At 66.1% G+C, this 115,343-nt stretch carries 75 protein-coding genes (2 of these 75 only partly in view); 31 read left to right on the forward strand and 44 right to left on the reverse strand.

The annotated features are described in order from the left end of the window. From VT03_RS03785 to VT03_RS03800, 4 genes are all read right to left on the reverse strand, one after another. Positions 1-1,471: the 5' portion of a DUF1553 domain-containing protein gene (locus VT03_RS03785; RefSeq protein ID WP_156514270.1), read on the reverse strand. It extends 1,652 nt beyond the left edge of the window; only the first 1,471 of its 3,123 coding nucleotides appear in the window; its start codon is at positions 1,469-1,471; its stop codon lies beyond the left edge, outside the window. A 276-nt stretch (positions 1,472-1,747) separates the two neighbouring features. Next, positions 1,748-2,989 carry a hypothetical protein gene (locus VT03_RS03790; protein ID WP_075091763.1) on the reverse strand — a complete coding sequence of 414 codons (1,242 nt, stop codon included), beginning with the start codon at positions 2,987-2,989 and terminating at the stop codon, positions 1,748-1,750. Then, on the reverse strand, positions 2,986-4,341 hold the full coding sequence (locus tag VT03_RS03795) for a DUF1552 domain-containing protein (protein WP_075091764.1): 1,356 nt from the start codon (positions 4,339-4,341) through the stop codon (positions 2,986-2,988). Before VT03_RS03795 ends, VT03_RS03790 begins: the two co-directional genes overlap by 4 nt. 86 nt (positions 4,342-4,427) lie before the next feature. Continuing rightward, the gene (locus VT03_RS03800; RefSeq protein WP_231870590.1) at positions 4,428-6,839 is read right to left on the reverse strand and encodes a DUF1592 domain-containing protein; all 2,412 of its coding nucleotides are present in this window, start codon (positions 6,837-6,839) and stop codon (positions 4,428-4,430) included. A 334-nt stretch (positions 6,840-7,173) separates the two neighbouring features. On the opposite strand from VT03_RS03800, the gene VT03_RS03805 reads away from it, so the two are divergent. Next, positions 7,174-8,433, forward strand: a complete 1,260-nt coding sequence (locus VT03_RS03805; protein WP_156514271.1) for a hypothetical protein — start codon at positions 7,174-7,176, stop codon at positions 8,431-8,433. On the opposite strand, the gene VT03_RS03810 is transcribed toward VT03_RS03805, so the two are convergent. Further along, positions 8,403-9,293 (reverse strand): radical SAM protein, encoded by an 891-nt coding sequence (locus VT03_RS03810; protein WP_075091767.1) that lies wholly within the window; start codon positions 9,291-9,293, stop codon positions 8,403-8,405. The genes VT03_RS03805 and VT03_RS03810 overlap by 31 nt on opposite strands. Positions 9,294-9,753: 460 nt before the next feature. Here VT03_RS03810 and VT03_RS03820 point away from each other — a divergent pair, with 460 nt between their 5' ends. The 5 genes from VT03_RS03820 (at position 9,754) to VT03_RS03840 (ending at position 18,787) form a co-directional block, all read left to right on the forward strand. Beyond that, the gene (locus VT03_RS03820; RefSeq protein WP_075091769.1) at positions 9,754-11,982 is read left to right on the forward strand and encodes a BatA domain-containing protein; all 2,229 of its coding nucleotides are present in this window, start codon (positions 9,754-9,756) and stop codon (positions 11,980-11,982) included. 99 nt (positions 11,983-12,081) lie between these two features. Then, complete coding sequence (locus tag VT03_RS03825) at positions 12,082-13,482, forward strand: bifunctional folylpolyglutamate synthase/dihydrofolate synthase (protein WP_075091770.1); 1,401 nt, start codon at positions 12,082-12,084, stop codon at positions 13,480-13,482. Continuing rightward, positions 13,470-14,774: a dihydroorotase gene (locus VT03_RS03830; protein WP_075091771.1), complete on the forward strand. Its 1,305-nt coding sequence runs from the start codon at positions 13,470-13,472 to the stop codon at positions 14,772-14,774. Before VT03_RS03825 ends, VT03_RS03830 begins: the two co-directional genes overlap by 13 nt. A 180-nt stretch (positions 14,775-14,954) precedes the next feature. Next, a complete protein-coding gene (locus VT03_RS03835; protein ID WP_075091772.1) occupies positions 14,955-17,435 on the forward strand; it encodes an ATP-binding protein in 2,481 nt (826 codons plus the stop codon). A 140-nt stretch (positions 17,436-17,575) separates the two neighbouring features. Beyond that, positions 17,576-18,787: a 2,3-bisphosphoglycerate-independent phosphoglycerate mutase gene (locus VT03_RS03840; RefSeq protein WP_075091773.1), complete on the forward strand. Its 1,212-nt coding sequence runs from the start codon at positions 17,576-17,578 to the stop codon at positions 18,785-18,787. A 337-nt stretch (positions 18,788-19,124) separates the two neighbouring features. On the opposite strand, the gene VT03_RS03845 is transcribed toward VT03_RS03840, so the two are convergent. From VT03_RS03845 to VT03_RS03865, 5 genes are all read right to left on the reverse strand, one after another. After that, positions 19,125-20,300 carry a serine protease gene (locus VT03_RS03845; protein WP_075091774.1) on the reverse strand — a complete coding sequence of 392 codons (1,176 nt, stop codon included), beginning with the start codon at positions 20,298-20,300 and terminating at the stop codon, positions 19,125-19,127. A 313-nt stretch (positions 20,301-20,613) separates the two neighbouring features. Beyond that, complete coding sequence (locus tag VT03_RS03850) at positions 20,614-21,609, reverse strand: DUF3500 domain-containing protein (RefSeq protein WP_075091775.1); 996 nt, start codon at positions 21,607-21,609, stop codon at positions 20,614-20,616. Positions 21,610-21,802: 193 nt separating this feature from the next. Continuing rightward, entirely contained in the window at positions 21,803-22,798 is a 996-nt protein-coding gene (locus VT03_RS03855; protein WP_075091776.1) for a tetratricopeptide repeat protein, read from the reverse strand. Between the two features lie 79 nt (positions 22,799-22,877). Next, on the reverse strand, positions 22,878-23,438 hold the full coding sequence (locus VT03_RS03860; RefSeq protein WP_075091777.1) for a signal peptidase II: 561 nt from the start codon (positions 23,436-23,438) through the stop codon (positions 22,878-22,880). A 74-nt stretch (positions 23,439-23,512) separates the two neighbouring features. Then, positions 23,513-24,631 (reverse strand): vWA domain-containing protein, encoded by a 1,119-nt coding sequence (locus VT03_RS03865; RefSeq protein ID WP_156514272.1) that lies wholly within the window; start codon positions 24,629-24,631, stop codon positions 23,513-23,515. 566 nt (positions 24,632-25,197) lie between these two features. Here VT03_RS03865 and VT03_RS34060 point away from each other — a divergent pair. Then, complete coding sequence (locus VT03_RS34060; RefSeq protein ID WP_082845912.1) at positions 25,198-28,929, forward strand: family 16 glycoside hydrolase; 3,732 nt, start codon at positions 25,198-25,200, stop codon at positions 28,927-28,929. 560 nt (positions 28,930-29,489) lie between these two features. Here VT03_RS34060 and VT03_RS03880 read toward each other — a convergent pair. Both VT03_RS03880 and VT03_RS03885 read right to left on the reverse strand, forming a co-directional pair. After that, positions 29,490-31,076, reverse strand: coding sequence for an anti-sigma factor family protein (locus VT03_RS03880; protein WP_075091779.1), 1,587 nt, complete (start codon positions 31,074-31,076; stop codon positions 29,490-29,492). Between the two features lie 69 nt (positions 31,077-31,145). Then, positions 31,146-31,760, reverse strand: coding sequence for a sigma-70 family RNA polymerase sigma factor (locus VT03_RS03885; protein ID WP_082846719.1), 615 nt, complete (start codon positions 31,758-31,760; stop codon positions 31,146-31,148). Positions 31,761-32,187: 427 nt separating this feature from the next. On the opposite strand from VT03_RS03885, the gene VT03_RS03890 reads away from it, so the two are divergent. Beyond that, complete coding sequence (locus VT03_RS03890; RefSeq protein WP_075091781.1) at positions 32,188-34,281, forward strand: HEAT repeat domain-containing protein; 2,094 nt, start codon at positions 32,188-32,190, stop codon at positions 34,279-34,281. A gap of 250 nt (positions 34,282-34,531) precedes the next feature. Here the strand turns inward: VT03_RS03890 and VT03_RS03895 are convergent, their stop codons facing one another. From VT03_RS03895 to VT03_RS03915, 5 genes are all read right to left on the reverse strand, one after another. Further along, complete coding sequence (locus VT03_RS03895; RefSeq protein WP_082845914.1) at positions 34,532-35,851, reverse strand: DUF1080 domain-containing protein; 1,320 nt, start codon at positions 35,849-35,851, stop codon at positions 34,532-34,534. Between the two features lie 169 nt (positions 35,852-36,020). Beyond that, positions 36,021-37,406, reverse strand: coding sequence for a transposase (locus VT03_RS03900; RefSeq protein ID WP_075091179.1), 1,386 nt, complete (start codon positions 37,404-37,406; stop codon positions 36,021-36,023). A gap of 388 nt (positions 37,407-37,794) precedes the next feature. After that, positions 37,795-38,544, reverse strand: a complete 750-nt coding sequence (locus VT03_RS03905; RefSeq protein WP_075091783.1) for a pyridoxine 5'-phosphate synthase — start codon at positions 38,542-38,544, stop codon at positions 37,795-37,797. Positions 38,545-38,594: 50 nt separating this feature from the next. Further along, positions 38,595-39,866: a beta-ketoacyl-[acyl-carrier-protein] synthase family protein gene (locus tag VT03_RS03910; RefSeq protein WP_075091784.1), complete on the reverse strand. Its 1,272-nt coding sequence runs from the start codon at positions 39,864-39,866 to the stop codon at positions 38,595-38,597. A gap of 460 nt (positions 39,867-40,326) precedes the next feature. After that, positions 40,327-40,737 carry a thiol-disulfide oxidoreductase DCC family protein gene (locus VT03_RS03915; protein ID WP_075096908.1) on the reverse strand — a complete coding sequence of 137 codons (411 nt, stop codon included), beginning with the start codon at positions 40,735-40,737 and terminating at the stop codon, positions 40,327-40,329. A 173-nt stretch (positions 40,738-40,910) separates the two neighbouring features. On the opposite strand from VT03_RS03915, the gene VT03_RS03920 reads away from it, so the two are divergent. The 4 genes from VT03_RS03920 to VT03_RS03935 all read left to right on the forward strand — a co-directional run bounded on the left by VT03_RS03920 (position 40,911) and on the right by VT03_RS03935 (position 44,660). Further along, positions 40,911-41,744: a formylglycine-generating enzyme family protein gene (locus VT03_RS03920; protein WP_231870591.1), complete on the forward strand. Its 834-nt coding sequence runs from the start codon at positions 40,911-40,913 to the stop codon at positions 41,742-41,744. 122 nt (positions 41,745-41,866) lie between these two features. After that, positions 41,867-43,615, forward strand: coding sequence for a cation:proton antiporter (locus tag VT03_RS03925; protein WP_075091786.1), 1,749 nt, complete (start codon positions 41,867-41,869; stop codon positions 43,613-43,615). Between the two features lie 156 nt (positions 43,616-43,771). Then, positions 43,772-44,233, forward strand: coding sequence for a MarR family winged helix-turn-helix transcriptional regulator (locus tag VT03_RS03930; RefSeq protein ID WP_075091787.1), 462 nt, complete (start codon positions 43,772-43,774; stop codon positions 44,231-44,233). Positions 44,234-44,264: 31 nt separating this feature from the next. Further along, positions 44,265-44,660, forward strand: coding sequence for a DUF1398 domain-containing protein (locus VT03_RS03935; protein ID WP_075091788.1), 396 nt, complete (start codon positions 44,265-44,267; stop codon positions 44,658-44,660). Between the two features lie 349 nt (positions 44,661-45,009). Here VT03_RS03935 and VT03_RS03940 read toward each other — a convergent pair whose 3' ends face one another. The 8 genes from VT03_RS03940 to VT03_RS03975 all read right to left on the reverse strand — a co-directional run bounded on the left by VT03_RS03940 (position 45,010) and on the right by VT03_RS03975 (position 52,405). After that, positions 45,010-45,576, reverse strand: coding sequence for an HD domain-containing protein (locus VT03_RS03940; RefSeq protein ID WP_075091789.1), 567 nt, complete (start codon positions 45,574-45,576; stop codon positions 45,010-45,012). 2 nt (positions 45,577-45,578) lie between these two features. Further along, positions 45,579-46,775 carry a M20 family metallopeptidase gene (locus VT03_RS03945; RefSeq protein WP_075091790.1) on the reverse strand — a complete coding sequence of 399 codons (1,197 nt, stop codon included), beginning with the start codon at positions 46,773-46,775 and terminating at the stop codon, positions 45,579-45,581. Positions 46,776-46,896: 121 nt separating this feature from the next. Then, the gene (locus VT03_RS03950) at positions 46,897-47,400 is read right to left on the reverse strand and encodes a hypothetical protein (RefSeq protein ID WP_075091791.1); all 504 of its coding nucleotides are present in this window, start codon (positions 47,398-47,400) and stop codon (positions 46,897-46,899) included. A 42-nt stretch (positions 47,401-47,442) separates the two neighbouring features. Next, positions 47,443-47,973, reverse strand: a complete 531-nt coding sequence (locus VT03_RS03955) for a hypothetical protein (protein ID WP_075091792.1) — start codon at positions 47,971-47,973, stop codon at positions 47,443-47,445. A 9-nt stretch (positions 47,974-47,982) separates the two neighbouring features. Next, the gene (locus VT03_RS03960; protein WP_075091793.1) at positions 47,983-48,525 is read right to left on the reverse strand and encodes a hypothetical protein; all 543 of its coding nucleotides are present in this window, start codon (positions 48,523-48,525) and stop codon (positions 47,983-47,985) included. A 72-nt stretch (positions 48,526-48,597) separates the two neighbouring features. Beyond that, on the reverse strand, positions 48,598-50,004 hold the full coding sequence (leuC, locus tag VT03_RS03965; RefSeq protein WP_075091794.1) for a 3-isopropylmalate dehydratase large subunit: 1,407 nt from the start codon (positions 50,002-50,004) through the stop codon (positions 48,598-48,600). Positions 50,005-50,457: 453 nt separating this feature from the next. Continuing rightward, positions 50,458-50,940: a DNA starvation/stationary phase protection protein Dps gene (gene dps / locus VT03_RS03970; RefSeq protein ID WP_075091795.1), complete on the reverse strand. Its 483-nt coding sequence runs from the start codon at positions 50,938-50,940 to the stop codon at positions 50,458-50,460. 211 nt (positions 50,941-51,151) lie between these two features. Next, on the reverse strand, positions 51,152-52,405 hold the full coding sequence (locus VT03_RS03975; protein ID WP_075091796.1) for a hypothetical protein: 1,254 nt from the start codon (positions 52,403-52,405) through the stop codon (positions 51,152-51,154). 207 nt (positions 52,406-52,612) lie between these two features. Between VT03_RS03975 and VT03_RS03980 the strand changes: the two genes are divergently transcribed. Continuing rightward, entirely contained in the window at positions 52,613-53,542 is a 930-nt protein-coding gene (locus tag VT03_RS03980; RefSeq protein WP_075091797.1) for a thiamine-phosphate kinase, read from the forward strand. Positions 53,543-53,559: 17 nt separating this feature from the next. Here VT03_RS03980 and VT03_RS03985 read toward each other — a convergent pair whose 3' ends face one another. The 3 genes from VT03_RS03985 to VT03_RS03995 all read right to left on the reverse strand — a co-directional run bounded on the left by VT03_RS03985 (position 53,560) and on the right by VT03_RS03995 (position 58,437). After that, positions 53,560-54,300, reverse strand: coding sequence for a sugar phosphate isomerase/epimerase family protein (locus VT03_RS03985; RefSeq protein ID WP_075091798.1), 741 nt, complete (start codon positions 54,298-54,300; stop codon positions 53,560-53,562). 301 nt (positions 54,301-54,601) lie between these two features. After that, positions 54,602-56,203: a hypothetical protein gene (locus VT03_RS03990; protein ID WP_156514273.1), complete on the reverse strand. Its 1,602-nt coding sequence runs from the start codon at positions 56,201-56,203 to the stop codon at positions 54,602-54,604. Between the two features lie 50 nt (positions 56,204-56,253). Further along, positions 56,254-58,437, reverse strand: coding sequence for a hypothetical protein (locus tag VT03_RS03995; protein ID WP_075091800.1), 2,184 nt, complete (start codon positions 58,435-58,437; stop codon positions 56,254-56,256). Between the two features lie 251 nt (positions 58,438-58,688). Here VT03_RS03995 and VT03_RS04000 point away from each other — a divergent pair, with 251 nt between their 5' ends. From VT03_RS04000 to epmB, 4 genes are all read left to right on the forward strand, one after another. Beyond that, a complete protein-coding gene (locus VT03_RS04000) occupies positions 58,689-59,645 on the forward strand; it encodes an aspartate carbamoyltransferase catalytic subunit (RefSeq protein WP_075091801.1) in 957 nt (318 codons plus the stop codon). 67 nt (positions 59,646-59,712) lie between these two features. Further along, complete coding sequence (locus VT03_RS04005) at positions 59,713-60,993, forward strand: dihydroorotase (protein WP_075096909.1); 1,281 nt, start codon at positions 59,713-59,715, stop codon at positions 60,991-60,993. A gap of 111 nt (positions 60,994-61,104) precedes the next feature. Continuing rightward, complete coding sequence (locus VT03_RS04010; RefSeq protein WP_075091802.1) at positions 61,105-62,025, forward strand: carbohydrate kinase family protein; 921 nt, start codon at positions 61,105-61,107, stop codon at positions 62,023-62,025. Between the two features lie 386 nt (positions 62,026-62,411). Beyond that, positions 62,412-63,494, forward strand: coding sequence for an EF-P beta-lysylation protein EpmB (gene epmB, locus VT03_RS04015; RefSeq protein WP_075096910.1), 1,083 nt, complete (start codon positions 62,412-62,414; stop codon positions 63,492-63,494). 333 nt (positions 63,495-63,827) lie between these two features. On the opposite strand, the gene VT03_RS04020 is transcribed toward epmB, so the two are convergent. The 4 genes from VT03_RS04020 to VT03_RS34065 all read right to left on the reverse strand — a co-directional run bounded on the left by VT03_RS04020 (position 63,828) and on the right by VT03_RS34065 (position 67,468). Continuing rightward, on the reverse strand, positions 63,828-64,478 hold the full coding sequence (locus tag VT03_RS04020; RefSeq protein WP_231870593.1) for a phosphoribosylglycinamide formyltransferase: 651 nt from the start codon (positions 64,476-64,478) through the stop codon (positions 63,828-63,830). Between the two features lie 79 nt (positions 64,479-64,557). Next, positions 64,558-65,523 carry a DUF1559 domain-containing protein gene (locus tag VT03_RS04025; protein WP_075096911.1) on the reverse strand — a complete coding sequence of 322 codons (966 nt, stop codon included), beginning with the start codon at positions 65,521-65,523 and terminating at the stop codon, positions 64,558-64,560. A gap of 294 nt (positions 65,524-65,817) precedes the next feature. After that, positions 65,818-66,792: a DUF1559 domain-containing protein gene (locus tag VT03_RS04030; RefSeq protein WP_075091804.1), complete on the reverse strand. Its 975-nt coding sequence runs from the start codon at positions 66,790-66,792 to the stop codon at positions 65,818-65,820. Positions 66,793-66,940: 148 nt separating this feature from the next. Further along, the gene (locus tag VT03_RS34065) at positions 66,941-67,468 is read right to left on the reverse strand and encodes a hypothetical protein (RefSeq protein ID WP_197489187.1); all 528 of its coding nucleotides are present in this window, start codon (positions 67,466-67,468) and stop codon (positions 66,941-66,943) included. A gap of 253 nt (positions 67,469-67,721) precedes the next feature. On the opposite strand from VT03_RS34065, the gene pheT reads away from it, so the two are divergent. Then, complete coding sequence (pheT, locus tag VT03_RS04040; protein WP_075091806.1) at positions 67,722-69,779, forward strand: phenylalanine--tRNA ligase subunit beta; 2,058 nt, start codon at positions 67,722-67,724, stop codon at positions 69,777-69,779. Between the two features lie 151 nt (positions 69,780-69,930). Here the strand turns inward: pheT and VT03_RS04045 are convergent, their stop codons facing one another. Beyond that, positions 69,931-71,298, reverse strand: coding sequence for a DUF1501 domain-containing protein (locus VT03_RS04045; protein WP_075096912.1), 1,368 nt, complete (start codon positions 71,296-71,298; stop codon positions 69,931-69,933). A gap of 189 nt (positions 71,299-71,487) precedes the next feature. Between VT03_RS04045 and VT03_RS04050 the strand changes: the two genes are divergently transcribed. The 3 genes from VT03_RS04050 (at position 71,488) to VT03_RS04060 (ending at position 79,524) form a co-directional block, all read left to right on the forward strand. Next, positions 71,488-77,028, forward strand: a complete 5,541-nt coding sequence (locus VT03_RS04050; protein ID WP_156514275.1) for a neutral/alkaline non-lysosomal ceramidase N-terminal domain-containing protein — start codon at positions 71,488-71,490, stop codon at positions 77,026-77,028. Positions 77,029-77,589: 561 nt separating this feature from the next. Then, entirely contained in the window at positions 77,590-78,420 is an 831-nt protein-coding gene (locus VT03_RS04055; protein WP_075096913.1) for an enoyl-ACP reductase, read from the forward strand. Then, positions 78,421-79,524 (forward strand): tRNA dihydrouridine synthase, encoded by a 1,104-nt coding sequence (locus VT03_RS04060; RefSeq protein ID WP_231870594.1) that lies wholly within the window; start codon positions 78,421-78,423, stop codon positions 79,522-79,524. It abuts the gene before it with no gap. 363 nt (positions 79,525-79,887) lie between these two features. On the opposite strand, the gene VT03_RS04065 is transcribed toward VT03_RS04060, so the two are convergent. Then, the gene (locus tag VT03_RS04065) at positions 79,888-80,988 is read right to left on the reverse strand and encodes an alpha/beta hydrolase (RefSeq protein ID WP_197489188.1); all 1,101 of its coding nucleotides are present in this window, start codon (positions 80,986-80,988) and stop codon (positions 79,888-79,890) included. A 210-nt stretch (positions 80,989-81,198) separates the two neighbouring features. On the opposite strand from VT03_RS04065, the gene serC reads away from it, so the two are divergent. The 3 genes from serC (at position 81,199) to VT03_RS04080 (ending at position 87,034) form a co-directional block, all read left to right on the forward strand. Then, positions 81,199-82,275 (forward strand): 3-phosphoserine/phosphohydroxythreonine transaminase, encoded by a 1,077-nt coding sequence (serC, locus tag VT03_RS04070; RefSeq protein WP_075091808.1) that lies wholly within the window; start codon positions 81,199-81,201, stop codon positions 82,273-82,275. Between the two features lie 214 nt (positions 82,276-82,489). Further along, positions 82,490-85,600: a PVC-type heme-binding CxxCH protein gene (locus VT03_RS04075; protein ID WP_075096916.1), complete on the forward strand. Its 3,111-nt coding sequence runs from the start codon at positions 82,490-82,492 to the stop codon at positions 85,598-85,600. A gap of 450 nt (positions 85,601-86,050) precedes the next feature. Further along, positions 86,051-87,034, forward strand: coding sequence for an SMP-30/gluconolactonase/LRE family protein (locus VT03_RS04080; RefSeq protein ID WP_075091809.1), 984 nt, complete (start codon positions 86,051-86,053; stop codon positions 87,032-87,034). Between the two features lie 432 nt (positions 87,035-87,466). Here VT03_RS04080 and VT03_RS34940 read toward each other — a convergent pair whose 3' ends face one another. Then, a complete protein-coding gene (locus VT03_RS34940; protein WP_075091810.1) occupies positions 87,467-90,628 on the reverse strand; it encodes a DUF11 domain-containing protein in 3,162 nt (1,053 codons plus the stop codon). A gap of 302 nt (positions 90,629-90,930) precedes the next feature. Here VT03_RS34940 and VT03_RS04090 point away from each other — a divergent pair, with 302 nt between their 5' ends. Continuing rightward, entirely contained in the window at positions 90,931-91,605 is a 675-nt protein-coding gene (locus VT03_RS04090; protein WP_075096917.1) for a phosphoribosylanthranilate isomerase, read from the forward strand. A 287-nt stretch (positions 91,606-91,892) separates the two neighbouring features. Here the strand turns inward: VT03_RS04090 and VT03_RS04095 are convergent, their stop codons facing one another. Both VT03_RS04095 and VT03_RS04100 read right to left on the reverse strand, forming a co-directional pair. Continuing rightward, the gene (locus tag VT03_RS04095; protein ID WP_075091811.1) at positions 91,893-93,491 is read right to left on the reverse strand and encodes an NAD(P)/FAD-dependent oxidoreductase; all 1,599 of its coding nucleotides are present in this window, start codon (positions 93,489-93,491) and stop codon (positions 91,893-91,895) included. Between the two features lie 118 nt (positions 93,492-93,609). Further along, a complete protein-coding gene (locus VT03_RS04100) occupies positions 93,610-94,509 on the reverse strand; it encodes a universal stress protein (protein ID WP_075091812.1) in 900 nt (299 codons plus the stop codon). Positions 94,510-94,854: 345 nt separating this feature from the next. On the opposite strand from VT03_RS04100, the gene VT03_RS04105 reads away from it, so the two are divergent. The 5 genes from VT03_RS04105 to VT03_RS04125 all read left to right on the forward strand — a co-directional run bounded on the left by VT03_RS04105 (position 94,855) and on the right by VT03_RS04125 (position 101,480). Next, entirely contained in the window at positions 94,855-95,676 is an 822-nt protein-coding gene (locus VT03_RS04105; RefSeq protein ID WP_075091813.1) for a hypothetical protein, read from the forward strand. A gap of 530 nt (positions 95,677-96,206) precedes the next feature. Beyond that, positions 96,207-96,869: a hypothetical protein gene (locus VT03_RS04110; protein WP_075091814.1), complete on the forward strand. Its 663-nt coding sequence runs from the start codon at positions 96,207-96,209 to the stop codon at positions 96,867-96,869. Between the two features lie 82 nt (positions 96,870-96,951). Further along, positions 96,952-97,812: a lipase family protein gene (locus VT03_RS04115; protein WP_075091815.1), complete on the forward strand. Its 861-nt coding sequence runs from the start codon at positions 96,952-96,954 to the stop codon at positions 97,810-97,812. Positions 97,813-97,822: 10 nt separating this feature from the next. Further along, positions 97,823-99,475, forward strand: coding sequence for a hypothetical protein (locus VT03_RS04120; RefSeq protein WP_075091816.1), 1,653 nt, complete (start codon positions 97,823-97,825; stop codon positions 99,473-99,475). Between the two features lie 121 nt (positions 99,476-99,596). Next, on the forward strand, positions 99,597-101,480 hold the full coding sequence (locus VT03_RS04125; RefSeq protein WP_075091817.1) for a hypothetical protein: 1,884 nt from the start codon (positions 99,597-99,599) through the stop codon (positions 101,478-101,480). Positions 101,481-101,487: 7 nt separating this feature from the next. Here the strand turns inward: VT03_RS04125 and VT03_RS04130 are convergent, their stop codons facing one another. From VT03_RS04130 to VT03_RS04140, 3 genes are all read right to left on the reverse strand, one after another. Continuing rightward, positions 101,488-102,804 carry a PQQ-binding-like beta-propeller repeat protein gene (locus VT03_RS04130; protein ID WP_075091818.1) on the reverse strand — a complete coding sequence of 439 codons (1,317 nt, stop codon included), beginning with the start codon at positions 102,802-102,804 and terminating at the stop codon, positions 101,488-101,490. 42 nt (positions 102,805-102,846) lie between these two features. Further along, positions 102,847-104,520 (reverse strand): energy-dependent translational throttle protein EttA, encoded by a 1,674-nt coding sequence (ettA, locus tag VT03_RS04135; RefSeq protein ID WP_075091819.1) that lies wholly within the window; start codon positions 104,518-104,520, stop codon positions 102,847-102,849. Positions 104,521-105,066: 546 nt separating this feature from the next. After that, positions 105,067-106,539 carry an aldehyde dehydrogenase family protein gene (locus VT03_RS04140; RefSeq protein WP_075091820.1) on the reverse strand — a complete coding sequence of 491 codons (1,473 nt, stop codon included), beginning with the start codon at positions 106,537-106,539 and terminating at the stop codon, positions 105,067-105,069. A 240-nt stretch (positions 106,540-106,779) separates the two neighbouring features. Here VT03_RS04140 and VT03_RS04145 point away from each other — a divergent pair, with 240 nt between their 5' ends. After that, the gene (locus VT03_RS04145) at positions 106,780-107,514 is read left to right on the forward strand and encodes a HisA/HisF-related TIM barrel protein (RefSeq protein WP_075091821.1); all 735 of its coding nucleotides are present in this window, start codon (positions 106,780-106,782) and stop codon (positions 107,512-107,514) included. Between the two features lie 482 nt (positions 107,515-107,996). On the opposite strand, the gene VT03_RS04150 is transcribed toward VT03_RS04145, so the two are convergent. The 4 genes from VT03_RS04150 to VT03_RS04165 all read right to left on the reverse strand — a co-directional run. Continuing rightward, complete coding sequence (locus VT03_RS04150) at positions 107,997-109,442, reverse strand: LutB/LldF family L-lactate oxidation iron-sulfur protein (RefSeq protein ID WP_075091822.1); 1,446 nt, start codon at positions 109,440-109,442, stop codon at positions 107,997-107,999. A gap of 54 nt (positions 109,443-109,496) precedes the next feature. Beyond that, complete coding sequence (locus VT03_RS04155) at positions 109,497-110,789, reverse strand: DUF1501 domain-containing protein (RefSeq protein WP_075091823.1); 1,293 nt, start codon at positions 110,787-110,789, stop codon at positions 109,497-109,499. A gap of 112 nt (positions 110,790-110,901) precedes the next feature. Continuing rightward, positions 110,902-114,609, reverse strand: a complete 3,708-nt coding sequence (locus VT03_RS04160; RefSeq protein ID WP_075091824.1) for a DUF1553 domain-containing protein — start codon at positions 114,607-114,609, stop codon at positions 110,902-110,904. A 170-nt stretch (positions 114,610-114,779) separates the two neighbouring features. Further along, positions 114,780-115,343 carry the 3' end of a DUF1501 domain-containing protein gene (locus tag VT03_RS04165; RefSeq protein ID WP_075091825.1) on the reverse strand. 891 nt of this gene lie beyond the right edge of the window, so only the last 564 of its 1,455 coding nucleotides appear in the window; its start codon lies off the right edge, out of view; it ends in the stop codon at positions 114,780-114,782.

Below are 115,343 nucleotides of genomic sequence, written 5' to 3' on the forward strand. Positions count from 1 at the left end.
AACTCGTGGGCGACATCCAGAGGCCGATCGTCCACGGCCCATCGGGGGGGAGAGAGCCGGGCACCACCTCCAGATGCTGCGTGGCGTCGAACTTCAATCCGTTCCCCTGAATCCCGGCATCCGTCTGCAGCGAGGTCCCGAGTGCGTTCCATCCCGCTTCCAGGGGAACCTCGAAGTGGCTCTGAGCGGCCAGCGAGTCCTCCGGCGGGGCCGGCAGGGTCGCCAGGAACTCCGTCTCCCGCTGACTTCGACTCTGTTCCGCCTCCCGCCGCATCGGCTCGTAGGCGGTCTCGGCCGCCGCGGTGGCCGCCGCCAATCGGACGAGCTCCGCCTGCTGCGCTTCGCTCGGAACCGAGATCCGCGGCTGGGCGTTGGTCCCCACGAGGAGTCCCTTTTCCGGGACGTTGTTGAAGAACGCAAAGAGCTGAAAATACTCCCGCTGCGAAACCGGATCGAACTTGTGGTCGTGGCACTGAGCGCAGCCGACGGTCAGCCCCAGCCACGTCGTCATCGTCGTCTCGACCCGGTCGACGACGTATTCGACGCGGTACTCTTCGTCGATCAGCCCGGTCTCGTCGTTCGACATGTGATTGCGGTTGAAGCCGGTCGCAATCCGCTGGCGGACCGAGGCGCCGGGAAGCAGGTCTCCCGCGAGCTGTTCGATCGTGAACTGGTCGAACGGCATGTTGTTGTTGAAGGCGTCGATCACCCAGTCCCGCCAGAGCCACATCTCGCGAGGCTTGTCGCCGAAGTATCCGTCCGTATCCGCGTACCGGGCGGCGTCGAGCCAGTCCGCCGCCATCCGCTCGCCAAAGTGCGGCGAGCTGAGGAGTCGGTCGACGTAGTCCTCGTAGGGTTCCTCCGCGATCCGCCCTAGGTCCTCGACGGTCGGGGGGAGGCCGATCAGGTCAAAGCTGACCCGCCGCCGCAACTGAAGGGGGTCCGCCGGCGGGGACGGCTCTAGGCCCCGGTGAGGAAGTTCTGTCCGCACGAAGGCGTCGATCGGATGGGCAGCGTCCGACACCGACGGGGGGCGGACGGAACGGATCGGTGCGAATGACCAGTGTTTTTCGTACTCCGCCCCGCCGCGAATCCACTCCCGCAGCGTGTCGACCTCGGAATCCGACAGCCGCCGGGCGGCATCCGGTGGAGGCATCTGGTGATCGGCGGACGAAGAGGTCACCCGCTCGATCAGGGAGCTCTCCTCAGGACGCCCCGGAACGATCGCCGCCCGGCCCGAATCGGCCGCTTTGGTCGCGGACGCGCGGACATCCAGCCGCAGTCCCCCCTGCCGCTGGGCGGGATCGAACCCGTGGCATCGCCAGCAGTGCTGCGCCAGGATGGGGCGGACGTCCCGATTGAACGTGGGCGGGCCGGCCGGACTTGGCGCCGGAAGCAGCACGAGGCCGACCATCCAGAGGAGCAGCCGGGACGCCAGTGCGGACCATCGCCAGAGACGAATACAAGACACGGCGGGACGCTCCCCGTGGGATGATGAGCCGCAGCGGAGTGTTGTCGGAGGGGCCGCGTCTTGAGAGCGTCACGAGGCGCGGGAACTGCGAACCGGACTATAACTCGTTGGATTGTCGATCTCGATCAAGTCTGCGGGCGTGCGTTCGCCGGGTGGTGGTCGACGCGGCTTATCCCGTTGGCTCGAACGACATCTTTACCCAACGATGTCCCTTCGCGTCGAAACTCATCGTGCGACGGCGCGCCGGCCTTCGAGAACGAGTTCGACGGCCGCAGTTCAGTACTTGGGAAAGATGGCCGGCGTCGGAAAGCGATCCTCAGGATTGTTTCCGTCGTTCAGATATTCGTCCCGGGAGACGGTGAGTTCGGGCCAGTTCCCCGGGCGGATACGGACGACCCGGCCGGGGCGGATCCCTTCGATGATGAGGTCCGTCTCGAAGCGGACCTGGATTCCGCTGCTCCCCAGGGGGATCTCTCCGGTCGCTTTCGTGACGTCGAGAATCGGACCGCGCGAGGCCATGTGGGCCGGGCCGTAAGCTCCCCCCGCGTGCTTCAGCGTGTTCTCGGCGGCATTCATCACCGCTTGACTCCCCTTCTGGAAGTCCGCGTAGAGAGACGGATCCATGCCGCCGAACAACGTGGCGGTGACGGTGGCGCGGCCGAACTTACCGTACTCGACGGCATCGACCCAGGCGGGCATCCAGCGGCTGCGGATCAGCGTCTTGTGCGTCTCGCTCTGAATCTGCGCGGCACGCTGCAAGGCGGTCTCATCCAGCCACATGTCCGTGATGTGATACCGCAGAAACACACCGCCCGGAGTCGGCTGCCAGGTGAGTCCGAGTTGGACCGTCTGGCCGGCCAGCGACTTTTTCCCCTCCGCGGGCCAGAGCCCCTCGGAAACGAGATCGGCAACCATGAGACACTCGCGGCCGCGCCAGATCCGAGTTCCGGCATCGAACGTCAGCTTCTCCTCTGTGGCCTGACCGTCTCCCCCATCCCTGGGTTCGCGGCTGGCGACGATCATCCCCTGGTCCTTCTTCAGGTCCACTTCCTTCAGCTTCCAGGCCTTCCCCTCCCGCAGGCAGAAGCTGGGCTCGTCTTCGAGCAGGATCGCATGGTTTTCGGCGGGCCGCTCGGGAGGTCCCTTCTGGGAGACCGGGACGGCGGAGGTCTTGGGGTCGGGCGGCAGAAAGGCCCGGACGTGCAGGACAGCCCCCAGCGGAATGTCCCGGAGGTCCGCCGGTGCCCCGTGCTGACGGACCAGACCGTAAGGGAGCATCGCGAATGGATGCGGCGGGTTGCGGAAGAACTCGCCCGTCGATTCCACGCGGAGGCTGCCGCGACGATTCGCGTGATCCACGAACGCCAGCACGCCCCGGTAGGAGCGCGACTTCTCCAAAGGAGGAAACGTCCCTGCTTCGGGGCGGAACGGTTCGTCCGCGGCGAGCGCGGCGCTGGCGATCAGGGACAGGCTGAAGCAGAGCGCGGTGAGCCAGCCGGGGGTGCGGGTGCGAGTCATAGTTCGATGGCCTTGTTGCTGTCGCCGAAGTGGTCGGTCTCGACGCCCATCCGCTGGGCCATCAGGAGGAGCAGGTTGCTCATGTGGGCATCCGGGTTCGCCGGGCGGCTGCAGAGCGAATAGTGCTCGCCCGGTTTGTCGAGCTGATAACCCTTGAAGTGCCCCTGGTTGAAGTCGAGATGGCTGCCGTGCTTCAGCCCCAGGTCCGAGCCCCCCGCGAGCACGAGCGGCAGGTTGGCGTTGCCGTGGCTGTGCCCGTACGACATCCCGCTGCCGAAGAGGGCCATCGTCGAGCCCAACAGCGGCTTGCCGCTGAGATCCTTCGTCTCCGCGAGCCGGGTGAGGAAGTACCCGTACTGCTCGATGGCGAAGGTGTCGTAGTTCGTGAGCTTCTCCATGTAGCCCGGATCGCCGCCGTGGTGGCTGAGCTGATGCCGCGACTCCGTGATGCCGATCTCCGGAATCGAGATGGCGTCCCCCTCACCCCCCAGGCTGAAGGTGGCCACGCGGGTCACATCGGTCTGGAAGGCGAGCACGATCAGGTCATAGACCGTGCGGAAATAGTCCCCTGCCATCGTGTGCGCGATGTCGCGGTTGGTCCGCTGGCGGTCGGCGGCCGAAATCGTCGGAAGCGGCGTGTCGAGCCAGGCGTCGGCCCGCCGCGTCCGGATCTCCGCTTCGCGGATGGAGGTGAGGTACTGCTCCATGCGGCCCTTGTCGGCCGAACCCATCTTCTGCTCGAGCTGCCGGACTTCAGCGAGGTTGGCGTCGAGGACGCTCCCCTTGCGGCGGAGGGCCCGGCGCTGGACTCCCGTCCCCCCTTTGGGTTCCTCGAACAGGGACGCAAAGATTTCGCTGCAACGACGCATCGCGGGGAGCCGGACTCCGTCGGCCGTCCAGGCGAGCGAATCCTGGGTGATCGCGACTTCCAGGGACGAGTAGCGCGTGTGCTTCGCCGTGATCTCGGCCATCTTCTGGTCGACGGAGATCGTGTTCCGATCCGAAGGACCCAGCTTGCCGCCCGTAAGCCAGACCGAGATGCAGTTGTGATGGTGGCTGAGGGCCCCCGGGTGATGCAGGCCGCTGATCGGCGTGATCACGTCGCGGTGCTTCTCGAGGGGCCTCAGCGAACGCGAGAACTGATAATCCCGGCCCGGCGCGGTGATCTGGTAGTTCAGCGAATGGACGCCGTTCGCCAGGTAGATGAACGCGCTCCGCCGCGGAGTGGCGGTTTTCTCCTCAGCGGCACCGAGCGGCACCATGCACTCCAGGAACGGCAGTGCGATGCAGGTCCCCATCGCCCGCAGGGCATATCGGCGGTCGACCAACCACGATTGGGAAAGGAAGCTCATCGTTCCGGGTTCCTTCTACTGGGTTCTTCGGGGACGAACGGTCAATGGCGCTCGGGATGTTCAAGACCCGTCGGCCCGGGCGTGGGTCATCGCTTTCGGATCAGGTCGGACAGAGCCACGGCCCGGACGATGTCCTGGACGCGGTACTGGTTCTTCTTCGCTTCGGCGGCGATCGCCTTCAGGTCGTCCTGATCGTCCACGGTGAGCACGCGGCGGAGGGCATAAGTACAGAGATGCTCGATGAAGGCCCGTGCGATCCCGTCGCGGTCTTCGAGCAACAGCCGTTTGAACTGGACGGAATCCTGGAACGAGCGGCCGTCGGGCATCACGCCGGAGGCGTCAATCACTGGGTCCTCTCCGATCCCCTTCGCCACGATCTCCCGCGTCCGCCATTGTCCGATGGCGTCGTAGTTGTCCCAGGCGATTCCAAAGTGGTCGATCTTCGCGTGGCAGGCGGCGCAGCTCGCGTTGTTGCGGTGGGCCTCGATCTTCTGGCGAATGGTCGCTTTCGGGCTTTCGGGCGGGTTCGGTTCGATCGGGTCGACGTTGGCCGGCGGCGGAGGGGGCGTCTTGCCGAAGATCGCTTCGCTGACCCACACGCCGCGGTGAACCGGGCGGTGGCGGGTCCCGTCCGAGGTCAGCCCCAGCACAGCGCCCATCGCCAGCAGGCCGCCGCGATGGTCCTCCGGCTTCAGCGCGACGCGCTGGAAGCCCCCCGTTCCAGGTTCAGGGAGACCGTAGAAATCGCACAGCCGGGCATTGGCGATCGTCCAGTCGGAATCGATCAGGCTGTCGACGGGGAGGTTCTTCGCAAACATCTCGCGGAAGAACTCGACCGGCTCGGCCCGCATGCTGGTTTCCAGCCACGGGTCATAGGCCGGATACAGCTTCTTGTCCGGCGGGAACATGCCCAGGCGGTGCAGCTGGAGCCACTGCCGCGCGAAGTCGTCCACAAAGCGGTGGGCTTTACTGTCCGCCAGCAATCGGTCCACTTCCTTCGGCAGCCCGTCGCCCTTCAGCTGGCCACCCTGGGCCGCGGCGAACAGAGTGTCGTCGGGCATCGAACTCCACAGGAAGTACGAGAGCCGCGTGGCGAGCTCCGAGTCGTTGAGACGTTCGCGAGCGGCCGGATCCCCTTCGACGATGTAGATGAAGTGCCGGGACGTCAGCACGCCCGCCATCGCCACCCGATAGGCCTCGGCGGTCTTCTCTCCCGCCTCGCGTTCTGAGCGGTAGGCGTTCAGAAAGTCAGCCAGTTCTTCCTGGCGGACGGGCCGTCGCCAGGCCCGCTGGGCGAAGCGCCGCAGATGCTCCGCGACGACTTCCGGTGTCGAGTCATCAGGAGGGACCAGCCCGACTCGCCGGGCCTTTTCCGCCTCCGTCTCCAGCGGTCCTTCCCATTCGATCCAGTCCACCAGCACCGTCGAGAACAGGCCGTTCCCCTTGTCGTCGAACATCTGCGGAGCGTTCGGGTTCAGGAGCTGCGTCTCGCTGCTATGCGTGAACATGTAGTTCGGACTGGCGAGCGAGTTCCGAAAGGCGGCCCCCGCTCTCCGGTCCACGACGTCGGACGCGACGACGGCGAAGTGCAGGTTCGCCGGCATCTCCAGGAAGACTTCGAACTCATGAACGGCCGGCTTGTCTTCCGGCGCGGTGATGTCGAACTCGATGACGCCGGCGACCGTCTCCTCGCCCGTCTCCTTGCCGATGCTCAGGTGGGCCGGCTGACCGCCGAGAGGGCGGATGCCGCTGGCCTGGATGCGGAACTTGTAGAGCCCGCTGTGTTCCGGACCGGTCCGCCCGAACCAGTTGGGCGAGAGGGCGGACTCGACCCGGCCCGGGAAGAGGAGGTAACGCAAGGGGCGCTTGATGCCGAACCGGTCGAGTGTCTCCTGCTGGGCCTTGCCGCCGTGATAGCGGAGATCGACTGCGGTCTTGCGGACCTTGCGAGCCTCGCCCGACGTGGGGGGAAAGGCGCGGTCGAGCACGATTTCGGTGGCGCGGTAGTAACGATCGACATGGGAGGGCGAGAGCGACAACTCCGACCCGATCCGCTCAAACCCGTGCCACAAGGTGTCTTCGTTCAACTCGCCCGGCTTGGCGGGATCGTAGCGCACGCCGAGCAGGTCGTAGACAGTGTTCTGGTACTCCTTGCGGCTGAGTCGATAGTGCGCCACGGCCGCCCGGGCGGCCATCCGCGCCCCCCGCCCCTCCCGGAGCCGCGAGTCGAGGCCCGTTACAAACGCCGCGATCTCCTCCTGCTTCGGCTGTGGTTCGTCCTTCGGCGGCATCTGGCCGGAATTGATCCGGTCGAGGACCTCTCCCCAGTGGTGCCCATCGGTGCCCGCCTTGAAGTCTCTGGAGAACTGGTCGATCCGCACATCCCCTTCGACCTTGGCGGGGCCATGACAACGGAGACAGTGCTTCTCCAGGAACCCCTCGAAGGAATCGGCTCCCCATCCGGCGGCGGCCCAGCTCAAACAGATCGCGATGGTCAATGAAGGCAGTCGCACAGGCGCGAAGTCGTTGAGTGCGGGGATCATTGGGAGGTTCGCTTTCAGCCGCGTCGTTCAATGCGTCCAGGCCCTTGGAATCCACATCATCGGAGCGACGTCCGCTCGACGCAAGACATTCCGCGCAATCCCAATGAGGCATCGCCCGTCCGTCGCATGCGCCTCGTTCGTTGAGTCTCTTCCCCGACCAGCCTCCTTTCCATCGACTTTCGGGAGACGCGGACCCCTTCCACTGCGGACGGCGTTCCGGCGGCAGACTCCAAGTCGGGCCGCGGAGCGGGTAGGATCAATTCCATCGAACCCTTTCTCGGGCACATCCTTGTCCAGCAACGCGCGGCCGCCGCTGAAACCGGAATGGTGGACCGACACCGGTCGTCCACCCCGGTGGCCGTTGACGATAGCGAAGCTGGCGTGCGTACTGGTCGTCGCGCTGATCCTGGTGAACTGGTATGTCCAGGGTCTGGTTCCGGCGGTGGGGCAGAGCAACCCTGTCGCGGGGCAGCCCAAGCCGGTTGCCGGGCCGAAGGAAACCGTTCTGGGGCAAGTCCGCGGGCCGCAACGACCGCCGCCGCGATCCGAGCCCGGCCCTTTTCGTGATGGGAGTGTCGCTTCGTCGGCCACCGAGCCGCGGGTGGTCCTCTCGGAAGATGTGTTCGCAGCCGATCCGGGCGTGGTCCTCGCGGACGCCGCGTTTGCGGCGGACCCGCAGACCGTGACGACGGTCCGTATTGCGACTCCTGAGCTTCCTCCGGCCCGGATGCCGGTGGCCGATCCCTGGCCGGAGCTGGAACGGCGGTTGGGAAGCGGGGAGGGGAGGGGATCGGCGGCGGTCAATTCCGCGTTCGAGGAGTACGTGCGGTCGAAGCCGCCCAGGAATCCGGAGCGGCGGCCGCTCGACCTGACCGTGATTGGAACCCTCGGTCCGACCGATGAGGCGCTGTTCAATACGGTGCGGACGTTCCTTGGGACGACCTTCGATGCGCCGGTTCTCGTTCGGCGAAGGGTCGGGCTCAGCGAACTTCCGCTTGGAACGCTGCGGACCGACGGGCCGCTCGGGGATCGGTCTCTGGTGACACCGGAGGTGCTGCGGCTGCTGGGAGACTCCAGGGGCGAACCGCCGTTTGGCCGGGTCGCCGTCTGCACCGTCGGTCCGCTTCCGACTCCGTCGTTCACTTATCTCCGGTCACTGCAGACCGACGGCCCCCGCGGGGGGATCGTGGTCTGGCGACCAGTCGGGGCGGGAGCGACGACACGGGACGAGCAACACCAACTCCTGCGACGCACCTTTTCCGCGAGTCTGCGAGGGACAGCGTCCGTATTTGACCTGCCCCCCTGTCCGGAGGACGGATGCGGCCTGGCGGGGGACAAAGAGGCCGATGCCGTGGGACTCTGTCCGGCGTGCCTGCACCGGCTCTGCTGGAACCTCGATGTCGCCCCCACGGTCTGGCTGGAGCGGCAGGAGCGTCTGCTGGAACAGGTGGGGCTCCGCGGCGAGGCGGCGCAGTACCGGCGATGGCGGAGATTGCTCCAGGCCCGCGTCGAGCGGCGTCAGGAAATCGGCGGCGCTTCCCCGCCGTAATAGGACTCGACCGTCAGTCCGGTCCGCTGGCGGACCGTCTCTGAGATCGCGTCGACCTCTTGAGGCGCGAGGGGCGCCACGAAGTCCTCGGCAGGACGACGGGCGACCGTGTAGATCTGTACCAGTTTCAACCGGCCCCCGTGCCGCTTGATCGTGTTCAGCCGCTCGCAGTATTCGAGGATCTCCGATTCGCCCGGCGGCGTCCCGTCGAGACGCATGAACAGGCTCTGAATCACGAGCGGGCGGACGTGCGCGGCCAGCAGGAGATTGTCGAGGACCTGCTGGAACGGGATCCGGGTCCGGTCGACTTTTTCGAAGTAGTCGGCCGTTCCGGCGTCGAGCTTGGCCCACACCTCGCCCTGGTTCTCGTCGAGGATCGACATCCCCCGCTGGACGACCGGGCGGTGGAACAGGCTGGCATTGGAGATCAGGACGAGCTTCACCTGGTCGAGCCCGCGGGACCGCTTGAGGTCGGCGGTGCGGCGGATGATCTCGTCGAAGTTCTTGTAGCTCGTCGGCTCGCCGTCGCCGGAGAAGGCGATGTCGTTGAACCGGCGGCGGTCGGCGGGGACGGAGGCGAACTGCGGGTGGGTCCAGATTTCGCCCGAGCGGATCTCGTCGACGAGGGCTTCCATCTCCCCGAAGAGCCGGTCGGTCTCGACGAAGGTCACTTCCGGTTCCGCTTCCGGGGAGCGGTCCACCTGGCAGTAGACACAGTCGAAGTTGCAGATCTTGTCCGGGTTGAGGTTCACCCCCAGCGACAACCCTTTGCTCCGTCGGGAGACGACGGGGTAGCAGAAGCGGTTGTCCTCGAACCGCCGCGAGTGGGAGTGGTGCTGCGGGAGCGTCAGATCGACCATGACGGAGTCCTTGTCGGGGAGGGCGTCTCGAATTGTACGCAACCTGCGGACATTGTCGCCCTGGTCGAGGATCGGGCGATTTCTTTGGTCAGGGGGTTGAAACACAGAGGGACGGAGGGCACAGAGGAGACTCGCGGGGGCGTTTCGACGTTCGTGAGACGCATCTGGCAGGGAGTTGTCAGCCACAGGTAAACACAGTGGGACACAGATCAAGGCGAGACACGGCGTTCCAAGACCTGTCGGCTCCCTTTTTCCTCTGCGCTCTCCGTGCCTCTGTGTTTCATCAAATCACCGCTCACTGCTCGGTCACCGGTTTGGTCGTGGCTCGGCGCCCCCCCCCTTTCTGATCGTCCGGGGCGTGGTTGGCGACGCCCGTCCGAATCGGCCACACTGCCTGCGGCGGTCTTTCGGGTTCTGGCGAAGACCGGATGCGTTCTGAGAAAGGATTGAACTCGTTTCCGTGTTTCGCCTTCCTGCGAGCCTGGCCTTCGGATTCGGCAGTCCCTGGATGCTGTGGGGCCTGCTGGCGATCGGCATTCCGATCCTGATTCACCTGCTCCGGCAGCGCCGGCCGCGGGTAGTTCCCTGGGGGGCGATGCGCTTCGTCCGGGCGGCGCTGGAGAAGCGGCAGCGGCAGATCCGGATCGACTCCTGGCTGCAGGTCCTCATTCGCGGGCTGCTCCTGGCCTGCCTCGCCTTTGCGCTCGCGGAGCCTTACCTGGAACGGCTCGGGCTGGGGACGGTTGCGGAATCCGCGACGCATCGGATCGTGGTCGTCGATTCCTCCTACAGCATGGGATACCGCTCGGGGGGCGAGACCTCTTTCGAGCGAGCGCAGCGGGTCGCCCGCCAGATCGTCGAGGCGAGCCGGACCGGGGACTCGTTTCACCTGGCACGGATCAGCGGGCAGACGCCCCGTGTTGTGATCCGCCGGCCGTCCCACGATCCGGCCGATGTCCTGCAGGAGATCGACCGACTGCCGCTGCTCGAAGAGCGCGGCGACCTGCTCAACTCGCTCAAGCCGCTCCCTCCGCTGCTGGCCGCGGAAGACCATCTCAAATCCGCGGAGGTGGTGTTCGCCACCGACCTGCAGCAGGAGAACTGGCTGCCTTCCGCCTCGTTTGTCCGGTCGCAGTGCGGTGAGCTGTTCCGGCAGCTCGGGAAATCGGCCGAGGTCAGCCTCGTCGATGTCGGGGCGGCGGTGACGGAGAATGCGGCGGTCGTCGGCCTGGAATCGCGGCGGCCGATTGCGGCGCCGGGAGCCGTGCTCGACCTGGATGTCGAGGTGAAGAACTTCGGCCGGTCGCCGCGGCCCGGGACGGTGCTGGAGATTGCCGTCGAAGGGGTGGTCCGCCATCGCGAATCGATCGACCTTCCGGGGAGCGGGACCGTCCGCCGGAGCGTGCGGGTTCCCTCGGATCTGGCACAGGATGCGCTCGTGGAAGCCCGGATCGAGGAGGATCCGCTGCCGCTCGACAACGTCCGGCGGCTCATTGTTCCGCTGCGGCGCGAGGTGCGGACGCTGGTGGTCGCCGGAAGCGAGTCCGCCGAGTCCGATGCTGAGTTCGTCCGGCTGGCGCTCGCCCCCGCGGAGACGCTGACAACTTCGCCTCCCGCCGCGAGGCTGGAGATCCGGCCGGAGGTGATCTCGCTCGGCGGGCTCCGCGATCGCGATCTGGAGGCGTTCGACTCGGTGATCCTGTGCGACGTTCCCGCCCTGACGGAAGGGGAACTCGACCGGCTGCGGCGGTTCGTCACGAGCGGCGGCGGCTTGATTCTCGCGCTGGGAGAGAAGGCGTCCGCGGCGGACTATGCACAGGGGCTCGGAGCCGATCTGCTGCCGGCCCCCTTCGGTCCGCCGACACCGCCGCTGACGGAGCAGGACCGTCCATTTTCGTTCAGCGAGACCGACTCGCTCCATCCGCTGCTGCGGGTCTTCGCCGGGAATCCGGACGCCGGTCTGCTGACGACGCCGATCTTCCGCTACCGCCCGATCGAAGGACCGGAGCCGCCCGCCGGAACGGAGGTCATCCTGCGGCTGTCGAATGGCGCACCGGTCCTGCTGGAACGGCGGAGCGGGAACGGACGGGTACTGCAGATCCAGACCGCCCTCAACGACGAGTGGGGGAGCTGGGTTCTGTGGCCCAGCTTTCTGCCGATGATGCACGAGATCGTCCTGGCCTCGATCCGGGGCGAGCTGGCCCAGCGTGTCGGCGAGGTCGGAGAAACGCTTTCCGGGCCGCGGATTCGGGGAGCGGCGGAGCAGTGCGTGCTGACGCGGCCGGATGGCTCGCGGTCGACGATCACCGCCAGCGGCGACATCGGGAGCCGGGTCGACGCCGGGCGGGGGGATGTCTGCGGCGTCTACCAGTTCAGCTTTCCCGGCGGAACGCGGCAGCCCGAACGCTATGTGGTGAACTGCGATACCCGGGAGTCGGCCCTCGCGCGAGTCAGTCCTGAAACGCTGCGGACGGAACTGGGGCTCGATCCCGCGGTCCGGTTCACCACGCAGTGGACGCCCCCCGTTCGCGAGACCGGGGCGACGACCGGAGGCGGCGAGATCGGACGGATGGTGCAGCCCCTCCTGGGCCTGACGCTCGTCCTGCTCGTGCTCGACCTGCTCGTGGCGGGCTGGAAGCGGTCCGGAGCGGTTCCCGGGACCCAATCCGGCGCGAGCCGCGGCCGGTAAGGGAAAGAACCGGGGCGAGGGTCGCTACAGCGGGGACTGTCATCTCTCTATAGTCCCGTCGCGGGGTGTCCCGTCGATCCATCGGCACCAATCTGCTCCATGTCCTCCACCGGCGTTCCCCAGGATTCCAGTCCCGAGTATCGCGACGCCGTGGCGTATCTCTACGGGCGGATCAACTACGAACGCCTTTCGGCGCAGTCGTTTACGCATTCCGACTTCAAGCTCCAGCGGATGCGGCGGCTCCTCGACCTCGTCGGTTCGCCGGAAGCGACCATCCCGGTGATCCACGTCGCGGGGACCAAGGGGAAGGGATCGACCTCGACGATGTCGGCCGCGATGCTCCAGGCGGCCGGCTACCGCGTCGGGCTCTACACCTCGCCGCACCTGAACCGGTTCGAAGAGCGGTTCCTCGTGGACGGCGAATGCGCGACGGAAGCGGAAGTCGTCGAGCTCGTCGACGCAGTCCGGCGGGCCGAACTGGCGATGGGAGATGAAGGCGAACGCCTGACATTCTTCGAGCTGACGACCGCCATGGCGTGGCTCCACTTCCAGCGGCGGCAGGTCCGGATCGCGGTCCTGGAGGTCGGGCTCGGTGGGCGGCTCGACTCGACGAATCTCTGCCATCCGCTGACGACGATCATTTCGAGCATCAGCCGGGACCACATGAAGTTGTTGGGGGAGACCCTCGCCAGCATCGCCCGGGAGAAGGCAGGGATCGCCAAGCGCGGCGTCCAGATGCTCAGCGGCGTCACACCGCGCGACGCGGTCGAGGCGATCCGCGAGTCATGCTCCCGGGCCGAGGCTCCGCTGTGGGAGATCGGCCGCGAGATCGAGGTCCGCAACGTCCGGCTTTCTACGACGGTCGAGACAGTCCTGCCGCACTACGAATTCGACCTCTCTAGTCCGAACGGCGCCATCGACAACGTGGCGGTCCCGCTGGCCGGGCGGCATCAGGTGGAAAACGCGGCTCTCGCGGTCACGGCCGTGACGGGGCTCCAGCCGCACGGGTTTTCCGTCGACGCGGACGCGGTCCACCGCGGACTCCGCAACGCCCGGCTGCCGCTGCGGCTTGAAATTCTCCGCCGTGCGCCGCTCGTGATCGTCGATGCCGCCCACAACGACGCCTCGATGGAGGCGGTCCGCGACACGATCCGCGGGCTTCCGGCCTCGCGGAAGACGCTCGTCTTCGCTTCGTCGAAGGACAAGGAGACGGCCCGGATCCTGGAAATCGCGGCCCCCGCCTTCGACCGGATCCTCGTCACGCAGTATCTCAGCAACCCCAGAGCCGTCCCGCCGGAGGAGCTCCTGGTCCTAGCCCGGCAATTCTCCAGCCGCGAAACGATTCTGGCGGCGAGCCCGCTGGAGGCGTGGCAGCGGATCCAGGTGGATGCCCAGCCGCAGGATCTGGTCTGCGTCACCGGCTCCTTTTTCCTGGCCGCGGAGTTCCGCGACCTCCTCGTTTCGCCGACCGATCCGACGGGAACCCCATGCGAACGCTGATCCGAAACGCGACCTGCGTCCTTCCACACAAGACGCGGCAGGCCGATCTCCTGATCGAGGGGACCCGCATCCTGGCGATCGATCCGCCGCGGACCGCCGCCGCGGATGAGACCGTCGATGCGACGGGGCTGCACCTGATCCCCGGGGCAATCGACGATCAGGTCCACTTCCGCGACCCCGGCCTGACGCACAAGGAGGACCTCCACACGGGGAGCGTCGCCTGCGCCAAAGGCGGGATCACGACGTTCCTCGAAATGCCGAACACCAAGCCGACCACCACGAGCGTGGAGCGGCTCCACGAGAAGCTGGAGATCGCCGCCGGGAAGTGTGTCGTCAACTACGGCTTTTACATCGGCGCGACTCCGAGCAACGTCGACGAACTGAAGGCGGCCCGCCGGACACCGGGGATCAAGATCTTCATCGGGTCGAGCACCGGCGACCTGCTGGTGGACGCCCAGGAGGCCCTGGAGCGGATCTTTGCCGAGACGACGCTCCCGATCTGTGCCCACTGCGAGGATGAAGCGACGGTGCGGGCCAACGCCGCGAAGTTCGCCGGGATCGAAGACGTGGCAATTCACTCGCAGATCCGGGACCACGAGGCGGCGGTCATCGCCACGCGGCGGTCGATGGACCTCGCCAACCGCCACAAGCACCGCTTCCACGTCCTGCACGTCTCGACCGCCCAGGAGGCCGAGCTGCTGCGGAACCGTGGCGAATACGTGACGGCGGAGGCGTGTCCGCACCACCTGTTCTTCAACGTCGACGACTACCCGCGGCTCGGCTCGCTGATCCAGATGAACCCGTCGATCAAGACCGCGGCGGACAATGCGGCCCTCTGGGAGGCCCTCCGCGACGGCCGGATCGAAGTCATTGCCACCGACCACGCGCCGCACACGCTGGACGAGAAGCGGCAGCCGTACCCCAAGTCCCCCTCGGGCCTCCCGGCGGTCGAGAATTCGCTCCCGCTCATGCTGAATTCGGTGAATGCCGGCCGGTGCACGCTGGAAGAGGTCGTGCGGTGGATGTGCGCCAACCCGGCCCGGATCTGGAACATGGCCCGCAAGGGAGCCATCGTCGAAGGGAACGACGCCGACCTCGTCCTCGTCGATCTCCAGCGGCAGCAGACGATCCGGAACGAAGACCAGCTCACGAAGTCCGGCTGGAGCCCCTGGCACGGCGAAACGCTGACCGGCTGGCCCGTCCGGACCTGGGTCATGGGACAGACCGTCTTCGCCGAGGGGCGGGTTGACCGGACGGTTCGCGGCAGCGAGGTGGAGTACGTTCGGGGTTAAACACCAAGACACAAAGGAAGCACCAAGGACACAAAGAGGGGAGATGGGCTGATGGCTCGCCTCTTTGTCCTTTCTTCTTCCCTTGGTGGCCTTTGTGCCTCCTTGGTGCCTTGGTGTTGAACTCCTATCCTCAGCATCACCACATACAACCTTCGATGAGTCACAGCTAGGGAGCGGCGGATGTTCGACTATGAGAAGCTGGGAGCCTTCTACCTCGGGAAGGCGTACGACATTGCATCCGCCAAGGTGCAGGACGACGTCATTCTCTATGACGCCAAGGACCTGACGACGCACGCGGTGATCGTCGGCATGACCGGCAGCGGCAAGACGGGCCTGGGGATCACGCTTCTCGAAGAGGCGGCGATCGACGGCATTCCGGCCCTCGTGATCGATCCCAAGGGGGACCTGTCGAACCTGCTCCTGACCTTCCCGAACCTCCAGCCGGCTGACTTCCGCCCCTACGTCGAGAAGGACGAGGCGATGCGGAAAGGGATGTCGCAGGACGACTTCGCGGCGGACCGGGCCAAGCTCTGGAAGAAGGGGCTCGCCGACTGGGACGAGCCCCCCGAGCGGATCCAGCGGTTTCGCGATGCGGCCGATGTCGTGGTCTATACGCCGGGGAGCGACGCGGGGCTGCCGCTGACCATCCTGAAGTCGATGGAGGCCCCGTCGCAGGCGGTCCTTCAGAGCAACGACGCCATGCGGGAGCAGGTCGCCGCGGCGGTGTCAGGGCTGCTGACGCTCCTGGGGATCGATGCCGATCCGCTCCGCAGCCGGGAGCACATCCTGCTCTCGAACATCGTCGACCACGCCTGGCGCGCCGGGCGGAATCTCGACATGGGGCAGCTCATCCGGGAGATCCAGCAGCCGCCGTTCAAGCAGATCGGGATCATGGACGTGGAGAGCGTCTTCCCGGCGGCGGACCGGCTGGCGCTCGCCATGACGGTGAACAACGTCCTGGCCTCGCCCGGCTTCCGGGCCTGGACGCAGGGAGATCCGCTCCACATTCAGAACCTGCTGTATTCGCCGAGCGGCAAGCCGCGGCTGTGCATTCTTTCGATCGCGCACCTGACCGACGCCGAGCGGATGTTCTTCGTCACGATCCTGCTCAACGAGGTGATTTCCTGGATGCGGTCGCAGCAGGGCTCGTCGAGCCTGCGGGCGATCCTGTACATGGACGAGGTGTTCGGCTACCTCCCACCGACCGCGAATCCCCCCTCGAAGATCCCGATGCTGACCCTGCTGAAGCAGGCCCGGGCCTACGGGCTGGGCTTGGTCCTGGCGACGCAGAACCCGGTCGACCTCGACTACAAGGCGCTCTCGAACGCCGGGACCTGGTTCCTGGGCCGGCTCCAGACGGAACGGGACAAGATGCGGGTCCTCGATGGACTCGAAGGGGCCTCGACGGCGGCGGGGGCCGCCTTCGACCGGGGCAAGGTCGAAAAGATCCTGTCGAGCCTGGGGAACCGGGTGTTCCTCATGAACAACGTTCACGACGACGTCCCGGTCGTGATGCAGACCCGCTGGAGCCTCTCGTACCTCCGCGGGCCGATGAGCCGCGAGCAACTCGCCGCCCTGATGGCTCCGCTCAAGGCGGCCCAGACTCCTCCGGCGGTCGCTCCCACAATCGGAACGACTTCGGGGGCGGCTGCCGCGGTCGCCGCACCGGCCTCCGCGGTCGGAGCGTCGGGAGCGACCGACTCCACCGGAGGGATGGAGGGGCTGCGGCCGATCGTCGCGGCGGAGATCAAGCAGGTGTTCGCCAGCGCCAACCGGGCGGGCGATCTGCTGTACCGTCCAGCTCTGCTCGGGCAGGCCAAGGTCCACTACGTCGACTCAAAGTCGGGAATCGATTCGTGGGAAACGCTCGTCCGCGTCGCCCCGATCGAGGAAGAAGTCCCCGGCGATCCGTGGGAGGGCTCGCACGCCGTCGATCCGGCGGGGCTCGACGTTGGCAGCGAGCCGATCGAGCCGGCGCGGTTCGCCACCCTGCTGCCGGGGCTGTCGCAGCCGAAGTGGTACAAGACCTGGGGTACCGGCCTCAAGAACTACGCCTACCGCGAAGGGGTCCACAAGGTCTTCTTCTGTCCGTCGCTCAAGCTCTACGCGAATCCGGACGAGACCGAGGCGGCGTTCCGGACCCGGCTGACGCACGACGCCCGTGAGAGCCGGGACCTGGAGGTCGAAAAACTGCGCAAGAAGTACGCCTCGAAGATCGCCACTCTTGAAGACCGCGTCCGGCGGGCCGCTCAGCGGGTCGATCAGGAGAAGGCCCAGGCCTCCAACGCGACCACCAACGCGGCGGTGTCGTTCGGCACCTCGATCCTCGGGGCGCTGTTCGGCCGCAAGCTCGTCTCGTCGACCAACATCGGGAAGGCGGCCACCAGCATGCGGAACGCCTCGCGAGCCAGCGAGCAGCGGGCCGACGTCGGCCGCGCTGAAGAGAACCGCAACGCGATCCAGGCCGATCTCGAGTCCCTCCAGGAAGAGCTCGAAGCCCAGATCGAGACGATCCGCGAGGCGAACGCCGTCGAGAACCTGGAGATCACCACGCTGGAGCTGAAGCCCCGCAAGTCGGACACGATGGTCGAGGGGGTGTCGCTCCTCTGGCTGCCGTACCAGGTCGGCAAGGACGGGCTCGCCAAACCGGCCTTCGACTGACCGCGCCTCCCGCTAGGCCTCGTCTGTTGAAAAGTCCGTGATCTCGGGATCGAGTCGGGGGGCTTCGCTACATTCGCGCGCGGCGGCGACCTACAATCCTGCGATTCCCGTTTTCGGATCTCCCTCGTTTCCCCGGTGCCATGTACGACGTTCACGATCTGACCCGCCAGCTTCAGAAATCCAATGACTCCAAGATCGTGATGCTCGTGGGCGATGGTCTCGGGGGCCTGCCGCTCGAACCGGGCGGAAAGACCGAACTCGAAACGGCCAGCACGCCGAATCTCGACGCCGTCGCCCGCCGCGGAACGCTCGGCCAGACCATTCCGGTCCTGCCGGGAATCACCCCCGGCAGTGGTCCGGGACACCTCGGCCTCTTCGGGTATGACCCGCTCAAGTACCAGATCGGCCGCGGGGTGCTGGAAGCCCTCGGCATCGATTTCGAGCTCGGCCCGAACGACGTCGCGATCCGCGGCAACTTCTGCACGATCGACGACGCCGGCCTCATCACCGACCGCCGCGCCGGCCGGATCAGCAGCGAGCAGGCCGCTCCGATCTGCGAAAAGCTGCACAACGGCGTGAAGATTCCGGGCGTGGAAGTCTTCGTGAAGCACGTCAAGGAGTACCGGCTGGTGATCTGCTTCCGGGCTCCGGGCCTGGAAGGGGAAGTCCACGACACCGACCCGCAGAAGACCGGCGTCAAGGCTCTCGATCCGGTCGCCAAGGCCCCGGGATCGCAGCGGACCGCCGAGATCGCCAAGGAATTCCTGCGGCAGGCGAAGGAGATCCTGAAGGACTGCAGCCCGGCCAACTTTCTGACGATGCGCGGGATCGACAAGAAGCCGCCGATCCCGACCTTCGAGGAGGTGTACGGCCTGAAGGCGGGGGCTCTGGCCGTTTACCCGATGTACCGCGGACTGGCCCGGCTGGTCAGCATGGACATCCTCGACGCCGGCCAGACGCTGGACGACCAGTGCGAGCAGCTCAAGAAGTCGTGGAACGACTACGACTTCTTCTTCATCCACTTCAAGTACACCGATTCGAGCGGCGAAGACGGGGACTTCAAGAAGAAGGTCGCCAAGACCGAGGAGCTCGACACGGCGATTCCGAAGATCATGGCCCTCAATCCGACGGTCCTGATCGTCACCGGCGACCACAGCACGCCGAGCAAGATGAAGTCGCACAGCTGGCATCCGGTCCCGACGATGATCGTCGCCGACACCTGCCGCTTCGATGGCTCGACGTCATTCGGCGAGTCGGAGTGCCGTAAGGGTGGGCTGGGAACCTTTGAAGCCAAGTACCTGATGCCGATGGCATTGGCTCACGCCGGACGGCTCGAAAAGTTCGGTGCCTGAGCCAAAGCGTCCGCGACACAAGGAGTTCCGGCGTCCCCTCCGGAGCTCCTTGTATTCACTGGGGTCCAGGGACTTGCTCCCGGGCTCCAGCGACCGAAGGCCACTGACGGAAACTGAGGACCGAGGACTGAAAACCGGTTCGGTTCCAACGTAGAATCCCGGTATGCCGCTGGACCTGCAAACCGCGATCGCCCTGACCTGTGTCGCTGGAGCGGCGATGGTCCTCGCGCGGCGCTTTCACCGCCGGTTCTTCGGGCAAGGGACGGCGTGCGGCGGATGCGGCTCGTGTTCCCACGCGTCGGCAGCCAAGCCGCTCGTAGTACTGAGCGATCTCTCGTCAACGCGGTCCAGCTGACGCCTCCCGCTTTCCGCCTCGCGCCGGAATTGGCGTGCCGGCCTGACGACCGGACTTCTCCCCCGCCGTCTGGTTCATCTTCTCGACCAGCTTCCTGATCGCCGCCGCCGGGATCGCTTCGTGGAGCGTAATCAGCACCGGACCGGTGTGGATGATTTCCTCATCGGTTCGCGGCATCTCCATCTCCGCGCCGCCCGCATCGGGCTCCTCGGCAGTGCCCTTCTCTCCTGGAGGCGTGGCCTCTTCCCCTTTCGGGGGCGAGTCCTTCGGCGTCCCGCTCTCCGCATCCGGCTCCTCCGCGATCTCGAACGGAACGTCGTCGGACAGAGACCAGATGGCGGACACGTGCCCGATGGCGTTTCCGCACTCGTCCAGGACCGCCGCACCGCTCGATCCGGGAGCCCAGTCGGTGCTGACGTTGAGCCGCAGCAGCACCAGGGCATCCGCGGCGACGGGGTTCCGCTTCCGCTCCGGCGGCGGCACGCGATAGAAGCGGTTCACGATCCCGTCGGAGAAGTAGCCGTAGGCGTCGAGCGGATCGCTATAGCAGTAGGCTTTGTCGCCGGGGAAGACGTCGGAGTTGAACGCCAGCGGCTCGATCTTCGTTTCCGCTCCGAGCGACGAGAGGTCCACCCGGACAATCGCGGCGTCGAGGTCGCGGTCGTACGCCAGGATCGCCTTCACCGGGAGGATCTGGTCGGTCTCCGTCATGGCGACGAGGCACCCCTCCGTGATCCCTTCCGGATCGACGCAGTGGTGGCAGGTGGCGAAGACTCCGTCGTCCGTGATCGCGTAGGCCGCTCCGAGCGAAAACCCGTCGAGCCCCTCTTCGTCAAAGCCGTACCAGCCGAACCGGAGAAAGGCCCGCCGCGCCGCCTGGGCGACTCCCCGGCCGGTCAGGGGCTTGGTCGAGGGGGGGCGGAGCGTGATCGCCTCGGCCCGGGGGCGCCGCAGCTGCTGGCGGGCCGAACGGACGTCCAGCGAGACCTTCGACTCCATAAACGCCTTGGCCTTGTCGAGGAGGGCGTCATCCTCGGCGAACGTTGTCGCCCGCTCGATCCGGACCCCTTCGCCCTGGGCGAAGAGCGCCTCCCCGCCCGATCCGGCGAGGACCAGGGAAACCGACAGCACCTGAAGACCGGCAATCCACCATCGCATCGTGTCCAGCTCCTCGGACGAACTCCTCGGCTGGAGAGTGTCGCACTTCCAGCGGGGGGAGTGTCAAGCGGAACTGCTTTCGGTGCGGTCGACCCCGCCTTCGGGGGCTTGCTGACCAATGTGTCCAGGCCGTCTCTCTGATCTGTGTGCATCTGTGTTTATCTGCGGCTCCATTTTCTAAGTTGGCCACAGATGAACACAGATAACGGCGGGAGGGACGGCGTCGGTCCTCATGGCCGACTGACAAAAAAAGCAGGCGGCTCCAGTCGAGCCGCCTGCTGCGAAGATCAGCGATTCCATCATGGAGCGAGCGTTACCCGATCGTCCCGATGTTTACGTACGCGTGAACGTGCGGGGCACCGCGGAAGTGCCAGACGAACGCGGGGCCTTCGACGCGCCAGATGTCCCAGACGCGATCGTCGCCGAGATCTCCCTGCTGGTAGAACGCCAGATGGAGCTGGTCGATGCCGCCGGAGGCCTTCAGGATCTCGAAGACTTCGTCGACGTCTTCGCTCCGGTACGGTCCGAGCAGCGTCTTCAGCGTCTTCTCCACGAGGGCCCGCTGATCGGCCGACAGCTCGGAGATGGCGAGGCCCGGGTACGTCTTCCCGGCCCCCTGGATCGGGACGGCCGCTTCGTTCGGAGCTTTCGGGAGGAGCGCCGCCTTGGCCTGCTTGGCGTCGAGGGCTCCGAAGACCTCGTTGACCTGCTTCGTCTGATAGCTGAAGAGGTTCTCCTTGGGGTCTTCCTCGCCGTGGCCGTAGACGATCGGGCCGCCGAAGGCCGCCTTGTCGACGCTGTTGCCGTCGGCCCGGAGGGTCAGGTGGCGGCCGGTCAGCTCGAACTGGAACTTGTCCGAGTCCGGCGAGCCGAACATAGCGATGCTGTAGCCGCCGATCCCGCCGTCGTCGTATTCGGTCTGCTTCACGATCCGCTCGTAGCCGTCCGGAGTCGTGACGTTCTTGACGATCTCCGTCACGAGGGCCCGCTGCTCCTTCGTGAAGAAGTCGTCGCGGACGAGCGGCTTCGTGATGTGCCAGTTCGCGTTGACCTTGCTGCGGAGCTCATGGTCGAAGGGGAAGACGAGGGTCTTCTTCTGCGACTCGTTGAGCGAGGCGAAGAGCCGTCCGGCAGCCGATTCGGCAGCGCTGCTCTTGGACGGAGCGGCATAGAGCGCGGAGCTGGCGGGAGCCCAGATCGCCTGCGCGGCCAGGCCGGTCAGAACGGTTCCCCCGACCGACTGCAGAAACGAGCGGCGGTCGAACGACGACTGGCAATCGTCACAGGGGCGTTGCGGGTTTGCGGACATCACTCTGTACTCCCGGGGTCCGATGGCGAGGCGCGACATGGGAACGGGAGAGCGGGACCAGGATGGCTGGACGCGAGCTCTCCCATCGGCGATCACTTGTGTGATTCTCACGCATCGAAACGCAGAATGCGAGCGCCGTCCCGGTGTTCTTCATCCCGAATGAAGGGGAGCCGCGATGGGCAACCGAGTGCCGTCAGGGAGCCTGTGATCCCCCGTTTCCCTGCGGGACCGATCCCGCCGCCCAGGGAAACTCTCGGCGGAGCATGGCGGCGACCGCCTCGGCCTCGGACTCCGACGCCACTTCGCGGAGGGCTTCGACCGCTTCGGTGAGGGCCCGCACCGAGAGCGTCTCGAGGTCCTTGTACGAGGTTCCCAGCCACAGCCATTCCGTGACGGCGTCCCGCGGAAGGTTCCGCGACAGGTAGCCTCTCCCGAGGAGGTACTGGGGGCCGGCCCGCAGCCAGGCCGGGAGGTACTCGATCTCGGTCCGCCAGCTCTGCAGCTCCTTCTCGGGGATCGCCTGGCCCCCCAGCCGAGTCCGCCAGAGCTGGGCCCGGGCGAGGGCGGCGACGGGGGGCTGGGGCGTTCGGGCCAGTTCCTCCATCGAGCGGCGGGCGATGTCACCGTAGACCGGATCGAGAAGGAGGATGCTGGCGGCGACGAGCTGCATCCCCGGCCGGGGATCGTTCATCCATTGCCGGGCCCGGGACTGAAGCGGCACGCCGACCGGCACGGGAGTCCAGACGAGAGGAGCGGTCGACCAGTGCCGGGACTCGGGGTCGGCGTCGAGAAGCGAGGCGAAGGTCTCCCCGGCCGCGAGCAGGTTTTCCGTCCGCAGGTCGCAGCGGATCAGCGCCGCCAGGATCTCGCGGTCGACCCACTTGCGGTGTTCGTCCTTGAGGGCGGTCACGAGCGCGGCCCGGGCGGCGGGGACATCCCCTTTGTCGAGCAGTGCCAGCCCTGCCCGGTGGGCGGGGTTGTAGTAGGTGTCGATGTGCAGGATCTGGGACGCGGAGACCGTCTCAGGACCGCTCGTGCGGAGGCGGATCGTCAGCCGGTCGCCGACGAAATCGGCGATCTCGCCGACCAGGATCACTTCGCCCGACTTCTCCGGATACTGGACGTGGACCCGGTCGTTCGCCGCCGCCTGGACCGTCAGCGCCGTGATAAGCAGGGCGGCGCGGGCCACAGACGTTCGCCGGCGATCTCGGCCGCGAGGGGAAGAGCCCGGTGCGTCGTTCATCGGCTGGCCTCGGAAAGACCGGATCTCACGAGGCGACTGGAGTGGTCGCGGGGACCGCCGTCGCTTCTTCTTCGCGGGCTTTCGCCTCGCCGCGGATCACGAGCGGGATCAGCATCAGGAACCCGGTCGTGATGGCAATGTCGGCCACGTTGAAGACCCCCGTCTGCAGCGGAAGCTCTTTGCCGAGGATCAGGAAGTCGATGACCCGTCCGCCGAGGCGGATCCGGTCGATCAGGTTCCCGATGCCGCCGACAACCACCAGGGCCAGTCCCGTGAAGAACCACTTGTCCGGATGCTTTCCCGCGATCAGGTAGATGCCGAACCCCAGCAGGACCGCTCCGTTCCCGACCGTCAGGATCCAGAACCGGACCTGGGGAGGAAACCCGGCGAAGAGGCTCAGGAACGCGCCCGGATTCTCGGCGTAGTTGATGCGGAAGTAGCCATTGAGGTAGCGCTGCTCCGGCTGGCCGCGCCAGTTGTCGACGGCGTACTTCTTGGTCGCCTGATCGCATCCGACGAGCGCCACCAGCAGTCCGCACAGGACCAGGAGGCGGAACCGGCGGGACAGGGACTCCGTTGTCGACATGGTGCCTCCGGCGGAAGACCGGGACGGCGAGGTGCGGACATCGGGTTGAATCCCCGGAGCCCGGCGCTCGGTCCTCAGCCCCCCTTCCTCCTGAACTGGGTGACGTCGCGGTAGATGTATTTGCCGTTGTGCTGTCCAGCGAGCTTCACCAGGAAGTTGCCCGCATGATTGACCTTGGAGACCGGCCCTTCACCAAACTCGATGCAGTGGATGTGGGCCCCTTCCTTATTGCGGATCCTGAGCTCCTCCAGATCACGGGCGTTCATCGCCGGATCGGCGCCGTCGGTCAGGAAGAAGATGACGTCGGGATGGAACTTCAGGGCTTCGGCGAGCGCGGGGAAGTGCAGCGTCCCGTCCATCGGCTCGATCGACCGGAGCTGTTCTGCGACCTGCAGCCGCTGGGCATCGGTCCCGTAGAACATCGGAAACCGCTGGTCCCGCGTCACGAGCATCCGGAGCTTGGTGTTGTAGAAGATGACCTGAAACTGCTGCTTTTCTTTCAGGGCCTCCAGGCTCGTCATCAGTTCCGACTTGGCGGCGAGCAGGGCATCGAAGTCCGCCATGCTGCCGGAGCTGTCGATGACGTAGACGAAGCGGTTCCCTTCGTCGCGGGCGCCGATGAAGGTTGTCCCTCCCCGGCCGCTGCCGATGCCGTCTCCGGTGCCGGTCCCCATTCCGGGGCGTCCCGTTCCGCCCGGGCCGCCTCCTCCGCCGCCGGATGTCAGAGCACCGGAGCCGGAACGGAGCAGGTTGTTTCCGAGCGTTGAGGCGATTTCCGGGGGTGCGGCGTTCGTCCCGGGGCCGATGACGGCCGGGCCTTCGGTGAGCACCTCCGGAAGGGGAATTTCGACCGGAGCGGTGGCCGGGACGTACGGCGCCTCGGCCGAGGGGGCCGGGGCGGCGGCGTTTGTCATTGCCGGATCGCCGGCGGGGAGCGCGTCGCCGGTTCCCAGGTTTCCGGAGCCTCCGGCGGGTTCGCCGGTGTAGATCCCGACTTCGCGGAACCCGTCGCCGCCGTTCCCTTCGATGTCGGGACGGACGGGAGTCCGCCCCGCGAGCTGGGAGGCGACGAGGAGGACGGTGCCGTGAAAAAGCAGGGAAAGGAGCCAGCTGGGCACGACCATCCACCGTTCGCGCGGCCGGAGCCAGTCGCGAATCCGGCCGCGTCGTGTGGGGGTGGCTGGAGCGTTCACTCAGGCATCTTATGTCCGGGGTGGAAACCGGGACAATGGCGTCTTTTCCCCAGCGTTCTGTTCGACCATGGGCCCCACCGGGTCCAGGGGCACCCTGGTGGGGGATGCAAGGGGGCAACGCCCTCTTGCCCGCCGGAGGCCGTCTCGTCGAGCGATGTCTGAAGGAGAGCGTGTCCAAGCGCGGACAACGTGTCGTATGCCCCCCTCACCAACCCGCGGGGAGTGCAAAGCGAGCGGTGAGTCCTCAACGCCGGTACCACAAAGGGGATGTCCGTTGCTGACCACGGTTCCCCATCGAAAATGCCTCCGGCGGCAAGGGGGCGTGGCCCCCTTGACCCCAGACTGCCGTGGCACGTTGGGTTCGAGCAAACCGAGTCGTGCCGGCCAGGACGGTGTCCAAGTAACGACCGAACACGCAGTCCGATCGGCCGACAGGTGAGAAACTTTCGATGGGTCGGTAGCATCCCCTTCAATCGTTACCGCGGGGTCGCCAGCCCCGACGGTGCGGCGCCCAGTTCGAGCGGGACCGGGCGTACTTCGCTCCTGAAAAAGAACGAGAGACTGGAATGCGGTTGCTGGTCGCAGTGATGGCGCTGTGGATGGCCCTCCCCAACGTGGGAGCCGGGGCCGATGACGGATTCGTGGACCTCTTCAACGGCAAGGACCTCACCGGCTGGGAAGGAGACCCCACCCTCTGGTCCGTCGAAGACGGAGCGATCACCGGCAAGACCGATGGCAAACTCCCCTACAACAAATTCCTGATCTGGAAAGACGGCACGCTGACGGACTTCGAGGTCCGGCTCGTCTTCCGGCTCGAAGGAGACAACAACTCCGGCGTCCAGTACCGCAGCGCCCGCCTCAAGGACGCCGGAGAATACGTCGTCGGAGGCTATCAGGCGGACATCCACGCCAATCCCCCCTACACCGGCATGCTCTACGACGAGCGGGGCCGCGGGATCCTCGCCGAACGGGGCCAGAAGGTCGTCGTCGGAGCGGACGGCAAGCGGGAGATCACAAAACTCGAAGGGACCGTCGAAGCGGTCGACCTGACGAAGTGGAACGAGCTGACGATCATCGGCCGCGGGAACCACATCGTTCACAAGCTGAACGGACAGGTCGCGGTCGACATCACGGACAACCAGGAGAAGGACCGCGAGCTGGAAGGGGTCCTCGCCCTGCAGGTCCACGCCGGACCGGCCATGAAGGCTCAATTCAAGTCGGTCAAGCTGAAGAATCTCAAGCCAGGCAAGGGGGCGGCGGCGAAGCCGAACGCCGCCAACGTGCGGCGGCTCGCCGGCATGACCCAGCCCAAATGGATCTGGGACGCCAAGCGCGAAGGGGACAACGGCAAGGTCACCGAGCGGGTTTTCTTCCGCAAGGAGTTCAACCAGCAGGGGGGGATCCCCTCGGCCCGGCTGTATGTCGCGGCAGACAACAAGATCACGGTCTGGATCGACGGCGAGAAGGTCCTCGAACATGACGGATGGACGGAGGCCGGTTCCAAGGACGTGACGGAGCTGTTCAACAAGGAACGCCCCGGCGGCAAGCACCTCATCGCCATCGAAGGCCGCAACACCGGGGACGACAATCCCGCCGGCCTCTTCCTGAGCCTGGCGTTCGAATCGGGCTGGCGCGACGCCTGGAACATCGGGACCGACGACACCTGGCAGGCGACAACCAAGGAAACCTCCGGCTGGGAACAGCCGGACTTCAAGCCCGAAGGTTGGGGTAAGGCGGTCGCGATCGCGGACCTCGAAGGGGGACCGTGGAAGCTGACCCCGGAGAAGCTGTACGCCGCGGCCGGACTCAAGATGCCGACTGCCACTCCGATCGACGCACTGAAAGTGGCCAAGGGATTTCAGGCCGAGCTCCTCTACTCGGTCCCGAAGGACAAGCAGGGCTCGTGGGTCAACATCTGCACCGATCCCAAGGGACGGCTGATCGTCAGCGACCAGTACGGCGGTCTGTACCGTGTCGTCGTTCCGCCGCTCGGCACGACTGAAGGGCTGACTATCGAGAAGATCCCGGTCGATCTCGGCGAGGCCCAGGGACTCCTGTGGGCCTTCGACAGCCTGTACGTGATGGTCAACAAGGGGGGTAAATACACGAGCGGCTTCTACCGCGTCCGGGACACGAACGGCGATGACCAGCTCGACACCGTGGAGTTCCTCCGCGAGCTGACCGGCGGCGGCGAGCACGGCCCGCACGCCATCCTCCTCGCTCCGGACGGACAGTCGCTCTACGTCATCTGCGGCAACCAGGTGAAGTTCACCGAGGTCGTCGGATCCCGCGTCCCGCGGATCTGGGACGAAGACCAGCTCCTCCCGCGGATCTACGGCCGCGGTTTCATGAAGGGGGTCGCGCCCCCGGCCGGGAACATCTACAAGGTGACGCCGGACGGCAAGGACTGGGAGCTGATTACCTCGGGCTTCCGCAACCAGTACGACGCGGCGTTCAACCGCGCCGGTGAGCTGTTCACGTTCGACGCCGACATGGAATGGGACATGAACTGTCCCTGGTACCGTCCGACCCGCGTCTGCCACGTCCTGAGCGGCGTCGACTACGGCTGGCGGAACGGCAGCGCCAAGTGGCCGGTCTACTACGCCGACACCGTGCCGCCGGTCATCAACATCGGCCCGGGCTCGCCGACCGGCGTGACCTTCGGCTACGGCGCCAAGTTCCCGGCCAAGTACCAGAACGCGTTCTTCATCTCCGACTGGAGCTACGGCAAGCTCTACGCCGTTCACCTCGAGCCGAAGGGGGCGACCTACGTCGCCACGAGCGAGGAGTTCATCACCGGAACCCCGCTGCCGCTCACCGACGTCATCGTCCGGCCGCAGGACGGGGCGATGTACTTTGCGATCGGCGGACGGAAGGTCCAGTCGGGCCTCTACCGCGTGACCTATACCGGCCCGGAATCGACCGAGCCGGTGACCGACGTCACGCCGCCCGCTCCGGAAGTCGCCATTCGGAAGTCGCTGGAGGCGTTCCACGGCAAGGTCGATCCGGCGGCCATCGACGCCGCCTGGAAGTCGCTTAGCCATCCCGACCGCGTGATTCGCGCGGCGGCCCGAACGGCGATTGAAAGCCAGCCGGTTGCGGCCTGGCAGGAGAAGGCGCTCGCGGAGACGAATCCGCAGGCGTCGCTGACGGCGCTCGTGGGACTGGTCCGGATGTTCCCCCGCGTCTTCAAGCCGGAGGGACCGGAACTCGATACGCCGCCGCCGGCCTATCCCGTCGAGAACCTGACCCTCAATCCGCTGCTGCCGAAGGTCCTCGAAGCGCTCGGCCGGCTCGACTGGAGCAAGCTCTCCTATGAGCAGAAGATGGAGCTCTGCCGGGCCTACACGCTCGCTCTTTATCGCCTGGGGCCGGTCGACGAAGCGACCCGGACCGGCGTCACGGCCAAGCTCGATTCGCTCTATCCCGCCCAGGGACGTGAGCTGAACGTCATGCTGACCGAGATGCTGGTGTACCTGCAGTCGCCGACCGTCGCCGAGAAGGGGACGAAGCTCCTCGCCGTCGCTCCGACGCAGGAGGAGCAGATTGACCTCGCCCGCTCGCTGCGGTTCCTGACGGCGGGCTGGACGATGGAGTTGCGGAAGTCCTACATGGAGTGGTTCGTGAAGGGGCTCGCCTACAAGGGGGGAGCCAACTTTGCCCAGTTCATGCAGGAGCTGAAGGGGGACGCCGTCGCGCGGATTCCCGAGGATCAGAAGAAGGAACTCGCGGCGATCATCGAAGCGGTGCCGCCGGCTCAGACGACTCCGATCTCCGTCACTCCCCGGCCGTTCGTGAAGGAATGGAAGATGGAGGAAGTGGCTCCGCTTGTCGAAGGGAAGCTCACGGGGCGGGACTTTGACAAGGGCCGGGCCCTGTTTGCGGCGGCCAACTGCTTCGGCTGCCACCGCTTCTCCGACGAAGGGGGCTCGGTCGGTCCGGACCTGACGGGCTTGGCGGGGCGGTTCAGCCGCCGCGACATCCTGGAGTCGGTCATGGAGCCGAGCAAGGTGATCAGCGACCAGTACGCGGCGGTTCAGATCGTGACCCTGGACGGCAAGGTGGTCGTTGGCCGGATCATGAACCTGGCGGGGGACGTGTTGCAGATCAACACGAACATGCTGGATCCGAGTGCGATCACGCCGGTGGACCGGAAGACGATCGACGAGATGGAGATCTCGAAGACGTCGATGATGCCGACGGGTCTGCTCAACTCCTGTAATGAGGAGGAGCTTCTCGATTTGATGGCGTACCTGCTGTCGCGTGGGGACCGTGCGGCGCCGTTCTTCCGGAAGTGATGGTGTTTGAAGAGTTAAACACCAAGGCACGAAGGAGGCACCAAGAGCACGAAGGGCTTTTGGTGACTTCGAACCACGTCCTTGCCAATACCGCGTTGTTGGCTCAAACCCAACGTGCGACGGCAGCCTGGGGTCAAGGGGGCCACGCCCCCTTGCCGCCGGAGGCATTTTCGATGAGGAACCGTGGTACACAACGGATGTCCCCTTTGTGGTACCAACGTTGAGGACTCCTTCACAACACACCGCTGGCTCTGCAATCGCCGCCTGTTGGTGAGGGAGCATACGGCACGGTGTCCGCGCTTGGACACGTGCTCCTTTCGGTGGTGTCGGACGGGCCAGGCCTCCGGCGGGCAAGAGGGCCAGAAAAACAACACAGGCCCCCTTGCATCCCCCACCAGGGTGCCCCTGGACCCGGTTCGGCCAGAAATGTCAGCCGCACGTCGACCGCCCGTAGGCCCGGCACGGTGTTCAAGCATTCTCCAACCGGCCCTCCAGGGACCAGATCTTCGTGTTCCTGGTACCCCCTTGGTGCCTTGGTGTTTAACCAAGAGCACTAAACCTCAGTTCTTCTCCGCAGCCGGAGCGGGGCCTTCCTGGAGCAGAATCAGAACACGGCTCGGAGCCGGAACCGCTTCCAGCTTGTCCTTCGCATCGAACGACCGCCGCTGGTTCACGTACTCGCCATACCGCTGATTCATTTTCGTCGGTGCCGTCTGCTGCTGCTTGGGAACCTCGCGCCACAACTGCTCGGCCTCTTTCTGCGAGAGCTCCAGCGGGATCTGGTACGACATCTGGCGCTCGTTGCGGTCGCCCACCGCGCCACGCATCCGAGCCGGCCCGGCAGGCGAATTGGCGACCGAATCCACCAGGGGCGCAGGAGCATCGGACGCCGGAGCGGCCGGCGCCACAGGAGCCGGGGCAGGAACCGGCGATGCGGGAGCCGGAGCAGGCGCGACCGACGGGACCGGCGTGCCAGCCGGGCGCTCGGGAGAAAAGCCGGGCATTGGCGCCGGCTGCCCCGCGGCCGCCGGCATCGCCTTGGACGGAGACGGAACTTCGTAGTCCGACTGTCCCCGCCCCGACAACTTGTTCGCTCCGTCCCCCTTCTTGACCATCCCCTTCGGGTCGATCGCTTCGACCGAGGTCGGGAGCGTCTTGAATTCGTCGAGCGCCGCCATGAGCTGATCGCCGGAAGCCTCGACATAGATCGCGACCGTCTGCGGCTCCACTTCGTCTTTTGACAGGTCCCGCGACTTCGTTTCCGCCGCCTCGACCGGAGGCAGCGTCCGAATCCCGTGCCGGGTCAGCAGGACTTCCATCTCCCCCCGCGCCCGCCGCACGTCGACCACCGTGTACTGGACCAGGACCGCTTCCCCCTCCACCGAGGTGAGATGCGAGATCAGTTCCCCGGAGTCGACCTCTTTCCCCGGAGCGAACGACGGCAACGTCTCCAGGGCGCCCCCCGACATCGCTCGAACCGCCGGCGCCGCCGGGTCCGCCGCGACCGAGGTAGCCATCCGGACCACACCCGCTCCCACGGGAGTCCCGCTCGAACGGGCCTTCTCCCCTGCCGTGCCGTTCCGGTTCAGCAAGGCCGCGTCTTTCTGCTCCTTGGCCCGGACACTCTCCGCGGCCGACGACATCCGGCTGCCGGCTGGGAACTCGGCAGACGTGTCCCTCAGAAGGGTATCCGGGACGATCGCACCGCCGGGAGCCGCCTCAAACGTGGAATTGACCGCCACCGTCTGCACTCGGGGCACCGTCAGCAGGCCGACGACCAGGATTGTGGCCGCCAGAGCCCCCGCGGCGATCGCCCATCGCGAGAGGGAAAAGACACGCTTCCTCGCTCCAGTTGCCGTCCCGGCTGAAACCTGCGCCAGGATCTTGTCCCGCAGCACGCTTCCGCCCGCCCGCCGCAGTTCCTCCTCGGAAATCGCTCCCGCTCCGCGGATCAGCCCGCTCAACTCCGAAAACTCCGCCAGCCGCTCCCGGATGCCGCCATCTTCCGCCAGGGCCCGATCGACCTGCGCCCGCTCTTCCGCCGTGAGCGCGCCGTCGTAATAGGCCGACAGCAGCTCCGACCCGTTCGGCAGGGAACGGGGGCCGTCGGCAGGGAGGTTCTGGTCGTTCGAATGAGGGCCGTTCATGGTCGTAACCGTCGAAGTCTTTCCGTCATCGCGTTCAGGATCGATTCTCCCGGCGAGGCGTCCGTCTGGTCATCCGCAGGCCGTCCCCGTCCGAAGCGGAGCGGGCTCAGGCTGTTCATCGTTCATCATCCGCAGCAGTTTGGCTTTCAGTTCCATCCGCCCGCGGTGGATCCGGCTGCGGATCGTTCCCAGCGGGCAGCCAAGGATGTCGGCGATCTCCTCGTAGCTCAGTCCCTCCAGTTCGCGGAGGACGAGAGGATCGCGGAACTCCTCGTTGAGTTCGGCGAGAGCGGTCCGCACGGTTTGCCGCCGCTCCTCGCTCATCATCGACTCGGCGGGGCCTTCGGGAGCACGCCCGTCGACCGGCTCGAAGCCGGAATCGTCCTGCCGCTGATCGAGCGAGTGCTTCGGGAAGTGGCGCCGTTTTCGTCGGGCCGTCATGGAGGCGTTGTAGGCGATGCGGAACAGCCAGGAGTAAAAGGCCGAGTCGCCGCGGAAGGAGTCGAGCTTCTGGTAGGCGAGGACGAACGCATCCTGAGCCGCGTCCAGTGCGTCGTGCACGGAACCAACGAGCGGGACAAGGGTTCGGAGCAGCCGGTTCTGGTAGCGGTCCACCAGGATGCCGAAAGCCGCCGTTTCCCCAGCCCGGCACCGGTTGATCAGGTTCTGGTCGTCGGTAGTCACGGGGGGCTCTTCTGCCACGATAGACGCAGTGTGCCATCCGGACAGTTCCGCGAAAACCCGGAAATTGCGGCGGATTCCGGTCTTCCGTCCGCTGTCGCGGCCAGGGTCCCGTCAGCATGACGGCGTCCACCCGCCCCTTCCGATCGTTAGCGCCCAGGGGAAAACCTGGGGTCGCGAGCCTCCCGCCGGGCATCCTTCAGTCAATCTGCGCGGTCTGAGAACTTTCTGTCCCCGCCCCCGGCAATCGCATGCGTTCCCGGACTCTTCGATTCAACAGTGCCGCACGGAGCGACCGATAGACGACACAGGATTCGTCGATCCCGTGCGGTCGGAGGCGATCACCGGCGCAGAGCGTCGGAAGCCGACCGCAACCCGGGAGGCGACGAAGGGGGAAGCCGGAGCGCAGGCTCCGGGTTGGGGGGTATCCATGCGGTTTCCGTCTCGCTACGCGCTGCTCGTTCTCGCTCCGCTCGCGCTGAGCACCGGCTGCTCGTCCCGCTCGATGTTCACCAACTCCTCCGGAGGGAGCGCCTTCTCGCTCAAGCGGAAGACCGCCGGCGAGGAGATGATCGCCCAGGAGCATTCGTCCGCCAAGAAGGACGACAAGGCGAAGGACGAACCGGCGGAGCCGAAATCCAAGTCGAAGGCCTCCGCTCCGGAAGTGGCGAAGTCGAAATCCACGGCTGCGCCCGAGGTCGCCAAGTCGAAGACCGCTGACAAGTCCTCCAGCGCCAAAAAGTCCGACTCCGCCAACGATCGCCTCGCCAAGGCCCAGGAGCTGGAGAAGAAGGGGGATCTCGACGGGGCCGCCAAGATCTACCGCGACATCCTGGCCGACGACGCGGAACCAGCGCCGAAGTCGCTGGCCCGCACCGCCTCGGTGAGCTCGGACGAGAAGCCGAAGATCGTCGCCAAGAAGCCGACCGACAAGAAGTCCGACTCCAGGGACCCGTGGCTCGACGGACAGGAACCGCTCCCGAGCACGAGCCCCAAGGCGGAAAAGAGCGTTGCCGCCGACGCCGCCGGCGACCGGCCCAACTGGGCTCGGGACAAAGCCAAGACCGGCGATGCGGAGGCCGACCGGCAGAAGGTTGCCGCCGCGTTCAAGAAAACCGACCAGACCGATCTCGATGACCTCGACGACCTGCTCGATTTCGGAGGCCCGTCCGAGACGAAGGCGGGGGGCAATCCCTTCGCCGCCCGGGAACAGGGGGCCTCGCAGGGCGGAACGAAATCCCCCACCGGGAACCGCGTCGTACAGCGCGACCAGCCGGTCGACCTGCTGAAGAAGTCACAAGACGCAAAGCCCTCCGCGGAGAAAGCGGTCGTCGAGAAGCCCAAGGAAGAGAAGTTCGCCGCGAAGAAGCCTGCCGCCCCGGAGACGGTCGCGGATGCGGATGCGGAACCGGCTCGGGACTCCGGCGCGCCCGCCTGGGCCCGCCGTTCCGCCACTCCGGCGCCGGTCGAAGCCCCTGAGGTCAGCAGCAAGAAGTCGCTCGCGGAACTCTTCGCGGAGACGCCGAAGGACAACGTCGCCAAGGCCTCCGCTGAGGACAGCGAGCCGGCCCCGCTCGAGACGAAGGCGGCCGACACCGCCGTCGCGAAATCAGACGACGGTCCAGTCTGGAAGTCGACCCGCGATGTCACGCGGTCCGACGCCGAGGAGAAGGAGCGGTCCTTCGCCGCCCCGCTCGTCCGCGCGGAGCCCGTCCGGACCGCGGAGGTCCCCGTGGCCACCGCGACGACTCCCGCCTTCGGCGAGGATCGCAAGGTCCCGTCCCGCGCCGGCTGGAACTCCACGTCCATGGAGCGGCTCTGCAAGGACTGCGACCCGATGGTCCGGGCCGAGGCGAGCAAGCTCGACAGCCCGAACGCCGACGTCCGCAAAGAGGGAATCCTCGAACTGGCCCGGATGGGGAGCGTCGCGCAGCCTGCCTGCGTCGCCCTGCGAGCGATGCTGGACGACACCGACCCGCTCGTGCAGGCCTATGCTGCCTGGGCCCTGTGGGAACTCGATCACGAGACGCTCGACAGCGTCCAGGTCCTGGGAGGCCTCCTGGCCAATTCCCGTCCTGAAGTCGTGGAGCTCGCCTGCTATTCGCTGGGGAACATCGGGGCCGAAGCCAAGGGGGCGATCCCGGCGCTCAAGGATCTTCGCGACCAGAGCCACGGCCTCGAGCGGCTCCGCGCCGCGGAAGCTCTGATCCGCATCCAGGAAGGCGATGCCCGCTCCGTCGACGTCCTGACGGTCGCGGTGAAGTCGACCGACCGTCAGGTGCGGTGGATCGCGGCGAACGGCCTCGGGCAGGTCCGCGGAAAGGACATCGACCGGGCGATCGAAACGCTCCTCCTGACCCTCGACGATTCGGACGACGAGGTCAAAGCCGCCGCCGCCCTGGCGCTCGGCGGTATGGGCGCTCCGGCCCGCAAGGCCCTTCCGAAGCTGCAGGGGATGACCACCTCGCAGACGCCGTTCGTCGGTGACGCTGCCGACGCCGCGATCAAGTGCCTCAGCCGGTAATCAGCTTCATCCAGGGTTGATGACGGTCCGTCATCAACCTTCGGCATACAGGCGAATTCGTGGCGGGCCGTTGAAGCGAAAGAGATTCCAGGGCCTTCGATCAGCGCGGAGTGAACGGGCCACTCCGCGCGGGATCATTCCCCGCCAGTGAAACGTCTTTGTTCGTACTCATCACGGCGAACGCCCGGCAGAAACCGCAAGGTTCCATGCCGGGCGTTCGCTCGTTTTCACCGGGGCTGTCGGGCGGCTCTCAGAGCCCTCCCTCCAGCGGCTTGATCTGGACGTTCCGGAACTGGACCGGATCGGAGTGGCCGGCGAATCCGAAGTGCCCCTTCTTGAGGTCCTTGCCGGGGTGCGCGGTGTTGGCCATGAACTCCTTCACTTCGGCCACGTCGCCATCCAGGATCACGTTGCCGTTCAGCTCGACCTTGATCTTCGAGCCCTGGACCGTGACTTCCTGGAAGTTCCATTCGCCGACGGGGCGTCCGTAACCGCGGGCAGCGGGAATCATGCCGTAGGCCGATCCGTGGGCCTGCCGCGGGTCGAGGCCGGCGTACTTGGGATCTTCGGTGTCGAGAACCTGCAGCTCGGTCATGCCGGCGTAGGCGGGGTTGCCGCTCCCGGGATAACGGATGGCGAGGCCGTTGTTGCCTCCCGGCGGGAGCTTGAACTCAACGCGAGCCACAAAGTCGCCGTACTCGCCCTTGGTGTAGAGGTTGCCCCCCTTCCCCGGTTTGCAGCGGATCGTCCCGTCGACGACTTCGTAGTTCTCGGTCTCTCCCGCCCAGCCTTCGAAGTCCTTGCCGTTGAACAGCGTCGTGAAGCCGTCGTTCCCCTTTTCAGCGAGGAGTTTGTTGGCCTCGTCCGATCCGATTTCGCGGACGGCGAGGTTTCGCCAGCGGACTTCGTTACCGTGGGTCTGGAGCTGGATCGGGCCGGCCGCGAAGAGCGGAGCCTTGCGGTCGAAGTAGTTCTCAAGGATGGCGTTGTCGACGACGAGCTTGTCGTTCAGCCACACCGATGTCCGGGCTCCGAGCTGGCGGACCTTGAAGGTGTTCCATTCGGCGATCGGCTTGTCAGCCAGGACCAGGGGATCCTTGCCGGGGCGGCCGGCGGTGTTGTTCCAGAGGCCGCCGGAGCCCTTGTCGGCTCCCATCTTGTGGTAGGACTCTTCGGTGTAGTCCCAGATCTGAACCTGGGGGGTCGCCTTGAGGTAGACCCCGCTGTCACCCTTCTTGATGATCTTGAAGTCGACGAGGAGTTCGTAGTCGCGGAGCTCGTCATCGGTGGTGACGTAGACCCCCTTGCCGTCATTGACGAGTTCGCCGTTCTCGATCTTCCAGTGTTCCTGGAGATCCTTGTTCCACCCTTCGATCTTTTCCTTCTGCTCGGCGGGCGTGAGCTTCTTGAGCTCCATCAGGTTGAAGTGGGGCATGCCGTGCAGGCCCGTGAAATCTTTCCCGTTGAAGAGGGCCCGGAAGCCTTCCGGGGGAAAGTCGGCATGGCCGAAGATCGCGAGTGCCGGAACCGCAACCAGCGTGGAAAGACACCGAATCCAGAATCGCCTCACTGAACACACTCCAAGGAATCATTACGGGTTGTGTGCGACTGAGGCGAATATAAGCCGTCGCCGATTCGATTGCATCCGTGTGGAGCAAGGCGTTCTTGCCAGCACGACTCTGCTACGTCAAACCCGACGTGCCAAGGCAGCCTGGGGTCAAGGGGGCCACTCAACGCCGTTAACCCCGGTTGAGGAGCTTGAGTCTCCTGGCCTGGTCGATCTGCTGGGACGTGGCGTTGGTGATCTTTGGCGATCCCGCCGGCCGCTCCTTCTTCCTCCGTGTGTAGTCCCGGCTGGCCTTGTTCTTCCGCTCATACGGGTCGGTGACGGATTCACGCAGCATCGCGCACAGCGTCTGACCTCGAACAACGGGATGCCGGTAGTCCCGTATCAGTCGACGGAACGACCGCAAGACTCCCGCCATGCTGATTCGAGACAGCGGAACCTGGGCCTTCGCCAGTTCCACTGCAACCGACAGTCCCATGCCCCACAGGCCGACCAGCGACCATTCGAGCTCGACCGCGGCATTCAGGGAGGACAGGCTGCGGAGTTTTCGTCGACCGAACGTCTGCTTCAGGGTTCGATAGAACAGTTCCACTCCCCAGCGTTTGCGGTACAGGTCCAGGACCGCCCGGTCGCTCAAGATCTTCGGGTCCCGGACGCTCGTGAGCAGAGAGATCGGAGATCTCGGTCCCTGGGCCACGATCAGCCGGAACACCAGAGGCGGATCGAGCCGTTTGGCGGCCTCGTCAGGCCAGACGTAGACGGTTCCTTGCGATTCCCGCACGAACCCCAGCTTCCGCAGAAGCTTGACGTTCGCTCCCACCCGAACCAGCAGATGCCGGCCGCTTCCCAGGACTTTCCGGGCGAAGTCATAGCCCACGAAGCCGGCGTCCGCCGTCATCAAGCTTCCCTCGGGCAGGTCCTGGAGCATCTGAAGGGCGTGTTCCCGCTCACTGCTGTCGGCGGGGCCGATCCGCCAGTCCCACGGAAGCCCCGTCCCGACATGGAACAAGGTCGTCAGCCACATCTGGGGAACGCGGGCCGCCTTGGCCCCGGCGGCTGTTCTCGTCCGTTGGCGGCGGTGGCGCCTCTTCCGGATCGATCTCTTGAACGACGGGGCATAGGCCGTCTCGTGGGACTGGGTGCGAGGGAGCTCCACTCGGCTGCCATCGACCCCGTAGACCACCAGACCGCAGGATTCCCACTGCCGGGGGAGCGTCTGGCGAATCCGCTTTCGGAGAGCCGTCGTGAGAAGATAGACCAGGGGAACGGTCCAGCGTCGGAGGAGCTTCATGAAGGCCTGGGACGACCCGGCCAGAGGGCCGTGATGGGGGAACAGATGCGCCATCAGCCTGTGGGTCGTGACAAACCGTTCCTGCAGTGTCTGCTCATCGGACCAGGCCCACAGAAGGGCGGCTCGAACCAACAGTGGTGGCGTCCACGTGCAGTCGTGCCGGAAGAGGATGGTCTTCCAGTCCGTCCCAGCCAGAAGCCATTGCAGAGCTTTCTCGAGATGCCGAGAATTGAGCGCAACATCCGGAGACAGGTCTTGATGCGGCATCCCCGAATCCTTTCGGGAGGGCGAAGTGGGTGGGTTTCAGTGTGAGAACCGAAGCGTCTCCACAACGCCATGTCGCATCAAGACTTTCTTTTTGAACACGAACCAGGGTTAACGGCGTTGGGGGCCACTCCCTCTTGCCGCCAGAGGCACTCCTATGAGGAACCGTGGCAAGAAACGGGCGTCCGATTTGTGGGACCGGCGTTGAGAACTCGCCGCTCGCGTTGGAATCCCCGCGGGTTGGTGAGGGGGCATCCGGCACGTTGTCCGCGTCTGGATACGTGCTCCTTCAGACATCTCTCGACGAGAGGGCCTCCGGCGGGCAAAGGGGCGTTGCCCCTCTGCACTCCCCACCAGGGTGCCCCTGGACCCGGTGAGGATTGGGGAGCCGCTACGAGCTTGTGCAGATTCGCAGATAGCGGCGGACTGTCTCTGGCAGGCCCACTTCGAGAGCCTCCGCGATCAGCGCATGACCGATCGAGACCTCCAGAACATTCGGAACCCCGGTGAGAAACGCACCCAGATTGTCCTGACTCAGATCATGCCCCGCATTAACCCCCAACCCCTCCTCCGCCGCAATCAGAGCCGCCTGCCGATACTGCGCGACCGTCGGCCCCTGCAGCGGCGTCCCGAAACTCTCCGCATACGGAGCGGTGTAAAGCTCAATCCGGTCCGCCCCCAACTCCCGGACGAGCGGAATGCACGCCGAGTCCGCATCCATGAACAGACTGACCCGGCAGCCAAAACTCTTCAGCTCCGCAATCACCGGCCGCAGCCGCTCGGCATCGCGTGCCAAATCCCAGCCGTGATCGCTCGTCGACGCCTCGACCGTATCCGGCACCAGCGTGCACTGCTTCGGCCGAACCCGTTCCGCATGACGCATGTACTCGTCAAAGAACGGATTCCCCTCGATGTTGTACTCAGCCCGAGGATAGTCCTTCAGCAGCCGGGCCACATCATCGACATCGTGCGAACGGATGTGCCGCTGATCCGGACGCGGATGGACCGTAATCCCCTCCGCCCCGGCCTCCAGACAGAGCCGGGCCGCCTTGACAACGCTCGGAAGATCCAGCGGACGCGTGTTCCGCAGCGTGGCGACCTTGTTGATGTTGACGCTGAGCTTGGTCATCGCAGGAGCCATGTTGTTGACGCGGCGCAGAAGGACGATGCTGACGATCCGCCAGCCCCGCTCTAGGCGTAGATCCCGCCGTGCTCGGCCGGGAACCGCTTCACGATCAGGACGGAGTTGATCCCCAGCATCCCGAACGAGTTGTTCAGGATCAGTTCGACCTTCTCCATCTTCCGCGGCGTGTTCGCGACGACCTGCCGCAGCTCGCACCGTGGGTCGTGCTCGCCGAGGTTGATCGTCGCATGGGCGTGCTTGTCGCCGAAGCTGGGAACGTTCCCCATCAGTTCGAGCGCCCCGGCCGCCCCCATCGCGTGGCCGATGAAGCTTTTCGTGTTGTTGATCGCCAGCGAAGGTCGATCGCCGAAGACTTCACGCAGCGCCTTGCACTCTTCGATGTCCCCCTGCTCCGTCGCCGTGGCGTGGCTGCTGACGATGTCGATGTCGTCCGGCGTCAGCCCCGCCCGCTTCAGCGCCATCCGGACACACTCCGCCTGCCGCGAGGCAAGAGGAAGGACAAAGTCCGAGGCGTCCGAGTTCATCGCATACCCGATGATCTCGCCATAAATCTTCGCGCCGCGGCGGATCGCGTCCGGCAGCCGCTCCAGAGTGCAGATTGCTCCCCCTTCAGAGACCACGATTCCGTTGCGGTGAACGTCGAACGGCCGGCACGCCTTCGCGGGATCGGCGTGCGTCGCCAAGGCTCCCTGGCTGGCGAAGCTCGCAAAGATGCCGAAAGTGTGGATGCTCTCCGACACCCCGCCGGCGATGGCGAGGTCGACTTCGCCCAGCCGCAGCATCTGCAGGCCGTAGATGAATCCGGCGTTTCCGGCGGCACATGCGGCCCCGACCGTCAGGTGCGGACCGGAGATCCCCATGTTGATCGTCACTTCCCCGGCCGGGTTGTTCGCCACGGTCCGCGGGTTGTGATGGTGCGACCAGGTCTTGGTGTCGTAGCCGAACTTCGAGATCTCGTAGATCTCGTTCTCGGTCTCGACGTTCCCGTGCTCGGTGATCCCCAGGTAGACCCCGACTCGGTCCTTGGCGACCTGGGCCCAGTCGAGCCCGGCGTCCTGGACCGCTTCATTGGCGCAGTAGATCGAGATCGATCCGACCCGCGTCCCCCGGCGGCGGTCCTTTTTCTTCTGCCAGCGGAACTCGTCGAAGTTGCAGACGCCGGCGAGGACCGGGCCCATGTACCGGGTCTCGTACTGGACGACCCCGGATTTCCCCGCCAGCAGGGCGCTGCGGAATTCGGTGAGATTGTTCCCGTTGGGGGCGGCGAGGCCGACTCCGGTGATGACGATCCGTTGAGCGTTTTCGGGGCGATCCAGCATTGGGAGAACTTGGAATCAGGCGTCCCGGCCGTCCCAGTTGGGGAACGAACGGCGACGCGGGCAAACAAACGGAGACTATGTGGAGGCCGTGTCCGACCCGTCGAACGGGGGGAGGGGCGGCGCACCGCAGCCCGGTCATTATCACGGTGTCGGTCCGGAAGTGGAATCGAACGTGGTCCGATTGGTTGAGAATTGGCAGTTCACCGGACGGTGGACAGGCATCCCCCCCTCACCGGGGTCCAGGGGGTACCCCTGGTGGGGAGAGCAGAGGGGCAACGCCCCTTTGCCCGCCGGAGGCCCTCTCGTCGAGAAATGTCTGAAGGAGTGAGTTTCCAAGCGCGGACACCGTGCCGTATGCCCCCTCACCAACCCGCAGTGATTGCAAAGCGAGCGTTATGGGGCGAGGGAGTCCTCGACGCTGGTGCAACAAAGGGGGACATCCGTTGTTCGCCCCGGTTCCTCATGGGAGAAACCGTTCGGCTTCTCCCGGCTGCGGAAGCCGGCAGGTCTCGCGCTTTCCGAAGATCCGGTAGCGGACCTTCGCCACGAGGCGGTATCCCAGGTCGCGCAGCGGCTTGGGGACGAGCCACAGCAGCCAACCGGCGAGCTTCAACGGAAGCGAAAGCTCCCACAGGACCCGGACCACTGCCGCGGATCGCCGGTAGACCGCGCCGTGCTGGCGGACGACGAGGGAATCGAGCGTTTCCCGGTCGCGCTCGGAGAGCGTCGCCCGGGCAGTCTCGCCCTGGAGGGGGGCAAACAGGAGCTTTCCCTCAGGATCCCGCTTCAGCAGGAAGTCGACGGTGCTGTTGCAGAAGCCGCACACCCCGTCGAAATAGACCACCGTCTTGTCCAGATTCGCCGCCGACATGATGTTCTCACCATCCTCTCCGCTCACCATACCGCAGAGACCGTTCCCGACTCACAGAGGAACGCCCGGTTTTCTTGTGAATCCTTCCGCCCCTCGAAGCGGCAGGGCTCTCCTGCGGACTGGCTGATGCGCGGATACACTGCGGCCAGCTTTGCCGAACTCCGGAGATGCCCATGTCGCCCCGCGTCCTGCTCCTCACCGGCCTCTTCATCACCCTGGCCAGTTGCTCGTACGGCGAGGACCAGAAGGTCCTCCTGAAGCAGTTTGCCGTCGAATTCGTCGACATCCTGCCGGGAACTGCTGGTTTTCCGAAGACCTTCCGCCGTGGGTCGGCTGCGGCCCCCGCCGAAGGGCCGATGGCGGAAGTCACGATCTCCCAGCCATTCGCGATCGGCAAGTACGAAGTTCCGCAGAACCTCTACGAGTCGGTCATGGGAAAGAACCCCAGCCGATGGAAGGGGCCACGGAACTCCGTCGAGATGATGACCTGGGGGGAGGCGAAGGAGTTCTGCGACCGGGTAACGCGGCTGATGCGCGAGGCGGCGCTGATCGGGCCGACTGACGTCATCCGCCTCCCGACGGAAGCGGAGTGGGAGTACTGCTGCCGGGCCGGGACAGAGACCGCGTACAGCTTCGGGGACGAGGCGACGGCGGACGGGGACCAGGGAAACCGGGCGACGCGGCTCGATCGGTACGCATGGCATACCGGTAACGCCGCAGGGAACGATCCGCCGGTCGGGGCCCTCAAGCCGAATCCGTGGGGGCTCTACGACATGCACGGCTACCTGTGGGAGTTCTGCGGCGACGGCTGGGCCGGCAGCTACGAGGGGGCTCCCGTTGACGGGAGTCCGCGACCGGTCGAAGGGGCGAAGACCGCCATCGTGATTCGCAGTGGATCCTGGAAGGACCGCCACCCCGATCTTCGCAGCTCCTCCCGCCGCGAGTTCCCGCAGACCGGTCGGGATGACGCCGTCGGATTCCGCTGCGTCCGCAGCCAAGCCCCCTGATCTTTGGGGATCCGACAAAATTCCGCTTTTTCTGGTCCATTCGGCTCCCGTCGACGTTGTGCGGCAACTAAGAGGGGAGTGCCGTTACGTCGTACCAGAAACTCTGAGAAGGGAGCGGAGTTGTGCATGATTACCAACTGATCTGGACCATTGCCGCCGGTCTGACCGCCGCTCTGGTGGGCGGGTCGATCACACACCGGCTCGGCCTTTCTCCGATCGTTGGTTATCTGCTGGCGGGGATCGTCGTGGGGCCCTATACCCCCGGCTTCGTCGCCGACCAGCACCTGGCGGAACAGCTCGCCGAGATCGGCGTCATCCTGCTGATGTTCGGCGTCGGACTCCACTTTCATCTCGACGAGCTCCTGGGGGTCAAGGGGATCGCCATTCCTGGGGCGATCGTTCAGAGCCTCGTGGCGACGGTGCTCGGCATCGTCGTCGTGATGGCGACCGGATGGAGCCTGAGTGCCGGTCTCGTCTTCGGCCTCTCGCTGTCGGTTGCCAGTACCGTCGTGTTGACCCGCGTTCTCTCCGACAACAACGACCTGCATACACCCATCGGCCGGATCTCGATCGGCTGGCTCGTTGTCGAGGACCTGTTCACGGTCCTCGTCCTCGTGCTTTTGCCTCCGCTGGTCTCCGGAAAGGACATCGGTGCTCTTCAGGTGGCCGCGACTGTCGGGATCGCGGTCCTGAAGATCGTCCTCCTGGCCGGTTTCACCTTCATCGCGGGTGAGCGGATCCTCCCCTGGATGCTCGAGAAAGCGGCGGCAACCCGGTCCCGCGAGCTGTTCACACTGACGACGCTCGTGATCGCACTCGGGATCGCGGTGGCGGCGGCGAAGCTGTTCGATGTCTCGATGGCGCTCGGCGCCTTCCTGGCCGGGATGGTGGTCGGCCGGTCCGAGTTCAGCCTGCGGGCGGCCAACGAAGCTCTCCCGATGCGGGACGCTTTTGCCGTGTTGTTCTTTGTCTCGGCCGGCATCCTTCTCGATCCGAAGGTGCTGCTCGAAGCCCCGGTCCTGACCGTCGCGACGATCCTGATCGTGGTGCTCGGTAAGCCGCTCGCCGCCTTCCTGATCGTGGCGCTCATGCGATACCCGCTGAAGGTCGCGCTTTCCGTTGCGGTGGTGCTGGGGCAGATCGGCGAGTTCTCGTTCATTCTTGCCGGTCTCGGGCGGCAGCTGGGGGTCCTCAGTGAGACCGGCGTGAACGTGATCGTCGCGGCGGCGATCGTCTCGATCACGCTCAACCCGCTCATGTATCGCCTTATCGACCCGGCGGAGCGGTGGCTCACTCGGCGATTTCCGAAGCTCGCGTCGTTGGGGAAGGAGGCCCCGCAGAGTGGAACGCCCAGCGAGACGCCGGACGAGCGCGCTCACCACAAGGCGGTCGTCATCGGTTACGGCCCCGTCGGCCAGACGGTCACCCGGCTCCTGGCCGAGAATGAGGTCATCCCTTGCGTGATTGAGATGAACCTGGAGACCGTGCGGTCGCTGCGGAACGCGGGGATTCGCGCGGTTTATGGCGAGGCGAGCAGCCGGGACACGCTGATCGAGGCGGGGGTGCCACACGCGGAGACGTTGATCCTCAGTGCTGCCGGGATGGCCACGACTCCCGAGATCATCCGGGCCGCACGCGAGCTGAACCGGCGGATCAAGGTCATCGCCCGCACGACGTATCTCCGAGACAATCCCTCGCTCCAGAAGGCGGGGGCGGACTTCGTGCTCTCCGGCGAGGGGGAGGTCGGGCTGGCGATGACGGAAGTCGTGCTTCGCGACTTGGGAGCGACTCCAGAGCAGGTTGACCGCGAACGTGACCGCATCCGGCGGGAACTCGGCGTGCTTTCGCCGTACGACATCGGCCGCGTCTGACGCGGTTTTCGGTCGTCAATTCTCAAATTTCACACATACGCGAACAACACCATCCCGGTGATGTTTGTGAGGCGATCGTGGTTTCCAGATGCCCGTTGACACGCTTGCTTGAGTGAATATAGTTTCCTAGGCAACCGTTTTGCCGAGGGCGGAAACATGGCATCCAGGAAATCGGTCAGCCGACTCGACGACCATGTCGGTTACTGGCTGCGGTTTGTCTCGAACCATGTCTCTCACGCGTTCATGCAGAAGGTTGAGACGCAGGGCGTGACCGTCGCCGAGTGGGTCCTGCTGCGCGAGCTGTATGAGATGCCGGGGATCAGTCCGAGTCAGTTGGCCGAGACGCTCGGGATGACGCGGGGAACGGTGTCGAAACTCGTCGAGCGGCTTTGCCAGAAGGAGCTCGTAGAGCGGACGGCGGCCGGGGACGATCGGCGTCGGCAGACGGTGGCCGTGACGGCTGCCGGAGGCAAGCTGGTTCCGGTCCTGGCCCGGTTGGCCGATGAGAACGACCGTGAGTTCTTCGGCCATCTGTCCCCCGAAGAGAGTGCCGCCCTGGTGGGTCAGCTCCGAGACATCGTCCGCCGTCATGGCTGGAAAGACCTGCCGGTGGACTGACATTCCATTCCGAGGAGCCATGAGGACTGCGATGAACAACGAACAGGAAGCGGCGATGCGCGAGTGTGCCGCGGGGTCGCTGACCGGGACGCTCACGTTTCCCGAGATCATCGGCCGGCTCGCCAGCCAGGGGGTCGAACGGTATCACGCCGACTATAGCCGGCAGGAGACGACGTACTATCTCGCAAACGGCGAGTCGCTGGTTGTTCCGGTCCCGCATCCGGACCACGAGACCGCCGTTCCGTTCTCTACCGCCGAGGTCGAAGCGGCGGTCCGCCAGAGCCAGCGGAATGAGCACAGCTATCTCGATTTTGTCCGCAAGACGATGGCCGCTGGGTGCGTCGGCTACTTCGTGCAGATCACCGGTCGGCAGGTGCAATACTTCGGCCGGAATGGCGAAGTGCACGTCGAGCGGTTTCCGTCGTGATGGGTGAGGCCGTGAGCCCCGTCCTTGCCGGCGCAGCTCCCATTGCTCAAACCCAACGTGCGACGGCAGCCGGGGTCAAGGGGGCCTCGCCCCCTTGCCGCCGGAGGCATTTCTGTTGAGGAACCATGGGACACACCGGATGTCCCCTTTGTGTGACCGGCGTTGAAGACTCACCGCTCGCTTTCCAATCCCCGCGGATTGGTGAGGGGGAATCCGACACGGTGTCCGCGCTTGGACACGATCTCCTTCAGACATCTCTCGACGGCCAGGCCTCCGGCGGGCAAGAGGGCGTTGCCCCCTTGCATCCCCCACCAGGGTGCCCCTGGACCCGGTTTGGGGTGAGCGTCGACTATCGGGCGGCGCGTTGACGCGTCTCTTCGTCCAGCACCACCCGGATCGCTTCGATCAGCGGATGTCCGCTCGTGTACCGCTGCCCATAACCAAGATTGAACGCGTAATCAAAATCCGCCGGGTTTTTCCCCTGGTTGTGCTGCAAGATCGTCTCTAGCTTATCCAGCGCCTTCGCCACCTTGGCCTCCGGCGTCGCCGCCGCCTCGTACTCGTCCCACAGAGCCAAAACCTCGTCCCGCAGCCGCGGCGGCAGCGGCGCGGTCAGCGTCACCAGGTCGTTCCGCTCATCCGCGGACTTCGGCACCGCGGTGTCCTGATAAATCGCCGGGATATCCCCCCGGATCGCCTCGCCAAGATCGTGGACCACGCAGATCCGGATCAGCCTGCTGAAGTCGATCCCCGGAAACTCATCCCGCAGCAGGGCCGCCATCAGGCACAGCCGCCACGTGTGCTCGGCCACGCTCTCCGGACGCCCCGACGACGTGTAGGAGCTGCGAAGGGTGTCTTTGAGCCGCTCCGCCGCGCGGAGGAACGCCAGGACTCCATCAAGATCAGACGGGGACACGCTCAGTTCCTTCCACCGCGCAGCGAATCAAGAGCATCGAGCGCAAAGGCGACGTGCATCGCCGTTCCGACCGGGAGGGCCGCTTCGTCCGGATTGAATCGGGAGTGGTGCAGGCCGAACGTCTCGCGGCCGACCGCCTTCACACCCACGAAGGCGAAGCACGCCGGCACCCGTTGGGCGATGTAGGAAAAATCCTCGCCCCCCATGACGGTCGACACGTCAGCGACGTTCGTCTGTCCCAGGACTTCCTGCCCAAGCCGGCGGGTGATCTCCCAGCACTCGGCGTCGTTCACCGTCGGCGGAATGACCGTCTCGCCGAATTTCACTTCGGCGGTGCAGCGATTGGCCGCCGCCACGCCGGTGCTGATCTCGCGGATCCGCCGCTGGAGCTGTTCCATGACGGGGACCGTGAGCCCGCGAATCGTCCCCCTGAGGGCGACCGTTTCCGGGATCACGTTGAAGGCCTCGCCGCCGTGGATCGCGGTGACACTGAGGACGGCGGGGGAGAAGGGGTCGACTTCACGGGAGACGATTGTCTGCAGTTCGCAGACGATCTTCGCCGCCGTGGCGACCGGATCGATCGTCGCGTGCGGGATCGCGGCGTGTCCGCCGCGGCCGGTCACGACGATGTCGAACATGTCGACGGAGGCGAGCAGGACTCCCGCCTTGCCGGCGATCATTCCGGCGGGCAAATACGGCCAGACATGGAGCCCGAAGGCCCGCTCGACCTTCGGGTTTTCGAGGATCCCCTCGTTGCACATGACGAGGCCGCCGTTCTCTCCCTCTTCGGCCGGCTGGAAGACGAGTTTCACGGTCCCCTGGATCTCCGACTCCCGCTCCTTGAGGAGCCGCGCGGCGCCGAGGAGCATTGCGGTGTGGCAGTCGTGGCCGCAGGCGTGCATCTTGCCCGGGACCTGGCTGGCGAACGGGACCCCGGACTCCTCATGGATGGGGAGCGCGTCCATGTCGGCCCGGAGGGCGACGCAGGGGCCGTTTCCGTTTCCGATCCGTCCCAGGACGCCGGTCGTGGCGAAGGGGTGTTCGTAGGGGATGCCGAGGGAGTCGAGGGTTTCCCGCACGACGCGGCTTGTCTCGAACTCCTCGAACGCCGTCTCCGGGTGCTGATGGATCCGACGGCGGAGGCCGGTGATCCAGTCGGCGATCCCTCGAGAGGCATCCAGCAGGTTCGAATTCGGCATTGAAGATCTCCCGGACGTCCGCGACGTCCACCGCGACAGTCGGACACCGGAGTTTAGGGTCGGTTCAGGGGAAGTCGAATCGTCCGTTCCGTCCGCCCTCCTCTCATCCACATCGCGGGCGTCAGTCATGGGGCACTCGGCTCACCTCCATCGACATCTTGACGTGCTGCCGCAGAACGCGATCGACGTCGCCGCGAATGTTGTCCGGCACTGGGAACTCGATCGGCCTCCAAGGCGTCTGGAAGGGGTCCAAGACGAGCTTCTGTTCCCCCTCCCACGAGTACGACCGAAGCGCGCTCCAGGGAAACAGGACGTCGCCGAACCAGACTCCATTCTCGCGGACCTGATTCCGTCGAAGGAGGATCCAGGTGATCAGCGAGACGGTAAACGTCGCGGAGAGCGCGTCACCAAGGGAATCGGAAGGTCGGCGCCGCCAAACATCGATTGAGAACAAGCCGAAAGCGATTGCGATCAGCCATTCCTTCGGTGTCGGCCCGCCGCAGTGGATCAGAATCGCTCCCGCCCGAAGCCAGTCACGAACGCGTTGGCCCCATATCAGAACAATTGCGGCCAACACGACCGTGTTTCCGAGCCAATCCACGATCGTCCACGCGGGAGTGTCCATGTCGAAATCCTGTTCTCGTTCGGCCCCAACATCATCAGGAGATCAATTTTCGCCGCGGACTGCGGCGGCGGACGACTCCAGCGTCTCAGCGACATTCCAATCATCCGCTCTCACGATCACCTCCCGCAGAAACGCCTCGATCCGTGGTTGAGCGGCGGCGGGAACAGAGATCTCCATGTCGCGATACCACCGTCTGTTGATCGAAAGGATGAGCTTTCCTTGCGGGTTCCACCGATAGTCACCAATGAACGTCCATCGCTGAAGCCAGCAGTAGTGCCAGACGCCGTTCTCGCAGATCTGCAACCTGCCGAACGCCATGGGCAGCATTATCAGCACCACGATCGCCAATCCCAGCCATGCCAGGGGGCCGGCCGAAAACTGCCGGAGCATGAATGCCTGTGATGCGATGAACGTCGCTGCGATCCATCGAAACCCAACGGAATATCCGGCGTCGTGGATCACAGAACCGGCTGCGAGCCAGCCGCGAACATACTTCCGGCCTTCGTTCATGAGAGCGATTGGAAGGGCAATAACCGGCCACCATCGGAGGAGATCCCAGAACAGCTGTCCCATATCCGCCTCTCAGCGAGCGTCAAACGAGACTTCATCGTCCAGGTCCCCATCCGCCATCAGGGGATCATCGGCCGCCGCAAAACCCGCGCGCAGGGCTTTCTCCTGGAGCACCTCTTTGACTCCCGGAAGGGCCTTTCTCGGCACCGACACCGTGATCGGAAGGGACCAGTCGACTGGCCCCTCCAGCACGAGTTTCGCGTGCCCCTGCCAGCGGTGGCCCGAGATCGCGAACCAGTTGACGAGACCGAAGCCGTGCCAGACGCCGTTCTCACAGAACTGCACCCGGGCCAGCGCGGCCACGGAGACAAGCGAGATCAGCAACCCCAGCCCCAGCCAGCCGATCGGACTCCTCAGCCAGCGGAAGCCGAGATAGAGGAGGGACGCGCAGAACAGTCCGCCCGCAAACCGGGCCAGGGGGAACCCGCCCAGGTCGACGAGGACCGGACCGGCGGCGCGCCAGTCGTCGAGGTAGTTCCGCCCGGCCCGCGCAAGGAACAGCATCCCCCCGATCAGGGGGAGCCATTCCCGCAGATTGTCAAACAGCGGCCCCATGCCGGCCTCGCGGCGGAATCGACGGGTGAATCGTCGCCCCAGGCGCGCGGCGCGGGTGGTCCCAGGGCGGGTTTACATCAGGTCGCGGACGTCGCTGACGCTGCCGTTGATCGCCGCGGCGGCGACCATGGCGGGGCTCATGAGGAGCGTCCGGCCGGTCGGGCTGCCTTGACGGCCTTTGAAGTTCCGGTTCGAGGACGAAGCGCAGAGCTGGCGGCCCTGGAGCTTGTCCGGGTTCATGGCGAGGCACATCGAGCATCCCGCGGCCCGCCACTCGAAGCCGGCCGCCTCGAAGATCTCTCCGAGACCTTCCTTGTCCGCCTGGACCCGCACGAGCTGCGACCCCGGGACGACGAGGGCTTTCACGCCCGGCGCGACCCGCTTCCCCTTCACGACGGCGGCTGCTTCCCGCAGGTCGGAGATCCGGCCGTTGGTGCATGAGCCGATGAAGGCGACGTCGATCTTGAGCCCCTTGAGCGACTGCTGCTCGTGGAGGTCCATGTATTCGAGGGCTTCCTTGACGCCGCGCTGTTCGTCGGCCGGGAAGGCGACGACGGCGGGAATCTCTTCGGAGACGCCGACGGACTGGGCGGGGTTGATGCCCCAGGTGACGGTCGGCTCGATGTCGGCGGCGTTGAAGACGACTTCATCGTCGAACTTCGCATCCTTGCCGGAGGCGAGCGAGAGCCACCAGGCGGCGGCCCGGTCGAACTCTTCGCCCTTGGGGGCGAAGGGGCGTCCGCGGAGGTAGTCGACGGTTGTCTGGTCCGGGTTGCAGTAGCCGCAGCGGGCTCCCCCCTCGATGCTCATGTTGCAGACGGTCATCCGCTCTTCCATCGTCATTCGATCGAAGACTTCGCCGGCGTATTCGTAGGCGTAGCCCACGCCGCCGTTCACGCCCAGCTTGCGGATGATGTGGAGGATGACGTCCTTGGCGTAGACCCCTTTGGCCAGTTTGCCGTTGACGGTGATCCGGCGGACCTTGGGCTTGTTCATCGCCAGGGTCTGCGTCGAGAGGACGTAGGCGACCTGGGAAGTGCCGATGCCGAAGGAGATGGTTCCGAAGGCGCCGTGGGTGGAGGTGTGGCTGTCGCCGCAGGCGATCGTCATGCCAGGCTGGGTGAGTCCCTGTTCCGGGCCGACGATGTGGACGACGCCCTGGCGGTTGTCGTCGATGTTGAGGAGGGTGACGCCGAATTCACGGCAGTTCTTCTCGATCGCCGACATCATCTGTTCGGCGAGGAGGTCCTGGAACGGGCGGGCCTGGTTGTCGGTGGGGACGATGTGGTCGACGGTGGCGATGGTGCGTTCCGGGTGGAGCACCTTGAGGCCCCGGTCGCGGAGCATTTCGAAGGCTTGGGGGCTGGTGACTTCGTGGATGAGGTGCAGGCCGATGAAGAGTTGTGTCTGTCCGCTGGGGAGAGTTCCCACGGTGTGCAGATCCCAAACCTTCTCGAACAGATTCCGACTCGCCGACATGGAAACCCCGGGACTTCTATCAGAAGCGTGCCGCGTGCTGGCACGAAATCGCAAGTCCCGAAGTATAGCGAAATCCGGCACGGCAAGAAACCAGCGTGCCGCCTCACCGGGGTCCAGGGGGGCACCCCTGGTGGGGAGTGCAGAGGGGCAACGCCCTCTTGCCCGCCGGAGGCCTGGCCGTCGAGAGATGTCTGAAGGAGCACGTATCCAAGCGCGGACAACGTGCTGGATGCCCACTCACCAACCCGCGGGAATTGCAAAGCGAGCGGTGTGGATTGAGGGAGTCCTCATAGCTGGTACCACAAAGGGGACATCCGTTGTGTCCCATGGTTCCGCGACGAAAATGCCTCCGGCGGCAAGGGGGCCAAGAAAACAACACAGCCCCCCTTGACCCCAGACTGCCGTCGCACGATGGGTTTGAGCGAGCAGAGCTGTGCCGGCCAGGACGGGTCCTCACTCCGGCGACTGCAGATGGGCTTCCAGGAACCACAGCTGCTTGTCGAGCTCCCGCGAGATTCCCGTCAACAGATCGGCCGAGTCGGCGTCACCCAGGCCGGCAGTTTCGTCGATCGCCAGCCGCGTGACTTTTCCGACGGCCGCCATCGCACTCGCCAAGGCGTCGATATGCCCCCGTCCGCTCGTCAGCGTCACGCTGTAGGCCGGCAGCGACGTCCGGCTGGCAACGGCGGCCAGGGTCCCCTCGGCCGTTCCCCCCAGGGCGGTGATCCGCTCAGCGGTCTCGTCGATCTGCTCCTCGACTGCGCCAGCGAATTCGTCGAACAGCTTGTGCAGCGAGATGAAGTTCGGCCCCTTGACGTTCCAGTGGGCCTGCTTGATCTGGAGCTTGAGATCGATCAGCTCGGCCAGCCGCCCGTTCAGAATGCGGGTCACGGTCGCCCGCTTCGGCTCCGGAAGATCAATGCGAGTCAGATGCACGGTGTACCTCAAAAAAGGGGGGGCGCGGTCAATCAAGTGCGTAAAAGATCGTACCCGTTGCCGCCTCGCCGGGAAGTGTTTCGCAGAGTGAAACACAAAGAGTCAAAGCGGGCTCAACGGTCACAAAGGACTCAGACCGGAGACGAAACTTCGTGCCCTTTGTGCCCCCTTGGTGCCTTGGTGTTTAACAACACCTCCCCAAGTCGGATTCTCAGTCGCGGCCCGGCGCGGCCCACTCGGCCTTCAGAATCTCCGAGCCCCCGGCGGAGCCTTCGGAATGCGGCCGGCTCCACGGTCCCGGGACCTGCCGGACCACGAACTCCGCGATCTGCTGGGCATAGAGAGCGTGCCCTGCGGCGGAGAGGCCGGGCGAGCGATCGAGATACAGCCGCTCGGGCTCCTGCGATCGCCGGAACGCCTCATCGCAGGCGAGGCACGGGATCTGGGCCTCCTGGCAGAAGTCGCTCACGAGCTCGAAGGGGCGCCGGCTGGCATAGACGGCGCGGGGGCGGACCCCTTCACGGGTCCGGACTTCAACGGACGGGCAGGCGTCTTCCGAGATCTGCCACGGCTTGGGGCAGGTCGTCACGACGTAGGCGACGTTCTCCGGGAGCGACTTCCGGACGTGCCCGAGGGCTTCGATCGCGTGCTGAATCGGGATCGACCAGTCGGGGGGCGTGTCTTCGAGCCAGCGGTAGCGGTTCAGCGGATCGCCCAGGTCGGAGCGGGTCCGGGGAGAGGATCGCCGGGCCCAGATCTCGGCGAGCTGGAGCTCGGCCCACTCGATCGTCAGGAAATGCTCGCGCAGGCCGCGGGCCAGGTCGGTGCGGGTCTCCTGCAGACCGGGATGAATTGCACACCGGGGGGCGCGGTCCTTCCCCATCAGGACGAAGGTCCGCATCGCGTAGTCGTCCGCGATGTCGCTCATGTCGAAATGATGGACGACGAGATCGGGCTGGAGGCACAGGAGCGTGTGGCGGACCCACAGCGCGGCCTGGAGCGGGCAGCCCCCGGGGATCGCGGCGTTGAGGACTTCGATCCGCCGCGGCGAGGTCGACTTGAGGATCTGCTCGAGCTGCGCGGAGACGAGCTCGTCGGTGTAGACCTCCGAGCCGAAGACCATGTCGTCGCCGAGGAGCAGGACGCGGTAGACGTCGGCGGGCTTGGGGATGGCGACGACCGGCGCGCGGAGGCCGAAATCGTTCAGGCGGATCTCGATGTCCTGGCCGGTATCGGGGTGGGCGCGGAGCAGCCGCTTGCCGGGGATCGGTTCGAGATAGGTCGTCCGGCTCGGCCGGCAGACATCTTCAAGAAGCGTTTCGTGGACCCGTTCCGGACCCGCCGTGGAGCACGTCTCCGAGACCTTCCGGCACCGCAAGCCCACTTCGGCGGCGCAGACCAATAGCGCCAGCAGCAGGACTGCCGAACAGAAGCTCCAGACGCTCTTGATGGCGGAGAAGAACATCGACCGCCCCGGACTCCCTTCGTCGGCGGACGGAAATGAGGCGGAATCCTACTGACGGGAAGGGTTTGGAGACAATGCGGACTTTCCGGCCCTGCGCTCGACGTGGATTCGCGAGATTCGGGACCGACGCCGACCCCCGGAGGCGATCTCGGCGTCGGCCGCGGCTAACCTGTGAGGAGAAATTTCGCTCTCCCCTGGTCCCCACTGATGCCGAGTCGCGACGAGTTCTCCCTGATTGACTGGATTCGCCAGCACACCCAGATTCGCGAGCCTGTTGCGACCGGGATCGGGGACGACACCGCCATCCTGAACGGCCCGGCGGGGGGGCGGCAGGTGCTCGTGACGACCGACATGCTGATGGAAGGGCGGCACTTCCGGCTGGAGACGGCGACGCCGCAGCAGATCGGCCGCAAGGCGCTGGGGGTGAATCTCAGCGATATCGCGGCGATGGCGGGCCGCCCGACGGCGGCCTTCATCAGCCTCGCCCTGCCGCAGAGCGGCGGCCGGCGGCTGGCCGAGGGGCTCTACGAGGGGATGAACGAGCTGGCCGAGCGGTACGAGGTTTCGATTGCCGGGGGGGACACGAACGCCTGGGACGGGCCGCTCGTTCTCAACGTCACGCTGCTTGGGGAGTCGTCGGCGAAAGGCCCCGTCCGTCGGGCGGGGGCGCGGCCTGGGGACCGGCTGTTCGTGACCGGTCCCGTAGGAGGAAGTCTGCCGTCGGGACGGCACCTGACCTTCGAGCCGCGACTGCGCGAGGCTGCGCTCCTTCACGAGCGGTTCGACCTGCACGCCCTGATCGATCTCAGCGACGGAATCTCGTCCGACCTGGGCCATATCGCGACGGAAAGCGGCGTCCGGGCGGTGCTCATCGCCGACCAGATCCCGGTCCACGCCGATGTCGATCCCGCGTTCCCGGCCGAAGAACGCCTGCGGCACGCCCTCGGAGATGGCGAAGACTTTGAACTGCTGCTGGCGGTCGGACCGGAAGACGCCGACCGGATGCGAAACTCGCCCGATCTCGCGTGGCTGACGGAGGTCGGCCGGATCGAGGCGGGCGAGGGATGCTGGATTCAGGACCGCAGCGGACGGGTCAGCCCGCTGGAAGCGGCGGGATGGGTCCACCGCTTCGACTGACCGCGACGCACCGGCCGTTACAGCAGCGTGTCGAGGAGCATCCGCAGCTTCCGCATTTCCAGGCCCCGCTGGTCCGGCGCCGTCTTCTCCGGAAGGAGTTCGACGCTCAGGCCGCGGTCGTAGTTGTACCGCTCGAGGACCGAGATCAGCTTGCCGTAGTCGAGCTCGCCGAGGCCGACTTGGGTCTGCAGTTCCTGGGCGGTCGAGTCCCGCAGGTGCATGTGGTACGTGTAGGGAGCGACCAGTTCGGAAATCTTGTCGAGATTCTGGGCCATGAAGTAGCTCGGATCGAAGGTGATCCCCAGCCCCTTCACCGACTGGCAGAGCTCGACCGCCGTGTGGGGGTCTTCCGTCAGACGACGGGCTTCGGTCTTCAGCGAGACCCGGACCCCTTCGGCAACGGCGATCCGGACGATCTCCCGCAGCCGGTCGACTTCCATGTTGAACGGCGTCCCGACCACCGGCGACGGGATCGTGATCTGCGTGATCCTCAGCGTCTTGGCGGCCCGGCAGACGAGCGGGAAGGCGACGATCTCGGGGTCCCCTTCGAAGCAGATCGCCACGGGGGCCAGGCGGGTCTGTTCGCGGAATTCGACGGCGAACCGCTCCGGGTCGCTGATCAGCTTCTGCAGGGAAAAGTGGGTGGCGGCTTTGTCGAGCCAGAGTTCCACCTTGTCGAAATGCAGCTCGGCGATCTGCTGGCACGCATCGAAGATCGGCAGATCCCAGAAACACCGGGTGGAGGCGGCGATATACACAGGCAAACTCCCTTAGGTCCCCCTTCTCCCGACGCAGCCGTGCCAGATCCATCATCCCTGAATGAGGCCGGGCGCACTGGCCTCGCTCGTCAATCACCTGGGGGACAGGAAACCGAGGAAGCCACTGCAGGACCCGCCGTCGCGGCCTGCGCTCTGTTTTGGACTGTATTTCTTAAGGCCGAATGACGCAAGTTTTTGCATCGCCGTGCGGTGACAAATTGCCGTCTCCGTTCGAAAGACTGGAGACCGCGGCCCCTTCGTGACCTTTCCGACAGCCGGAACTTCGCTCCGGTGAGGGGGATCACTTCTCCAGGTGCCGCTCGATCCGTTCCCACAACTGTTCCAGATTCGCCCGCGGGTGCAGCGGCCAGGCAAAATCCCGGCTTCCGAGCCTCCGCGTGGAGAGCTCGCGGGCCTCGCTCCGGGCGAGATCGGCCTGCGCCGCCTGGACCGAGGACTCGACCTGCGACCGCCAGACGGTCCTCAGAAATGCCAGTTCCAGCGCGGAACTCGTTCTTTCGCCCCCCGACGGGGCGGCCATTCGCTCCACGACGTCCAGTTTTTTCCCGAGCGCCTCCGCGCCTTCGCCGTCCGGGAGGTAACGCTCCGGATTCCATTGCTGGTCCCGAAGCCGCCACCGCAGGTCGTGCGGACGGGGGAGGGTCGGGGACGAATCCCCGGCGATCGGCAGCCGGAGGGTGGCGGTCAGGACCATGTAGGGGGGCGGTTCAATGCCGAGCCAGGTCCGGAGGATGTCGTCGGTCACTTCGTCGTAGAGGGCCCCGCCGATGCCGTGGAGGAACAGGTCGCACAGGCACAGCCGGGCGAAGAGCGTCGTCGTCAGGGCCCGCGTCCGGATTTTCCAGCCCGCCGCCGAGAGCCGCCCCAGCGCTTCGGCGATCGCCTCGGGGCCGTCGCTGGCCGAAAGGTCCCATTCGTCGATCCGCTCCTGGTCCCGGTAGACTTCCGCGAATCGGCCGTCGCGCCAGCGAATGAACAGCCGGCCGCGGTGCGTGGCGCCCGCCTTCCAGATCCAGAACGGGGTCTCGACCCGCCCCTCCCACACCTGGAGGTCGGGCATCGGCCGCATCGCGTTGCGGACCTTGTGTCGCCAGCGGTAGCGGTCGAGTGCCGCATTGTGGGCAGCTCGAAACTCCGCCGCCTGACGGAGCAGGACCGCGGCGAAGAGGCGGAAACCGGCCGAGTCCCCGACGACACTCAGGGGCAGTTCCCGGTTGCGGCAGTTCCAGGCGGCTTCCCTTTCGATTCGCGCCTTCGCGGCGACCTGAGCCAGCCTCTTCTCGCTGAGTGCCATCGAGTCAGCGAGCGACGGCAGCCCGATGGGATCGATCCCCCACGGCTGCATCGCGCCCCGCACTACTTCGTTGAAGGCCGCGAAGGTCTCCGGCGACTGGATCGCCGCCTCTTCCCAGGGGCCTGCGGAGTGGGGCGTATCGAACGGAACCTCGACGAGCCGCGGCGTCTCGACCGTCCCCGCCGGCGCGGCGACGGCGGCCCGCGCGAGCAGGTCGTTGTCGACGATCAGGTTCCAGGCGGAGGACTCAAGGGCCCGGGCGACGCGGGAGGCGGCGATGTTCTTGGCCCAGACACCCGGGTGAAAGAACTCCGGCTGGTGCCCCGTTGCGATCAGCGGCGCGTCCGGATCGAAGGCCGGGGAGGAAATTCCCCAGCCCGACATTACGCCGCTCGACAGTTCGGCGAGTTCGGTCCGGATTTGTCGACGGAAGAGCCCGAGAGAACCGGCTCCCCAGCGGAGTTCGCTCCCGTCCAGCCGCGCCCGGGTCGCCCTGGCGGTGCGGATCGCATCCGCCAGGGAATGACTTGTCAGGACGCCATAGTTCTCAAGAGGAGCGCGCCACACCCGCGGGGGACTTTCCGACACGAATCTCTCCACCGTCTCGCCGGGAGTCTCTGCACCCGGCGAGGATATCTTCACTGCATCTCAGGAGGCAGGAGGGCTCCGACCTTCTTGAGATGCTCTTCCCAGCGGGCATACGCGGCATCCCGCTGCCCCTTGGGAAGCACTGGCTTATAGCTGTACGTCTTGCCGGTGAGCGTGACAAGGTGGAAGAATCCGAGTTCGCGGATCGCGATGTCGTCATGGGTCAGGACATCAACGATCTGCCGCGACGCCTGCGGGTCCCGCGCGGCCTGCGGCGGGAAGCCCCACAGCAGCGTGATCACCCCCGGCACGTCGCTGTCGGGGAACACCCGTCCGACCTCTTCGGTCAGCAGGACTTCGTTCTGCGGGTTCTCCGCCAGCCACTCCCGCAGTCCGATGATGGCGGCGATCCGCGCCTCCTCATGCTTCGACTGCAGGGACCGGACGAGCTCGCGGTAGTTTCCGGTCAGGGTCAGCGTCCGGACCGCCGCTTCCGCCATCCGGGCGATGTCGGACTTCGACACCGCCGGGATGCTCTGACTGACCGTCTGCTCGAGGGCGAATTCCTTCTCAAAGGACCGGGCGAACTGCTTCTGCGTCGGCGTCACCTTGATCCCGCCCGGGACCATCCAGGCCGGAAGGGCCTTGAGCTGCCCCTGGGCCTTGCCGGCCGCCAGTTCCATCCAGGTCAGCTCCCCGGCGTCGGGACGGATCGCCACCGCCGCTCCCCCGGCGGGCTGGACCGTCACGCTGCCGCGGGAGACGACGAGTCCCCCCGCGACCGGGAGCGGCATGCCGTCGGCGGGCCGGCCGAACGGCTGCGGAGGAACGACGTCGAGGCCGACCACCGTGTTGGCTTCCGGGAACGTCACTTCGTAGACCCGTCCGGCGACGGTGAGCTGCATTTTGACCGGCGGATCGGCCGGGACCGACGTCCGCGTGATCAGGACTTTTCCTCGCGAGATGACCACGCCGAAGGAGACCGCCGGCGTGGACGGCGAGAAACGGACTGCCGTCTCGCCGAACGCGGTGAGATCGAGCTTGCCCCCTTCGATCTGGAAGGTGGCGTCAAACGGCTCGGGGACGCCGATCGTCTCCTGGGCATGGATGACCGACCGCCGCGGCAGGACCGTCCAGTCCCCCGCCTGCTGGAGGAGGGCCACGCCGTCCGTGCTGCCGTAGAGAATGTCCGCGAACTTGAGCGGCGGCACCGCCGGCGCAACAGGAGGCATCGGGGCCGGAGGAGCCGGCACGGTTCCCGGCATGGGAGCGGGGGGAACCGTCGCCGCGGGCATGGGAGCCGGCATCGGCGTCGTGGCCGGCACGGGGACGGGAGGCATCGGTTCCGGGGTCGTCGCGGGAACGGGAGGGGCCGGGGCGGCGGCCATCTCGGACGGCTTCGCGATCGGGGCGGTGGCCACGACAGCGGTCGTCCCCGCCATCGGGGGGACCGCCGGGGCCGGTTCGTTCAGGTCGGGGACCGGGGGGACGAGGTTTCCGTCCGCGACGGCGGGGGCCGGGGCGGACGGAGCGGGGGTCTCGCCGGGAGCGGGCTCTGCGGGGGGGGACGGAACGTCGCCTTGAGCGAGCGCGTCGGAGGGAACCGTCGGCTTGAGCGACTGATCGTTGAGAACCCAGACCAGCCAGCCGAGGCCGAGGGCCACGAGCAGCCCGGCGGTGATCCGCGAGCCCCACGGTTTCCGGCGGAGATAGTCGGGAATCTGCGGCTCAATCCGCGCTGCGCTGGAAGGAGCTCCGGCGGCCACGACTCCCGCGCCGGCTGCGGTTCCCGCCGCCACGGCGCCGGAACGGGCCGCATCGGCCGCGGGGACCGTTTCAATCGAACGGGTGACGTGTCCCACGGCGTACATCCGCTCCTTGAGCGTGGCCGGGACTTCGATCGGTTCTCCGAGGACGATCGACAGGATCTGGTGTGAGGCGGCCGCCTCCGCCAGATGCATGTCGGAATCGAGGCAGAGCTTTTCCAGCTCGGCGATCGCTTCCGGCGTGAGCGTGTTGTCGAGGTATTCGGCGACGATGTTCGGATCCGGACCCGATCCCGGGCCGGCAATCTCGGGGGCGCCGATCCGCCGCTTCCGGAGGACGGCGCGAATCCGCTCCACCTGCTCCATGGCGGCGGAGTTTTCCTGAATCCGCTGCCCGATGTCTTTCGCGGAGGTCGGATCGAGGACGTCGTCCAGATAGGCCAGCAGGGTTCGCAGGGTCAGTCGCATCGCACACCTCCGGAGTTTCCTTCGCGCCGCGGTTCGGACCGGCGGCGGGCTCGGGAAAACGGGTTCTCACTGGATTAGTGGGCGCGGCCGCGAGGGTTCGTACAAGATTCCGCCGCTTTCCGTCCGGAAAGCGGATCTTTTCTTCGAGCCCGCGACGCAAGAGACTTCACATCAGCCACTTACGCACAGTTGAGGCAATTTGAAGTTTGCCCCCGGCCTCGATACCATCCGGCCACCCGCGTCGCAAATCTATGCCACACACTCTCCCCTCCGTCGACCGTCCCCGCTGGACGCGACGCCATTTGCTCGGCCTCCAGGACCTCTCGGCCGACGAGATCCGCACCATTCTCGCCGAGGCGGCCCGTTACAAGGAGCGGTGCGCCGGCGGCCAGAAGCTGGACGACCTCCGCGGCGTCACGGTCGCGAACCTGTTCTTCGAGCCCTCGACCCGGACGAAGACCAGCTTCAGCCTCGCGGCCAAGCGTCTGGGGGCCGACACCGTCGACTTCACCGCCTCGACCAGCAGCCTGACGAAGGGGGAGACGTTCCTCGACACCGCGCTGACGATCCAGGCGATGGGGGTCCAGCAGATGGTGGTCCGTCACAGCACCTCGGGGACCCCCGCGCTGCTCTCGGCCAACCTCGAGTGCAGCGTCCTGAACGCCGGGGACGGCACGCACGAACACCCGACGCAGGGGCTGCTCGACATCTTCACGATCCAGGAGCGGAAGGGGCCGGACTTCTCGAAGCTCACCGTGACCCTCGTCGGCGACATCAAGCACAGCCGGGTTGCCCGGTCGAACATCTGGGGACTGACCAAGCTCGGCGCGCGGGTCATCCTGTGCGGACCGCCGACGCTCGTCCCGACGGAGTTCCAGGCGCTCGGCGTCGAGATCCGGCACAACTTCGACGATGTCCTCGAAGAATCCGACTGCGTCAACCTGCTGCGGGTTCAGTTCGAGCGGCAGCGGGGGGCGTTCTTCCCCTCGATCAGCGAATACGCCCACCTGTATGCCATGACCGAGGAGCGTCTGAACCGGGCTCCGGAGGACGTGGTCGTGCTCGCTCCCGGCCCGATCAATCGCGGCGTCGAGATCACCCCCAGCGTCGCCGACGGACCGAACTCGGTGATCCTGAACCAGGTCAGCAACGGGCTCGTCGTTCGCATGGCGTGCATGTCGCTGCTCAAGGAAGCGGTGTCGGGATGAGGACGTTTTGGGCGAGCGCCGGCTCGGCCCTGAGTCCTTTCCGTTTCTGAAGGCCCTATTGGAAGTCATGAGCGAACTCTGGATCCGCAACGGACGCCTGATCGATCCCTCCTCCGGGACGGACCGCCGCGGAGACCTTCTGGTCCGCAACGGGCTGATCGCCCCCGAGGGGGCGGTGCCGGTGACGGACTGTCCGGTGATCGACGCCGTCGGCCTGATCGTTTCGCCGGGCTGGATCGATTGCCGGGTTGCCCTTCGCGAGCCGGGGTTCGAAGAGGATGAGACGATCGAATCGGGGACCTCGGCCGCGGTCGCCGGGGGCTTCACGACGATCGCCAGCCTTCCCGATACGCAGCCGGTCGTCGAGACCCGCGCGGCGGCGGAGTTCGTCGCCCGGCAGGCGGAACGGGCCGGGCACTGCAACGTCCTCCCGCTGGGTGCGGTGACCAAAGGGACCGAAGGCCAGGAGCTGGCGGAGATCGGCCAGCTGGTCGCCGGCGGGGCGGTCGGGTTCACCGATGGCAAGCGGCCGCTGGCGAATGCCGAGGTCATGCGGCGGGCGCTGCAGTACTGCAGCATGTGGAGCAAGCCGATCCTGCATCATCCGCAGGTGCCGGAGCTCGTCACCGGCGGAGTGATGAACGAGGGGTTCCACTCCGCGGTCCTCGGACTCCGCGGGATGCCGACCGCCGCGGAAGAGATCATGGTCCGCCGCGACATTGCTCTCGCCGAGCTGACCGGGGGCCGGATTCACCTGACCGGGATCTCGTCGCGGCGCAGCGTCGACGAGCTGCGCGAGGCCCGCAACCGGGGGATCGCGGTGAGCGCGGACGTGACGCCCGCCCACCTGCTGCTGACCGACGAGGCCATGACCTCGTACGGGGCGAACTACAAGCTCGACCCGCCGCTCCGTACGCAGACGCACATCGAGGCGCTGATCGCCGGACTCAAGGACGGGACGATCGAGATCATCTCGTCGGATCACACGCCGGTGGCGGCGGAGAAGAAGGCCCGGGAGCTGGATGTCGTCCCGTTCGGGATCATCGGGCTCGAGACGGCGCTGTCCGCCTGCCGGGCGGCGCTAATCGAGCCGGGGTACCTCACCTGGGGCGAGCTCCTGTCGAAGTTCACGATCGGTCCCGCGCGGCTGTACGGCCTGATCACGAAGGGAACGCTTCAGGCGGGAGCCGATGCCGACCTGACGATCTTTGATCCGGATGTCGCCTGGACGGTCGATGCGTCCCGGTTCCGGTCGAAGAGCGGCAACACGCCGTTCCACGGACAGACGATGCGGGGCCGGGTCCGCTATACGATCGTGGATGGACTTGTCCGCTATCAGGATGAGTGAGTCCCTCCCCGGACAGTGTTCGCTCTGAATCGAGAAACGGTGGCGGCGCTGTTCGAATGAGGCCGCTCGCCCGCGCGTCTTGCCTGAGCCCGATGGCTCCCTGGAGAGGTCATGCCCCCCGTCGTCGTCGGTCTTGGCGAAGTGCTCTGGGACATCTTTCCGACCGGCCGGCACACCGGCGGGGCGCCATCCAATGTCGCCTATCACGCGAATCAGCTCGGCTGCCGCGGGATCGTTGCCTCGCGGGTCGGGACCGATCCGCTGGGGGACGAGCTCCTGGCGGCGCTGGCGGACTGCGGCCTGGCGGTCGATCACATCCAGCGCGACCCCGTGCATCCGACGAGCACCGTCACGGCCCGGACGAATACGACGGGCGGCGTGGACTACACGATCCACGCCGATGTCGCGTGGGACTTCCTGGAGGGGACCGAGGCGCTCCTGACGTTGATGCGGTCGGCGGACGGCGTCTGCTTCGGGTCGCTGGCGCAGCGCTCTCCGGTGTCCCGGGAGGCGGTGCGGGAGGCGCTGGGGGCGACACGGCCCGATTGTCTGCGGGTGTATGACGTCAATCTGCGGCAGTCCTATTTCAGCCGCGACGTTGTCGAGTGGTCGATCCGACATGCCCGCGTGATCAAGGTCAATCACGAGGAAGTCCCGGTCATTGCCGGGCTGCTGGGGCGGCCTGTCGACTCGACGCGTCCGTTTGCGGAGCAGGCGGAGGGGTTCCATCGCTTCCTGGCCGTGGAGTACGGCATCGAGCAGACGATTGTGACCCGGGCTGCGGAGGGGTGCCTGGTTCTCGCTGGCGATGAGACGGCCGCTGTTCCCGGGCAGCGGATCGAGAAGCCGGATCCCGTCGGCGCGGGGGACGCGTTCACGGCGGCGTATCTGTATGCCCAGCTCCACCGCTGGCCGTTGGTGCGGGCTGCGACGTTCGCGAATCGGGTCGGGACGCTGGTGGCGAGTCTGCCGGGCGCGATGCCGGCGGTGTCGGAGGCGTACATGGCGCTCATCGCCGAGCTGGCTCCATGAGAATCCAGCGACGTCCTTGCCGGCACGGCGTTGATAGCTCAAGCCCAACGTGCGACGGCAGCCGGGGTCAAGGGGGCCACGCCCCCTTGCCGCCGGAGGCATTCCGGTGAGGAACCGTGGTACACGACGGATGTCCCCTTTGTGGTACCGGCGTTGAGGACTCACCGCTCGCTCCGCAGTCCCCGTGGGTTAGGTGAGAGGGCATCCGGCACGTTGTCCGCGCTTGGATACTCACTCCTTCAGACATTGTCCGGCGAGACGGCCTCCGGCGGGCAAAGGGGCGTTGCCCCTCTGCACTCCCCACCAGGGTGCCCCTGGACCCGGTGGATGAGGGGGCGGAACTGAAATGCGGCGGACCGATCCGCTACGATGCTCCACTTCGTCCTCTGCCTCCCAATGACTTCATGACTGCCGCGACTCCCCCCGCCTCCAGCCCCACCGAACCGCGCGAACGCGCACCCTGGGCCGCCTCCCTCGCACAAGCCATCCGCGACCCCGAGATCCTCATTACCCGCCTCGGTCTGGCCGACACACTCCGCGAACCCGCTCGCGCCGCCGCCCGCCACTTCCCCGTCATGGTCCCCGAGAGCTACCTCGCCCGGATGCGCCCCGGGGACCCCCACGATCCCCTCCTCCTCCAGGTCCTCCCCCTCGCCGCCGAAGACGACGAGGTCCCTGGCTTCCAGCCCGACGCCGTCGGAGACCACGCCGCCCGCTCCGCCCCCGGCCTCCTCCACAAGTACGCCGGCCGCGTCCTCCTGGTCACGACCGGCGCCTGCGCCGTTCACTGCCGCTACTGCTTCCGCCGGCACTACCCTTACGGCGAAGAACCCCGCCGGATGAGCGACTGGGAGCCCGCCTTCGAAGCCATCGCCGCCGACGACTCCATCGACGAAGTCATCCTGAGCGGCGGCGATCCCCTCATGCTCACCGACCAGCGCCTCGCCGAGATCCTCAGCCGACTCGAAGCGATCCCGCACCTCGCCCGCATCCGGTTCCACTCCCGACTGCCGATCGTCCTTCCCGACCGGATCACGGACGACTTCCTCCAGCTGCTCCAGGGAACGCGCCTCCAGCCGATCTTCGTCGTCCACGCCAACCACCCCGCCGAGATCGAGGGGGACTGCCGCGATGCCCTCACCCGGCTCGTCCGATCCGGCATCCCGACGCTCAACCAGGCGGTGCTGCTCCGAGGAGTGAACGATCGCGCCGAGGTTCTCGAGGAGCTGTCGCGGAAGCTCATCAACGCGGGCGTCATGCCCTACTACCTGCATCAGCTCGACCGCGTCGCCGGCGCGGCCCACTTCGAGGTCGACGAGCGTGAAGGGCTCTCCCTCATCGAGCAGCTGCGGGAACGGCTGCCGGGCTACGGCGTGCCGCAGTACGTCCGGGAGCGCTCCGGCGAAGCATCGAAGACCCCCATCGTGAACGGCTCCGAATCCCGGCATGTGGCTCGCGAAATGCCGTGAGCAAGTCGACTTCGGCGGCACGTCCGTGGAAGCCACCGGAAGTGACTGGCCGGTCAGTCAATTCGGCGGAAACGCTCCCCTTTTCCGCGCGGCTGGACCGCCGGTTGCCGACTTGGTGAATCGCGGGAAAGAAACGCGTCCGGCCTGTTGAAGTTGCTCGCGGCAGACGATACGAAGCACCTGCCCGGCAGCGGTTGAGCGGAGAAGAGCTGGCCCGCCTTTCTCTGTTCCTGTTGCCGGGCACTTTTCGCTCGGAACGCGGCTGCTGTTCCTCCACTTCCGAACAGTTCGTCCGCGCCCCGGTTCCGTTCCTGCGGCCCTGAACCGATTTGCTCAGGACGCCGTTTGTTCCGCCGCGGGATGGCCGGCCGGCCGGATTCGGACGCGGCTGCCGGAGATCTCGAGACGCTGCTCGGCGAACAGCCGGATCGCCGCGGGATAGGCCTCGCACTCGGCCCGGAAGACGCGGGCCGCGAGCGTCTCGGGAGAGTCATCGTCGGCGACCGGCACGACCCGCTGGAGGATGATCGGGCCGTGGTCGTACTCGTTGTCCGCAAAGTGCACGGTACAGCCCGAGATCTTCACGCCCCGATCAAGGACCGCCTCGTGGACGTGGTGGCCGTGCATCCCCTGGCCGCAGAACGAGGGGATGAGACCGGGATGGATATTCATCACCTTCCCCTCGAAATCCGTCGGGATCTCGATGCGGGAGAGGAACCCGGCCAGCGTCACCAGACCGCACTCCGCCTCACGGACGAGGCGGAAGATCCGGTCGCTGAATTCGGCGATCGACCCGCATTCGCGGCGGCTCACGACGTCGCACCGCAGGCCGAGCTCGCGACAGAGGTCGACGCCGCGACAGCGGCGGCTGGCGATGACGAGCGGGATCCGGACCGGAAGCTCCCGCCGCCGGATCGAGTCGGTGAAGTTGCGAAGAGTCGTGCCGCCGCCGGAGATCAGGACGGCCATCGACAGGGATGGCATGCGTGACATGCGGCGGATCATAGACAAGTTTCACCGGCGTGAAACGCTGCCGATCCGCCCATGACACCGCGGGAGGCCGCTAGAACTCGCCGATCGCCTTCCCGTCCGCCATCCAGCCCAGCCGGTTGAGCGTCAGCGAGTCGAGGTTCTCGCTGATGAACCGCACGCTGCCGTCCGCCATGACCGCGTCGTAGCCGCCGGTGTGGACGCTCCCCGGCGAGCCCCATTCGCCGCTCTTGCCGGGACGGAAGTTCGTGTTCGCCGGCGTCTGCCAGTTGCAGCAGTACCAGTTGTTCGGCGTCCCGTTCGGCGGATAGGCAACCTGCACGCCGATCCCCACGTGCTGCGCGCAGGCCCACGAGCCGGTGAATCCGTCGTAGACTTCCAGGGTGTTCTCGACCACGGCGATCGTGTTGCTGGTCCCGTCCTTGACGTCGCGCATCGTGCAGCGGGAACCGACACCGAACATGGACCGGGTGTCGAGCGCCTCGTTGACCCAGTACGAGCAGCCCCAGGTCCCGCCATTCGTCACGACGAACTGGTAGCTCGACTTGTAGGAGGGGATCCCCGGCGCGCACCCATAGTTGCCGTCGAAACCGGGAAACGTGTCCTTCCCGTCATCGGAGGGGCACAGGAGCGTCACCAGCCGGGTGCCGGTGAGCGGTCCGTTCCCCGTGCCGGAGACTCCGCCGCCCGCCAGGGGGAACCCGCCCCAGTTCCAGTTGCCGGACGCCTGGTTCATGTCGAACTTGTTGAACAGCGGCCCCTGATCGACATAGGGGAGCAGCGAGATCCAGCCGGTGTGATTGGTGGTGACGGGACCACAGTTCCCATGCGCGGCCGAAGCATAGGGGAGGACGCCGTGCGCTTCGTGATAGCTGTGGAGCGCGATCCCGATCTGCTTGAGATTGTTCTGGCACTGGGACTTTCTCGCCGCCTCCCGGGCCTGCTGGACGGCGGGGAGGAGGATCGCCACCAGAACCGCGATGATCGCGATCACAACGAGCAGTTCGATGAGAGTGAACCCGCGCCGCTGAATCAACATGAACGACTCCTGAGACAGGAACTGTTGAACCGGGCGGTCAAAACGACGCCCGGAAGAAAGGACGACGCTCAACATCGAATCTCGCCGGAGCCCGAACCGCGCGCCGGAGGCGGACGGTTGAACCCTGGCGAGAGTCGGACGGACGGTGGCGGCTTCGACGGGGAACCCTGCCGAAGCCGCCAATAATCTCCTGCGGAAAAGTGCCTCCTGCGGAATCCATGACGCCGGTCGATCCATCGCCGTGAAGACGCCGGAGCGGATCACGGCCTGCGGCTGCGGGCCGGCGGTATCGCCTTAGAACTCGCCGATCGCCTTGCCATCGCCGACGTATCCGAGGCGCTGGCGGGTGATGGTGTCGAGGTTCTCGCTGATGAAGCGGACGGAACCGTCTCCCAGGACGACGTTCAGGCCGCCGACGTGCGTGCTCCCCGGCGAGCCCCATTCGCCCAGGCGGCCGGGCTTGAAGTTGGTGTTCGCCGGAGTCTGCCAGACACAGCAGTACCAGTTGTTGATCGGGCCGTTGTCATTGACCGAGAACGAGATCCCGCCCCCGACGTGCTGCGCGCAGGACCAGGAGGGCGTCTTGCCGTCGTGGACGTCGAGAGTCGTCTCGCTCATCGCGATGGTGTTGCTCAGGCCGTCCGGCACGTCCCGGGGGGTCGAAGCGGACGAGGCGCCGAACATGGCGCGGGTCAGGCGGTCCAGCCCCGACCAGACATAGGGGTAACCGAGGGCCGTGTTGTAATCGACGCTGAAGTGGTAGCTGGTCCGGTACGACGGGACGTTCGCCAGACAGCCGTAGCTGCCGTCGAAGCTCGGATGAAACTGCGGCCCGTCGTCGCTGGGACAGAGGTAGGCGGCGATCCGCGTCGCCGCCAGGACTCCGTTGCCCGTCGCCGTGGCTCCTCCGCCGACGAGATATCCTCCGGCGGGATTGAAGTTCCCCGCCGCCTCGTTCGGGTTGTACTTGTTGAAGAGCGGTCCCTGGTCGATGTAGGGGAGCAGGGAAACCAGCCCCGTGGCGTTTGTGACGAGGGCCGGCGAGGCCCCCCGTCCGGTGTTGGAGGTCGCGTAGGGGAAGACCAGGTAGGTCTCCAGGTAACTGTGGAGCGCGATCCCGAGCTGCTTGAGATTGTTCTGGCACTGCGACTTCCGCGCCGCTTCCCGCGCCTGCTGCACCGCGGGCAGCAGGATCGCCACCAGGACGGCGATGATCGCGATCACCACCAGAAGTTCGATCAACGTAAAACCGCGCCGTCGCATCGACATCACAGAACTTTCGGAAGGACAGGTCAGAAAACGGAAATGCACGGAGCCACGTGATTCGCTCGAACGGGGACCACCGCCCCGACGGCAGCTCGATCTCGAGAGCAGGGGCCGCGCGGCCGACGAACGGCCGGCGCCGCTTCACGAGGCGCTATTTCTTGGCAATCTTCGGCGCCGGAAGCTCGAACGACATGTCGGTCTTTCCCGAAGCGGGAACGGAAAACGACTGTGCCATCGCGACGGAGCCGGGGTCGCTCCACGGAGCGGGGATCGCCTGCACGGACATCGTCATCGTGGGGCTGGTGTTCGGCGGAAGCGGTTCGCCGGCGGGGGTCATGAACAGGGAGAAGACCGCCCGGTAGTCCCCCGGCTCAATCCCTTCCTTCTGCGTCGCGTGCATGATCTTGAAGTTGCCGGACGCGTCGGAGATCGCCCAGCCCCCCTGCCCCTTCGTGGATCCGGTCGGGAGGACCTTGATGGCCACCCCCGCGGTCGGCTTGCCGCCGAGCTTCACGGTTCCCGACGCCGGAACAAGGTTCTCGGGAGGAGCCGGCGGCTTGGTGCCTCCGCCGCAGCCGGAAGCCGAGAGACAAAGGACGAGAAAACACAGTCCGCGCCGCAACGTCATAATCACGATCAGCAGATCTCGAAGGCGGGGGTCCGCGGAGACGGAGCTCACGAGCGTCACGCCAATCCGCGGGAAAGGGGCAGCAGCAAGGGCGAGAGCACATCTGCCGCGTGCCATGAAGCGGCGGAAGCCATTCCCGTGCCGAAGCCCAAAAACCCGGCAAACCACTGGGATCGTTGAAGGTTCGCGTTCCCTTTGCCATTCTGCGGGGCCCATTTACGCCCGCTTGCGCGGACGAGATGCCGAAGATTCGCGCACTTACGACGGGGGTGGAACCCCCGTCACGTTTTCAGGTACCGGTCTCATGATCGTCAGCCGCAACTGGCTCCGCGACTACATCCCGTTCGACGCCGCTCCCGCCGAAGTCGGCGAACGCCTCACGCTGGCCGGCCTCTACAGTGAGTGGATCGAGGAGGTGGGGGACGACGTCGCCATGGACCTGGAGGTCACGAGCAACCGGGCCGACTGGCTCGGGCATCTCGGCATCGCCCGCGAGATCAGCGTCCTCTACGGCTCCGACTTCTCGATGCCCTCTCCCGAGATCGCGGAGCTGACCGAGCAGACCGACACGGTGACGTCGGTGACGAACGAGTGCGAGGACCTCTGCCCGCAGTACGTCGCCCGCGTCATCCGCAACGTCAAGGTCGGCCCCTCGCCGCAGTGGCTCATCGACCGGCTGCAGACCGTCTTCCGGAAGAAGCGGAAGGATGGCACCTTCGAGGTCTATAAGCCGGTCAACAACATCGTCGACATCACGAACTACGTCCTCATGGAGTGCGGCCAGCCGCTGCACGCCTTTGACTTCGACAAGCTGAGCGGCAAGCAGATCGTCGTCCGCCGTGGTCGCCCGGGCGAAAAGCTCGTCGCGATCGATCACCAGACCTACCCCGTGACGTCCGAGATGTGCGTCATCGCCGATGCCGAGCGGCCGGTGGCGATCGGCGGCGTCATGGGAGGGGCGGAGACCGAAATCACGGAAGCGACGACGAACGTCCTCGTCGAAGTCGCGAACTTCTCTCCGCTCTCCGTCCGGGCCACGGCCCGCTCGCTCAAGCTCCACAGCCCGTCGTCGTACCGCTTCGAGCGGGGGATCAACGTCCGGCAGATGGACTGGGCCAGCCGTCGCTGCTGCGAGCTGATCCTCAAGCTGGCGGGAGGCGAGCTCTACGAAGAGCCGGTCGTCGCCGGCACCGTTCCGGAATGGAACCCGCCGAGCATCGAGCTCCGCTTCGCCCGCGTCCGCAAGATTCTCGGCATCGACATCCCCCGCGAGGAGTGCTGCCGGATCCTGACGGCCCTTGGCCTGCCGATGATGGGGAAGGCGACCGACGAGAAGGCGACCTTCCGTCCCCCCTCGTGGCGCCGCGACCTGACCCGCGAGATCGACCTCATTGAAGAGGTTGCCCGCGTTGCCGGCTACGACAAGATCCCCGAGAACCGGCCGATCCCCGTCGTCTCCCGCCTGCGGAGCGCCGAGGAGAAGACCCGCGACCGCGCGTGCGAGTTCCTCAACGCCGCCGGGTTCGACGAGGCGCTGACGTTCTCCTTCACGACCGACGAACTGGCCGAGACGTTCCACCGTCCCGGCGATCCGGAGCGGCTGCGGATCGACAAGAACGCCGGTCACTTCGGGAACTCGGTCCGGACGACGCTGATCCCCAGCCTCATTGCCGCCCGGGCGACGAACGAGCGGAAGGGGAATCTGGACGCGGACCTGTTCGAAATCGCCCGTGTCTTCCTCGGCGCCGCGCCGGAGAAGCCGGAGACGCAGCCGATCCGCATCGGTCTCGTCTCGGGACGCGACCTGCTTGGCCTCAAGGGCGTCCTGACCCGGCTCGCCCAGCGTCTTGCTCCGGGAGCCAAAGTGGAAACCCGCGCGATCGAGCATCCGCAGTTCGTCCCCGGCCGCGGAGCGGAACTGCTCCTGAACGGCGCATCCTGGGGTCTGCTGGGGGAGATTCATCGCGACGCTCCGGCCCTCAAGCCGCTGAAGCTTCGCGAAGCGCTGACCGTCGCCGAAGTCGACTTCCTGCAGCTTGTGCAGTCGGCCCAGTGGGTGATCGAGGCCCAGCCGCTCCCCGAGCACCATGCCATCCAGCGGGACTTCAACTTCCTCCTCGACGACGCGGTCACCTGGGAGCAGCTCGAAGCGGCGATCCGTCCGGTCGCCGGCCCGCTGCTCGAGCGGATCTCGTTCGTCGAGCAGTACCGCGGCAAGCACATCCCGGCGGGAAAGAAGTCCTACGTCCTCTCGCTGTCGCTGAGGTCGCCCGATCGGACTCTCCAGACCGAAGACGTCGAACCGATCGCCGCCGCCGTCATCGACGCGTGCGGGAAGCAGCTTGGTGCGACGCTGCGGTAGGGGACGAAGAGTTAAACACCAAGACACCAGGAAGTCACAAAGGGCACAAAGGAGAGGGAGAGGGGCTCGTGTCCCACTCCCTCTGACAGCTTTAGCCCCTTTCCCCTTTGTGTTCTTGGTGCAACCTTTGTGTCTTGGTGTTTAATCCTCCTCAGAAAAGCTCCGTAATCGGAGCGCCGCACGGCAGGATCGGGTGCGGGCGGCCGGCGTGGTCGACGGTTTCGCGGGTGACATCGACGCCGAGGTGGCGGTAGATCGTCGCCAGCATGTCCTGGACGATCTTGGGGTTGTCCTGCGGGATCGCGCCGTTGCGGTCGGAGCTGCCGACGACGCGGCCCCCTTTCACTCCGCCCCCGGCGACGGCGACGCTCATGACCTGCGGCCAGTGGTCCCGGCCGGCGGCAGCGTTGATCCGCGGCGTTCGGCCCATTTCTCCCCAGGCCACGACAAGGGTGGTCTCCAGCAGCCCGCGCTCGGAGAGGTCTTCGATCAGCGCGGAGTAGGCCTGGTCCCACCGCGGAAGAAAACCGTTCTGGAGCGACCAGAAGTTGTCTTCGTGCGTGTCCCACCAGCGGCAGTCGACCGTCACCAGCCGCACCCCCGCCTCGACGAGCCGCCGGGCCAGGAGCATCCGCTGCGGCCAGTTTGGGGCGTCGCCGCCAGCCCGGACGCGGGACATGTACTGTCCGAAGAACCCATATCGCTGGCGGACCGCGGCTGTCTCGGAATCGAGATCGAAGGCCTTCTGAACGGCGGTCCCCGCGAGCAGTTCAGACGCCTGCCGGTGGAACTCGTCGACGGAGTCCATCGACGCCGTGCCGCCTCGGCGCTTCAGAGCATCGAGGTTCTCCATCAGCCGCCGACGGTCCTGCATCCGGTCGGTCGAAACCGCTTCCAGCAGGCGGAGGTTCGGAACGACGAATGGCTGTGACGAGGCGGGATCGGCCTGCGTCTCGAAGGCGTCCCAGCGGGAGCCGAGATACGCCGGGCTTGTCCCGGGGACATGCCGCGGCACCATGACGTAGGCCGGCATCTGGGGGTTGAGCGACTGGAGCTGCCGCTTGATCTGCGAACCGATACTGGGCGAGACGTTGATGTCGGGGATCGGCCCCGGCGGATGGCCGGTGAAGCAGACCTGGTCCCCGGTCGAGTGGTCGAGGCGGCCGTCCTCGGGGCGATAGTGCATGCTCCGGATGATGGACCATTTGTCCATGATCTTCGCCGACCGCGGCAGGTGCTCACTCACCTGAATCCCCGGCACGGCGGTGTCGATCGGGGAAAACTCTCCGCGGATCTCGACCGGGGCCTGCGGTTTGGGATCCCAGGTCTCGAACTGGCTCGGGCCGCCGCGCATCCAGAGGATGATGACCGACCGGTCGCGGCGGGCCGCCGCTCCGTGGGCCGCTTCGTGGGTGAGGAGTTGTTCGAGCGTCAGCCCGCCCGCGCCGAGCATCCCGATCCGGAGGAGCCCGCGACGGTCGACGCGACACTGCTCCCGAAACGCCCGACAGCCACCCATGGAGACCTCCTGGAACACATCAATTGATAATGATAGGTTCCCCGGAGCGTTCGAAGCAACGAATTCCCGGCGTCGCGGAAACTCGCGACGTTGGCGGATCGTTGCCGCGGCGTCGTGTCGGCGCCGGAGCCCGTCCGCTACAACAGGCTCGCGCTCCGAAGCCGTTGCCTGGACAATGGGAGTCGGAAGATGAGTTTGATCGATGGACCGGCCGTGACCGGTCGCTGGCCGCGGTGCGCGGTCCTGGCGAGTCTGATCGTCGCCGGATGGATGTCGCTCGTGGGCCTCGCCGCGGCGGATGAGCCGACGACGGTCGCGGGGATCGCGGCGGCCGATATCACTCCTTCTTACCCGGTCCGGCTGAACGGGTTCCTCGTTAGGAAGTCCGAGTCGACCGGCGTCCGGCAGCGGATCTGGGCCAAGGCACTCGCTCTCGGGACGGACGAAGAGCGTCCGGTGGTCCTGATTACGACCGACTCCCTCGGCGTCTCGGACGAGATCGTCCAGGAGGTCGCGGGGCGGCTCAAACAGAAGGCCGGGATCGATCCCGCCCGCGTCTCGATCACGGCGACGCACACCCATTCGGCTCCGATGCTCAATGGCGTCGCCCCGAACATCTTCGGCGAGCCGATTCCCGACGACGCCCAGGCCCGGATCGACCGCTACACCACGGAGTTCAAGAATCATCTCGAAGGGGTCGCCCTCGCGGCGCTCAAGGACCGCCAGCCGGCGCGGCTGTCGTGGGGCATCGGGAAGGCGTCGTTTGCCATCAACCGCCGCGCGCGGGGCGGCGCCGGACCGGTCGACCACGACGTTCCGATGCTGGCTGTCCATGATCCTGCCGGGAAACTGCGGGGGATCTACGTCAACTACGCCTGCCACTGTGTCACGCTCTCCGACCCCCTGATCAGCGGCGACTGGGCGGGCTACGCGATGGAGCACATCGAGCGGCTTCATCCGGGGGCGCTTGCCCTCATCTCCGTCGGCTGCGGGGCCGACTCCAACCCCTCGTCCGGAGTAACCGGCAGCAACGCCGACGTCGCCTCGCAGCAGGGAGTCGAGATCGCGACGGCCGTCGACCGGCTCCTCGCCGGCCCACTGCGGCCGATCGCCGGCGTCCCGGAGGTTAAGACGACCCGCATCGACCTTGATCTTGCTCCGGTTCCGACTCGTGAGGAGTTCGTCCAGACCGGGATGCGGATGGACCCGACCGGCTACTTCGCCCGCGTCCAGGTCGCCAAGCTCGACCGCGGCGAGACGCTCCGGACAAAGATCAGTTACCCGATCACGACCTGGGCCTTCGGCGACGACCTGGCGATGGTCTTCCTGCCGGGCGAAGTCGTGGCGGAGTACGCGCTGCGGCTCAAGGCGGAGCTCGACGGCCGGCGGCTGTGGACGAACGCCTACGCCAACGCCGCCCCCTGCTACATCCCCAGCGAGCGGGTTCTCCAGCAGGGAGGCTACGAAGGGGGCGGGGCGATGATCTACTACGATCAGCCGAACAAATTCGCCCCCGGTCTCGAAGACAAGATCATCGGGACCGTCCGCAACCATCTCGACGCCGCCTTCGCTCCCCCGGTCGACCCAGCCAAGACCCAGGGAAGCCGGGCTCCCGCTCCCGAGGCAGCCCTCTTTGCTCTCAAGACGCTGCCCGGTCTGACGGTCGACCTCGTCGCCGCGGAGCCGTTCGTCACGTCGCCCGTCGCAATCGACTTCGGCCCGGACGGCCGGCTGTGGGTCTGCGAGATGTACGACTATCCGCAGGGACTCGACGGAAACTACCAGCCCGGCGGACGGGTCCGGATGCTGGAAGACCGCGACGGAGACGGCCACTTCGACAGCTCCTCGGTCTTCCTCGAAGGGATCCCGTTCCCGACCGGAGTGACGGTCTGGCGGAAGGGGGTCCTCGTTTGCGCTGCTCCGGACATCCTGTACGCCGAAGACACCAACGGTGATGGCAAAGCGGATGAAGTCCGCAAGCTGTTCAGCGGGTTCGGGACGGAGAACTTCCAGGCCCGCGTCAATAGCCTGGAGTACGGACTCGACGGCTGGGTCTACGGCTCGTGCGGCCTGTTCGGCGGCGAGATCACGAACTCGTTCGGCAAGCCGCCGGTCCGGCTCGGGAATCGCGATTTCCGGATGAAGCCCGACACGGGCGAGCTCGAGCCCGCCACCGGCCGGACGCAGCAGGGGCGTCCCCGCGACGACTGGGGGAACTGGTTTGGCTGCGACAACAGCAATTTCGCGAGGCACTACCCGCTCGCCGACCACGATCTCCGCCGCAACCCGCACGTCGCTCCTCCTGCCGCCTTCGTCTCCCTCCCGGCTGATGCCGAAGCGAACCGGGTCCACTCGGCGACCGACAAGGTGCAGCTCTTCAAGCTCTCCGGCCAGGGGGGCCGGGCGACGGCGGCGTGCGGCATCGGTGTGTATCGCGACGATCTCCTTGGCGATGCCTTCCGGGGAGACGTCTTTACGTGCGAACCGGTCAGCCTCGTCGTCCATCACCTGCACCTGAGCCCGCGCGGCGCCAGCTTCGCCGGTGAGCGTCCGGCCACGGAGCAGGGACGGGAGTTCCTGGCCTCCACGAACAACTGGTTCCGCCCGGTGCAGGCCCGCACGGGACCGGACGGCGGGCTGTGGGTCGTCGATATGGCCCGGTTCGTCATCGAGCATCCGCGGTGGATCCCGGAGGCGGACCTCGCCAAGCTCGACGTCCGCGCGGGGTACGACCTCGGCCGCCTCTTCCGCGTTCGCCCGGCGGACCAGCCGGCCCGAAGCTGGCCGCGTCTCGACCGGCTCGACGCCGCCGGACTCGTCGCGGCTCTCGACTCTCCGAGCGGCTGGCAGCGGGACATGGCGATGCAGCTTCTCCTGTGGAAGCCGGACCCGGCGGCGGCGGCGGCGGCGCTGGCGACTCTGCTCCGCGAGGCCAAACGTCCCGAAACGCGGATGCAGGCGCTCTGCACATTGGATTGCCTGGGCTCGCTGGTGACCGCTGATCTCGTCCGAGCCTGTTCCGACGAGCACGCCGGCGTTCGCCGACAGGCAGTCCGGATTGCCGGACTGCACTCCGGCACTGAGCCCGCGATGGTCGAAACGCTGGCCGAACGCGTGAACGATCCCGATCCGCAGGTCCAGCTCGAACTCGCGGTCGCGCTCGGACAGAGCCCGTCTCCCGCGGCGGCCGAAGCCCTGGCGAAGCTCGCGGCCCGCAGCGGTGCCACGGCGCATCTCCAGGGAGCGATTGCCAGCAGCCTGAGCGCCGGGAACGTCGTCGCGGTCCTGAAGGCGGCTCTCCGCGATCCCGCCGTGACGCCAACCGAATCGCTCCTGCGGGCGCTCGTGACCACCGGCATCGCAGCCCTCCCCGAAGATCAGGTCGCCGCGATCGTGGGCGAAGTGTTCCCCGGAAACATCGAGAAGGAACAGGCCTGGCAGCGTCCTCTGGCGGCGGTGGCGCTGGAGTCGCTCGACCGCCGCCATCTCGCCCTGTCGAAGCTCCCGGAATCGGCCCAGGCGAGCATCACCTCGGTCATCGACCGCGCCCTTGGCACGGTCAAGGATCTGCAACGTCCGGAAGCGGAGCGTGTCGCTGCCATTGGGGTGCTGGGACGCATCCGAGATCGCCAGGAGACCGACCTGAAGATCCTCGCCGAACTGCTGCAGCCGCAGCATGCGCCGAAGGTGCAGGCGGCTGCCGTCGCGGCGCTGGCCCGGATCGACTCTCGACTCGTCCCGCAGCGGCTCACCGAGCGCTGGTCCACGCTCTCTCCGGCGCTCCGGAACCAGATCCTTGATCTCCTCATCGGCCGCGCCGCGTGGCAGAGCCACCTGCTCGCCGAGATCGAACAGGGACGGATCGCCGCGGCCGCGCTCGATCTTCCCCGCCGGCAGCTCCTTCTCACCGGCGGCAACGCGGAGATCGCGACGCGCGCGGAAAAGGTCCTGGCGGGCGCGGTGAACGCCGACCGCCAGAAGGTCCTCAACACCTATCAGCCGGCCCTCGCGCTGTCCGGTGATGCCGCGCGCGGTCAGGCAGTCTTCGCGAAGACCTGCTCGGTCTGCCACCGCCTCGACAGCCAGGGGCACGCCATCGGTCCCGACCTCGCCGCTCTTTCGGCCAAGACCCCCGCGTTCTTCCTCCAGGAAATCCTCGACCCGAACCGGAACGTCGACAGCCGCTACGTCACCTACCTGGCGGTCACGACCGAAGGGCAGACGCACACTGGCCTCCTCGTCGCGGAGTCGGCATCGAGCATCACACTCCAGGCGCAGGAGGACAAGCGGGTCACGTTGTTGCGGGCCGATCTCGACGAGCTCGCCAGCAGCGGAAAATCGCTCATGCCGGAAGGCTTCGAGAAGGAGCTCGACCCGCAGAAGGTGGCCGACCTCCTGGCCTACCTCGCGCGGTCGAAGCCGGTTCGCAAGACCTTCCCCGGCAACGATCCCGGCGTGGTGCAGCCGGCCCCGAACGGGACCGTGTCGCTGCCGGCCACGAAGGGGGAGATTTACGGAGAACAGATCGTCTTCGAGGCCCCGTTCCAGAACATCGGCTACTGGCACGGAGCGAACGACTCCGTCGCCTGGCAGGTCCAGTTCCCCCAGCCCGCGGACCTCGATGTCTGGCTCGACGCCGCGTGCGATCCGGGGGCGGAAGGGAACCGGTTTGCCGTTCTTGCGGGAACGACACGCGTCGAAGGGGCGATGCCGTCGACCGGCGGCTGGGACCGCTACCGGCCGGTCAAGGCGGGAACGGTCTCGCTGGCCGCCGGGGCTCAGACCGTCACTGTCCGCCCCGCCGGCGACGCCATCCGCGGAGCCCTGATGGACCTGCGGGCCGTCTATCTCGTCCCGCCCGGAATGAATCCTCCCTCTATGGCGGAGGCGACGCCGAACGCGATCCCCCAGTCGCCGGTTCAGCTCGCTGAAGCGATCCTGAGCGACCAGACCCCCAAGGCCGACCGGGACCGCTTTGTTGAGGCGAGCCTGCCGCATGCGGACGAAGTCGTCGCCGCCATGGCCCGCGGGCTCGGGAGCGACAGCACCGAGGAGTACCGCCGTATCCCATGGATCTGGCGAGTCTCGATCGGCGCCGCGCGGCAGAAGGACCCGCAGGTCCTGACGCGGCTGCTCGACGCCTCGCTCCCCAAGATGGGCGAGCCGCTCCGTGACTGGCAGGCAGTCGTTCTTGGCGGGGGAATCATCAATGGCCTCAGTCTGGAAGGGCGATGGCCGACCGAGGAGATTTCCGGCTGGGTCAAAGACCGCGAAGAGTTGCGGACCCGCTGGAACCAGGCGATCGCCCTGTCGTTTCGCATGGCGGAGGAGACGGCGGTCCGGAACGGGACTCGGTATGATGCGCTCCGGATGGTCGCGTGTGGAGATTGGGAGCTGGCTCGTCCGCTCCTGGCGAAATACCTCGGCAAGGGGATGAACGCGGAGCTGCAGATGGGGGCTGTCAGCGGGCTCGCGGATTGCGATTCTCCCGCCGTTCCCGCGCTCCTGATCGAAGCGTTTCCCGGGCTGACGCCGAAAAACCGCTCACTGGCGATTGGTGCTCTGCTGCGGTCCGATTCGCGAAAGGCCGCGCTCGTGGAGGCGCTGGAGAAAGGGACGCTCAAGGCTGAAGAGATTCCCGCGGCCGATCGACCGGCGATTCTGTCAGGGCTGTCTGGTGAGCAGCGATCGAAGGTCGAACAGTTGTTGGCCCCTTCGTCGGCCAAATGACAGGGCGGCTCCCACGCACTGGCTCGCGGAATCGGCACCCGTCGGCACGGGGGGGGGGCTGAATGGTGGTCGAACCGCGTGCTTGCCGGCACGACTTCCATAGCTCAAACCCAACGTGCTACGGCAGCCGGGGTCAAGGGGGCAACCCCTTGCCGCCGGAGGCATTCCGGTGAGGAACCGTGGCAAGCAACGGATGTCCCCTTTGTGGGACCAGCTATGAGCACTCCTTCACACCACACCGCTGGCTTTGCAATCCCAGCGGGTTGGTGAGGGGGCATACGACACGGTGTCCGCGTTTGGACACGTGCTCCTTCAGACATCTCTCGACGGTCAGGCCTCCGGCGGGCAAAGGGGCGGTGCCCCTCTGCACTCCCCACCAGGGGGCCCCTGGACCCGGTGGGACTGCGCAAACGCACCCGTCGGCCCAGGACGCCCGATCTTGGATATTGCCCGCGGCACGCTCCGTTCAGTATTGTTCTATCGCCTTGAAACGCAATGACATCGGGGCAGACACATCCATCGCCCCCGATGGCGGGTCTGTCGGTTACGAAGGACAATGACATGGGATTCTTTGACGGCAAACGCGGGCTCATTTTCGGCATCGCCAACGAGTACTCGATCGCCTACCGCATCACCCAGCAGCTCCACGAGCAGGGGGCCGAAATGGCCTTCACCCACCTGCCCGACAAGGACCCCGCCCGCCCCAAGAATGCCAACAAGGTTAAGAAACTCGTCGACAGCATGAAGACGAAGTTCCTCATGCCGTGCGACGTCACGAAGGACGCCGACCTCGACGCCGTCTTCGCCAAGGCCAAGGAAGAGTTCGGGACGATCGACTTCGTTCTCCACAGCATCGCCTTCGCCCCGCCGGCCGACCTCGTCGGCCCCGTCTACGCCTGCAGCCGCGACGGCTTCAAGCTGGCGATGGAAATCAGCGCGTACAGCATGATCGCCCTCTGCGGCCGGTCGAAGGACCTGATGCCCAGCGGCGGCAGCATCCTCTGCCTGACGTACCTGGGCGGCGAAAAGGTCATCCCCGGCTACAACCTGATGGGACTCTGCAAGTCGGCTCTCGAGAGCGCCACCGAATACTGCGCCAGCGAGCTCGGACCGCAGGGGATCCGCGTCAACGCCCTCAGCGCCGGTCCGGTGAAGACCGTCAGCTCCCAGGGAGTCGGCGAGTTCGACCAGATGCTCAAGCTCTACGAAGCGTTCTCGCCGATGCGGCGGAACGTCGTTCCCGATGAAGTCGGCAAGTCGGGGATGTTCCTGCTCAGCGACATGGCCAGCGCGATCACGGGTGAGACGCTCCACGTCGACTGCGGCTACCACGTGATGGGTGGCCCGCCGCACGACGCCGTCGGCAAGCTCGCCCCGGGGGCGGGGGCCTGATTGAGCCTGACTGCCGGTCTCACCGCCCCGACCGCTGACTCGGCCGTTCCCGCACTGCTGGAGAATGGCCCGATCGCGATCGGGGCGCGGACGATCCCGACCCGCTACTTCCTCGCGCCGCTCGCCGGCTACACGCATCTGGCGTTTCGCCGCGTGCTGCGCGAGCTCGGCGGGCTCGGTCTCGCGACGACCGATCTTGTGCATGCGACGATGCTCGTCTCCGGGAAGCGGAAGTCGCTTGAGCTGATCGAGACGCATCCCGCGGACACGCCGCTGTCGGTCCAGATCTATAGCGGCGTGCGGGAGCATGTCGTTACCGCGGCGAAGTGGCTGGAAGACCGGGGCTACCGGGGCGTCGACATCAACATGGGCTGCCCGATGGCCAAGGTGACGGGCTCGGGGGGCGGGGCGCGGCTCATGTGCGATCCGGATGGGGCCTGCCGCCTCGTCGCCGATACGGTCGCGGCCGTGAAGATCCCGGTGACGGTCAAGATGCGGCTGGGGTGGGACCGGAACACGATTACCGCCCCGGCTCTGGCGCGGGAGTTCGAGGCGGCGGGCGTGGCGGCGATCACGATTCATGGTCGGACCCGGTCGCAGGGCTTTCGCGGGACGGTCGACCTGGACGGGATTCGCGACGTTGTGGCGGCCGTGGACGCGATTCCGGTGATCGGCAACGGGGATGTCGTGACCGTGGCGGACGCGATCCGGATGCGGGAATACACCGGTTGCGATGCGGTGGCGATTGGCCGGGGGGCGCTGCTGGATCCGTGGATGTTCCGCAGGCTGGGCGCGTGGCATGAGGGTGCTGATGCGGAGTTTACGCCGACGCCGGAGGACCAGGTCCGGTTTCTAAGGCGGCATCTGGAGCTGATGTGGGAGCAGCATGGGGATTACAGCTGCTTGATGTTCCGGAAGTTTGCGGCGTGGTATGGGGCGCGGCTGGGGATTCCGGAGGATCTGGAGGATCGGTTGCGGCGGTTCACGAGTCGGGAGGAGTTTGACGGGATTGCGGCGGAGGTGGCGGAGCGGCATGGCCAGCGTGAGATGACGGTGGCGACGGCGTTGATCCGTGTTCCGAACGGGCCGGTCGAGCACTGGTAGACGGCGATACGTCGCCAACTCGAACAGCGCGCCGGCCGGCACAGTGATGCCCGCTCAAACCCATTGTGCCACGGCCGCTGGGGTCAAGGGGGCCTCGCCCCCTTGCCGCCGGAGGCACTCCTATGAGGAACCGTGGGACACAACGGACGTCCGCTTTGTGGTACCAGCTATGTGGACTCCCTCATATCACACAGCTCGCTTCGCAATCCCTGCGGGTTAGGTGAGGGGGCATACCGCACGTCGTCCGCGTTTGGACACACTCTCCTTCAGACATCTCTCGACGGCCAGGCCTCCGGCGGGCAAAGGGGCGTTGCCCCTCTGCACTCCCCACCAGGGTGCCCCTGGACCCGGTGAAGGTGAGCGCTACTGCGCCAGTACACGATCGAACAACGCGTACGCCCGCTCACGGATCTCATTCGGAAAGTCGTGATCGCAATCCGGATGCGCCACCTCCAGACGATCCCCCGCCCTCAACAACTCAAACACCGGCCGCGCCGCCACCACAACCCGGTCCACACTGTCATGCCGAAAGTTCGAATCATGCAGCGGAGCCGAAATGAAAACATGCCGCGGCGCGAGCGCCGCCACCAGCTCCGAAAAATCGAACGGAATCGTATCGACCTTCCCCCGATACCCCGCCAGCCGCGGCATATACCGCGTCTGCGCCCACCCCTTCTCCGGCATCCACACCCGCTCCACCCCACCGTAATAGTCCACGAACTGATCAAGACCGCAGGAAGAAACAATCACCTTCAGCCGCTCGTCAAACAGCGCCGCGAACACCGAATTGTGCCCCCCCAGCGAATGCCCGATCACCCCGTACTGCCCGGTCCGGACAAACGGCAGCGAATCCAGCAGATCCAGCCCCCGCGAAGCATCCCAGATCGCCTTCATCGTCCCGCTCTCCCACCCCAGCCCCTTGAGATCCGGCTGGTAGTTCGCCAGCAGCGGATAACTGGGAGCCAGCGTGACGTACCCCCGCTCCGCCAGTTCGCTGGCATACTGCCGGTTCGCTTTCCCTCCCAGTCCCACGACCACCTTGTAGCCGACCACATTGTCGGTCGGATGCAGGCACAGAACCGCCGGCGCCTTCGTTCCCGCGTCGCCGAGCAGCTTCTTCGGAATCAGCAGAAACGCCGGAACACGACCATTTGGCTCAGACGTGTACTCGATCATCCGCCGCACATAGCTCCCGCAGTCCTCCTCTGACAGCGTCTTCACGTCGAGAGGAACGCGCCGCTCCAGCCCGGGAAACGGCCCGGCCACCTGCTGAAACGCCGTCAGGATCGCCTTCCGCCGCTTCTCCCAGTCCTCCGCCGTCCTGGCCGGCTCCGGCTTCCCCGACGGGGTGGAAAACAGCAGAAGCTCGTCCCGAGGGAGCGTGCGAACCGGCAGCCCCTCCTCGCCGCGCACACGGCCGTGGACGAGAAGAACGACAACCAGCGCAGCGAGAGTGCGGAGCATGAGAGAAAGTCGGAAATTTCCGGAACACCGCGCGGGCGGACGGCCGTTCCGAGGCGACGGGGACGGATCGATCCGATTCTGTTGATCTGTTCGCCGCCGCACAACTCCCCGACGATTGACGCCCTTTCGCGCACGCCGATATACCATCGAACCGGCCGACCGGGGGCGCTGTCCTGCCCCCGTTGTCAGCCACCGTCCCACCGAGCTTCCATGACGCAGCGCATCTTCAACTTTTCCGCCGGTCCCGCCGTTCTCCCCGTCCCCGTCCTCGAGGAGGCCCGCGAAAACCTCCTGTCGCTCGGCAAGACCGGCATCGGCGTCATGGAGCATTCGCATCGCGGCAAGGCGTTCATCAAGGTCCTGGAAGAGACCGAAGCCGCCTGCCGGACCCTGGGCGGGATTCCGGACAACTACAAGGTCCTGTTCCTTTCCGGCGGCGCGTCGAGCCAGTTCTTCATGATCCCGATGAACTTCCTCGGGAAGACCGACACGGCGGACTACCTCGTCACCGGCGCCTGGTCCGAGAAGGCAGTCTCCGACGCCAAGCGGTACGGCAACGTCCACATCGCCTGCACCAGCAAAGACAAGAACTTCAACTACATCCCCGAGAAGGCGACGTACAGCGACAAGCCGAAGTACGTCCACTTCACGTCGAACAACACGATCTTCGGCACGCAGTTCACGGCCGAGCCGACCTCTCCGGCCGACGCCCCGCTGATCTGCGATACCAGCAGCGACATGTTCTGCCGGCCGATCGACGTCTCGAAGTACGGCCTGATTTACGCTGGAGCCCAGAAGAACCTCGGCCCGGCGGGCGTGACCCTGGTCATCATCCGCGACGACCTCGTGAAGGCGGGCGCCGTCGACATCCCGGCGATGCTCCAGTACCGGACGCATGCCGAGAACGACTCCTGCTACAACACGCCGCCGTGCTTCCCGATCTACGTGATGGGCCTGGTCTTCAAGTGGATCCAGAGCACGGGCGGCTTGGCGGCGATGCAGAAGCGGAACGAAGAGAAGGCCGGCAAGCTCTACAGCTACCTCGACGGCAGCAAGCTCTTCAAGGCGACCGCCGCCGGGGGTTCCCGCTCGCTGATGAACGTCACGTTCGTCACGGGGAACCAGGAGAGCGATGACAAATTCATCGCCTTCGCCAAGGAGCGCGGGCTGGACGGCCTCAAGGGGCATCGCAGCGTCGGCGGGATGCGGGCGAGCATCTACAACGCCTTCCCCGCCGAAGGGGTCGACGCCCTGATCACCGCGATGAAGGACTTCGAAGCCAAGTAGCCATCTTGCTCCTCCGAGATGAGCCATACACGGCGGCCGCAGACAGCGGCCGCCGTTTTTCTTTGCGCGGAGCACCCGCACGCGAGGCTCGAAGCCGAAACGGCGGCGTTGACGGACCACCGTCGCATCCACACACTCTCATGCGACGTTCATTCCAGGTTTCGTCGCCGCGTGCTCGTCGGCGATCGTCGAACCGAGTGGGAATCGCATGACGATGTCGTGGTCTCTTCGCGTGGCGGGAATGCTTCTCGCCACTGTTCTTCTGCTTGTCCGGACGACCTCAGCCGAAGAGGTCGTGCTCAACGGCCACCGGTTCTCGATCCCGGACGGGTTTTCGATCGAACAGGTCACGACGACCGACCTCGTCGAGCGGCCGATCACGGCGGACTTCGACGAACAGGGACACCTCTACGTCGCCGATTCGTCGGGTTCGAACGAGCCGGTCCAGCAGCAGTTGAAAGACCCGACGCACCGCATCATCCGGCTGAGCGATTCCGACGGTGACGGCCGGTACGACCGGAAGACGCTCTTTGCCGACCGGGTGATGTTTCCCGAAGGGACGATGTGGTTCGACGGCTCGCTCTATGTCTCCGCGCCGCCGAGCATCTGGAAGTTCACCGACCGTGATGGCGACGGCGTGGCGGAAGAGCGGACCGAGTGGTTCCAGGGGAAGACGCTCACCGGCTGCGCCAACGACCTTCACGGCCCGTATCTGGGGCCCGACGGCTGGATTTACTGGTGCAAAGGGGCATTCGCCGAGCAGACCTACGACCGGCCGGGCAAACCGCCGCTGGTGACCAAGGCCTCGCACATCCTCCGCTGCCGTCCCGATGGTTCGAAGATCGAATCGGTCATGACCGGCGGGATGGACAACCCGGTCGATGTCGCTTTCCTCCCGACCGGCGAGCGGTTTCTGACAACGACGTTCTTCCAGATGCCCGCCGGCGGGTTCCGCGATGGGCTGATCCACGCCGTCTATGGCGGCCTGTTCGGCAAGGTCCACGGGGTCCTCGACGGCCACCCGCGGACGTACCCCGACGTCCTGCCGGTCTTCGACCATCTCGGCCCCGCCGCCCCGTGCGGACTCCACCGGCTGGAGTCCGCAGCTTGGGATGAGCCCTACCGCAACAATCTCTTCGCCGCCTGCTTCAACCTCAAGAAGGTGACGCGTCATAAGGTCGTCGAAGCGGGTGGATCGTTCCGCAGCGAGACGTCCGACTTCGTCGTCTCGGACAACATCGACTTCCATCCGACCGATGTCCTCGAAGACGCCGACGGCAGCCTGCTGATCGTCGACACCGGGGGCTGGTACAAGCTCTGCTGCCCCACGTCGCAGCTCAGCAAGCCGGACGTCCTTGGCGCGATCTATCGCGTCCGTCCGAAGGGACTCGCTGTCCCGGCAGACCCGCGCGGTCTGCAACTCGACTGGAACGCCCCGTCGCCTGTCGAACTGGCGAAACGGCTGACCGACTCGCGATCAGCGGTTCGCCTCCGAGCGCGGCAGGCATTCCGCACCACTGGCGACGCCGGAACCGCCGCGCTCGCTTCTCTCGCGTCGCAGTCGTCCGCCGCAGCCGGCGAAGCGGTCTGGGCCGCTTCGTGGATCGAACAGCCTTCGGCGCGGGCGTTCGTCCGCGGCCACCTCCACCATGCGGACCCATCGGTCCAGCGGATCGCGCTGCACGTGGCCGGGGCCTGGAAAGACACGGAAGCCCGGGCGGACATCGCGGGGCTTCTCAAGAGCCCCTCGCCTGCCGTTCGCCGCGCGGCGGCTGAGACGCTCGCCCAATGCGGCGATGGCAATTCGACCGAGCCGCTGCTGACATCGCTGGCGTCTGTCGTGGCGGAGGACTGGGGAACGGTTCATGCTCACACGCTGGCGTTGATGGAGTGCGGCGATCTCCCGCAGATGCTCGCAGCCCTTCCGACTGCGGCCCCGACTGTCCAACAGTCTCTCCTGATGGCGATCGAGCAACGGGCGCCGGAACAGCTTCCAGTCGACGTGGTCGTCACTCTGTTGTCGGCTGGTGACACGTCTCTTCGTGATGCGGCCCGCTGGGTTGTGGCCCGTCACGCCGAGTGGGGGCCGCAGCTTGTCGCCCGGTATTCTGCCCAGCTTCGCCACCGTGACCTCTCCGACGCCGACGCGGCGAACCTCGTCCGGGACATGGCTGCACTCTGCCCGTCGACCTCGATCCAGAAGCTGCTGGCCGACCTGCTGATCGATACGACGGTCGAGTCCAAGACGCACGATCTCGTCCTGCGAATCATGGTTGCCGCCGGCCTGAAGCCGGCGCCGACTCCGTGGATCGACGCCGTCGTGACCGCCCTCGGTCGCGGCCCGGACCGAATCGGTCCCTCCCTGGAGGCGGTCCGGAGCCTGACGATCCCCAAGGATCAGATCGGCCGTGTCGCCGGAGCCCTCCGTACCGTGGCTGCAAACTCCGCGGCCACCCCGCCCCTCCGGCTCGAAGCGCTGGCCTCGATTCCTGGCGGCAGTGGCCCGGTCGCCGCTGATCTCTTCGAACTTACCGTCTCCTCCGCTGCAGGTGACGACGCCTCCGCCCGGTCGTGGGCCGTTCGGCTCCTGGGCGCGGCGGCTCTGAATCCTGAGCAGAAGCAGAAGGCGATCCCGCTGTTCCAGGAAGCGACGCCTCTGGAACTCGACCGGCTCGTGGGCCTCTACGGGGGAACGACCGACGACGCGCTGGCCCTGGCGGTCCTGAAGGGGGCCGAAGCCGCGGAGTCGTTCCGGTCACTCCGCGGGGATGCCCTGCGGGCGACATTTGCCAAATGCGGTCCGACTGTCGTGGCCGAGATTGACCGCCTGACGGAGAAACTCAACGCCGACTACGCCGTGCAGAAGGCTCGGCTGGAGACGACGCTCGCGTCGCTCACTCAGGCGGGCGGCGATGTCCGCCGCGGCCAGCTCGTGTTCACCAATCAGAAGCTCGCCTGCACCGGGTGTCACGCCATCGGCTATCGCGGCGGGAAGATCGGGCCCGATCTGACGCGGATCGGGCAGGTCCGGACCGAACGCGATCTTCTGGAAGCGATCCTGTTCCCGAGCGCGAGCTTCGTCCGCAGTTATGAGCCGATGCTGATCGTGACCGTCGACGGCCTCACGCACTCAGGCCTCGTGAAGAGCGAGACGCCGGAGGAGATCGTGCTGACGGTGAAGCCCGATCAGGAGGTTCGCGTCTCCCGCTCGCAGATCGAAGAGATCCGGCCGGGGACGGTCTCCATCATGCCGGCGGGGCTCGATCAGCAGCTCTCCCAGCAGGAACTGGCGGACCTAGTGGCGTTCCTTAAGGCGTGTCGCTGAGGCCTGAGCTGGAACCGCGTCCTCGTCGGCACGACTCTGCTGGCTCAAACCCAATGTAGAACCAGCGATGAGGACTCCTTCACGACACACCGCTTGCTTTGCAATCCCCGCGGGTTGGTGAAGGCGCATCCGGCAAGGTGTCCGCGTTTGGACACGCCCTCCTTCAGACATCTCTCGACGGCCAGGCCTCCGGCGGGCAAAGGGCCAAGAAAACAACACAGGCCCCTCTGCACTCCCCACCAGGGTGCCCCTGGACCCGGTGGGGTGGGGACAATGTTTGAGTCGATGCTTTGTCCCCATTGCTTGAACCCATCGGCGCACACCGATAGCTTCCCCTCACGCCTTCGCCACACGGCGCAGGCTCCAGCAGACGAAACCGTGAGGTGCTCCATGGTGCGATGGCGGTGGTTGGCGGCAACGGCAGGGACAGTCCTCTCAGCCGCGCTCGGTATGAACGCAGCAACAGCGCAGGACACGCTGAACTTCCCGATCCTGGGCGAAGTCATCCGGCACGACGGCGCCGTCGACAAGCTCCTCCCCAAGGACGCCAAGATCGAAGTCCTCGGCTCCGGCTTCGAATGGGCCGAAGGACCGGTCTGGGTGCCGGGCAAAGGGAACGAACCCGGCTTCCTCCTCTTCTCCGACATCCCCCGCAACTCGATCATGAAATGGGTCGAGGGCAAAGGGGTCAGCCTCTACCTCAAGCCCGCGGGCTACACCGGCGTCGTCGAGTACGGCGGCGAGCCGGGCTCCAACGGCCTCATCCTCGATCCCAAGGGACAGGTCGTCTGCTGCGAACATGGCGACCGCCGGCTCTCGGTCATCACGACCGGCGGCGGAAAGCGGACCCTCGTCGACAACTACGAAGGGAAGCGGCTCAACAGCCCTAACGACGCCACGTTCCATTCGGGCGGCGACATCTATTTCACCGACCCGCCGTACGGCCTTCCCAAGCAGTATGATGATCCGCGCCGGGAGCTCGATTTCTGTGGCGTGTACCGTGTGGCCAAGGATGGCAAGGTCACGCTGCTAACGAAGGAAATGACGCGGCCTAACGGCATCGGGTTCTCGCCCGACGAGAAGACCCTGTACGTCGCTCAGTCGGATCCCGCCGCGGCGGTCGTGAAGGCCTTTGCGGTCAAGGCAGACGGCACGCTCGGTGAGGGGAAGGTTCTGTACGACTTCACCGCCGATTTCAAGAAGGGGTGGCCCGGGTTGCCGGACGGTCTCGCGGTCGATGCTCAGGGGAACATCTGGGCGACCGCTCCGGGTGGCGTTTCGATTCTGACCCCTGAGGGGAAGCTGCTTGGCCGGCTGAGCACGGGGGAGCGGACGGCGAACTGCAAGTTCGGCGGACCGGACGGCAGCACGTTGTTCATGACGGCGGACATGTACATCTGCCGGATCAAGACGTCGACGAAGGCAGCGCGGTAATATAACCGTCCCTTACCGGGTCCAGGGGCACCCTGGTGGGGAGTGCAGAGGGGCCTGTGTTGTTTTCTTGGCCCTTTGCCCGCCGGAGGCCCTCTCGTCGAGAGATGTCTGAAGGAGGGCGTGTCCAAGCGCGGACAACGTGCCGTGTGCCCCTTTACCAACCCGCGGGGATTGCAAAGCCAGCGGTGTGGGTTGAGGGAGTCTTCAACGCAGGTACAACAAAGGGGACGTCCGTTGTTTACCACGGTTCCTCATAAAAGTGCCTCCGGCGGCAAGGGGGCGTGGCCCCCTTGACCCCAGGCTGCCGTAGCACGTTGGGTTTGAGGGAGCAGAGCCGTGCCGGCAAGGACGCCGGTCGAACCGACAAATGCAAACGGGACGAACCTCATCACGAGCGTTCGTCCCGTTTCGCTTTTGGACTCGCCAATCCGGTCAGCGGCCACCATCGCGGTAGACCCGGACTTCCCCTTCTTCATGCAGCGGATCGCTCTTGTGATCGTCGCTGTAGAGATCGACCTTCACGCGGGCGTTCCCTTCTTCAGCCGCCGCGAGGACGATGTCGAACTCCTGCTCGCCGCCAGGGGGAATCACGTCGAGGGCCGCGAAGTGGACCACGTTCCCCGCCGCCTGGTGCTGGACCGGCCCCTGGGCGTTGACAAACCGCAGGTGGCCGGGAACTTCAAACACGGTCTGAACGTTGGAAGCCGGAGCGGTCCCGCGGTTGCGGACACTGAGCCGCATCGAGACCTGCTCGCCGACCGCGACCGGGCCGTCCGGAACCACGTCGACCACGAGATTGCTGTACCCGGCGACATCGACCCGCGTGGCGATGTTCGCCTTGTTGCCACCGGCGTCAGCCACCTGCAGGGTGCCGTCGAACGTGCCGGGCTTCTTGGGGATCAGGTCGATCGGCAGCTCCATGTGCTCGCCCGGAGCGAGCTGCGGAATCCGCCAGGTGATCGTGCGGTTCTGCGGGTCCCACTGACCGCTGGAGAGCCGGCCGGTCGGCTCGAGATCGCGAGGCACATTCTCGACGACCTGCACGTCCCGCAGCGTGTCGAGCGACTGGTTCGTGACGGTGTTCGTGTAGCTGGCGGGGCGGCCGACAAACCGCTTCGCCGGACCAGTGCGGGCCACCTTGATCCGCGTGTCGATCACGCTGACCTGGACGGTCCGGGCGTCCTGCTCCTGATTGTTCGTCGAGACGATCACCTTGGGAGTCAGGACCCCCTGGGCGGTCGCGGCGACATGCAGCTCGACGTCCTTCGACTGCTTCGGGCTCAGATTCCCGATCTCGTACTCGAGATCGTTCCCGCCCGGATGCTGGAGTTCCTTCGGCAGCAGGGCCCGGATGAAGACTCCCTTGGCGAGTCCCTGTCCGGAGTTGACCACGCGGACGCGGAACACCGACTGCTCACCCACGATGATCTGCTTCGGAGCCTGAAGTTCGACCTTGAGCTCCGGAGCGGTCACGACCGTCGTGGCGGCGACTTCCGCCGCGAAGTTGACCGTGGCGACGCTGCCGATCGAGCCCGCCTGCGTCGGCGTCAGCTTGACCTTGATGCTCCGTTCTTCGCTCGGACGCATGTCGCCGAGCTTCCAGAAGAGCCGCTTGTCGGCGGTCTCGGCCTGCGGGATCGTCCCCTGGCAGGTCGCTCCGAGCGGAATGCGGTCTTCGACAACGACGCGATGGGCCGTGCTCTGGCCGACGTTTCGGACCTTGATCTCGTAAATCAGCGGTTCACCGACGACCGCCTCGGCGGGAGCGATCTTCTCGATCTTGATCTCCGGCTGCTGCGGTCCGGAGGCGACGGTGGTCGCGACCGTGCCGTCACCGACGAGATCGATGACCGGCTCGCGGCGGGGAGGCATCGTCCCGGCAGGTGAGAACGCGTTGGGATTCGGGTTCGTCTCGGCGGCGCCGGGACCAGGTCCGGGGGCCGGCGTGTTGGCCGGAAAGAGACCGCCGAAGTCCGAAACGTTGTTCGTCGCCGGCGGGGCGTTCCGCAGAGGATTCGCCGCGGGAGCCGGCGCGGCCGCGGGGGCGGTCGCCGGGGTCGGTCCGGGAATGGAGTTCAGCTCGGGGATCGCGCCACGGTTTCCGGGAAAGGCCGAGGGGGTGGCAGCGGGAGTTGGCACCGGAGCGCCGCCGAAGGGCTGCGGCTCGTTCCCCTGGATCGGAGGTGCGGACGGGTTCAGAGGAGCCGATGGCGGCGCGGTGAACGGAGCCGCTCCGCCGCTGAAGCCCGGCTCCGAGACCGGCACGGCTTTGGGGCCTGCTCCCGGAATGGTGGACCGGAAGGGAGCCGGCTCGCTCCGCTCCATCGGGGCCGCGCCGAAGGGCTGTGCTGCCGCGGGGGCCGCGGTCGGGTTCGGAGCATTGGCCGGCGTCGCGGCGGGGGGCTGAGCGAAGAGGTCACCGGCGAACGGATTTCCTCGGCCGGCAGCCGGAGTCGGCTCGGCCACACCGGCGGCCGGAGTGATCGGCCCGCCTGCGGGGGTGAACTGTTCGGATGGCGGAGCGATGGCGGTCCGGGTCAAGTTTCCGGTCGATCCCGACGGTGCAATCGTCGGCAGGGCGGCGGCCGCCGCGTTGGCCGCGGGGTCGCGCTGGGAGAACGGATTGGCGAGCTCCGGAGCAGGAACCGGAGAGAGGGCCGGCGTCGCCGGACCGTTGTTCGCCGTCGGAATCGAGGAACGGCTCCGGGCGGGGCGGATCTCCGGGAGTTCGTTCTGAACCTGCTGGATTTCCTGCGGGACGGCTGCCAGGGCGTCGGCAGCGGGGGCCTGGCCGGCGGCGGCCTGCGCGGAGACCGGCTCGCTCTGTCCGCCGATGTCGGGCAGGAACAGATCCTCGGCGACGTGGCGGGGCCGGGCCGACTTCTCCGGGACTTCCATCAGGACCGGTCCGGGATGGCCGGACGGGAGAGCGGTGAGCTTGTTGTCCGCCGCACCGGCGACGGGGCCGGCTTCGTCGGAGCTGGCCACGAGGTCGATGACCTCGCCCGAGTTGGCGGCAGCCCGCTTGGGGGCCGTCTTCGGAGCGGGGGTGTCGGCGAGATCGGCCCACGGGTTTCCGGCATTGGCGGCGGCGGACTTGAGCTCGTCCTTCGGAGCGACCGCCAGGGACTCTTCACCGACGACGGCCGCGGCGGGAGCGATTTCCTTTGCCTTCGCCTTCCGATCGCCAGCCCAGTCGAGGCCGGCATCGGTCACGGTGCCGGCGGAGTCAGCCACCGCCAGGAGGTCCTTGTCCGAGGGCTCCGCGTCGGCCGAAGCCGGTTCGCCGGAGAGGACTTCGTTCTGCGGAGGAGGCTCGTCGGCGCTTCCGAGCGTGGCCGCTCCGGGAAGGGCCAAGGGCGAGGTCTCTCCGAGCTCAGCCTTCGCCGGAGGAATATCAACGGAGGTAATTCCGACCGGATCCGCGGTGGTCAGAGCGTCGGCTGGCTCCCCTTGAATGCCGGGGTCGAGCTCGCCGAACTTGCCGGGGTCGATGGAGGTGGTCGCCAGGTCCCGCTGGACGTAATAGACGCCGCCGCAACCGACTCCAATCACTCCGGCGAGCGCAGCAGATTTCCAGATGGCGGCGATCATGTGGGACATCCTTTCCCCTGTTGCCGGAGCGAATCATCCTGTCTCGCTTCCCGCGGCATCCCGCCGTCGGAAAGGGGTTCCTGGCGTGCGCATCACCTCCGCACGCCGAAACACGACTCCGGCATCTTTGTGTCATAACAGAGTCGAAAATCTGCGGAAAGGGGAGTTCCTCTCGACGCTACCTTTCGCGTTCGTCCCGCACTCCGGAACCACCCGGAGGTGGCCTTCTCCGCGATCCGGTTCCTGCAAGAATGCCGGAGAGCGCCTCCCGGCCCGTCTCCCGTCCTCTGTCGCAGCCTCCTTTGCCTACGCCCCAGTCCCCGCCGTCCCCCTGGATCAAGCTCTGCGGATGGAACCGTCCCGAGGTGCTGAGCGAAGTCGTCGCCGCCGGGGTCTGGCCGGACGCGGTCGGGCTGAACTTTTACAAACCCTCGCCGCGCTATCTTTCCCCCGACGGGGCTCGGGACGCCATCCGCCGTCTCCCCGAAGCGATTGAGGCGGTCGGACTCTTCGTCGACACCCCTCCCGCCGAGATCGCGTCGAGCGCGACCGCGCTCGGGCTCCGGACGCTCCAGCTCCACGGCGACTACACGGTCGACGACCTGACCGCGCTCCGCCTCTTCCAGCTCATCCGGGTCTACCGGCTCGCGGGGAACGACCTCGCTCCGGTGGCGGAGGATCTCCGGGCCTGCGAGCGGGCGGGAGTCCGGCCGTGGCGGTGCCTCGTCGAGCCAAAAGTCGATGGAGCCTACGGCGGCATGGGAGAGGTCGGTCCGTGGGATGTCTTGCGGAGTTGGGATGCGTCCTGGCCGCCGCTGATCCTGGCGGGAGGCCTGACCCCCGAGAACATCGCGGACGCTATCCGGACCGTCCGTCCCTGGGGGGTCGACACGGCCAGCGGCGTGGAAGTCCGCCGCGGCGAGAAAGACCCCGCGCGAGCCCGCGCCTTCATCGAGACTGCCCGCTCGGCCCTCTAACCGAACGGCGACTGTGCCGCTGAGCGATCGTCGTTCTCCGTGTTTTCGCAGCCCGATGGAGAGGCATTGAAACACAGAGGCACAGAGGACGCCGAGGAAGAAACGCGCGCGGCGTCACCGATGAACACGGATGGACACAGATCAAGGCCGGGATGCTCGACGCTTCAGGGCTTCCGGCGGAGCAGTGAAGACGACCGGACAGGCACTCTCGCGGAGGATGTCCACTCCGGAGGTTGGCACTTCTCTGTGTTGACTGCGCCTCTGTGTTTCCCAACTTCGATCGGACTTTAGCCGCAGGGGGCGTAGCGGCGGACAATCTCCCGCGCGCTCCGCAGGCCGTCGACGGCCGCGCTCACGATCCCTCCCGCATACCCCGCCCCTTCGCCGACGGGATACAGGCCGGCAAAGCCCGGGGTCTCTCGCGTCGTCAGATCGCGATCGATCCGCACCGGCGCGCTCCCCCGCATCTCGGGACCGACGAGCGTCGCGTTCCGCAGGAAGTCGCCGCGCCACTTCCGGTCCATGACCGGCAGCCCCTTGCGGATCGCTTCGACGACCACCGGCGGCAGCACCGCCGACAGGTCCGCCGTTCGCGTTCCCCGCTCGTAGGAGGAAGGCAGGACCGAGTTCGGATCGGGCGAGCGTCCCTGCAGAAAATCCTTGGCGGACTGAATGGGACACTCGTAGTTGCGTCGGCCGAGCTCGAAGGCGACCGCTTCGTAGCGCCGTTGAAGCTCGACCCCGGCGAGCGGGTGATCGCTCCCGAACTCCTCCGGCTCGAGCGTCACCATGAGGCCGCTGTTGGCGAAGGGCGTATCGTGCCGCGAGTTACTCATGCCGTTCGAGCAGAACTGATTGGGCTCGGAGACGCTCGGGATCACGATCCCGCCGGCACACATGCAGAAGGAGTAGAGGTCCCGCGTCCCCTTCGCCTGCAGCGAATAGTCCGCGGCGCCGAGGAGTTCCGCGTAGTGCGGATGGCCGTACTTCCAGCGGTTCACCTGCTCCTGCGGCTGTTCGATCCGCAGGCCGAGCTGAAACGCCTTCTGGCGGAACGGCACCCCCTGGTCGTAGAGCCGCTGGTAGGTATCGCGGGCGCTGTGCCCGATGCCGAGGATGACGTGCCGGCAGGGCAGGAGGCCGCTCGATGTCTCGAGTCCCGTGATCCGGCCTTCGCTGACCTGGATCCCTTCCATGCGGTGATGGAACCGGTACTCGCCGCCGAGGGCCTCGATCTTCCGCCGGAAGTTCCGGCAGATCATCGGCAGCTTGTTGCTCCCCAGGTGTGGGCGGTGTTCGTAGACCAGGGACTCACGTCCGCCGCAGGTCACGAAGGCCTCCAGGACCCAGTCGACATCGCTGCCGGTCATCCGGCAGGTCAGCTTGCCGTCGGAGAAGCAGCCCGCTCCCCCTTCGCCGAACAGATAGTTGTCCTCGTTGTCGTGCGGCCCGCCGGAGTCGAAGGCCCGGATCGCCGGGACGCGCTCCTTCACCGGCGCGCCGCGTTCGAGAATGATCGGCCGATACCCCTTGAGCGCGAGGTAGTACCCCGCCAGCAGTCCCGCCGGGCCGGAGCCGACGACGACCGGCCGCTCCTCGGACGGACCCGCGCCGGGAGCTGGATCGTCAAAGTTCTCGGGGGCGTAAGCGACGATCTCATGATCCCGCCGGACCTTTCCGAGCACGCCCGGTTCGTCCGGCAGGTCGGCGACCGCGGAGTAAACGAACTGGAGGTCGTAGCGGCTGCGGGCGTCCAGGCTCTTGCGGAGGATCCGCCAGCGGGAGATCTCCTCCGCTTTGACGCCGAGGCGGCGGGCCAGCTCGCGAGGAATGGCGGCTTCGGACTCCTCGACAGGGAGCCGGAGATTGTTGATGCGAAGGGTCATGCGGCGGCCTGAACGAATGCCTGGCTGGCGTTGCCAGGGATTGACGGCGTCTCGGAGTGAGGAACGGCGGGCCGCACAGTCTACGGCGCCCGGACTCTGCATCCAGCGAAAAAATCCGTCAGTGTTTCAGCTTCTGGACCCAGACCGAGCAGTGGGCGTGGCGGAGGACGTTGTTCGAGACGCTTCCGAGGAAAAACCGCGAGATCGGGTTGCGGGCCCGGTCGCCGATCACGACCAGGTCGGCGTGCCACGATTCCGCCTTCTCCAGGATGTCGTGGGCGATCTGGGCCCCCTCGACGATCTCGGTGGTGACATTCGGCGTGACCCGCTTCAGTTCCGTCTGCGTCCATTCGACGTGCTCCTTGAGCCGCCGCGTCTCGTTGCTCCACAGCCCTCCCATCGTCTGGACGATGTCCATATGCGAGGGGTTGATGGTCGACTGGACCGACAGCACAAGGACCTGAACCCCTTCGCCCAGCGGGAGAGCGGCCATGCTGCGGACGGCCGCCTGGGAGAGGTCCGAACCGTCGACGGCGATCAGGATCCGCTGAAACGGGATCGTCTGTTTGGCCGCCTCGTCCGGCTCGCCGGTCCGGACTACGAGGACGGGACACGACGCGTGATGGCAGACGTACTCGGAGACGCTCCCCAGGAGAAACCGCTTGACGGCCGAGGCTCCGCGGGCGCCGAGGACGATCAGGTCGGCGTGGGACTGTTCGGCAGCCGAGACGATCTCGGTCCCAGGATCGCCGATCCGCAGTTCGGTCGTGACGGTGTCGCAGATCGGCTGGAGAGCCTCCGCTTCCGCGGCGACGCGGTGGGCGACTTCCTGCTTCTGGTAGGTGCGGGCCTCTTCGAGGAGGGCTTCTTCGATCGCCAGTTCCGACATGGGGATCGGAAGGCTGGTCACCGAGACGAGTCGGACGGCCGGTTTCTCAGCCAGGGGGAGTCGCTGGATGGCCGCCTGCGCGGCGCGGGCGGAGGCGGAACCGTCGGTGGCGGCAACGATGTGGAACATGAATCCCCCGTGGTGTGTTTCGGTCCCCGCATCCTAACGTGCGGGGGGCGGATGATCACCTGGGGCTGAGGCGCCCCCACCGATGAGGTAAAGCGAGTTCCGACACCCTCCTCGCCGACACAGCAGGCGCGGTTTCCGCCCCAATGCCCCCGCGGGAGGGCGAGGCTCCCGCCGAGCCGCAACGGTGGCAACCCCCGCCAGGGCCCGCCCTGGACCGGGTAGCGGTTAATCCATCTGCGGCGATTGCGTATCTCACTGTATCGATCTGGTCGGCAGGCTGCCGGTCCGCTCCGGACACGGGCTTCGACCATCCTCCCGGGGGACCTCGCGATGCGCCGACTTGGAATGCCACTTCTTCAACTCTCTCTCCTCCTCCTCGCGGGAAGCGCCGCCCTCGCCGGCGAGTTCAAGAAGCCAATCACGAAACCCAAATACGATCCCAGCGCGCCCCGCGTCGGCCTCTTCGACGGTCTCGACGCCAAGAGCCTCGACGCGGAACTCCGCCCGAAGAACGAATTTGGCGGGAACCTCTTCATCCGAAATCTGACTGACAAGCCCATCACCGTCGAACTCCCTGACGCCATCGTCGGCGTGCAGGTCCACCCGCAGTTCTTCCTCGGAGTCCAGGGCGGGAACGGCTTTGGCCAGCAGCAGGGACAGGGGAACGGGAATGGCGGCGGCATGGGAATGGGCATGGCCGGAGCCAACCAGAGCGTGGGGGGAGGAGCGGGGAACGGGCAGGGGCAGGGACAGAACTCCGCCGGCCTCGGCCTCTTTTCGATTCCGGCGGGCGAAGTGGTCCGCCTGCCATTCGCCTCGGTCTGCCTCGAACACAGCAAGCCCACCCCGACCGCCCGTAACCAGTATCGCCTGGTCCGTCCCGAGTCGTACTCGGACAAGCCGGAGCTCGCCGCCATCTGCCGTGCCGCGGCCGACAGCGATTCTGACCGCCTGACCGTCCAGGCCGCCGCCTGGCACACCGTCTCCGGACTCTCCTGGGACGATCTCGCGAAGAAGACGTACGACCAGGCTGCCGCCGCCGACACTCCCTACTTCAAGCCGGCGCAGCTCAAGGCCGCGCGCGATCTCGTCGCCAAGGCGAGCCGGCCCGCTCCGGCGGCCCCGAAGTCCGTCGCTTCGGAAGCGGTCGTCTCGACGGCCCGTTAGGACAGCCAGGAGCGGAGTGCATTCGGTGAGTGGTGCACGGCAGACGGATGGAGTGAACCAGGGTCCAGGGGCACCCTGGTGGGGAGTGCAGAGGGGCAACGCCCCTTTGCCCGCCGGAGGCCTGGCCGTCGAGAGATATCTGAAGGAGGGCGTGTCCAAGCGCGGACAACGTGCCGTATGCCCCCCCACCAACCCGCGGAGATTGCAAAGCAAGCGGTGAGGTGTGAAGGAGTGCTCATAGCTGGTCCCACAAAGGGGACGTCCGTTGTGTCCCATGGTTCCTCATGGAAGTGCCTCCGGCGGCAAGGGGTTGCCCCCTTGACCCCGGCTGCCGTCGCACATTGGGTTTGAGCAAACAGAGCTGTGCCGGCAAGGACGGGCTTTGAGATGCCAGCATCGGCCTTACTCCTCGACCGACCATCAGTCGGCGAATGCCCCCCAAGCAGCCCGCTCCAACAGTCAATGCATTCCGGCTGCAGCGTGTTACAGTACCCCGCGACGGACTCTGCAACACCTTCGGCCGGTGCTCGATGCGCAAGGAAGATCTGTTTGAGCTTCTGTTCACCACGGGCCTGCCGATCGTTCTCATCGGACTGGTCTGGCTCCTCGTCATCGCCTACCGCGTCTCGCTGCGATGGGGTGTCGTTACGACGCTCCTCTATCCGGCCATGATCCTGCCGCACACCATCCGGCACTGGCCGCGGACTAAACCGGCCGCGCTGACGATTCTCTTCGGTCTCCTGCTCATGACCGCTCCGGCCGCCTACACGCGGCTGGTCCCGGTTGACCTCGGCGAATACGACCAGGTCGTCAGCGGCGAGCGGCACCTCACGCTGACCGGCTGGAACAAGACCGACTACTCCGCCATCGCCGCCCGGTCCGACACAGTCGTTCTTCAGATGGCCAACGCCGACGTCACGGACGACACGCTTAAGTATCTGGAGCCGCTGGCGAGTCTCAAGGAGCTGGACCTGAGCGACACCAAGGTCACGGACGCCGGGCTGCAGCGGCTTCGCAAGAACTCCAAGCTGGAAACGCTGCGCCTCGCCCGGACTTCCGTGACCGATGCAGGCCTCTCGACCCTCGAAACGCTCCCGGCACTGAAGCAGCTCGATCTGACCGGAGCCAAAGTGGCCCCCGAACGACTCCAGAAGTGGATGCAGGAGAACCCGGAACGAATGGCGATCTGGTAACGGCTCGTCAAGTTGCTGGATCGCCCGGAACTTTCTCCCACCGGACAACGTCTGTCTCTCAACCCCAGTGGACTCCCCCCCCATGTCCCTGACTCTCAACCTCGCCGCGACCGGCCGCGACTATTCGAACGCCCGGTACTTTGCCACCGCCTGCGATCTGGCCTATCTGCCAGAAGCGGCCGGCCGGGACCAGTATCAGAGCGAACTCGGACTCGCCGCCAAGCTGATCTCCGTGGACAACACGCAGGTCTACGTCGGCAGCAACGACAGCGCGATCGTCCTGGCCTTCCGCGGGTCGGAGTCCCCGTCGTCGCTCGACGGGTTCAAGGACTGGCTGCTGACGAACGCCAAGAACTTTCTCGTGATCCCGGACGGTCGGGCCGGGACCGATTTCATTGCGGCGGGCGTCGGGGCCCGGTTCCACCGCGGCTTCCTGGAAGCCCTCGAAGAGATCTGGGCTCCCCTGCTCGCCGAAGTGAAGTCGCTCCACACCCAGAAGCGGCGTCCCGTCTGCGTCACCGGTCACAGCCTCGGCGGTGCTCTCGCCCTCGTCGCCGCCTGGCGGCTCCAGCGGCAGTTCATCCCGATCCATGTCGTCTACACCTTCGGCGCCCCGATGATCGGGAACGAAGCGGCCTCGGCGGCCTACGCGAAGACCTTCCCGAACAAAGTCTTCCGCTTCGTCGACGAGCGGGACATGGTCCCCCTCCTGCCGACGGTGAGCCTGTTCAGCAACGAATACAACCACTGCCAGATGGAAGTGATGCTGAAAGCGGCCGCGGCCAGCGGCGTCGCCGCGGGCGTGATGCAGGAACTCGCCCAGAAAACCCAGGACGGGCTCCTGAACGCCACGATCGTCGATGAATGCTGGGGCCGCCTCCGCAGCGGCGTCGACTGCCACCTGATGAACAACTACCTGGCCCGGATCGGGGAACTCTGCTGAGGAGACCGGCATGACGGCGAACCTGTGGAGGAGACGCTTGCGGCACGTCCGCTGTCCGCGTGCTTCTCAACTCGTTGCCTGGTGTTGCTTCCTCATCATCGCCATCGACCGGCCAGGCCTCATCGCGGTCGCCGGCGACCCGGAGATAGACCGCCGCGCAAGCGCTCTCGTCGATCAGCTTGTTACGAGAGAGCGGACGCTTGCCTCCGACCGCAGTTATGTCGTGCTCAGTGGAAGAAGTCGGCATCCGACCGACTTCCTTCCTCTCGCAGACAGAACGACTGTGAAAGCGGGGGATGTCGTCCCAAAGGACGACGCCGTTCTTGCACTGATTCGTCTGGGAGCAGACGCGGTTCCTGCCCTTGTCGCTCATCTGGACGACAAGCGACCGACGGAGATCGGACCATTCTCGGTCCGATGCTTTCAGAAATCGCTCGACTGGAATACGAAGTCGAGATCGGACATCCCGCTCTGGGAAGAGACGTCTTTCGTTGCACCAGAGCCCCGATCGCCAGCGCGCGATGGCTATCGCCTGACCGTCGGCGATCTCTGCTACGAGGTTCTGGGACAGATCGTCAATCGCGACTACGACTGTGTCATCTGGTCGTTGATGAACTATGACATCTCCTCGCCCGGCCAGTCGTCGATGATGCGGGACCATCTGAAGAAGACGTGGGGGGCGCTGTCTCGCGAGCGACATCGCCAATCTTTGGTCTCCGACTTTCAGCTGGCCGATAGTCCCCGACGGCGACAGGGTGCCTATTGTCGACTGGCCTTCTACTACCCGGAAGCGGTCGAGAGGGTGGTTCTCGATGAACTCCAGAAGCCGCCATACCGCAGAGAAAAAGGCGACGGGGACGTGTCGCCTCACCCCCTTTCAACGAGGGCGGAGCAGGCGGACTTCATCCGTCAACTCACACGCGACCAGAGCCGACTCATCGGCGATCGCGTCAACGAGATTCTTCAAGCCGCCACTGATGACGATGGGGAATTGATTCCGGCCTGTCTGCATTGCCTCGCCAACAGGGGTTACGGCGACGTTCTCATTCGCTGTCTGGAGCGTGTCGATCCTCGCGGGGTGGTATCGAACCACTTTGACGTGGCCGTCGTCGCGGCCTGCGCCACGTCGCATGATCCGCCGGTCCGCGAAAGGCTGCGCCGATTCGCGATCGCAACGGACAACGGCACTTTCTTTGTGAAGGCTCTGGACGCCTTTGATTCGGGTGACGGGCCGGCCGTGATCGCGCACGGGAGGCTTCTGCTCAGCGCTCTGCGTAAGGATGAAGTCGACAGAGAGGGCGTGTTGTCGGCCATCGTGGCTCGCTACCCGAACGAGTCCTTGCCCTTGACGGCCGAATACCTGAAGGACGGGGCGATCAATCGAATTTGGAACGTCTGCGAGGATCTCGCGCGTCCGACCGATCGGAGATTCCTGCTCCTCGAGGCCTACTTGGACGACAGAGGGGAGTACGTCAAGGGTCGTACGGTTGCGGGCATGGTGGCGTACTCGATGGCCAAAACGATCCCGGATCTAGAGGACGCTGTCGATGGGCTGGAAGAGCCTGGCCCCGAAGTCATCGAGAAGCTCAAGCAACACTGCCGCGACTTGCGAACGACCGCGCTCGACGAGGCGGCCATCGACGTCCCTGTCGCGGACGAGTGAGATTCAAAGCGGCTACGAACGATCGTCAACGAGTGTCGAGGCCGCCTCCGCAGCGGCGTCGACTGCCACTTGATGAACAAGGACCTCGCCCGGATGGGGGAGCTCTGCTGAGGACCACGCCATGGAAACGAACTGGTTGCCGCGAGTGATTCGACTCAAATTCGTTGGCTCCGCGTGGGCTGCCGCCAGTCGCCTTGCCGCTGTGGTGGCTGTGAGCTTCCTGATCGTCCTTCTGCCACACCGTGCGATCGGAGGGGACGACGTTGAGAAGTGGATCGACCAGTTGGTCGCGCGAGAGTCGACAATCGCTCCCACTGGCTTGTTCAACTTCCTGGCATGGGGAGTAGAGCCGGCAACGGACTTTCTCCCGTTGAGGGAGGATCACGAACCACCGTCAGGAGGAGCTGAGAACGAAGGCGATCCCGCCTTGAAGCTGATCAAGCTCGGTCCGGCCGCGATTCCGCTCTTACTGGCGCACCTTGACGACGATCGGCCAACTGGCGTCGGGCCATTCGGAAGGGTTTACCTTTCCGATTATGTCGACATGAACAGTCGGTCGGGGATCGATAGACCGTTGCGAGAAGGCAAGCGGCTGTCGTCCGTTCCCGACTCGAATGAGCCGCTTAACGGCCTGAATTTGACTGTTGGCGACCTGTGCTTTGAGGTCCTGGGGCAGATTGTCAATCGGGAGTATGGTTGTGTCTTTCAAGCATGCATGCACTGCAGCGTCGTGTCGCCGGGACGGTCCGCCGTGATACGGGCCCATCTCAAGAAATCGTGGGGCGGAATCTCCAGTGAGGGACACCGCGAGTCGCTGCTCCGCGACCTTCGAGCGCCCGACTCGGCCGAACGGCAGCGCGGAGCCTACTATCGCCTGGCCTATTACCACCCGGAGGCTGTTGAGCCCGCCGTTCTCGACGAGCTTCGTCGGCCGTACTACTCACGCGCGGATATTCGTGACTTCTGTCAGGACAGTCTGTTCACGGAAGGGGACCGGGAGACGAGACGGAAGCGAGTCACTGACTATCTCCTGAGTCGCAACGAGACATACAGTCGCGGGCTCCAGCGAGAGCTGTGGCACGAAGCGCTTGAGCGGCGGATCTCTGCTGGTGCCGAGGACGCTCAAGCGGCAGAGGTAGCCCGTGAGGTTCTGGTGGATGTGTTCGGGGAGGTCATCGGCCGGGATTCCTACGACCGGTCTCTCGAATCGGACACGACGAGTGAAAGCCGATCTGAGTTCATCGCGTCCCTGACCCACGATCGAAGCCGTGCGATCGGCAACATGGTAGCGGGCCTGCTTGAGAGCGAACCGGAGAACAACACGATCGCTGCAGCATGTCTCCGGTGCCTCGCGAATCGCGGCTATCCTGATCTGCTGACACGGGCCATTGACCGACTCAAGCCCGATGTCTTCGACGACCTCCCAAGCGATCTGTCGATCCTGGTTGCCTGCGCGACATCCCGTGACGAGGGAGTTCGAAAGCGACTTGAGGAGCTCGCTCTGACAACAAACCAGGGAGCCTACCTGGTTGCGGCAATGGGAGCTGTGGCGAAGGAGAACGATGGTCGATTGCTGGAGCGGGCGGTCGCCTGGCTCGATGACTTCCCCCCCGACAAGGCAGAGGAACTGGGCGTCCTCCGCGCCGTTTCAGCGAGATTCCCCGACCAGTCTCTGGCCATTACTGAGCAATACCTGAAGACTCGATCTCCGGCGCGAGTCGCCGCTGTCTGTGAAGACATCGACGACGAATCGGATAGCCGAATACTGCTTCTGAAGCCGTTTCTGGACGATCGGCGGCCGGCGGTCTATCTGTCCGACGATCTGGAACTGCGAGACGTTGTTGCCAGAACGATGTCGTCCTTCGTTGACGACGTCGTCTACTCCTCCCAAGACTCTGAAGAAGAACGAGCGTTGACGATTCAGAAACTCTGGGCACACTACGAAGGACTTGCGGCGCAACACGAGAACGAGCCCGCAGAAGTGCCGGCAGCCGCGACCAAGTGACCTGAGCCTACTGCTGCCGCGAGGCCGTCTTCGTCAGCCCGAAGCAATAGAGCCACTCCTGACGTCCCGGCCCTTCGCCGTCGCCGACTCGCAGGAAGATCTGGCCGCCGCAGATGGCCGGGCTGGCGAAGGCTGACTTGCCGATCGTGTTCTCGGCGACGAGCTCGAACTTCTCGGGATTGGGCCGAAAGACGTACATCGTCCCCGCTTCGTTCGCCCAGTAGATGTTGCCGCCCGCCAGGACGGGCGAGGCGCTGACCGGGCCGGAGAGGCGCTGTTTCCATTGCTCCTTGCCCGTTTCGCCGTGCCAGCAAAACAGGACGCCGTTTCCGTTCAGGCCGTACAGGTGGCCGTCGTGGACGAGCAGCGACTGCTCGTAGAGCTTCTGGTTGTTCGACCACAGGACGGTGTTCGAACCGTCCGCCCGGATCGCGATCGTCTCGGACTTCGGAAAGCCGCCGCTGGCGAAGACGGTGTCCCCCTCCCAGACCATCGTCCCGCAGGTGGCGAAGGTCGTCCCCTTCGTGGCCCAGTTCGGCTTGCCGCTGTGCGGGTCGTACGAGGCGACGAACTCCTGCCCGCTGATGAGGAGCTGGTCCTTCCCCGCCACGTTGCCGACGACAGGCGAGGAGAACGACATGAGCGGCAACCGCTTGCTCCGCCACGCCTGCTTGCCAGTCTTGCGGTCGAGGGCCGTGATGAAGCTCTCGCCGTCGTACTCCGAGGCGATGATGACCGTCCCCTGGTAGATCAGCGGCGAGGGGGCGTAGCCGTACTCGTACTTCTTCGGACGAAACGCCGCGACCTTCTTCTTCCAGAGGATGTTCCCGTCGAGATCGAGCGCGACGGCGGCGACCTGGTCGTGGTGGTAGAACGTCGCGAAGAGCCGCTCGCCGTCGCAGGCGATCGTCGGGGTCGCCTCAGTGTTCTTGGCGTGGTTGTTCTCGGGGAAGGCCCCCTTGTTGACGTCGACCTGCCACAGCTCCTTGCCGGTGGCCCGGTCAAGCGCCAGGACGGCGTGCCGCTCTTCCTTTTCATAGGCGGTCGTCAGGTAGATCCGGTTGCCGACGACCGTCGGCGACGAGTGTCCACGACCGGGGACCGCTGCCTTCCAGAGCATGTTCTCGCCGTCGCCGAACTTCGTCGGCACCGGTGTCTCGGTGGCGACGCCGTTCCGCGACGGTCCCCGCCACCAGGGCCAGTCCGTCTGGGCGTTGAGCTTCGGGAAGTCACCGATCCCCTTCTCGTCGGCGGCCGGTGCGGCTGTCGCCGCGAGGCAGGTCAGGACCAGCGAGAGCAGCACCGCCGCGAGCCGGAGAGGCATGGCGAAGGACCTTTCGGAAGGAGTGACCTGCCGCGGCAGGGGTTACCGCGTCAGCGGACGGTACTTGATCCGGTGCGGGGTGTCGGCGTCGATGCCGAGCCGCTCGTGGCGCTGGATCTCGTACATCTTGTAGTTCCCCTCGAAGTACACGACGCGGCTGTCCCCTTCAAAGGCGAGGATGTGAGTCGCGATCCGGTCGAGGAACCAGCGGTCGTGGGAGCTGACCATGGCGCAGCCGCCGAAGTTGGCGAGACCTTCTTCGAGCGACCGGAGCGTGTCGACGTCGAGGTCGTTCGTCGGTTCGTCGAGGAGGATCAAGTTGCCGCCGGACCGGAGGAGCTTTGCCAGGTGCACGCGGTTCCGTTCCCCTCCGGAGAGGTCGCGGACGAACTTCTGCTGGTCGGAGCCTTTGAAGTTGAACCGACCGCAATACGACCGGGCGTGGATCTTGGCCTTGCCGATCTCCAGCATGTCGTCGCCGCCGGAGATTTCTTCGTAGACGGTCTTCGTTCCGCTAAGGGCGTCGCGGAACTGGTCGACGAACGCCAAGTCCACGCTGTCGCCGATCCGGAGCGAGCCCGACGTCGGCTGCTCCTGTCCCATGATCATCTTGAACAGGGTCGTCTTGCCCGCCCCGTTCGGCCCGATCACGCCGACGATCCCCCCGCGAGGGAGGTCGAAGCTCAGGTTTTCGAACAGCAGCCGGTCGCCGAACGCCTTGGAGATTTTCTCCGCCCGGACGACCAGTTCACCCAGCGGCTTTGTGACCGGGATCTGGATGTCAGCGGCGTCGTCGCGACTATCGTACTGCTGGGCCTGGAGTTCTTCGAACCGTTGCAGACGGGCCTTGTTCTTTGTCGCCTGGGCCTTGGGCGACATCCGGACCCACTCCAGTTCGCGCTTCAGCAGCTTCTGTCGCTTGGACTCCCGCTTCTCTTCGACGGCGAGGCGGGCCTGCTTCTGCTCCATCCAGGAGGTGTAGTTCCCTTCGAACGGATGTCCCTTGCCGCGGTCGAGTTCGAGGATCCACTTGGCAACGTTGTCGAGGAAGTACCGGTCGTGGGTGATGGCCACGACGGTCCCCGGGAACTCTTCGAGGAACTTTTCGAGCCAGCCGACCGACTCCGCGTCGAGGTGGTTCGTGGGTTCGTCCAGGAGGAGGAGGTCGGGCTTCTGGAGGAGGAGCTGGCAGAGGGCGACGCGGCGTTTCTCACCCCCGGAGAGGTTTTCGATCAGCGCGTCTGGCGGCGGCAGGCGCATGGCGTCGCTGGCGATTTCGACGGTGCGGTCGATGTCCCAGAGGTTCTGGTGGTCGATGGTGTCCTGGACGCGGGTCTGTTCTTCGAGGAGTTTTTCCATCTCCGCCGGTTCGAGCGGTTCGCAGAGTTTTTCGTTGATCTGGTTGTAGCGGTCGAGGATGGCGCGGGATTCGGCGACCCCTTCCTGGACGCACTCCTCAACCGTCTTCTTGGGATCGAGTTTCGGTTCCTGGGCGAAGTAGCCGACGCGGATTCCCTTGGCGGGGCGGCAGGTCCCCATGAAGTCCTTGTCTTCGCCGGCCATGATTTTGAGGAGGGTACTTTTCCCTGCTCCGTTGCCGCCGATGACGCCGATTTTGGCTCCGGGGTAGAAGGCGAGCCAGATGTTGTCGAGGACGACTTCCTCGTCGTACATCCGGGTGAGACCCTCAATGGTCATGATGTATTGTGCAGACATGCCGCGCGACTCGCTTCCCGATCGGACTTTGCTGTTCGAAAGCGGGTATTCTAGGTGGCGTCGCGTGAAGATCGAAGCGTGGTGTCGGGCTGGGCGGATACGGGGAACTTGGCATCGTTGCTGAGCGGCTGTTTCGAACCGCGTCCATGCCGGCACGGCTCGGATAGCTCAAACCCAACGTGCGACGGCAGACTGGGGTCAAGGGGGTCTCACCCCCTTGCCGCCGGAGGCATTTTCGTCGCGGAGCCGTGGGACGCAGCGGATGTCCCCTTTGTGGTACCGGCTATGAGGACTCACCGCTCGCTCTGGAACCCCCGCGGGTTGCTGAAGGCGCATCCGGCACGGTGTCCGCGTTTGGACACGTCCTCCTTCAGACATCCCTCGACGGCCAGGCCTCCGGCGGGCAAAGGGCCAAGAAAACAACACAGGCCCCTCTGCACTCCCCACCAGGGTGCCCCTGGACCCGGGGTGATGTTGCACCCGGCATAAAAAAAGCGGCCGCGAGTAGGCTCGCGGCCGCCACCAGTCGCTACTGCGAGAAGTCGACTACCCGAGCTTAACCGTCACGGTCTTGAGCTCCGTGTACAACTCCAGCGCCGCTTCACCGTTCTCACGCCCATGACCAGACATCTTGAACCCGCCAAACGGCGTGCTGCTGTCCACAATGTGGTAACAGTTGACCCACACCGTCCCCGCCTTCACGTGCTTGGCATAAAGGTGAGCCTTGTCGATGTCCTTCGTCCAGATCGCGGCGGCCAGGCCGTAGTACGTCTGATTCGCCCGGGTGAAGACCTCTTCGGCACTCTTGAACGGCAAGACACTGACCACGGGGCCAAAAATCTCATCCTTGGCGATCGCCATGTCGTCCTTCACGCCGTCAAAGATCGTCGGCTCGACGAAGAACCCCCGCTCCCCCGCCTTCTTGCCGCCGGAGACCAGCTTGGCCCCCTGCTTCTGGCCGATGTCGACATAGCCCATGATCTTGTCGAGCTGCTCCTGCGACACCTGCGGACCCTGCTGCGTCGCGGAGTCGAGCGGGTCGCCGATCCGCCGCTCACGGGCCTTGGCGGCGAGCTTGCCGACAAACTCCTCGCGGATCTTGTCTTCGACAAACAGCCGGCTCCCCGCCGTACAGCACTGTCCGCCGTGGAAGTAGATCGCGTGGAACGCGCCAGCCACCGCTTCGTCGATGTTCGCGTCGGCGAAGACAACGTTCGGGCTCTTACCGCCGAGCTCGTAGCTCGTCCGCTTAAGCGAGTCCGCGGTTGCCTTCTGAATGATCTTGGCGGTGTCGACGTGCCCCGTGAAGGCGATCTTGTCGACGTCCGGATGGCTGCACAGCGCGGCGCCGGCGGTCTCACCGAAGCCGTTGACGATGTTGAGCACGCCCGCGGGAAGCCCCGCTTCGGCCGCCAGCTCCGCCATCCGCAGCGCGGTCAGCGGTGTCTGCTCCGCCGGCTTCATGACGACCGTGTTGCCGCAGGCGAGCGCCGGCCCGAGCTTCCACGCCATCATCAGGAGCGGGAAATTCCAGGGAATGATCTGGCCGACAACCCCGACCGGCTGCCGCAGCGTGTAGGAGAGAAAACTGCCGCGGACCGGAATGGTGCGGCCTTCGAGCTTGTCGGCCCAGCCGCCGTAGTAGCGGAGGGTGTTCGCGACCCCCTGGATGTCGCCGCGGGAGTCGGTGATCGTCTTGCCGCAGTTGAACGATTCGAGCGTCGCCAGCTCCTCGAGGTTCGCCTCAACGGCGTCGGCGAGCTTGAACAGGATCCGGCCGCGGTCGGCAGCGTCCATCGTCGCCCACGGTCCCGCTTCGAGAGCCCGCCGGGCCGCCTTGACCGCCCGGTCGACGTCATCTCCGCTGCCCTCGGAGACCGAGGCGATGACTTCGCCGGTGGCGGGGTTGTAGGTTTCGAACGACTTCTTCGACGAAGACTCGACCCACTCGTTGTTGATGAACAGTTTCGTCAGCTTGATCTTCGGAGGAGCGACGCGGGCCTGAGCCGTCGTAACCATGAGACATCCTCGAGCGGGGATAGGAAGAGCGGATCCGGGATTGAGACAATCCTCTCGGCCTGGAGTTTGGCCGATCGATTCCCAGGGTTGCAAGCGACTGCGCGGTGCGGTCATGCTCTGCCGCCCGGCCTCGTCGAGACCGCGACCCCGGGTCGCGTCCGCCGATCGTGACGGCGGCGGTCGGGTGTCGTGGCCGCCGCCGGTTCCGCCCGCTCCTCTCGCGGGAGCGAGAGGGCTACTATGAAAATCCTGCCCGTCCTTGACCTGAAGCACGGAGATGTCGTCCACGCCGTGGCCGGCCGGCGGAGCGAGTACCGTCCGATCGAATCCCGGCTGACATCGTCCGCCTCTCCCCGGGCGGTGGCGAGGGCGGTGGCGAAGCGCTGCGGCACCACGGATCTGTATGTCGCCGACCTCGATGCCATTCTCGAGGACGACCCGCAATGGGACCTGGCGCGGGGACTCGTCGAAGACGGCTTCCGGCTCTGGCTCGACGCTGGCGTTTCGAGGGCTGAACGGGCCGCTGAAGCCGCGCGAACGGGAGCGCACCGGGTGGTCGTCGGACTCGAGTCCTGTCGGTCGCCGGCGCGGCTGGTCGAGATCGTCCGGGCGATCGGAGCGGACCGCGTGACGTTCAGCCTGGATACGTTGGGGGGCCGGATGCTGAAGCGAAGACTGGGAGCGTGGCCGCGGTTCCTGTTCGACACCGCCAGGCGCGTTCGCGCCGCGGGCGTCGGTTCGTTCATCGTCCTCGACCTGTCGAGCGTCGGCTGCCGCCGCGGCGTCACGACCGGGGGCGTCTGCCAGCTCCTCCGCGATCATCCGGACTTTGCCGGTGCCGCGATCATCACCGGGGGAGGAATCCGCAGGGCCGCCGACCTCGAACAGCTTCGGCGGATTCCGGTCGACTACGCGATGATTTCCACCGCCCTGCACGACGGGACGTTCTCGATCGACGATCTGGCGAGCGGCTGATCGGAACCGCCTGGTTGTGGGCCGCCACTGCGACTACGGAGCCGAAGACTGAGCATCTCGCGATATTTTGTGAACCACAAGGACGCCATCGCCTGGCCAAGAGCCGGGTCCAGAGGCACCGTGGTGGGGGATGCAAGGGGGCCACGCCACATTGCCCGCCGGAGGCCGTCTCGTCGGGCCCTGTCTGAAGCGCGCCGTGTCCAAGCGCGGAAAAAGTGCCGGATGCCCCCTCACCCAACCACAGGGATTGCAAAGCCAGCGGCCTGGTGTGAGGGAGTCCTCGGGCTTCGGTTCCACAAAGCGGACGTCCGTTGTTTCCCACGGTTCCTCATCAAAGCGCCTCCGGCGGCAAGAGAATTGCCCCCTAATCCCCCGTGGCCATTGCACGATGGTTTGAGCCAACGGAGTTGTGCCGGCAAAGACGCAGAACGAATGCACTCCCCAGACAAACCACGCTTCTCCCGCAGAACACACTCTGTGGATCAGTGATGCGAGGACGAGGATGACGTTTCGTGACCGTTCGCCGTTGGAGCAGCGCCGGAGGCCGCGGACTTCCGCACCGCCATCCGCTCGCGAAAACTCGTCTTCGGAAACTCCGGCAGCTCCCGCTGCTTTCCCCACGGATTGAGCGGGTTGTAGACGAGGAACCGGGGAAGCTTGGGGACCCAGAACCGCGCCGCCCGTCCCAGCAGCCGGTAGAGCCACGGATGCGAGAAGATCGCGGAGGCGGCCTTCATCCCCGCCTTCTTCGACTCCGGCAGCAGGTTCTTGAGGACGAGCTTGTTCCGCCAGGTGTAGAGCTGCGAATGCAGGTCGATCTTCACCGGGCAGACATCACTGCACGACCCGCACAGGGAGCACGCATGCGGCAGCGAGTAGTGCTTCTTCGCGTCCGAAGCCGCCCCCAGGATCGAGCCGATCGGCCCAGGGACGGTGTTGTGGTAGCTGTGCCCCCCGCTGCGGCGATACACGGGGCATGTGTTCATGCACGCCCCGCAGCGGATGCAGTTGAGTGAGCGGCGGAACTCGTCAGTCGACAGGATGTCGCTCCGGCCGTTGTCGACGAGGACAATGTGCAGCTCGCACTCGGGATTCCGAGGCCCGTGGAAGTGCGTCGAATAGGTCGTGATCGGCTGCCCGGTCGCCGAGCGGGCGAGGAGCCGGAGGAACACCCCCAGGTCCGCCGCCTTCGGGATCAGCTTCTCGATCCCCATGCAGGCGATGTGGAGCTTCGGCAGCGACGTCCCGAGGTCCGCGTTCCCCTCGTTCGTGCAGACGACGAAGCCCCCGGTCTCCGCGATGGCGAAGTTGACCCCGGTCAGCCCCGCATCGGCGTTGAGGAACTTCTGCCGCAGCTCCTTGCGGGCCGCCCGCGTCAGATACAGCGGATCGGTCGCCCCCTTCTCGGTGCCGATGTGCTCGTGGAAGAGCTCGCCGATCTCCTCCCGCTTCGTGTGGATCGCCGGCATCACGATGTGGCTCGGCGGCTCCTTGCGAAGCTGCACGATCCATTCGCCGAGGTCGGTGTCCACCACCTCGATCCCGTTCCGCTCGAGGAACGGATTGAGGTGGCACTCCTCCGTCAGCATCGACTTGCTTTTGACGATCTTTTTCGCGCCGTGCTCCTGGAGCAGGCGGAGGACGATCTCGTTGTGCTCGGCGGCGTCGCGGGCCCAATGGACCACCGCCCCGCGGGCCTGGGCGTTCCGCTCGAACTGCTCCAGCAGATCGCCCAGGTTGGCGAGCGTGTGCTGCTTGATCTGTGAGGCGGCCTGGCGGAGTTCCTCCCACTCGGGAATCGTGCTCGCTGCGCGGTCCCGCTTTGACCGGACGAACCACAGCGTCTGGTCGTGCCAGCTCGCGCGCTTGGGATTGGCAATGAAGGCCGCCGCCTCGGCGGGATGCGGCCGGGAACTCGCTGTCACCATGAAGACGCCACTACCATCAAACGGAACACCGGACTCGTCTCAGACCAAATCATTCTAGCCGAAGAGGGCCGCGATCGGCTGCCCGCGGTCCGTGATCGGCACCGGGCGGTCGCCGTCGTACAGGTTCTTCGTGTAGTCGATCCCGAGCGCCGCGTGGATCGTGGCGAAGAAATCCGGAACCGAGACGGAGTCGGAGACGATCTTCTTCGACAGCTCGTCGGTCTCGCCGAACGCGCCGCGGTGCCTGAGTCCGCCCCCCGCCAGGACGCAGGTGAAGCAGGTCCCCTGATGCCCGCGGCCTCCGCCCCCGTCGAACTCCGGCGGCCGGCCGAACTCGCTGGTGATGACGATGACCGTCTTGTCGAGGAGCTTCTTCTCCTCGAGGTCGAGGATCAGCGACGACATCGCCTGGTCGAGCTCCGCGATCAGCTCGTGCTGCTTCAGGATGCCGCCGTTGTGGACGTCCCAGCCGGTTCCGTTGAGGAAGTTCAGGTTGTGCGAGACTTCGAGGAACCGCACCCCCCGCTCGATGAGGCGGCGGGAAAGCAGCAGCCGCTGGCCGAACTCCCCGCCGTAGCGGTTGCGGAGATCGCTCGGCTCCTCTTCCAGCCGGAAGCTGCGGGTGAACTCCGGACCGCTGAGCTTGAGGCTCTGGTCGATGGCAGCGTCGTAGTCGCGAAGGACCGTCTCGGCGTCCTTCGGCTGGCGGTCGCGGAGGGCGGTCAGGAACGCCTCCCGCCGCGACTGGCGATCCGGCGTGATCCCGTCCGGCCGGGAGAGTCCGGCCGGGCCCTGGCTCGTGTCGGTGAGGTAGAGATATCCATCCTTTGAACCGAGGAAGCCTGGGCCGCGGGTGACGTTGGGGTAGCCGATCAGGACGTACGGGGGAGCGCCGTCCTGAGCCGCGCCGCGCTCGTGGGCGACGGCCGAGCCGAGCGACGGATAGACCACGGTTCCGCTCACCGGCCGGCCGGTGTGCATCCGGTTCGTCGCGGCGGCGTGCTCGTCGATCACCTCGTGGTGGACGGTCCGAACCGCCGTCACGCGGTCCATCAGGGGAGCAAGCCGCCTGAGGTGTTCGCAGACCTGGACCCCCTGGACGGCGGTGTCGACGCTGTCGTAGTACGAGCCGGCGACCTTCTTGACCGGGTCGCCGCGGCGCTTCGGATCGAACGTGTCGATCTGCCCCATGCCGCCGCCGAGCCAGATCGAAATGACATGCTCCGCCTTCCCCTTGAGGAGGGTCGGCGAAGCGGCCTGGTCGGCGGTGAGCGGCTGGGCCAGGGCGCCGAGGGCCGCGGTGGCGGCCGACGCGGCGAGAAAGTCCCGTCGGGAAAAATCAGTCATGAGCGCGGTACTCTTTTGCTGTTCGGAACGTTGGTCGACGCCCGCTCGATTGGGGTATGCGGTGCCATGAGCATTCGATTCCGCACTGACACCAACATTTCCGAACAGATTCTCAGGGGAGCCAGACGAATTCGCGGGTATTGATCACGCTCCAGACGAAGTCCTCGTAGACTTCGCGCCAGGCGGGGACGAGGCGGGGATCGACGGGCGGCCCCTGCCGCGACCGCTTCTCCGCCTCGATCTGAATGCTGTTGGCCTCGGAGACGAGGTGGTTGGACCACGTCACCGGCGCGAGAGCGACCGGCGGCTGCGGCACCTTCACCTGGGCATCGGGAACCCGCCGCTGCGCGAAGCCCTCGGCGAGGGCGGCCACGAAGGGGGCCTTCTCTTCGGCGGTCGGCCGGCGGGTCAGGAACCGCAGGAAGATCGAATCGACGAGTTGCTCGGGAGATGAAGCCTCGAGAGCCAGGGCCGCCAGTTCGCTCTGGTACGACGCCCGCGTGATCCAGACCGAGACGGTGCTGTTCGCCAGCACGCCCGGCTGCAGGACGTTGGGATCGGTCTCGCGATCGGTCCGCGGGCTCTGCCGGGAGCCGGTCCAGCCGAAGGCCTCGAGGACGTCGGCCACTGCCTGAGCCTTCGGCAGGCTGAGGCTCGGCCGGTCGCGTTCGTTCGAGAGGCTGGCGAATTCCCAGGCCCGCTTCGGGACGCCGAGCGAGATCATCGTGTTGGGCGGGCGGCGTCCGTCGGGATCGAAGGTGATCTCCTCGACGTCGATCGTCTTGCCGGAGGCGGCGTAGAGCGAATCGAGCACCTGCTCGGCCGTGAGCCGCCGCTGCTCCGGGGCGGCGAAGAACCGCAGTTCCGGCTCCGCGGTCCGGTTCGCGCCGCGGGCCTCGCGCTGGTAGAGGTCCGACGTCATGATGAGCCGGGCCAGTTGCTTGAGGTCGTAGCCGCTCGACACGAACTCGCGGGAGAGCCAAGTCATGAGTTCCGGATGGCTGGCCGCATGGCCTTCCCAGTCGTGCGCGGGCTCGACGAATCCGGCGCCAATCAGCCGCCGCCAGACCCGGTTCACCAGCACGTTGGCGAACCGGACGTTCTGCGGCGCGGTGATGAGCGTGGCGAGCCGCTCGCGCGAGTCATCCGGCTTCTTCATCAGGGGATCGAGGCTCGGATCGTCCGCGCACCCGGTGGTCGCGGCGAACGGCCAGGTCGGAGCGATCGCCTCCTTCGGCTGGAGCGTCACCTTGATCAGCGACTCGCGGTCCTTCTTTTCGAAGAAGCCGGCCGGGACGGTGCTGGTGGGGGGGACCGTGACGGTCTTCCGCTCCATCATCGCGGCGAGGGAGTACAGGTCTTTCTGCTTTGTGCTGTGGTACGGGGAGTCGTGGCAGCGGGCGCACTGGAGCTCAATCCCCAGGAACGCCGTGGCGACGATGTGCCCCTTCGCGGCGAACGGGGCGTCGTTGTCGGCCGCGAGACCGAAGCCGGCGGCTCCCCCTTCCCGCTCGCTCCCCCGGAGGAGAATGAGCTCGGTGACGATCCGGTCGAACGCCTTGTTGTCCTGCAGGGCCTCATGGAGATACCAGCGGAACGGGCCGCTGTTGTTGAGGCTCGGCTTAAGCATGTTCGGGTTCTCGGCCAGGACCTCCTGCCAGTAGCTGACCCAGTGGTCGGCCCAGCGGTCGTCCTGCAGCAGCCGGTCGACCAGCGCCGTCCGCTTGTCGGCCGATGTGTCGTCGAGGAATGCCCGAGCTTCCGCCTCGGTCGGCGGGACCCCGACCGTGTCGAGATAGGCGCGACGGAGGAAAGCGGCGTCCGCGACGATGGGAGGCGCAGTGACCTCCTCCTTCGTGACCGGCGGGGCCGGCCAGGGGGCTCCCTTCTTGACCCAGTCTTCGAGGATTGCGATCTCTTCGGCCTTCAGCCCTTCGGCCGTGGGGGGCATCCGCTCCCCTTCGTCCTTGCTGCGGATCCGGTCGATGAGGTGGCTGCGGGTGAGATCGCCGGGAACGATCGCCGGCAGCTCCGAGTCCCCCGCCTTGAGGGCCGCCTCGCGGCTGTTGAGCCGCAGGCCGCCGGTCTCCTTGTCGCCGTGGCAGCGGAAGCAGTTCGCGCTGAGGATCGGCAGGACCTTGCCGTGGAAGGCCCGGGCTTCGTCGAGAGAGGCCTGTGCCGTGGCGGCGAGCGCCTTCTCGATCTTGGCGTTCAGGAAGGCGTCGACGGGATGCTTCCCGCCGGCCGGGACGTCCAGCTTCGGCTGGTGCTCGGTCCATTCGCGGGCGATCGCGTGCCGCTTGTTCCAGAACGCGTCCTGGGTGGCGGCGAGGCTCTGCCGCGTATCGTCATCGAAGGCCGTGAGCGACCCCTGAACGCGGACGAGCGCCCGCTGGACGGCGTCATCCGTCAGAGGGACAGCCGGGACGGTCGCGTCGACCGGCTGCAGCAGCTGGAAGCTCTTGCCGTCGGGTGATTGAACGGCGACGAGCAGTTCTCCCGGCTCCGCGCGGAAGTTCTTACCGCCGACGAGCGTTTCCACGACGATCCGGCAGCGACCATCGGCGCTCGCCTGGACTTCACCGAACGATTCCTGCATCTCGTAGCCGGCGGAGCGGAGCCCCGGGAGCGGTGGCGGAAGGATCGGTTTGACCGGCTGGTGGCCGTCGCTCGAACCGGAGATCGGCTTCGTGCGGGTGACGATCTCGCCGTTGACCCACAGGCGGCTCAATCCGCGGGCCCGGAGGACGATCCGGTGGCTTCCCGCCGGGAGCTGCACATCGGCAGCCAGCCGGGTCAGGACCGGGGCCTTCCAGCCGTCGCGGATCCCCCAGGAGTCATACCGCCGCGGCAGGCGGGGGAGGAGGAAATCGTTCCCCTGCCAGCGGAGCGTTTCCTCGGGGAGCTTTTCGTTCTCGTTCAGCCAGCGGTTGTGGGCCGGCAGACCTTCGTGCATCGTGACCAGAACCTTGCCCGGCGGAATCTCTCCCATCTCGGGAGCGACTTCCGGAGCCGGCTGGACCACGACGGGACCGCCGGTGCGGCGGAAGCGGTTCTTGAGGACGTCGTCTTCGAGAACTTCGCGGTGCAGGGCCACGCCGTCGAGGAACCCGCGGAGGCTGTTTCCGTCGGAGCCTCCCATCGACGAAGCGATCCAGATCGCGTCGTCATCGGTCACGGGAGCGGCCTTGGTCGGCCCCCCCATATCCCAGGCTCCTTTCAGCGACTTGCCGTCGATCCAGCCGCGAACGCTTTCGGGCTCGCCGAACTTGTACGTGGCGGCGACGTGGTGCCAGCCGGTCGAGGACGAAAAGCCTTCGGTCGTCGTCCAGCGGTGCCAGTGGGAGTCGGACTTCGCGGCGCCGGCAGCCGGGGGAGTCGCGAAGAGGAAGCTGACGCAGAGCTGCCCCTTCTGCTCGCGGAGGCGGAGGGCCCAGTTCTGGTTATCCCGCGGATAGTCCTTGGACCAGGTCCGTCCCTTGCCGATGACGTAGACGTTTTCATCCGGGCGGATGTCGTCGACCCGGACCCAGGCCTCGATCGTGATCGCGTCGCCGTTCTCGAAGTCGAACGGGCTCTTGGTTCCCGGATCGGCGAACTCGTACCGCGATCCCTTGCCATCGAATTTGACGGCGAGGTTGCCGGTCTCGAAGTCCGGAAACTCCGGGGCCCGCGGTCCGGGGACGTCGCGATGGACGCCGCCGACCGGCTTGATCCGCGAGGTCTCTTCCTGGCCGAATTCCCAGCGGATGACGGGAGCCGCGTCCGCGACGGCGCACAGGCCGATCGCCAGCAGGGCAGCAAAAGTCTGAGCGCTCATAACTCTCGCAGGCAGGAAGGTTTGACCGTTTCGAATCAACCAACAATCTAATCAACCCATCAACATTTCTGTATTCCAATCCCCGGTTTTTCCGGCCGCGAAACGCCCCGCCCTCCCTGTCTTACATGTCCGTCAGGTGCCGCGACGGGACCACCTCGTGAGAGCCATTCTCAGGCCAGGATCTCCCGCACCGGAGCGTGCGGCTCGACGCCCGTCAGCCGGAAATCGAGCCCCCGCAACGGGAACGTGAGCCGCGTGTGGTCGAGGCCCAGGCAGTGCAGGATCGTCGCCTGCAGGTCGTGGACGTGGACCTTTCTGTCGACGGCGTGAAAACCGAAATCATCCGTCTCACCGTAGGTGAGCCCCCCCTTGACCCCGCCGCCCGCCATCCACATCGAGAAGGCCTGCGGATGGTGGTCCCGACCGAGGCTGGTCCCGAGCGAGGGATCGGTCTGGACCATCGGGGTCCGTCCGAACTCGCCCCCCCAGATGACGAGGGTGGAATCGAGGAGGCCCCGCTCCTTGAGGTCGGCCACGAGGGCGGCGCACGCCTGGTCGGTCTTCCGGCAGTTGTTCGTGTGGTTGCCGAGGAGGTCGCTGTGGGCGTCCCACCCTTCGTGGTAGATGTTGACGAACCGCACCCCGCGTTCGACCATCCGCCGCGCCGTCAGGCACGCCTTGGCGAAGGCCGGTTCCTTTCCGTCGCAGCCGTACGCCTTGAGCGTCGCCTCGCT

Origin of the sequence: Planctomyces sp. SH-PL14 (genome assembly GCF_001610835.1) — a bacterium.
Lineage (GTDB): Bacteria > Planctomycetota > Planctomycetia > Planctomycetales > Planctomycetaceae > Planctomyces_A.

Excerpts from the sequence above, each read along its gene's own strand:
- VT03_RS04120 (WP_075091816.1), top strand. The coding sequence starts at position 97,823 with ATGACGGCGAACCTGTGGAGGAGACGCTTGCGGCACGTCCGCTGTCCG.
- VT03_RS04020 (WP_231870593.1), bottom strand. The coding sequence starts at position 64,478 with ATGCCATCCCTGTCGATGGCCGTCCTGATCTCCGGCGGCGGCACGACT.
- VT03_RS03910 (WP_075091784.1), bottom strand. The coding sequence starts at position 39,866 with ATGCTGGATCGCCCCGAAAACGCTCAACGGATCGTCATCACCGGAGTC.
- VT03_RS04055 (WP_075096913.1), top strand. The coding sequence starts at position 77,590 with ATGGGATTCTTTGACGGCAAACGCGGGCTCATTTTCGGCATCGCCAAC.
- VT03_RS04095 (WP_075091811.1), bottom strand. The coding sequence starts at position 93,491 with ATGACCCTTCGCATCAACAATCTCCGGCTCCCTGTCGAGGAGTCCGAA.
- VT03_RS04025 (WP_075096911.1), bottom strand. The coding sequence starts at position 65,523 with ATGTTGATTCAGCGGCGCGGGTTCACTCTCATCGAACTGCTCGTTGTG.
- VT03_RS04010 (WP_075091802.1), top strand. The coding sequence starts at position 61,105 with ATGCCCCCCGTCGTCGTCGGTCTTGGCGAAGTGCTCTGGGACATCTTT.
- VT03_RS04080 (WP_075091809.1), top strand. The coding sequence starts at position 86,051 with ATGAACGCAGCAACAGCGCAGGACACGCTGAACTTCCCGATCCTGGGC.
- VT03_RS04125 (WP_075091817.1), top strand. The coding sequence starts at position 99,597 with ATGGAAACGAACTGGTTGCCGCGAGTGATTCGACTCAAATTCGTTGGC.
- VT03_RS04050 (WP_156514275.1), top strand. The coding sequence starts at position 71,488 with ATGAGTTTGATCGATGGACCGGCCGTGACCGGTCGCTGGCCGCGGTGC.
- VT03_RS04130 (WP_075091818.1), bottom strand. The coding sequence starts at position 102,804 with ATGCCTCTCCGGCTCGCGGCGGTGCTGCTCTCGCTGGTCCTGACCTGC.
- VT03_RS04145 (WP_075091821.1), top strand. The coding sequence starts at position 106,780 with ATGAAAATCCTGCCCGTCCTTGACCTGAAGCACGGAGATGTCGTCCAC.
- VT03_RS04140 (WP_075091820.1), bottom strand. The coding sequence starts at position 106,539 with ATGGTTACGACGGCTCAGGCCCGCGTCGCTCCTCCGAAGATCAAGCTG.
- VT03_RS03850 (WP_075091775.1), bottom strand. The coding sequence starts at position 21,609 with ATGTCCGCAAACCCGCAACGCCCCTGTGACGATTGCCAGTCGTCGTTC.
- VT03_RS03790 (WP_075091763.1), bottom strand. The coding sequence starts at position 2,989 with ATGACTCGCACCCGCACCCCCGGCTGGCTCACCGCGCTCTGCTTCAGC.
- VT03_RS03905 (WP_075091783.1), bottom strand. The coding sequence starts at position 38,544 with ATGGCTCCTGCGATGACCAAGCTCAGCGTCAACATCAACAAGGTCGCC.
- VT03_RS04045 (WP_075096912.1), bottom strand. The coding sequence starts at position 71,298 with ATGGGTGGCTGTCGGGCGTTTCGGGAGCAGTGTCGCGTCGACCGTCGC.
- VT03_RS03950 (WP_075091791.1), bottom strand. The coding sequence starts at position 47,400 with ATGGACACTCCCGCGTGGACGATCGTGGATTGGCTCGGAAACACGGTC.
- VT03_RS03810 (WP_075091767.1), bottom strand. The coding sequence starts at position 9,293 with ATGGTCGATCTGACGCTCCCGCAGCACCACTCCCACTCGCGGCGGTTC.
- VT03_RS04155 (WP_075091823.1), bottom strand. The coding sequence starts at position 110,789 with ATGACTGATTTTTCCCGACGGGACTTTCTCGCCGCGTCGGCCGCCACC.
- VT03_RS03830 (WP_075091771.1), top strand. The coding sequence starts at position 13,470 with ATGCGAACGCTGATCCGAAACGCGACCTGCGTCCTTCCACACAAGACG.
- VT03_RS03960 (WP_075091793.1), bottom strand. The coding sequence starts at position 48,525 with ATGGGGCCGCTGTTTGACAATCTGCGGGAATGGCTCCCCCTGATCGGG.
- VT03_RS04150 (WP_075091822.1), bottom strand. The coding sequence starts at position 109,442 with ATGGTGACAGCGAGTTCCCGGCCGCATCCCGCCGAGGCGGCGGCCTTC.
- VT03_RS03930 (WP_075091787.1), top strand. The coding sequence starts at position 43,772 with ATGGCATCCAGGAAATCGGTCAGCCGACTCGACGACCATGTCGGTTAC.
- VT03_RS03835 (WP_075091772.1), top strand. The coding sequence starts at position 14,955 with ATGTTCGACTATGAGAAGCTGGGAGCCTTCTACCTCGGGAAGGCGTAC.
- VT03_RS04065 (WP_197489188.1), bottom strand. The coding sequence starts at position 80,988 with ATGCTCCGCACTCTCGCTGCGCTGGTTGTCGTTCTTCTCGTCCACGGC.
- VT03_RS03980 (WP_075091797.1), top strand. The coding sequence starts at position 52,613 with ATGCCGAGTCGCGACGAGTTCTCCCTGATTGACTGGATTCGCCAGCAC.
- VT03_RS03955 (WP_075091792.1), bottom strand. The coding sequence starts at position 47,973 with ATGGGACAGCTGTTCTGGGATCTCCTCCGATGGTGGCCGGTTATTGCC.
- VT03_RS03920 (WP_231870591.1), top strand. The coding sequence starts at position 40,911 with ATGTCGCCCCGCGTCCTGCTCCTCACCGGCCTCTTCATCACCCTGGCC.
- VT03_RS03890 (WP_075091781.1), top strand. The coding sequence starts at position 32,188 with ATGCGGTTTCCGTCTCGCTACGCGCTGCTCGTTCTCGCTCCGCTCGCG.
- VT03_RS34060 (WP_082845912.1), top strand. The coding sequence starts at position 25,198 with ATGCGGTTGCTGGTCGCAGTGATGGCGCTGTGGATGGCCCTCCCCAAC.
- VT03_RS03845 (WP_075091774.1), bottom strand. The coding sequence starts at position 20,300 with ATGCGATGGTGGATTGCCGGTCTTCAGGTGCTGTCGGTTTCCCTGGTC.
- VT03_RS03900 (WP_075091179.1), bottom strand. The coding sequence starts at position 37,406 with ATGCCGCATCAAGACCTGTCTCCGGATGTTGCGCTCAATTCTCGGCAT.
- VT03_RS03915 (WP_075096908.1), bottom strand. The coding sequence starts at position 40,737 with ATGTCGGCGGCGAATCTGGACAAGACGGTGGTCTATTTCGACGGGGTG.
- VT03_RS03945 (WP_075091790.1), bottom strand. The coding sequence starts at position 46,775 with ATGCCGAATTCGAACCTGCTGGATGCCTCTCGAGGGATCGCCGACTGG.
- VT03_RS04110 (WP_075091814.1), top strand. The coding sequence starts at position 96,207 with ATGCGCAAGGAAGATCTGTTTGAGCTTCTGTTCACCACGGGCCTGCCG.
- VT03_RS04005 (WP_075096909.1), top strand. The coding sequence starts at position 59,713 with ATGAGCGAACTCTGGATCCGCAACGGACGCCTGATCGATCCCTCCTCC.
- VT03_RS04000 (WP_075091801.1), top strand. The coding sequence starts at position 58,689 with ATGCCACACACTCTCCCCTCCGTCGACCGTCCCCGCTGGACGCGACGC.
- VT03_RS03860 (WP_075091777.1), bottom strand. The coding sequence starts at position 23,438 with ATGTCGACAACGGAGTCCCTGTCCCGCCGGTTCCGCCTCCTGGTCCTG.
- VT03_RS04030 (WP_075091804.1), bottom strand. The coding sequence starts at position 66,792 with ATGTCGATGCGACGGCGCGGTTTTACGTTGATCGAACTTCTGGTGGTG.
- VT03_RS03975 (WP_075091796.1), bottom strand. The coding sequence starts at position 52,405 with ATGTTCTTCTCCGCCATCAAGAGCGTCTGGAGCTTCTGTTCGGCAGTC.
- VT03_RS04115 (WP_075091815.1), top strand. The coding sequence starts at position 96,952 with ATGTCCCTGACTCTCAACCTCGCCGCGACCGGCCGCGACTATTCGAAC.
- VT03_RS04100 (WP_075091812.1), bottom strand. The coding sequence starts at position 94,509 with ATGTTCCACATCGTTGCCGCCACCGACGGTTCCGCCTCCGCCCGCGCC.
- VT03_RS03935 (WP_075091788.1), top strand. The coding sequence starts at position 44,265 with ATGAACAACGAACAGGAAGCGGCGATGCGCGAGTGTGCCGCGGGGTCG.
- pheT (WP_075091806.1), top strand. The coding sequence starts at position 67,722 with ATGATCGTCAGCCGCAACTGGCTCCGCGACTACATCCCGTTCGACGCC.
- VT03_RS04075 (WP_075096916.1), top strand. The coding sequence starts at position 82,490 with ATGTCGTGGTCTCTTCGCGTGGCGGGAATGCTTCTCGCCACTGTTCTT.
- VT03_RS03995 (WP_075091800.1), bottom strand. The coding sequence starts at position 58,437 with ATGCGACTGACCCTGCGAACCCTGCTGGCCTATCTGGACGACGTCCTC.
- leuC (WP_075091794.1), bottom strand. The coding sequence starts at position 50,004 with ATGTCGGCGAGTCGGAATCTGTTCGAGAAGGTTTGGGATCTGCACACC.
- VT03_RS03795 (WP_075091764.1), bottom strand. The coding sequence starts at position 4,341 with ATGAGCTTCCTTTCCCAATCGTGGTTGGTCGACCGCCGATATGCCCTG.
- VT03_RS04160 (WP_075091824.1), bottom strand. The coding sequence starts at position 114,609 with ATGAGCGCTCAGACTTTTGCTGCCCTGCTGGCGATCGGCCTGTGCGCC.
- serC (WP_075091808.1), top strand. The coding sequence starts at position 81,199 with ATGACGCAGCGCATCTTCAACTTTTCCGCCGGTCCCGCCGTTCTCCCC.
- VT03_RS03880 (WP_075091779.1), bottom strand. The coding sequence starts at position 31,076 with ATGAACGGCCCTCATTCGAACGACCAGAACCTCCCTGCCGACGGCCCC.
- VT03_RS03840 (WP_075091773.1), top strand. The coding sequence starts at position 17,576 with ATGTACGACGTTCACGATCTGACCCGCCAGCTTCAGAAATCCAATGAC.
- ettA (WP_075091819.1), bottom strand. The coding sequence starts at position 104,520 with ATGTCTGCACAATACATCATGACCATTGAGGGTCTCACCCGGATGTAC.
- VT03_RS34940 (WP_075091810.1), bottom strand. The coding sequence starts at position 90,628 with ATGATCGCCGCCATCTGGAAATCTGCTGCGCTCGCCGGAGTGATTGGA.
- VT03_RS03825 (WP_075091770.1), top strand. The coding sequence starts at position 12,082 with ATGTCCTCCACCGGCGTTCCCCAGGATTCCAGTCCCGAGTATCGCGAC.
- VT03_RS04105 (WP_075091813.1), top strand. The coding sequence starts at position 94,855 with ATGCCACTTCTTCAACTCTCTCTCCTCCTCCTCGCGGGAAGCGCCGCC.